Source organism: Glycomyces rhizosphaerae (assembly GCF_042647865.1).
Taxonomy (GTDB): Bacteria; Actinomycetota; Actinomycetes; order Mycobacteriales; family Micromonosporaceae; genus Glycomyces; species Glycomyces rhizosphaerae.
Window position 1 is genome coordinate 452,201 of the sequence record NZ_JBHRWO010000004.1, and the last position, 111,864, is coordinate 564,064.

The 111,864-nt window shown below is 69.1% G+C and carries 106 protein-coding genes, 1 tRNA gene, 1 other RNA gene and 2 pseudogenes (2 of these 110 only partly in view); 76 read left to right on the plus strand and 34 right to left on the minus strand.

The genetic code is table 11. The annotated features are described in order from the left end of the window. Positions 1–382: the 3' portion of a tRNA (adenosine(37)-N6)-dimethylallyltransferase MiaA gene (gene miaA / locus ACFO8M_RS02880; protein WP_387970216.1), read on the plus strand. It extends 590 nt beyond the left edge of the window; only the last 382 of its 972 coding nucleotides appear in the window; its start codon lies beyond the left edge, outside the window; its stop codon occupies positions 380–382. 5 nt (positions 383–387) lie between these two features. Here the strand turns inward: miaA and ACFO8M_RS02885 are convergent, their stop codons facing one another. From ACFO8M_RS02885 to nadA, 5 genes are all read right to left on the minus strand, one after another. Then, entirely contained in the window at positions 388–1,383 is a 996-nt protein-coding gene (locus ACFO8M_RS02885) for an aldo/keto reductase family protein (protein ID WP_387970219.1), read from the minus strand. Positions 1,384–1,454: 71 nt separating this feature from the next. Beyond that, positions 1,455–2,534, minus strand: coding sequence for a WG repeat-containing protein (locus tag ACFO8M_RS02890; RefSeq protein WP_387970222.1), 1,080 nt, complete (start codon positions 2,532–2,534; stop codon positions 1,455–1,457). Between the two features lie 130 nt (positions 2,535–2,664). Then, a complete protein-coding gene (locus ACFO8M_RS02895; RefSeq protein WP_387970225.1) occupies positions 2,665–3,336 on the minus strand; it encodes a DUF3043 domain-containing protein in 672 nt (223 codons plus the stop codon). A gap of 106 nt (positions 3,337–3,442) precedes the next feature. Then, on the minus strand, positions 3,443–4,777 hold the full coding sequence (gene murA, locus ACFO8M_RS02900; protein ID WP_387971174.1) for a UDP-N-acetylglucosamine 1-carboxyvinyltransferase: 1,335 nt from the start codon (positions 4,775–4,777) through the stop codon (positions 3,443–3,445). A gap of 326 nt (positions 4,778–5,103) precedes the next feature. Then, a complete protein-coding gene (gene nadA, locus ACFO8M_RS02905; protein WP_387970228.1) occupies positions 5,104–6,270 on the minus strand; it encodes a quinolinate synthase NadA in 1,167 nt (388 codons plus the stop codon). Between the two features lie 149 nt (positions 6,271–6,419). Here nadA and ACFO8M_RS02910 point away from each other — a divergent pair, with 149 nt between their 5' ends. The 11 genes from ACFO8M_RS02910 to ACFO8M_RS02960 all read left to right on the plus strand — a co-directional run bounded on the left by ACFO8M_RS02910 (position 6,420) and on the right by ACFO8M_RS02960 (position 18,913). Then, positions 6,420–7,523, plus strand: a complete 1,104-nt coding sequence (locus ACFO8M_RS02910) for a glycerate kinase family protein (RefSeq protein ID WP_387970231.1) — start codon at positions 6,420–6,422, stop codon at positions 7,521–7,523. A 148-nt stretch (positions 7,524–7,671) separates the two neighbouring features. Next, the gene (erpA, locus tag ACFO8M_RS02915; protein WP_387970234.1) at positions 7,672–8,043 is read left to right on the plus strand and encodes an iron-sulfur cluster insertion protein ErpA; all 372 of its coding nucleotides are present in this window, start codon (positions 7,672–7,674) and stop codon (positions 8,041–8,043) included. A gap of 200 nt (positions 8,044–8,243) precedes the next feature. Continuing rightward, entirely contained in the window at positions 8,244–8,948 is a 705-nt protein-coding gene (locus ACFO8M_RS02920) for a PfkB family carbohydrate kinase (RefSeq protein WP_387970237.1), read from the plus strand. 212 nt (positions 8,949–9,160) lie between these two features. Then, positions 9,161–10,825 carry a peptide ABC transporter substrate-binding protein gene (locus ACFO8M_RS02925; protein WP_387971176.1) on the plus strand — a complete coding sequence of 555 codons (1,665 nt, stop codon included), beginning with the start codon at positions 9,161–9,163 and terminating at the stop codon, positions 10,823–10,825. A gap of 96 nt (positions 10,826–10,921) precedes the next feature. Beyond that, the gene (locus tag ACFO8M_RS02930; protein WP_387970240.1) at positions 10,922–11,932 is read left to right on the plus strand and encodes an ABC transporter permease; all 1,011 of its coding nucleotides are present in this window, start codon (positions 10,922–10,924) and stop codon (positions 11,930–11,932) included. Continuing rightward, positions 11,925–12,845, plus strand: a complete 921-nt coding sequence (locus ACFO8M_RS02935; protein WP_387970243.1) for an ABC transporter permease — start codon at positions 11,925–11,927, stop codon at positions 12,843–12,845. The genes ACFO8M_RS02930 and ACFO8M_RS02935 overlap by 8 nt, the downstream gene beginning before the upstream one ends. 7 nt (positions 12,846–12,852) lie before the next feature. After that, complete coding sequence (locus tag ACFO8M_RS02940) at positions 12,853–13,890, plus strand: ABC transporter ATP-binding protein (protein WP_387970246.1); 1,038 nt, start codon at positions 12,853–12,855, stop codon at positions 13,888–13,890. Beyond that, the gene (locus tag ACFO8M_RS02945; protein WP_387970248.1) at positions 13,880–14,920 is read left to right on the plus strand and encodes an ABC transporter ATP-binding protein; all 1,041 of its coding nucleotides are present in this window, start codon (positions 13,880–13,882) and stop codon (positions 14,918–14,920) included. The genes ACFO8M_RS02940 and ACFO8M_RS02945 overlap by 11 nt, the downstream gene beginning before the upstream one ends. A 354-nt stretch (positions 14,921–15,274) precedes the next feature. Continuing rightward, complete coding sequence (locus ACFO8M_RS02950; protein ID WP_387970251.1) at positions 15,275–16,927, plus strand: hypothetical protein; 1,653 nt, start codon at positions 15,275–15,277, stop codon at positions 16,925–16,927. A 104-nt stretch (positions 16,928–17,031) separates the two neighbouring features. Further along, a complete protein-coding gene (locus tag ACFO8M_RS02955; RefSeq protein ID WP_387970254.1) occupies positions 17,032–17,808 on the plus strand; it encodes an arginase family protein in 777 nt (258 codons plus the stop codon). An 82-nt stretch (positions 17,809–17,890) separates the two neighbouring features. Beyond that, the gene (locus ACFO8M_RS02960; protein ID WP_387970256.1) at positions 17,891–18,913 is read left to right on the plus strand and encodes a phosphotransferase; all 1,023 of its coding nucleotides are present in this window, start codon (positions 17,891–17,893) and stop codon (positions 18,911–18,913) included. Between the two features lie 48 nt (positions 18,914–18,961). Here the strand turns inward: ACFO8M_RS02960 and ACFO8M_RS02965 are convergent. Together ACFO8M_RS02965 and ACFO8M_RS02970 are read right to left on the minus strand one after the other, a co-directional pair. Further along, positions 18,962–19,183, minus strand: a pseudogene (locus tag ACFO8M_RS02965) (SbtR family transcriptional regulator); the annotation flags it as partial. Positions 19,184–19,242: 59 nt separating this feature from the next. Then, complete coding sequence (locus tag ACFO8M_RS02970; RefSeq protein WP_387970259.1) at positions 19,243–19,665, minus strand: toxin-antitoxin system YwqK family antitoxin; 423 nt, start codon at positions 19,663–19,665, stop codon at positions 19,243–19,245. 188 nt (positions 19,666–19,853) lie between these two features. Between ACFO8M_RS02970 and ACFO8M_RS02975 the strand changes: the two genes are divergently transcribed. Further along, entirely contained in the window at positions 19,854–21,059 is a 1,206-nt protein-coding gene (locus ACFO8M_RS02975; protein WP_387970262.1) for a low temperature requirement protein A, read from the plus strand. Positions 21,060–21,065: 6 nt separating this feature from the next. On the opposite strand, the gene ACFO8M_RS02980 is transcribed toward ACFO8M_RS02975, so the two are convergent. After that, the gene (locus tag ACFO8M_RS02980) at positions 21,066–21,536 is read right to left on the minus strand and encodes a GNAT family N-acetyltransferase (RefSeq protein WP_387970265.1); all 471 of its coding nucleotides are present in this window, start codon (positions 21,534–21,536) and stop codon (positions 21,066–21,068) included. A gap of 48 nt (positions 21,537–21,584) precedes the next feature. Here ACFO8M_RS02980 and ACFO8M_RS02985 point away from each other — a divergent pair, with 48 nt between their 5' ends. Continuing rightward, on the plus strand, positions 21,585–22,205 hold the full coding sequence (locus tag ACFO8M_RS02985) for a TetR/AcrR family transcriptional regulator (protein WP_387970268.1): 621 nt from the start codon (positions 21,585–21,587) through the stop codon (positions 22,203–22,205). 29 nt (positions 22,206–22,234) lie between these two features. Here ACFO8M_RS02985 and ACFO8M_RS02990 read toward each other — a convergent pair whose 3' ends face one another. Then, on the minus strand, positions 22,235–22,837 hold the full coding sequence (locus tag ACFO8M_RS02990) for a superoxide dismutase (protein WP_387970271.1): 603 nt from the start codon (positions 22,835–22,837) through the stop codon (positions 22,235–22,237). Between the two features lie 177 nt (positions 22,838–23,014). Next, the gene (locus ACFO8M_RS02995) at positions 23,015–24,130 is read right to left on the minus strand and encodes a cysteine desulfurase family protein (protein ID WP_387970274.1); all 1,116 of its coding nucleotides are present in this window, start codon (positions 24,128–24,130) and stop codon (positions 23,015–23,017) included. 141 nt (positions 24,131–24,271) lie between these two features. Here ACFO8M_RS02995 and ctaC point away from each other — a divergent pair, with 141 nt between their 5' ends. The 3 genes from ctaC to ACFO8M_RS03010 all read left to right on the plus strand — a co-directional run bounded on the left by ctaC (position 24,272) and on the right by ACFO8M_RS03010 (position 26,310). Next, positions 24,272–25,192, plus strand: a complete 921-nt coding sequence (gene ctaC, locus ACFO8M_RS03000) for an aa3-type cytochrome oxidase subunit II (protein WP_387970277.1) — start codon at positions 24,272–24,274, stop codon at positions 25,190–25,192. 9 nt (positions 25,193–25,201) lie between these two features. Next, on the plus strand, positions 25,202–25,648 hold the full coding sequence (locus tag ACFO8M_RS03005) for a cytochrome c oxidase subunit 4 (RefSeq protein WP_387970280.1): 447 nt from the start codon (positions 25,202–25,204) through the stop codon (positions 25,646–25,648). 152 nt (positions 25,649–25,800) lie between these two features. Further along, a complete protein-coding gene (locus ACFO8M_RS03010; protein ID WP_387971179.1) occupies positions 25,801–26,310 on the plus strand; it encodes an NUDIX hydrolase in 510 nt (169 codons plus the stop codon). Here the strand turns inward: ACFO8M_RS03010 and ACFO8M_RS03015 are convergent. Together ACFO8M_RS03015 and rnpB are read right to left on the minus strand one after the other, a co-directional pair. Next, the gene (locus ACFO8M_RS03015) at positions 26,301–27,083 is read right to left on the minus strand and encodes a protein phosphatase 2C domain-containing protein (RefSeq protein ID WP_387970283.1); all 783 of its coding nucleotides are present in this window, start codon (positions 27,081–27,083) and stop codon (positions 26,301–26,303) included. The two genes, ACFO8M_RS03010 and ACFO8M_RS03015, sit on opposite strands and share 10 nt — an antisense overlap. Before the next feature lie 25 nt (positions 27,084–27,108). Further along, positions 27,109–27,493, minus strand: an RNA gene (gene rnpB, locus ACFO8M_RS03020) — RNase P RNA component class A. 31 nt (positions 27,494–27,524) lie between these two features. On the opposite strand from rnpB, the gene ACFO8M_RS03025 reads away from it, so the two are divergent. The 4 genes from ACFO8M_RS03025 (at position 27,525) to ACFO8M_RS03040 (ending at position 31,844) form a co-directional block, all read left to right on the plus strand. Further along, positions 27,525–28,283: a sulfite exporter TauE/SafE family protein gene (locus tag ACFO8M_RS03025; protein WP_387970287.1), complete on the plus strand. Its 759-nt coding sequence runs from the start codon at positions 27,525–27,527 to the stop codon at positions 28,281–28,283. A 60-nt stretch (positions 28,284–28,343) separates the two neighbouring features. After that, positions 28,344–30,080: an NAD+ synthase gene (locus tag ACFO8M_RS03030; RefSeq protein WP_387970290.1), complete on the plus strand. Its 1,737-nt coding sequence runs from the start codon at positions 28,344–28,346 to the stop codon at positions 30,078–30,080. Positions 30,081–30,225: 145 nt separating this feature from the next. Continuing rightward, positions 30,226–31,095: a 3-methyl-2-oxobutanoate hydroxymethyltransferase gene (panB, locus tag ACFO8M_RS03035; protein ID WP_387970293.1), complete on the plus strand. Its 870-nt coding sequence runs from the start codon at positions 30,226–30,228 to the stop codon at positions 31,093–31,095. A gap of 62 nt (positions 31,096–31,157) precedes the next feature. Next, positions 31,158–31,844: an HAD family hydrolase gene (locus ACFO8M_RS03040; protein ID WP_387970296.1), complete on the plus strand. Its 687-nt coding sequence runs from the start codon at positions 31,158–31,160 to the stop codon at positions 31,842–31,844. A gap of 96 nt (positions 31,845–31,940) precedes the next feature. Here ACFO8M_RS03040 and ACFO8M_RS03045 read toward each other — a convergent pair whose 3' ends face one another. Further along, positions 31,941–32,645 (minus strand): MOSC domain-containing protein, encoded by a 705-nt coding sequence (locus tag ACFO8M_RS03045; RefSeq protein WP_387970299.1) that lies wholly within the window; start codon positions 32,643–32,645, stop codon positions 31,941–31,943. A 107-nt stretch (positions 32,646–32,752) separates the two neighbouring features. Between ACFO8M_RS03045 and glnA the strand changes: the two genes are divergently transcribed. The 5 genes from glnA to ACFO8M_RS03070 all read left to right on the plus strand — a co-directional run bounded on the left by glnA (position 32,753) and on the right by ACFO8M_RS03070 (position 40,441). After that, positions 32,753–34,105, plus strand: a complete 1,353-nt coding sequence (glnA, locus tag ACFO8M_RS03050) for a type I glutamate--ammonia ligase (RefSeq protein WP_387970302.1) — start codon at positions 32,753–32,755, stop codon at positions 34,103–34,105. Positions 34,106–34,122: 17 nt separating this feature from the next. Further along, positions 34,123–34,806: a type 1 glutamine amidotransferase gene (locus ACFO8M_RS03055; RefSeq protein ID WP_387970305.1), complete on the plus strand. Its 684-nt coding sequence runs from the start codon at positions 34,123–34,125 to the stop codon at positions 34,804–34,806. After that, on the plus strand, positions 34,799–37,420 hold the full coding sequence (locus tag ACFO8M_RS03060) for a bifunctional [glutamine synthetase] adenylyltransferase/[glutamine synthetase]-adenylyl-L-tyrosine phosphorylase (protein ID WP_387970308.1): 2,622 nt from the start codon (positions 34,799–34,801) through the stop codon (positions 37,418–37,420). Before ACFO8M_RS03055 ends, ACFO8M_RS03060 begins: the two co-directional genes overlap by 8 nt. Before the next feature lie 301 nt (positions 37,421–37,721). Continuing rightward, entirely contained in the window at positions 37,722–38,687 is a 966-nt protein-coding gene (locus ACFO8M_RS03065; RefSeq protein ID WP_387970311.1) for a CorA family divalent cation transporter, read from the plus strand. Between the two features lie 299 nt (positions 38,688–38,986). Then, the gene (locus tag ACFO8M_RS03070; protein ID WP_387970314.1) at positions 38,987–40,441 is read left to right on the plus strand and encodes a glycosyl hydrolase family 18 protein; all 1,455 of its coding nucleotides are present in this window, start codon (positions 38,987–38,989) and stop codon (positions 40,439–40,441) included. Between the two features lie 84 nt (positions 40,442–40,525). Here ACFO8M_RS03070 and ACFO8M_RS03075 read toward each other — a convergent pair whose 3' ends face one another. Continuing rightward, on the minus strand, positions 40,526–40,960 hold the full coding sequence (locus tag ACFO8M_RS03075; protein ID WP_387970316.1) for a DoxX family protein: 435 nt from the start codon (positions 40,958–40,960) through the stop codon (positions 40,526–40,528). Positions 40,961–40,979: 19 nt separating this feature from the next. On the opposite strand from ACFO8M_RS03075, the gene ACFO8M_RS03080 reads away from it, so the two are divergent. Then, positions 40,980–41,870 carry a LysR family transcriptional regulator gene (locus ACFO8M_RS03080; RefSeq protein ID WP_387970319.1) on the plus strand — a complete coding sequence of 297 codons (891 nt, stop codon included), beginning with the start codon at positions 40,980–40,982 and terminating at the stop codon, positions 41,868–41,870. Between the two features lie 116 nt (positions 41,871–41,986). Here the strand turns inward: ACFO8M_RS03080 and ACFO8M_RS03085 are convergent, their stop codons facing one another. After that, positions 41,987–43,306 carry a DUF418 domain-containing protein gene (locus ACFO8M_RS03085; protein ID WP_387970322.1) on the minus strand — a complete coding sequence of 440 codons (1,320 nt, stop codon included), beginning with the start codon at positions 43,304–43,306 and terminating at the stop codon, positions 41,987–41,989. Positions 43,307–43,510: 204 nt separating this feature from the next. Between ACFO8M_RS03085 and ACFO8M_RS03090 the strand changes: the two genes are divergently transcribed. From ACFO8M_RS03090 to ACFO8M_RS03125, 8 genes are all read left to right on the plus strand, one after another. Further along, positions 43,511–44,155 carry a response regulator gene (locus ACFO8M_RS03090; RefSeq protein ID WP_387970324.1) on the plus strand — a complete coding sequence of 215 codons (645 nt, stop codon included), beginning with the start codon at positions 43,511–43,513 and terminating at the stop codon, positions 44,153–44,155. A 29-nt stretch (positions 44,156–44,184) separates the two neighbouring features. Next, positions 44,185–45,255 (plus strand): sensor histidine kinase, encoded by a 1,071-nt coding sequence (locus ACFO8M_RS03095; RefSeq protein ID WP_387970327.1) that lies wholly within the window; start codon positions 44,185–44,187, stop codon positions 45,253–45,255. Between the two features lie 38 nt (positions 45,256–45,293). Next, on the plus strand, positions 45,294–46,205 hold the full coding sequence (gene ligD / locus ACFO8M_RS03100; RefSeq protein WP_387970330.1) for a non-homologous end-joining DNA ligase: 912 nt from the start codon (positions 45,294–45,296) through the stop codon (positions 46,203–46,205). A gap of 77 nt (positions 46,206–46,282) precedes the next feature. Then, positions 46,283–47,431, plus strand: a complete 1,149-nt coding sequence (locus ACFO8M_RS03105) for an alpha/beta hydrolase family protein (RefSeq protein ID WP_387970332.1) — start codon at positions 46,283–46,285, stop codon at positions 47,429–47,431. A 110-nt stretch (positions 47,432–47,541) separates the two neighbouring features. Next, the gene (locus tag ACFO8M_RS03110; protein ID WP_387970335.1) at positions 47,542–48,072 is read left to right on the plus strand and encodes a phage antirepressor KilAC domain-containing protein; all 531 of its coding nucleotides are present in this window, start codon (positions 47,542–47,544) and stop codon (positions 48,070–48,072) included. Between the two features lie 221 nt (positions 48,073–48,293). Then, entirely contained in the window at positions 48,294–49,100 is an 807-nt protein-coding gene (locus ACFO8M_RS03115) for an HAD-IIB family hydrolase (protein WP_387970338.1), read from the plus strand. Between the two features lie 69 nt (positions 49,101–49,169). Beyond that, positions 49,170–50,717, plus strand: a complete 1,548-nt coding sequence (locus ACFO8M_RS03120) for a hypothetical protein (protein ID WP_387970340.1) — start codon at positions 49,170–49,172, stop codon at positions 50,715–50,717. Positions 50,718–50,997: 280 nt separating this feature from the next. Continuing rightward, positions 50,998–51,201 (plus strand): cold-shock protein, encoded by a 204-nt coding sequence (locus ACFO8M_RS03125; protein ID WP_205324737.1) that lies wholly within the window; start codon positions 50,998–51,000, stop codon positions 51,199–51,201. A gap of 76 nt (positions 51,202–51,277) precedes the next feature. On the opposite strand, the gene ACFO8M_RS03130 is transcribed toward ACFO8M_RS03125, so the two are convergent. Both ACFO8M_RS03130 and ACFO8M_RS03135 read right to left on the minus strand, forming a co-directional pair. After that, on the minus strand, positions 51,278–52,273 hold the full coding sequence (locus ACFO8M_RS03130) for an NAD(P)-dependent alcohol dehydrogenase (protein ID WP_387970342.1): 996 nt from the start codon (positions 52,271–52,273) through the stop codon (positions 51,278–51,280). 102 nt (positions 52,274–52,375) lie between these two features. Then, positions 52,376–53,065, minus strand: coding sequence for a TetR/AcrR family transcriptional regulator C-terminal domain-containing protein (locus ACFO8M_RS03135; RefSeq protein ID WP_387970345.1), 690 nt, complete (start codon positions 53,063–53,065; stop codon positions 52,376–52,378). Positions 53,066–53,266: 201 nt separating this feature from the next. On the opposite strand from ACFO8M_RS03135, the gene ACFO8M_RS03140 reads away from it, so the two are divergent. From ACFO8M_RS03140 to ACFO8M_RS03150, 3 genes are all read left to right on the plus strand, one after another. Beyond that, positions 53,267–53,343: transfer RNA gene (locus ACFO8M_RS03140), tRNA-Pro, on the plus strand. Positions 53,344–53,801: 458 nt separating this feature from the next. Next, positions 53,802–54,155 (plus strand): hypothetical protein, encoded by a 354-nt coding sequence (locus ACFO8M_RS03145; RefSeq protein WP_387970348.1) that lies wholly within the window; start codon positions 53,802–53,804, stop codon positions 54,153–54,155. A 244-nt stretch (positions 54,156–54,399) separates the two neighbouring features. Continuing rightward, positions 54,400–54,963, plus strand: a complete 564-nt coding sequence (locus tag ACFO8M_RS03150; protein WP_387970349.1) for a dihydrofolate reductase family protein — start codon at positions 54,400–54,402, stop codon at positions 54,961–54,963. 88 nt (positions 54,964–55,051) lie between these two features. Here the strand turns inward: ACFO8M_RS03150 and ACFO8M_RS03155 are convergent, their stop codons facing one another. Genes ACFO8M_RS03155 through ACFO8M_RS03165 form a run of 3 tightly spaced genes read right to left on the minus strand, consistent with a single transcriptional unit; the run spans position 55,052 to position 58,166 of the window. Continuing rightward, entirely contained in the window at positions 55,052–56,077 is a 1,026-nt protein-coding gene (locus ACFO8M_RS03155; protein ID WP_387970352.1) for an endo-1,4-beta-xylanase, read from the minus strand. Positions 56,078–56,097: 20 nt separating this feature from the next. Next, positions 56,098–57,048 (minus strand): alpha/beta hydrolase family protein, encoded by a 951-nt coding sequence (locus ACFO8M_RS03160; RefSeq protein ID WP_387970355.1) that lies wholly within the window; start codon positions 57,046–57,048, stop codon positions 56,098–56,100. 11 nt (positions 57,049–57,059) lie between these two features. Continuing rightward, positions 57,060–58,166 carry a non-reducing end alpha-L-arabinofuranosidase family hydrolase gene (locus ACFO8M_RS03165; protein WP_387970357.1) on the minus strand — a complete coding sequence of 369 codons (1,107 nt, stop codon included), beginning with the start codon at positions 58,164–58,166 and terminating at the stop codon, positions 57,060–57,062. A 229-nt stretch (positions 58,167–58,395) separates the two neighbouring features. On the opposite strand from ACFO8M_RS03165, the gene ACFO8M_RS03170 reads away from it, so the two are divergent. Continuing rightward, positions 58,396–59,139, plus strand: coding sequence for an alpha/beta hydrolase family protein (locus tag ACFO8M_RS03170; protein ID WP_387970360.1), 744 nt, complete (start codon positions 58,396–58,398; stop codon positions 59,137–59,139). A gap of 451 nt (positions 59,140–59,590) precedes the next feature. Further along, complete coding sequence (locus ACFO8M_RS03175; protein WP_387970363.1) at positions 59,591–60,073, plus strand: cellulose-binding domain-containing protein; 483 nt, start codon at positions 59,591–59,593, stop codon at positions 60,071–60,073. 40 nt (positions 60,074–60,113) lie between these two features. Here ACFO8M_RS03175 and ACFO8M_RS03180 read toward each other — a convergent pair whose 3' ends face one another. Then, complete coding sequence (locus ACFO8M_RS03180) at positions 60,114–61,118, minus strand: hypothetical protein (protein WP_387970366.1); 1,005 nt, start codon at positions 61,116–61,118, stop codon at positions 60,114–60,116. A gap of 113 nt (positions 61,119–61,231) precedes the next feature. Between ACFO8M_RS03180 and ACFO8M_RS03185 the strand changes: the two genes are divergently transcribed. The 17 genes from ACFO8M_RS03185 (at position 61,232) to ACFO8M_RS03265 (ending at position 81,015) form a co-directional block, all read left to right on the plus strand. Continuing rightward, entirely contained in the window at positions 61,232–62,215 is a 984-nt protein-coding gene (locus ACFO8M_RS03185; RefSeq protein ID WP_387970368.1) for an aldo/keto reductase, read from the plus strand. A 151-nt stretch (positions 62,216–62,366) separates the two neighbouring features. Beyond that, positions 62,367–63,824 (plus strand): family 43 glycosylhydrolase, encoded by a 1,458-nt coding sequence (locus ACFO8M_RS03190; RefSeq protein WP_387970371.1) that lies wholly within the window; start codon positions 62,367–62,369, stop codon positions 63,822–63,824. Between the two features lie 181 nt (positions 63,825–64,005). After that, positions 64,006–67,596, plus strand: coding sequence for a LamG-like jellyroll fold domain-containing protein (locus ACFO8M_RS03195; RefSeq protein WP_387970374.1), 3,591 nt, complete (start codon positions 64,006–64,008; stop codon positions 67,594–67,596). 128 nt (positions 67,597–67,724) lie between these two features. Beyond that, positions 67,725–68,732, plus strand: a complete 1,008-nt coding sequence (locus ACFO8M_RS03200; protein WP_387970377.1) for a LacI family DNA-binding transcriptional regulator — start codon at positions 67,725–67,727, stop codon at positions 68,730–68,732. Between the two features lie 160 nt (positions 68,733–68,892). Continuing rightward, complete coding sequence (locus ACFO8M_RS03205; protein ID WP_387970380.1) at positions 68,893–70,914, plus strand: glycoside hydrolase family 31 protein; 2,022 nt, start codon at positions 68,893–68,895, stop codon at positions 70,912–70,914. A gap of 87 nt (positions 70,915–71,001) precedes the next feature. After that, positions 71,002–72,066: a LacI family DNA-binding transcriptional regulator gene (locus tag ACFO8M_RS03210; RefSeq protein ID WP_387970382.1), complete on the plus strand. Its 1,065-nt coding sequence runs from the start codon at positions 71,002–71,004 to the stop codon at positions 72,064–72,066. 55 nt (positions 72,067–72,121) lie between these two features. Continuing rightward, positions 72,122–73,471: an ABC transporter substrate-binding protein gene (locus tag ACFO8M_RS03215; protein ID WP_387970389.1), complete on the plus strand. Its 1,350-nt coding sequence runs from the start codon at positions 72,122–72,124 to the stop codon at positions 73,469–73,471. Next, a complete protein-coding gene (locus ACFO8M_RS03220) occupies positions 73,468–74,388 on the plus strand; it encodes a carbohydrate ABC transporter permease (RefSeq protein ID WP_387970392.1) in 921 nt (306 codons plus the stop codon). Before ACFO8M_RS03215 ends, ACFO8M_RS03220 begins: the two co-directional genes overlap by 4 nt. Next, on the plus strand, positions 74,385–75,266 hold the full coding sequence (locus ACFO8M_RS03225; protein ID WP_387970395.1) for a carbohydrate ABC transporter permease: 882 nt from the start codon (positions 74,385–74,387) through the stop codon (positions 75,264–75,266). The genes ACFO8M_RS03220 and ACFO8M_RS03225 overlap by 4 nt, the downstream gene beginning before the upstream one ends. Before the next feature lie 375 nt (positions 75,267–75,641). Continuing rightward, positions 75,642–75,965, plus strand: coding sequence for a hypothetical protein (locus ACFO8M_RS03230; RefSeq protein WP_387970398.1), 324 nt, complete (start codon positions 75,642–75,644; stop codon positions 75,963–75,965). 54 nt (positions 75,966–76,019) lie between these two features. Then, on the plus strand, positions 76,020–78,065 hold the full coding sequence (locus tag ACFO8M_RS03235) for a hypothetical protein (protein WP_387970401.1): 2,046 nt from the start codon (positions 76,020–76,022) through the stop codon (positions 78,063–78,065). A gap of 76 nt (positions 78,066–78,141) precedes the next feature. Then, positions 78,142–78,546 carry a hypothetical protein gene (locus tag ACFO8M_RS03240; RefSeq protein WP_387970403.1) on the plus strand — a complete coding sequence of 135 codons (405 nt, stop codon included), beginning with the start codon at positions 78,142–78,144 and terminating at the stop codon, positions 78,544–78,546. Between the two features lie 2 nt (positions 78,547–78,548). Beyond that, positions 78,549–78,875 carry a WXG100 family type VII secretion target gene (locus ACFO8M_RS03245; RefSeq protein WP_387970406.1) on the plus strand — a complete coding sequence of 109 codons (327 nt, stop codon included), beginning with the start codon at positions 78,549–78,551 and terminating at the stop codon, positions 78,873–78,875. A 34-nt stretch (positions 78,876–78,909) separates the two neighbouring features. Then, positions 78,910–79,401 carry a WXG100-like domain-containing protein gene (locus ACFO8M_RS03250; protein WP_387970408.1) on the plus strand — a complete coding sequence of 164 codons (492 nt, stop codon included), beginning with the start codon at positions 78,910–78,912 and terminating at the stop codon, positions 79,399–79,401. Continuing rightward, the gene (locus ACFO8M_RS03255; protein WP_387970410.1) at positions 79,394–80,191 is read left to right on the plus strand and encodes a hypothetical protein; all 798 of its coding nucleotides are present in this window, start codon (positions 79,394–79,396) and stop codon (positions 80,189–80,191) included. The genes ACFO8M_RS03250 and ACFO8M_RS03255 overlap by 8 nt, the downstream gene beginning before the upstream one ends. Continuing rightward, positions 80,178–80,432 carry a hypothetical protein gene (locus ACFO8M_RS03260; RefSeq protein ID WP_387970413.1) on the plus strand — a complete coding sequence of 85 codons (255 nt, stop codon included), beginning with the start codon at positions 80,178–80,180 and terminating at the stop codon, positions 80,430–80,432. Before ACFO8M_RS03255 ends, ACFO8M_RS03260 begins: the two co-directional genes overlap by 14 nt. Further along, the gene (locus ACFO8M_RS03265; protein ID WP_387970416.1) at positions 80,425–81,015 is read left to right on the plus strand and encodes an ADP-ribosyltransferase; all 591 of its coding nucleotides are present in this window, start codon (positions 80,425–80,427) and stop codon (positions 81,013–81,015) included. Before ACFO8M_RS03260 ends, ACFO8M_RS03265 begins: the two co-directional genes overlap by 8 nt. A 21-nt stretch (positions 81,016–81,036) precedes the next feature. On the opposite strand, the gene ACFO8M_RS03270 is transcribed toward ACFO8M_RS03265, so the two are convergent. Next, on the minus strand, positions 81,037–81,741 hold the full coding sequence (locus ACFO8M_RS03270; RefSeq protein ID WP_387971180.1) for an ArsR/SmtB family transcription factor: 705 nt from the start codon (positions 81,739–81,741) through the stop codon (positions 81,037–81,039). A 77-nt stretch (positions 81,742–81,818) separates the two neighbouring features. Between ACFO8M_RS03270 and ACFO8M_RS03275 the strand changes: the two genes are divergently transcribed. Continuing rightward, positions 81,819–82,526, plus strand: a complete 708-nt coding sequence (locus ACFO8M_RS03275; RefSeq protein ID WP_387970419.1) for a hypothetical protein — start codon at positions 81,819–81,821, stop codon at positions 82,524–82,526. Then, entirely contained in the window at positions 82,519–83,301 is a 783-nt protein-coding gene (locus ACFO8M_RS03280; protein WP_387970422.1) for an isocitrate lyase/PEP mutase family protein, read from the plus strand. The genes ACFO8M_RS03275 and ACFO8M_RS03280 overlap by 8 nt, the downstream gene beginning before the upstream one ends. A 1-nt stretch (position 83,302) precedes the next feature. On the opposite strand, the gene ACFO8M_RS03285 is transcribed toward ACFO8M_RS03280, so the two are convergent. Next, positions 83,303–83,875 (minus strand): TetR/AcrR family transcriptional regulator, encoded by a 573-nt coding sequence (locus ACFO8M_RS03285; RefSeq protein ID WP_387970425.1) that lies wholly within the window; start codon positions 83,873–83,875, stop codon positions 83,303–83,305. A gap of 84 nt (positions 83,876–83,959) precedes the next feature. Here ACFO8M_RS03285 and ACFO8M_RS03290 point away from each other — a divergent pair, with 84 nt between their 5' ends. The 3 genes and pseudogenes from ACFO8M_RS03290 to ACFO8M_RS03300 form a co-directional block, all read left to right on the plus strand. Beyond that, positions 83,960–84,544: a dihydrofolate reductase family protein gene (locus ACFO8M_RS03290; RefSeq protein ID WP_387970427.1), complete on the plus strand. Its 585-nt coding sequence runs from the start codon at positions 83,960–83,962 to the stop codon at positions 84,542–84,544. Between the two features lie 5 nt (positions 84,545–84,549). Beyond that, positions 84,550–85,128, plus strand: a complete 579-nt coding sequence (locus ACFO8M_RS03295; protein ID WP_387970430.1) for a dihydrofolate reductase family protein — start codon at positions 84,550–84,552, stop codon at positions 85,126–85,128. Between the two features lie 190 nt (positions 85,129–85,318). Beyond that, positions 85,319–85,528: pseudogene (locus ACFO8M_RS03300) on the plus strand (anthrone oxygenase family protein); the annotation flags it as partial. A 156-nt stretch (positions 85,529–85,684) separates the two neighbouring features. On the opposite strand, the gene ACFO8M_RS03305 reads toward ACFO8M_RS03300, so the two are convergent. After that, positions 85,685–87,766 (minus strand): PhoX family protein, encoded by a 2,082-nt coding sequence (locus tag ACFO8M_RS03305; RefSeq protein WP_387970432.1) that lies wholly within the window; start codon positions 87,764–87,766, stop codon positions 85,685–85,687. 321 nt (positions 87,767–88,087) lie between these two features. Between ACFO8M_RS03305 and ACFO8M_RS03310 the strand changes: the two genes are divergently transcribed. Continuing rightward, positions 88,088–89,989 (plus strand): glycoside hydrolase family 127 protein, encoded by a 1,902-nt coding sequence (locus tag ACFO8M_RS03310; RefSeq protein WP_387970435.1) that lies wholly within the window; start codon positions 88,088–88,090, stop codon positions 89,987–89,989. Between the two features lie 45 nt (positions 89,990–90,034). Next, positions 90,035–90,367: a TfoX/Sxy family protein gene (locus ACFO8M_RS03315; protein ID WP_387970438.1), complete on the plus strand. Its 333-nt coding sequence runs from the start codon at positions 90,035–90,037 to the stop codon at positions 90,365–90,367. Positions 90,368–90,378: 11 nt separating this feature from the next. Here the strand turns inward: ACFO8M_RS03315 and ACFO8M_RS03320 are convergent, their stop codons facing one another. Continuing rightward, positions 90,379–91,074, minus strand: coding sequence for an NUDIX hydrolase (locus ACFO8M_RS03320; protein ID WP_387971183.1), 696 nt, complete (start codon positions 91,072–91,074; stop codon positions 90,379–90,381). Between the two features lie 139 nt (positions 91,075–91,213). Here ACFO8M_RS03320 and ACFO8M_RS03325 point away from each other — a divergent pair, with 139 nt between their 5' ends. From ACFO8M_RS03325 to ACFO8M_RS03335, 3 genes are read left to right on the plus strand one after another with little or no spacing between them, the layout of a single operon-like run. Beyond that, positions 91,214–92,107 (plus strand): 5'-methylthioadenosine/S-adenosylhomocysteine nucleosidase family protein, encoded by an 894-nt coding sequence (locus tag ACFO8M_RS03325; RefSeq protein ID WP_387970441.1) that lies wholly within the window; start codon positions 91,214–91,216, stop codon positions 92,105–92,107. Then, the gene (locus tag ACFO8M_RS03330) at positions 92,104–93,711 is read left to right on the plus strand and encodes a hypothetical protein (protein ID WP_387970443.1); all 1,608 of its coding nucleotides are present in this window, start codon (positions 92,104–92,106) and stop codon (positions 93,709–93,711) included. The genes ACFO8M_RS03325 and ACFO8M_RS03330 overlap by 4 nt, the downstream gene beginning before the upstream one ends. Continuing rightward, positions 93,708–94,124 (plus strand): hypothetical protein, encoded by a 417-nt coding sequence (locus tag ACFO8M_RS03335; RefSeq protein WP_387970446.1) that lies wholly within the window; start codon positions 93,708–93,710, stop codon positions 94,122–94,124. The genes ACFO8M_RS03330 and ACFO8M_RS03335 overlap by 4 nt, the downstream gene beginning before the upstream one ends. On the opposite strand, the gene ACFO8M_RS03340 is transcribed toward ACFO8M_RS03335, so the two are convergent. The 4 genes from ACFO8M_RS03340 to ACFO8M_RS03355 all read right to left on the minus strand — a co-directional run bounded on the left by ACFO8M_RS03340 (position 94,065) and on the right by ACFO8M_RS03355 (position 98,676). Further along, a complete protein-coding gene (locus tag ACFO8M_RS03340) occupies positions 94,065–94,571 on the minus strand; it encodes a DUF2784 domain-containing protein (RefSeq protein WP_387970448.1) in 507 nt (168 codons plus the stop codon). The genes ACFO8M_RS03335 and ACFO8M_RS03340 overlap by 60 nt on opposite strands. Before the next feature lie 137 nt (positions 94,572–94,708). Beyond that, positions 94,709–95,080, minus strand: coding sequence for a hypothetical protein (locus tag ACFO8M_RS03345; protein WP_387970451.1), 372 nt, complete (start codon positions 95,078–95,080; stop codon positions 94,709–94,711). 108 nt (positions 95,081–95,188) lie between these two features. After that, positions 95,189–96,949, minus strand: a complete 1,761-nt coding sequence (locus tag ACFO8M_RS03350) for an ABC transporter ATP-binding protein (protein ID WP_387970453.1) — start codon at positions 96,947–96,949, stop codon at positions 95,189–95,191. After that, positions 96,946–98,676 (minus strand): ABC transporter transmembrane domain-containing protein, encoded by a 1,731-nt coding sequence (locus tag ACFO8M_RS03355; RefSeq protein ID WP_387970456.1) that lies wholly within the window; start codon positions 98,674–98,676, stop codon positions 96,946–96,948. The genes ACFO8M_RS03350 and ACFO8M_RS03355 overlap by 4 nt, the downstream gene beginning before the upstream one ends. Positions 98,677–98,857: 181 nt before the next feature. Between ACFO8M_RS03355 and ACFO8M_RS03360 the strand changes: the two genes are divergently transcribed. The 3 genes from ACFO8M_RS03360 (at position 98,858) to ACFO8M_RS03370 (ending at position 101,056) form a co-directional block, all read left to right on the plus strand. Next, complete coding sequence (locus tag ACFO8M_RS03360) at positions 98,858–99,568, plus strand: class I SAM-dependent methyltransferase (protein WP_387970459.1); 711 nt, start codon at positions 98,858–98,860, stop codon at positions 99,566–99,568. A 66-nt stretch (positions 99,569–99,634) separates the two neighbouring features. After that, a complete protein-coding gene (locus tag ACFO8M_RS03365) occupies positions 99,635–100,309 on the plus strand; it encodes a hypothetical protein (protein ID WP_387970460.1) in 675 nt (224 codons plus the stop codon). Positions 100,310–100,372: 63 nt separating this feature from the next. Further along, positions 100,373–101,056, plus strand: a complete 684-nt coding sequence (locus tag ACFO8M_RS03370; protein ID WP_387970463.1) for a hypothetical protein — start codon at positions 100,373–100,375, stop codon at positions 101,054–101,056. Here the strand turns inward: ACFO8M_RS03370 and ACFO8M_RS03375 are convergent. Together ACFO8M_RS03375 and ACFO8M_RS03380 are read right to left on the minus strand one after the other, a co-directional pair. After that, the gene (locus tag ACFO8M_RS03375; RefSeq protein ID WP_387970466.1) at positions 101,053–101,724 is read right to left on the minus strand and encodes a response regulator; all 672 of its coding nucleotides are present in this window, start codon (positions 101,722–101,724) and stop codon (positions 101,053–101,055) included. The two genes, ACFO8M_RS03370 and ACFO8M_RS03375, sit on opposite strands and share 4 nt — an antisense overlap. Beyond that, positions 101,721–102,830 (minus strand): histidine kinase, encoded by a 1,110-nt coding sequence (locus ACFO8M_RS03380; protein ID WP_387970469.1) that lies wholly within the window; start codon positions 102,828–102,830, stop codon positions 101,721–101,723. The genes ACFO8M_RS03375 and ACFO8M_RS03380 overlap by 4 nt, the downstream gene beginning before the upstream one ends. 178 nt (positions 102,831–103,008) lie before the next feature. Between ACFO8M_RS03380 and ACFO8M_RS03385 the strand changes: the two genes are divergently transcribed. Together ACFO8M_RS03385 and ACFO8M_RS03390 are read left to right on the plus strand one after the other, a co-directional pair. Then, complete coding sequence (locus ACFO8M_RS03385; RefSeq protein ID WP_387970472.1) at positions 103,009–104,007, plus strand: hypothetical protein; 999 nt, start codon at positions 103,009–103,011, stop codon at positions 104,005–104,007. A 41-nt stretch (positions 104,008–104,048) separates the two neighbouring features. After that, on the plus strand, positions 104,049–104,564 hold the full coding sequence (locus ACFO8M_RS03390) for a GNAT family N-acetyltransferase (RefSeq protein WP_387970475.1): 516 nt from the start codon (positions 104,049–104,051) through the stop codon (positions 104,562–104,564). A gap of 1 nt (position 104,565) precedes the next feature. Here ACFO8M_RS03390 and ACFO8M_RS03395 read toward each other — a convergent pair whose 3' ends face one another. Continuing rightward, complete coding sequence (locus tag ACFO8M_RS03395; RefSeq protein ID WP_387970478.1) at positions 104,566–105,969, minus strand: extracellular solute-binding protein; 1,404 nt, start codon at positions 105,967–105,969, stop codon at positions 104,566–104,568. Then, positions 105,962–108,022, minus strand: a complete 2,061-nt coding sequence (locus ACFO8M_RS03400) for a hypothetical protein (RefSeq protein ID WP_387970481.1) — start codon at positions 108,020–108,022, stop codon at positions 105,962–105,964. Before ACFO8M_RS03400 ends, ACFO8M_RS03395 begins: the two co-directional genes overlap by 8 nt. Before the next feature lie 152 nt (positions 108,023–108,174). Between ACFO8M_RS03400 and ACFO8M_RS03405 the strand changes: the two genes are divergently transcribed. From ACFO8M_RS03405 to ACFO8M_RS03420, 4 genes are all read left to right on the plus strand, one after another. Beyond that, positions 108,175–108,699 carry a GNAT family N-acetyltransferase gene (locus ACFO8M_RS03405; protein ID WP_387970484.1) on the plus strand — a complete coding sequence of 175 codons (525 nt, stop codon included), beginning with the start codon at positions 108,175–108,177 and terminating at the stop codon, positions 108,697–108,699. A gap of 2 nt (positions 108,700–108,701) precedes the next feature. After that, a complete protein-coding gene (locus ACFO8M_RS03410) occupies positions 108,702–109,223 on the plus strand; it encodes a DUF1990 family protein (RefSeq protein WP_387970487.1) in 522 nt (173 codons plus the stop codon). 86 nt (positions 109,224–109,309) lie between these two features. Further along, complete coding sequence (gene proC / locus ACFO8M_RS03415; RefSeq protein ID WP_387970490.1) at positions 109,310–110,101, plus strand: pyrroline-5-carboxylate reductase; 792 nt, start codon at positions 109,310–109,312, stop codon at positions 110,099–110,101. Between the two features lie 98 nt (positions 110,102–110,199). Next, the gene (locus tag ACFO8M_RS03420; protein ID WP_387970493.1) at positions 110,200–110,904 is read left to right on the plus strand and encodes a polysaccharide deacetylase family protein; all 705 of its coding nucleotides are present in this window, start codon (positions 110,200–110,202) and stop codon (positions 110,902–110,904) included. On the opposite strand, the gene ACFO8M_RS03425 is transcribed toward ACFO8M_RS03420, so the two are convergent. After that, positions 110,901–111,864: the 3' end of a trypsin-like serine peptidase gene (locus tag ACFO8M_RS03425; protein WP_387970495.1), read on the minus strand. The gene runs 1,208 nt beyond the window's last position; 964 of the gene's 2,172 nt are visible here — the last part of the coding sequence; its start codon lies beyond the right edge, outside the window; the stop codon is at positions 110,901–110,903. The two genes, ACFO8M_RS03420 and ACFO8M_RS03425, sit on opposite strands and share 4 nt — an antisense overlap.

The following is a 111,864-nucleotide window of genomic DNA, read 5'->3' on the forward strand; positions in this document are numbered from 1 at the left end:
GAGCCTGCCCGTGCCGCGAGCACACGTCGAGGCGATCCGCATCGGCGTCGACCTCGACACCGCGATCTTGGACGAACGCATCGAGCGGCGCGTCCGGCACATGTGGGACGCCGGGCTCCTCGACGAGGTCCGCGCCCTCGAGAAGCAGGGCCTCCGCAAGGGCCGCACGGCTTCCCGAGCCCTCGGCTACCAGCAGGTGCTGGCGCATTTCGCGGGGGAGTACGACGAGGCCGAGGCCTTCCGGCTCACCGTTCAGGGCACCCGCCGCTTCGTGCGGCGCCAGCGCTCCTGGTTCAAGAGAGACGGCCGCATCGAGTGGCTCGATGCGGCCGATCCTCAGCTCGTCCCGGCCGCGCTCGCGAGAGCGGCGGCGCGCGCGTAAAGCGATTACGCGCGCGGGTTCGGGGCCGTGGTCTCCTTCGGGTCGGTCACGGAGACCGGCTCGAGGAGCTTGTTGATCTCGTCCATGACCTCGGCGTCGAGCTTGACGCCGACGGCCTTGACGTTCTCGACGACCTGCTCGGGACGGGTCGCGCCGATGATCGCGGCGGACACGTTCGTGTTCTGCAGCACCCACGCCAGGCTCAGCTGGGCGATGGTGAGGTCGAGCTTCTCGGCGATCGGGCCGAGCGCCTGGACGCGCGTGAGCACGTCGTCGTTCATCCATGCCTCGACGAAGCGGCCGAACTTGGGGTCGGCGCCGCGCGAGCCCGCGGGAGCGGACTGGCCCGGCTTGTACTTGCCGGAGAGGATGCCGCCGGCCAGCGGGGACCAGACGATCTGCCCGATGCCGAGCTCCTCGGAGGCCGGGACGACCTCGGCCTCGATGACCCGCCACAGGGCCGAGTACTGGGGCTGGCTGGAGACCAGCTGGATCTTCAGCTCCTTGGCGAGCTCGGCGCCGGCGCGGATCTGCTCGGCGGTCCACTCGGAGACGCCGATGTAGTGGGCCTTGCCGGAGTGGACCACGTCGGCGAACGCCTGCATGGTCTCCTCGAGCGGCGTCTCGACGTCCCAGCGGTGCGCCTGGTACAGCTCGACGCGGTCGGTCTGGAGGCGCGCCAGGGAGTTGTCGATGGACTCCTTGATGTGCTTGGTGGACAGGCCGCGGTCGTTCTTGCCGGGGCCCATCGGCCAGTAGACCTTGGTGAAGATCTCGATACCGTCGCGGCGCTGGTCCTTCAGCGCCCGTCCGAGGACTTCCTCAGCGGCGCCCTGCGCGTAGACGTCGGCGGTGTCGAAGGTGGTGATGCCGGCTTCGAGGGCGGCGTTCACGCACGCGATCGCGGCGTCCTCTTCCACCTGCCCGCCGTGGGTGATCCAGTTGCCGTAGACCAGTTCGGAAATGACGAGGCCTGAGCGGCCGAGATGACGAAACTCCATGCCCAAGAGATTACCTGCCGTGCGGCTAGCGTCAACGACTCCAACGTCACACGCGGGCGAACGGGCAGTGCTCAGAGCGGCCCGTCGTCGATCGATACGGCCGCGTCCAAGGTGCGCAGTGCTTCGGCGCGGTCGACCCGCAGCGGCACGATCTCGTTGCCGTCCAAGCCGAGCACAGCCCACGAGTAGCCGTCGGTGGCGAGGAACCCGGACGGGTGGACTTCGACGCGCTGGTAGCGCGGGGGCACGACGACGCGCCCGGTCTTGTGGATGACGAGCGAGCGGCCGCGCTGGTTGGCGACGGCGACGCCGTTGACGAATCCGGTGACGGTGCGGCCGTCGGCGGTCGGAGTCTCCATGGCGGTGTAGAGCATCGGGACGACGACGGTGCCGGTGCGGTCGATCGCGCCCCAGTCGGCCTGGCACACCGCGGCGACGCCGCCGCGGAAGTCACCCGCCTGGCTGAACGCGGCCTGCACGACAGGCCGCCCGTCCGGTCCCATGTAGCCGAAGCGGCCGGTCTGCGGGTCCTGGAACCGTTCGGGCGCGGGGTGCCCGGCGCGTTCGGGCCAGCCGCGCGGGGAGGGCCCGAACCCGGCTTTGGCGGCGTGCTCTTCGATGAGCGAGAGCGCGGTCTCGACGATCTGCATGACGAACCCGTGCGGGTTCTGCTCGGAGGCGCGCTGCACGTGGATGAGCGATTCGGTGATGCGGCCCTGGGCGATGCACGACAGGCCCGCGTACGCGCGCACCGCGCCCATCAGGGTCCTTGGCAGCTCGCCGGCTTCGGCGAGCGCGAACAGCTGGTCGGCCTCCTCGTAGCGGCCGCGCACGCGCAGCACTTGCGCCAGGCGCGCCCGGGCGGGGGCCAGCAGCAGGTCGGCGCCGACGGCTTCGGCGTACTTCACGGCCGCCGCTGCGTCGACTTCGGCGCCGTCGAAGTCGCCGAGCACGCGAAGGATCACCGCGCGCACGCCGAGGAGCCGGGACTGGTCGGCCTCGGCGGTGTGCCGGGCCAGGCGCAGCGTGGCCTCCTCGCGGATCTGCTGGAGCGCCACGGTGTCGGCGATCGCGTGCCGCATGGTCGCGCGATCGAGCGGGCCGAGGGCGCGGAACAGCCCTGCCCGCAAGTCCACCGCGACATCCACCACGTTGACTACTTTCCGGGGTCAGAGAGGGCTACGACAGTTCGAGGGTAAGCCATGTCAGACCCGGGTACGACAGCAGAACGATCTCGGGCCTGATCGGTGCAAAGCGGGCGGGACGGGCATCCCGCCGCGCTTACTTGACGACCTTGCCGAGGTCGTCTTCTTTCGCCTTGTAGCTCATGCGGGCTCGCGGGTTGCGCATCGAGCGGGGCATGATGCTCCGCTGGATCGCGTACCAGTAGAGGCCGCCCTTGCGCTGCTCGGTCTTGGGGAACCGCTTGAACACGATCCGCTTGACGCGGCGCGTCAGGAACACCGACTCGACCACGATGACGGCCGTCAAGGCGATGAGCGCGATGAACAGGTAGCTCTGGAGCTGCACCGAGCCGGAGGTGGAGAGGATCAGGATGCCGAAGGCGCCGAACATGTAGTACTGGCCGACGGACCAGCGGGAGTCCACGATGTCGCGCACGAGGAGCTTCTCGGCCCCGCGGTCGCGCGGCAGGTGGTACTTGTCGAAGAGCGGGTCGCCCTTCCACTGGCCCTCGGCGATGCGCGCGCGCTCGGCGCGGAGGTCTTCCTTCGCCTGCTTCTTCTGCTCTTTGGTGAGCGGGCCCGACTTCTTCTGGGCTTCCCGCTTCTCCTTCGCCGTCATCGGCGGGTTGACCGGGGGCCGCGCTTTGGACTGGTTGGGCCGCTTGGGCGTGGCCTTCCCCTTCTTGTCCGTCGCGGCGGCGTGCCTCGTCGTCTCTGCGGCGTCAGTGTTCTCAACGGCAGGTGCTGCCTGGGTGGACTTCTTCGCCACGGACGTTCGGCCTTCCTCGACTCGCTGCGGGATGCTGCTCCCCAAGCATACCTACGCCGGTTCGACCCGCTCCGGCTCAGTTACGGGTCGCACCGGTCAGCGGGAATCAGACGCGGCTGGAGGCGCTGGGACGCTCGATCTTCGCGCCCAGTCCGAGGAGTTTCGCCTCGAAGTTCTCGTAGCCGCGCGTGATGTAGCGGTCCACGCCGTAGACGCGCGAGGTGCCCTCGGCGGCCATGGCGGCGATGAGGTGGCTGAACCCGGCGCGCAGGTCGGGGATCTGCAGGTCCGCGGCGTGCAGCTTCGTGGGCCCGGCGATGACGGCCGAGTGCAGGAAGTTGCGGCGGCCCCAGCGGCACGGCGTCCCGCCGAGGCAGTCGGAGTACAGCTCGATGTTCGCGCCCATGCCGCGCAGTTCGCGGGTGTAGCCGAAGCGGTTCTCGTACACGGTCTCGTGCATGATCGACAGGCCGTCGGCCTGGGTGAGCGCCACGACGATCGGCTGCTGCCAGTCGGTCATGAGCCCGGGGTGCACGTCGGTCTCGAGCGCGACCGGCTTGAGCGCGGTGCCCGGGTGCCAGAAGCGGATGCCGCCGTCGACCGGGTGGTCGTTCACCTCGTACGCGCCGCCGATGGAGCGGAACACGTTGAGGAACGTCATCATGTCGGTCTGCTGAGCGCCGCGCACGAACACGCTGCCCTGGGTGGCGAGCGCCGCGGAGGCCCACGAGGCGGCCTCGATGCGGTCGGGCAGGGCCCGGTGCTCGTAGCCCTTGAGCTCGTCCACGCCCACGATCTCGATCACGCGGTTGGTGTGGACCTTGATGATCGCGCCCATCTTCTGCAGGATGCAGATGAGGTCGACGATCTCCGGCTCGATCGCGGCGTTGCGCAGTTCGGTGGTGCCCTTGGCCATCACGGCGGTGAGCAGGACCTGCTCGGTGGCGCCGACCGACGGGTATTCGAGCTCGTAGCGGATGCCGTGGAGTCCGTTGGGGGCCGACAGGTGCGTGCCGTCGGCGTCCTTGTCGACGACCGCTCCGAACTTGCGGAGCGCGTCGAGGTGGAAGTCGATGGGGCGGCCGCCGATGTTGCATCCGCCGAGGTCGGGGATGAAGGCGCGGCCGAGGCGGTGCAGGAGGGGACCGCACAGGAGGATCGGGATGCGGCTGGTCCCGGCGTGGACGTTGATCTCCTCGACGCCGGCGGACTCGACCGAGGTGGGGTCCATGTAGAGCGTGTCGCCGTCGAGGTCGACGTCGACCCCGTGGACGCGGAGCAGTCCGGTGACGACTTCGACGTCGCGGATGGCGGGGACCGAGCGCAGCACCGAGGGGGAGGTGCCCAGGAGGGCGGCGACCATCGCCTTGGAGACGAGGTTCTTCGCACCGCGGACCTGGACCTCGCCTTCGAGGGGGGTGCCGCCGTGGATGATCAGCATGTCTTCGGAAGGCGCAGTTTCGGGGGTGGTGGCGTCGGTGCTGCTCAAGAGGTCTCCTCGGTGGGTGGAGTTCTGGGACTGAGGCCGGGAACCAGGAACGGAACGTTGGGCGTTCGGCTGTCGCGTGTTCGCCCGCAATTCGCTCGGCGGACCAACGATAACGGAATAGCCACAGGGAAAACGCCCAGGTAGCGGCATAACCCACGGTGATCATGCGCACCTGGAAGGCTGCAACGCACGAACCGGGCAAAGCGTGTTGAACGCCCGCGCGGGCCGCCGCGCGCCCCGTTAGGGACACGCGGCGACCCGCATCGGCGTTGCATTGGCTACGGCAGCGCGAGCATCCGGTCGAGCGCCTCGCGCGCGTATTCGGCGGTCGCGGGGTCGACGGTGATCGTGTTGGGCACCCGCCCGGCGACCAGCTCTTCCAAGGCCCACACCAGGTGCGGCAGGTCGATCCGGTTCATCGTCGAGCAGTAGCAGACGGTCTTGTCCAGGAACGAGATGTTCTTGTCCGGGAAGCGGTTCGCCAAGCGCCGCACCAGGTTCAGCTCGGTGCCGATGGCCCAGGACGAGCCGGGCTCGGCCGCGTCGAGCATCTTGATGATGTACTCGGTCGAACCGACGTAGTCCGCGGCCTCGACGACCTCGTGCTTGCACTCGGGGTGCACCAGGATGTTGACCTCGGGGTCGACCCGGCGCATCTCCTCCACGCATTCGAGCGTGAAGCGCCCGTGGACCGAGCAGTGGCCCTTCCACAGGATGATCTTGGCGTTCCGCAGCTCCTCGTCGGTGAGGCCGCCGCCCGGCTTGTGCGGGTTGTAGAGCACGCAGTCTTCGAGCGAGTAGCCCATCTCGCGGACCATCGTGTTGCGGCCCAGGTGCTGGTCGGGCAGGAACAGGACCTTCTCGCCCTGCTCGTAGGCCCACCGCAGCGCCCGCTCGGCGTTCGAGGAGGTGCACACGATGCCGCCTTCGCGGCCCACGAAGCCCTTGATCGCGGCCGTGGAGTTCATGTAGGTCACCGGGACGGTGGTCTCGGCGATGCCGATGCGCTTGAGGTCCTCCCAGCACTGCTCGACCTGCGAGGCCGTGGCCATGTCGGCCATCGAACAGCCCGCGGCGAGGTCGGGCAGGATCACCTGCTGGTGGTCGCCGGTGAGGATGTCGGCGCTCTCGGCCATGAAGTGCACGCCGCAGAAGAGGATGTACTCGGCGTCGGGTCGCGCGGCGGCCTGCTGGGCGAGCTTGAACGAGTCGCCGGTGACGTCGGCGAACTGGATCACCTCGTCGCGCTGGTAGTGGTGGCCCAGGATGAAGACGTTGCCGCCGAGGGCCTCCTTCGCGGCACGGGCGCGCTCGACCAGGTCGGGGTCGGAGGGCGCGGGCAGTTCGCCGGGGCAGTCGACGCCGCGCTCGGAGCCGGCGTCGGTACCGCGCCCGAGAAGCAGGAGCGCGGTCTGAGTGGAACCAGGTTCATTGAAGCCCGTCATGGCGGCAATGTTAGACCTTTGCGAGGACTTCTCGGTCGCCCTGAATCCGGCATGCGGACACCCGGTCCACCAGGTGGACCGGGGCGCCGCAGGCCACCAGGTCGGAAAGCGGTTACACCCAGGTTCCGGCCATCCACTACGCTCTGAGTGTGCGCATCCTCATAGCTCCCGACAAGTTCGCCGGCACCATGAGCGCCGCCGAAGCCGCCGACGCCGTCGCCGCGGGCTGGCTCCGCGCCCGCCCCGGCGACACCGCGGCGACCCTGCCGCTGGCCGACGGCGGCCCCGGCTTCGTGGACGTCCTCGCCCACGCCCTGCCCGGCGCGACCCGCCGCACGGTCGCGACCTGCGATCCCCTCGGCCGCCCCGTCCAAGCCGACTACCTGCGCGACGGCGAGACCGCCTACATCGAGTCCGCCGCCGCGTGCGGCCTCCATCTCCTCGAAGCCGCCGAACGCGATCCCCGCCGCACCACCAGCTACGGCCTCGGCCTCATCGTCTCGGACGCGATCGAGACCGGCGCGCGGCGCATCGTCGTCGGCCTCGGCGGCTCGGCCACCAACGACGCCGGAGCCGGGATGCTCACCGCCCTCGGCCTCACCCTCCTCGACTCGACCGGTGCCGCGCTGCCCTACGGCGGCGGCGTCCTTTCGGCTTGCGCCGCAATCGAAGGCCACGCCCGCACCCGCGGCGTCGAGTTCATCGCCGCCACCGACGTCGACTCCCCGCTGCTCGGCCCGCACGGCGCCACATACATGTTCGGGCCGCAGAAGGGCGCGACCGGCAGCGCCCTGCCGTTCCTGGAGATGTCGCTCTCGTCATTCGCCGAACTGGCCGAACGGCGGCTCGGTCCCGTCGGCGCCTCCGAGCAGCCCGGCGCGGGAGCGGCCGGGGGCCTGGGCTTCGCGTTCTTCCTCCTCGGCGGACACCGCGAGTCCGGTGCCCGCCTCACCTGCGAAGCCGTCGGACTCGACGCCAAGATCGCCGCATCCGACCTGGTCATCACCGGGGAAGGCTCCTTCGACGCCCAGAGCCTCCGCGGCAAGCTCGCCGCGGAGGTCGCCTCGGGCGCCGCCGTCCACGGCAAGCCCTGCCTGGTCCTGGCCGGCCGCTCCGACGTCGACGCCCACCCCGACCTCGCCGGCGTGCACTCGGTCACCGAACTCCTCGGCAGCCCCGAGGCCGCGATGCGCGAACCGGTCGAAGGCCTCACTTCGCTCGCCGAGAAGGTGGCGACGGAGTGGCGCGAATAGGTACGGTCGAGGACTGGTCATCAGAACGCGTCACATCTACGGGTAAGTGACCTCGGGAATAACGACACTTCCCGAGAGGTTGGGTACTGTTGACCTGTCGAAGAGACCCGATCGACTTGGATCTCGCACACACACGAGGGAGTTGCCAGTGAGCGCCACCCAGCAGGCCGAAGAAGTCAAGGACAACGCCACCAAGGTCGGCGTCGTGCTCACGGAAGCGGCTGCCACCAAGGTCAAAGCCCTGATCGAGCAGGAGGGTGAAGAAGGCCTGCGCCTGCGCGTCGAGGTCAGCCCCGGCGGCTGCTCCGGTCTGCGCTACGGCCTGTTCTTCGACACCGACGTGCGCGACGGCGACACCGTCCAGGACTACGAAGGCTTCGGCGTCGTGGTCGACAAGATGAGCATCCCCTACCTCATCGGTGCGAGCATCGACTTCGCCGACCGCATCGACGCCCAGGGCTTCACCATCGACAACCCGAACGCCCAAGGCTCCTGCGCCTGCGGCGACTCGTTCCACTAGCGGGATCGATCCGGATCAGCTGCCGTTAAGAAGGCATCGTCAGCCCGGTCGATCTCCGGATCGGCCGGGCTGAGCCATGCGTTAGGCTGGCCGATCCCACCACGGACCCCATCGTCCGCAATCTTTCATGCGCACGGCCAAAGCGCCGCGCGCGCTTCCATTCGCATCACCGCGTCCCCGACTGAACGAGGACAATCGCTGTGCCACTTGTCGTGCAAGGCATGAAGACCGCCGTCACCGGCACGACCGCGGAAGCGGTCGGCCACGGCATGAGCAGACTCGGCCAGGCGCCGGTCGTGCTCGACGGCGAAGAGCTCGACCTCATCGCGGTCATGGAGCGCGGCGGCTCCCTCGGCATGATCCACATCGGACCTGGCGACGCCAAGGCCATGCACGCCTACGCCGACCAGTGCCGCGATCTCGGCCTCGAGTTCAGCGCCGACCCCGGCGAGCTCGAAGGCGAAGAGGCCGTTGACTTCTTCACCGGCGCCAAGTTCCTCGTCTCCAGTCAGGACCGCTACCAGCTGCTCCAGGCCACCACCGGCTTGAACGACGACGAGATCCTCGAGCGCGTCCGCGTCCGCGTGACCACGCTCGACCAGGACGGCGTCGAGATCGCCGGCCACGACATGGACCGCATCCGCGTGCCGTTCCCCCGTGCGCGCGAGATCATCGACCACGCCGGTGCGGGGGACGCCTTCGCCGCCGGCCTGCTGGCCGGTCTCGGCTGGGGGATGGGTCTGCGCCGGGCCGCCGAAGTCGGCTCGCAGATGACCGCGCTGGCCCTCGAAACCGTTGGGCCGCAAGGCTATGCGGTGAATCCGGTGGAGTTCGTGCACCGGTTGGAGCAGTCGTACGGTCCCGCCGCGGCGGCAGAGGCCTCCGCGTACCTGCTGCCGGAGTGATCCCAAGCGCCTCTTGGGCACTCAGAGGAAACTTGTGTCTCACTAATTGGGATTACACCGGCAATACGGACGAAATGATTGCAGCCCAAGGTCTCTGCTTACCGTCTGCCGGGTAACGATTCCACAACGTACTCTTTCTTTTAGCTGTGTTGTGCGACATGGTGTGAGTTATCCCACGACCCACTCACATCCTGGAGCGACCAGTGCGACGAATGCGAATGACGGTGGCCGCAGTTGCCGCCGCCGGGCTGACGGTGTCCGCCGCGGCCTGTACCGGAGACGAAGGCGATCTCGACGGCGAGGGCGGCGGCAGCGGCGGCACCGTCAACATGCAGATCGGCGAGGTCCGCAGCCTCATCCCCGGCAGCTCCGGCGAGTCCGAGGGCTACCGGATCATGAAGAACGTCTACGACGGCCTGGTCTACTACGACCGCGAGACCGGTGAGCCGAAGAACCTGGTGGCCGAAGAGATCTCCTCCCCCGACAACCAGGTCTGGACCATCAAGATCAAGGACGGGCTGACCTTCCACAACGGCGAGCCGGTGAACGCCGACGCGTTCATCCGCTCCTGGGACCGCACCGCGTACGCGTCCAATTCGCTCCCGCTCAACTACTTCTTCGGCACGTTCGAGGGCTGGGCGGAGATGAACCCCGACCCGCTGCCCGAGGACCAGTGGGCCGACCCCGAGGTACCCGAATGGGCGCCGATCGAGACCACCCACCTCTCGGGCGTGACCGCGGTCGACGACCTCACCATCGAGGTCAAGCTGACCGCGCCGTTCATCGGCTTCCCCACGATGCTCGGCTACGAGGCGTTCTACCCGGCGGCCGAGGAGTGCCTGGCCGACCTCGAAGCCTGCGAGGCCAAGCCGATCGGTAACGGCCCCTTCATGTTCGAAGAGCCGTACGACATCGAGAGCGGCGGCACCGCGGTCCGCTGGGAGGACTACAAGGGTGACATGCCCGCCCAGATCGACGCCGTCAACTGGAAGGTCTACCTCGAAGGCGACGACTGCTGGGCGGACTTCCTGACCGGCGACATCGACGTCTGCCGCCCGACCGCGGCCGACTACGAGAACGCCATGAACGACCCCGACCTCGAGTCGCGCCACATCCAGCAGGACGACCCGAGCATCCTGATGCTCGGATTCCCGCTCTACGACGCGAAGTTCCAGGACCTCAACCTGCGCCGCGCCATCTCCATGGCGATCGACCGCGAAGGCGTCGCGAACGTGGTCGGCCCCGAGCGCTTCTACCCGCTCGACCAGTGGGTCCCCGAGTCCATCCTCGGCGGCGGCACCCACTCCTGCGGCGAGTACTGCACCTACGACCCGGCGGCCGCGGCGGACCTCCTCGCGCAGGCCGGCGGTTGGCCCGCAGGCGAGAAGATGAAGATCTGGGTCAACGACGCGAACGACAACGTCGACATCTTCCGCGCCATCGGCGACTCCATCAAGGACAGCCTGGGCATCGAATACGAGCTCGTCACGATGGACTTCCCCGAGTTCCTCGCCACCCGCGAGGAGCACAACCTCGACGGTCCGTTCCGCTCCGGCTGGGGCCCGGACTACAACCTGAACGAGAACTACCTGGAGCCGATCTACGGCGGCGGCGCCTCGGTCAACGACCAGGGCTATGAGAACGCCGACTACGACGCCAAGATCGCCGAAGCGGGTTCCGCTGCGACCCTTGACGAAGCCGTGGCCCTCTACGCCGAGGCCGAGGCCATCCTCGCCGCGGACATGCCGAGCGTCCCGGTCTTCGGCGAGCGCTTCAACTACTTCTACACCGAACGCCTCGAGAACGTGTACGTCCACCCGATCTACAGCGGACCGGGCGGCGACTGCGAACTCCGAGAAGTCACCGTCGTCGAGTAGCGCCTACAACTGAAGACCACCCGGGCGGACACCCGCCGCGGCTGCGCGAGCAGACCGCGGCGGGGCCGCCCGGGGGCTCTGGATTTGGAAAGAACCATGGGACGCTACATCATCCGACGCCTCCTCCAATCCCTCCTCACCCTCGGCATCGTGCTCTTCCTGCTCCACTACCTGACCGCCCTGTCCGTCCAGATCAGGGGCAACCCCGCCCTGCTGTTCTTCGGCGGGGACCGGACGCCGGACCCCGGGATGCTCGCCCAGGTCGAACGCCTCTACGGGCTCGACAACAAGTGCTACGAGCGCGTGGGCGACCCGTGCCTGACGCCGTTCGTCGACCGCCTCCAGAACTACGTCCAGGGCGACCTGGGCACCACCCTCAACGGCAACCGCGACATCGGGCAGCTCCTCGCGATCTACATCCCGAACACCCTGCGGCTGTTCATCTTCGCGACGATCACTCTCGTCGCCGTCTCGATGGTGCTCGGCACCTGGGCCGCCAGGCACCGCGGCAAGTTCATCGACCACACCGTGCGCGGCACCACGATCCTCGCCGACTCGGTCCCCGTGTTCCTCATCCTCTTGTCCTACGTGTACATCGTGGCGGTCCCGCTCACCCGCTGGGCCAGGGGCATCTGGGGCACCGAATCGTTCATGGGACAGGTGTTCAGACCCAACTACAACCCCGACTACCCGTGGACGACGATCATCATCCCGGGCATCATCGTCGGCACCGTCGGCCTCGCCACCATGACCCGCCTCATCCGCGCCTCGCAACTGGAGAACCTCGGGTCCGACTTCGTGCGCACCGCGAAGGCCAAGGGCCTCAAGCCCTTGCGCATCACGATCGTGCACGTCATCCGCAACTCGATGATCCCCATCGTCACCGGCATCGGCTTCCTGTTCGCGTTCATGCTCTCCGGGGCCGTGCTGACCGAGGGCGTCATGGGCATCCCGGGCATGGGCCGCATGATCTTCCAGGCGGTGCAGCGCCAAGAAGGCAACCTCGTCATCGTCGGGCTCACCGTCTCGGCCTTCGTCGTGGTCTTCGTGAGCCTCATCGTCGACCTCCTCTACGCCGTACTCGACCCGAGGATTCGCTATGAGTGAGCTGACCGCGCCCATCGTCGCAGAGGAACGCCAGGCCTCCCTGTGGTCGGACGCCTTCCGCACCATGCGCAAACGCCCCGACGTCATCATCGCCACCGCGGTGCTCCTGTTCGTGTTCGCCATGGCGGCGTTCCCGGGCCTGTTCACCGACAAGGACCCCACCGTGTGCCTGGGCCGCGAGGCGAAACTGCGGCCCGACACCTGGTTCACCGGCGAACACCCGATGGGGACCGACGCGTTCGGCTGCGACTTCGCCTCCACGCTCGTCCACGGCACCAGGCCCACGATCGCGCTGGCACTCAGCGTCATCGTCGTCTCGGTCCTGGTCGGACTGGTCCTCGGCATCCTCGCGGGCTACTACGGCGGCTGGATCGACGGCCTCATCTCGCGGTCCCTCGACGTGTTCATCGTCATCCCGATGCTCATGGGCGCCATCCTGATCCTGAGCCTGTTCCGCGGGCGCGTCTCGGCCGACACCCTGCTCGGGACGATCGCCGCGCCGGCGATCGCGCTCGCGCTGTTCGGGTGGATGGAGTTCTGCCGGTACACCCGCGCGGCCACGCTGGAGACGAAGAACCTCGACTACGTGGTGGCCGCCAAGTGCCTCGGCGCGAACGACCGCCGCATCATGTTCCGGCACATCCTGCCGAACGCGATCGTCCCGGTCACGGCCGTCGTGCCCACGACCATCGGCGGCATCATCGTCACCGAAGCCGCCCTCGCCGTCCTCGGCATCGGCGTCCAGCCCCCGGCCACCAGCTGGGGCGTGCTGCTCTCCAAGGGCACCGAATGGGCCGGCGGCGGCTACGTCTACCTGTTCGCCTGGCCCCTGTGCATGCTCATCCTGACCGTGTTCGCGTTCGCGACCTTCGGGGACGCGCTGCGCGACGCCCTCGACCCGAAACTGAGGTGAGAGAGCGATGGTCACCCAAGTACGCGTCATAGGCGACACCCTCCCCGGCGTCGACCTGAACACCCCACTGCTCGAAGTGGACTCGCTCCGCGTCGAATTCAAGGTGCGCGGCAAGCGGATCCCCGCCGTGCGCGGCGCGAGCTTCACCCTCGAGCAGGGCCGCACCCTCGCCGTCGTCGGCGAATCCGGCTCCGGCAAGTCCGTGACCTCCCAGGCGATCATGGGCATCCTCGACACCCCGCCCGCCCACGTCACCGGCGGCCGCGTCCTGCTCCACGGCGTCGACCTCCTCGCGCAGAACGAGGAGACCCGCAGGACCATCCGCGGCAACCACATCGCCATCGTCTTCCAGGACGCCCTGTCGGCCCTCAACCCGCTGTGGTCCGTGGGCTTCCAGATCGGCGAACTCTTCCGCGTCCACCGGGGCACCAGCCGCAAAGACGCCAAGGTCAAGGCGATCGAACTGCTCGACCTCGTCGGCATCCCCGACGCGAAGAACCGCGTCGGCCACTACCCGCACCAGTTCTCCGGCGGCATGCGCCAGCGCGTCATGATCGCCATGGCGCTGGCGCTCGACCCCGAAGTCCTGATCGCCGACGAACCCACGACGGCCCTGGACGTGACCGTGCAGGCCCAGATCATGCGGCTGCTCAAGCGCATCCAGGCCGAGCGGAACATGGGTCTGATCCTCATCACCCACGACCTCGGGGTGGTCGCCGACGTCGCCGACGACGTGGCGGTCATGTACGCGGGGGAGGTGGTCGAGCGCGCGGGCATCCGCGACACGTTCAAGCGCCCGGCCCACCCTTATACGAAGGCGCTGCTGCGCGCGATCCCGCGCGTCGACACCGTCGGTCGGGAACTCGAGGTGATCCGCGGCCTGCCGCCGAACCCGGCTGCGCTGCCGGGCGGCTGCCCGTTCCACCCGCGCTGCTTCGCGGCGGAGGACAAGTGCGCCGAGGAGGTCCCGCCGTGGATCGAACCCGCCGAGAACCACGGCAGCCGCTGCCACTTCGCCGAGGAGGTCTACGTCGATGAACGCTGAACTGGGCCAGGGGAACGCGGCCGCCGAGCCGGCCCTGGAAGCGAAGGATCTGGTGAAGCACTTCCCGATCCAGCGCGGCGTCGTCGTCAAGCGCACGGTGGGGCACGTGCAGGCGGTCGACGGCGTGGACCTGAAGCTCTACCCGGGGAAGACCCTGGGAGTCGTGGGCGAATCGGGCTGCGGCAAGTCCACGCTCGCGAAACTCCTGGTCGGCCTGGAATCGCCGACGTCGGGTTCGATCAAGATCCAGGGCAAGGAGATCGGGGGGCTCTCCGCCCGGCGGATCCGCCCGTTCAGGCGTGACATCCAGCTGGTCTTCCAGGACCCGTACACCTCGCTCAACCCGCGCCTCACGGTAGGCGACATCGTGGGGGAGGCCTTCGAGATCCACCAGAACGTCGTCCCCAAAGCCAAGCGGGCCAACGAAGTGAAGACGCTTCTCGACATGGTCGGTTTGAGCCCCGACCACATCAACCGCTACCCGCACCAGTTCTCCGGCGGCCAGCGCCAGCGCATCGGCATCGCCCGCGCCCTGGCGCTGCGTCCGAAGGTCCTCGTCTGCGACGAGCCGGTGAGCGCCCTGGATGTGTCGATCCAAGGCCAGGTGATCAATCTCCTTGAGCGCCTTCAGGACGAGCTGGGCTTGGCGTACGTGTTCATCGCGCACGACCTCTCGGTGGTGCGCCACATCGCCGACGAGGTCGCGGTGATGTACCTCGGCAAAGTGGTCGAGCGCGGCACGGGCCGGGAGATCTACGACCATCCGCGGCATCCGTATACGCAGGCGCTGCTCTCGGCCGTGCCGGTGCCGGATCCGGACCTGCGGGGGCACCGCGAGGAGATCATCCTGCAGGGTGACGTGCCGTCGCCGATCAACCCGCCCTCGGGCTGCCGTTTCCGCACCCGCTGCTGGAAGGCGACCGACCACTGCGCGGAGGAGGTCCCGACGCTCGACGTGGGGGACAAGGGAACCCATCCGACGGCTTGCTTCTACGCGGAGGAGCGGGACGTCACGCACGCGGTCAAGTAGCTGCCTCCCGAAGGCAAGGGCGTCCTCTGCTGCCCAAAGAGGACGCCCTCTTCGCTGCTGTGCGCGTTTCCCCCACCGGCCACGCGACTTGACTGCTCCTCACGATAGACTGAGCTGGTAACAATCTTGTATGAGTGACAATAAACTGGTCAGTAACATTCTATCGGCTACGGACGGTATTGCCGCTGATCGAACAGTTGTGCACTTTCTTCATCAGGTTCCGATTAAGGGAGTTGATTTATGACTACAAGCGACTTTGCGTCAGAGGATCGCCGACGCGACCCGTCCACACGCACCCTGCCCGAGATTCACCCGGCAACCGGATCGCGAGGCCGGTGACCGGACGCCGTCACGATGGGCGACAACACCTCCAGCCAAACCCTCGGACCCGGCGGGCCCGAGTCGGATCGCGGCAGCGATGCCACCACCAACCTCTCCGTGGCCGCGTACACGGACCCCGTATTCCGGGACAAGCTCCTCAACGACATCTGCTCCCGCCGCGACCGCGCGCTCGCCCCGAGCCCCGGTGTCGACATCTCCCTGATCGCCAGGCACGCGCGCCGGGCCCGGTCCATCGACGGCGTCACCATGGTGCTCGTGGTGTCCTACGTCGTGTGGCGCGTCATCGGCGCGACCGATCAGGAATGGGTGAACCTCCTTCTCACCCTTGGCTTCTGGCTGATCGCGGCCTGGATGATCCAGCGGGTCTCGGCCCGGTTGAACTCGCCGGTGCAGTACGAGGTGGGCCGGACGCTCAACGGCAAGGACATGGTGCTCCTGGGTCTCCTGCTCCTGCTCATCTGGAGCCTGCTGCGGATCTGGCGGCGCTATTTCGGTCTGCATTGGACTTACGAGTTCCCGGTGTTCGACGTCCTGGTACTGGGCGGGATCGTTGCGGCTCTGGCGCTCTACCGCGCGATCCGGGTCCTCCGGATCCAGACGAAGCGCCGGCCGTGGACGCTCTGGTCCCCGCGGGCCGACGACCTCGACCGCATCCAGCGCTCGGAGATCGTGATCCACCGCGACAACGCCGAGAACCGCTTCACCGGGTTCGGCAAGGAGGAGGATTTCGGCCGCGAGATTCATGTGCCGCTGGTCGACACCGAAGGACGGCCGCAGCCGGCCCCCGACATCGAAGGGCTCTTCAGGGCCGTCAAGGCCCGGTTCGCGTCGCTCATCGACGCGGACGCGGGCCCCGGGGCCACGACCTGCCTGGAGGTGATCGAGCAGGTCCATGTGCCGGACCGCCTGGTCACCAAGCCGGTGTACTGGCTCAAACGCTGGAAGGTCGGCGGCCGCGTGTTCAAGGACTTCGCCGAGGTGCGCGCCGACCCGGACTGGGGGCAGTGGGCGTACCTGCGGCTCCAGATGACCGACGAGCGCGGCGAGCTGGTGACCAACGTGCTCTGCCGGTTCCTGGTGAGCGCCGACTCGCTGTACCTCGAATTCCGGCCGCATTCCCTGTTCCGCACCGATCGCCGCCACGACCTGTTCAGGGGCGGCACGGGCAAACGGGTGGGGCTCGTGGCCTCGTCGGTGATCCTCGGCTTCCTCGCCGCGCCGCTGCTGATCCCTCAGACGCCGGTCAGTCTCCGCCGGACGGTGTGGAACGGCCTGAAGCGGATCGGCAGGTGGGCCGGGCGGAACCTCAAGATCGGATACGAGGACTGCGGGTCCCCGGACGGCCTGCGCGGCTTCGGGTCTGACCCGGTGCCGTCGATGAACCAGCAGTTCAAGACGGAGCGCAACGCGCTGAGCATGATCGAGCACTGCCTTGAGGCCGTGAAGGAGTACTGCGGGACCACGATCGACCCCACGGATCTCGAGCAGCACATCGGCAAGGTCGCGGGGGAGATCAACGTGGTCAATTCGTACACGGTCACCAGCGAAGCCGGGGGAACGATCAACGTGGCCGCCTTGGGAACCGGCGCCCGCGGCAACGTCGGGGCGATGGGCGAGGAGAGCCGCGGAACGATCCAGGGGGCGCCTGAAGCAGGGCGAGCCTAAGCGTCCGCACCAGCAAGCGGCCCCGCCTACGCGGGGCCGCTTGCTCGTCTTCGGCGGGAGCGCCGGGTCCCCTCCCGCGTTCCGTCGAGCGCTACCGTCGTCGAATGGCCTTCTTCCATGCGCCCTACCATCTCGACGAACGCCTACCCGACCTCGACTTCCCTATCCCGGACGGCACCGAGGCCACCGACATCCACGTGGAACTGCCCGGCGCCGACGTGTGGTCGCGGCTCGTGGCGCTGTACGAGGAGGTCGCGCAGGCCATCGCTGCGGCGAGCCGGGCCGGATCGACTCCCACCGTGATCTCCGGCGACTGCACGGTCTCCATCGGCATGGCCGCGGGCCTGCAACGCGCCGGGCTCGATCCCGCGATCGTGTGGGTCGACGCGCACGGGGACCTCCAGACCCTGGAGACCACTCCGTCCGGATACCTCGGCGGCATGGCGCTCCGCTTCCTCCTCGGCTACCGATCCGACGCCATCGCCGAGCCCCTGGGCCTCCGCCCGCCGGCCGAGGACCGCGTGCTGCTGGTCGACGCCCGCGACCTCGATCCGGCCGAAAAGGGCTACCTCGACTCGACACCGTTGCGGCGGAAGGCTATGGAAGATTTGACCGCCGACGACCTGCCCTCCGGTCTGATCCTGATCAACCTCGACCTCGACACCCTCAACCCGGCCGAACGCCTCAACGCGCGATACCGAGCCGAGGGCGGCCCCGACCTCACCGCGATGCTGCGCGCCGTCCGGACCATGATGGGCACCGGAAACGTCGCGGCCCTGAACATCGCCTGCACTTGGGACCCGGGCAATCCCGCCGATGAAGCGGTCCGCCGACGCACCCTCGCCGCGATCCTCGAAGCTACCGCGACGCCGACACCGTGAGAGGCCGCAGCGCGAAGGCATCGCCACCGCCCTCGACACCAAACAGCTTGCGCAGCCCGGCCTCCCCCGTTAGCTTCCCTTGGTGATCCCTGAATCGGAGCAGCCGAGCCCCGCCGCTCCGGCCGACCTCTTGGCCGCCGTGTACGAACTCGGCGCCGTCCACGAGGTCCGCTTCCTCCCCGACGGCCGGATGAACCGGAACTGGCGCCTCGACTGCGACCGCGGCAGCTTCGCGCTCAAGCACCTCACCGACCGCGACCCGGCCGTGGCCCGCCGCAACCTCGGCCTCCTCGATCGGCTTGCCGCCGCAGGCATCCCGGTCGCCGCACCCGTGGCCACGACCACCGGCGAACTCGTCTGCGAGATCGAGGGCAACGCCTACTACCTGTGCGAGTGGGTCGAAGGCGGCCACTTCGGTGCCGAGATGACCCTCGGGCAAGCCGAGCACATGGGCGTCATGATCGGCCGCATCCATGAGGTCCTCGCCGACCCGGGCTTCGGACTCCCCGCACCCCAACCGGTTCACGCCACGGTCAACGATCCCGAAGCCGCGCTGGCCGAGTCTGAGCGATTCCTCAAGCTGGCCACCCAGAACGCGCCCCAAGACCCGTTCGACCGCGCCGCCGTCCCGGTCCTGCACCGCCGCCTCGATCTCATTGCCGCCCATGCCCACCTCCGGCCGGAACCGACCACCGCCACCGGTCCCTTCGGCTGGACCCACGGCGACTGCCAGAATTTCAATCTCATCTGGTCCGGCGACCGCATCAAAGCCGTGATCGACTGGGACCGCATCCGCGTCGGCCCGTATGCCGACGAACTGGTGCGGGCCGCGACCTGGCAGTTCTGCGAGCCGAACGGCCACATCGATCTTCCGAAGGTTGCCGCCTTCCTGGCCGGGTACCGCTCGGTACGCCCGATCGACCGCGCCGTCCTCGCCGCTGCCGCGCGCCGCCGCTGGTGGAAGATGCTGTCGCATCCCTGGACCCTGGTCTTCCATTACGACCGCAAGGACAACTCCTGCGACGACCTCTTCTTCAACGACGACCGCCTGATGACCTGGTGGTCGACGAACCTGGCAGCCGTCGAAGCCACCTTCGGGGCCTGAGGCCGGCAAGTCCCTGCATGACCGGGGCCTTCACGGTCCGACGCGGGCTCAGTCTGCTTGTGCGCGTAGGCCGTCCATGAGGACCTCGATGCAGCGCGCCGTCGCCTTGCGGTTCATCTCGGCCGGGAGTTCGGGCATGCGGCAGGTGACGTGATGAACCGCAGCAAGGTCGGCGCCGCCGATGTCGCGGGGCATCGCGCCCTCGGCCTGGGCGCGGTGGACGGCCAGTTCGAACCGTTCGAGCCAGGAGGCGGTGAGCGCCCGCAGCTCGTCGTCCCGGACGCGTTCCCCGCCGGACCGCTCGGCCCCTGAACCGCGTCCGGCCGCTGCTACTTGCGGGGCTTGTGGTTCGTGGTCTTCTTGATCGTGCCGTCAGGGTTGTAGTAGTGCCACTCGCCGACCTTCTTGTCCTGCTCGTAGCGGCCGCTGTCGATGAGGGCGCCCTCGGCGGTCCAACGCTCCCAGAGACCCTGGCGCTTCTCGTGGTCGAAGTCGCCGCGTTGGAGCACCTGCTTGTTAGCGCGCCACCAGGTCCACCGGCCGTGGACGAGTCCGTCCGCGAATCCGCCCTCGGAACGCAGACGCCCGTCGTCGGCGTAGTGCCGCCAGATGCCCTCGCGCTGGCCCGCGACGTAGTCGCCGACCATGAAGCCGCCGTGCGCGTCCTCCTCGGCCCAGAGGCCGGTCTTGCGGCCCTCGTCGTCCAGGCGGTTCGGTGCGTCCTCAGGTCGCGGTCGGTCCTGCTCACTCATGTTCGGCCTCCCGTCGGCTCGACTGGCCGCGCTGATCGTACGGCCCTCCGCTGAGCCTAGGCGTGACGCGGGCACGGCGCGGCCCGTTCGACTTCGAAGCGGGCTCCACTCGCGCTGCGGGAGCCACTGGGAGAATCCTGATCATGACGACAGCGGCGCATGGCCCCAGAGACCACCGATTTCGCCCCATGACGGGGCGTGATCCGGAGGAGTCGCACCGTGCGGCGACTCCGCTCGAACTGCTCTTCGACCTCGCCCTGGTCGTCGCGTTTAGCCAGGCGGGCACGCAGATGGCACACCTGCTCGAGATCGGACACTGGGCGGCCGCGATCGGCTCGTTCTCGTTCGCGGTGTTCGCCATCTGCTGGGCGTGGATCAACTACTCGTGGCTGGCATCGGCGTATAACAACGACGACGTGTTCTTCCGGATCGCGACGATGGTGCAGATGATGGGCGTGCTCGTCCTCGCGCTCGGGCTGCCCCAGATGTTCCACTCCGTCGACGAAGGCCTTCACGTCGACAACAGCGTGGTCGTCGCCGGATACGTGGTCATGAGGGTCTCGACGATCGCGCTGTGGCTTCGCGTGGCCCGTCACGACCGGCAGCGGCGCCGGAGCGCGATGACCTACGCCGGCCTCACGGCGATCGCGCAGATCGCCTGGATCATCCAGATCTTCACCTACCCGTCGCTGGCCGTGTCCTCCGGCGTCTTCATAACGCTCGCGATCTTCGAGATGCTGATCCCGATGCTCGCCGAGCGCCGCGAGGGCGGCACCCCTTGGCACGCGTTCCACATCGCCGAGCGCTACGGCCTGCTGGTCATCATCACGCTCGGAGAAGTCGTGCTCGGCACGATCATCGCCGTCTCGGCGGTCGTCGAGGCGCAGGGCTGGTCGGTCGAAGCCGTCCTCGTCGCCTTCGGCGGCACCTCGCTCGTCTTCGGATTGTGGTGGGTGTACTTCATGATGCCCTCCGGTGAAGTGCTGGCCCGCCACCGCGACCGCGCATTCACCTGGGGCTATGGGCACCTGGTCATCTTCGGCTCGATCGCGGCGACCGGCGCGGGCCTGCATGTGGCCGCGATGGTCATCGAGCATGTCGCCCACATCGATTCGACGGCGGCGATCCTCACGGTCGTCATACCCGTCGCAGTATTCACCACCGCACTGTTCACGTCTTATTCGCTGCTGCTGCGGCAGTTCGATCCGTTCCATCTGCTGTTGTACGTCGGCGCGATGCTGGCGCTGGCCGCCTCGGCGATCGCCGTAGCGGCCGGCGCGACTGTCGGCGTCGGCATCGCGATCGCCGCGTGCGCGCCACTGGTGGTGATCGTCGGCTACGAGACCGTGGGTCACCGCCATCAGTCGGCCGCACTCGAGCGAGCGCTCGAATGACCGAAGTCAGGCCAGGGGCTTCGCGAAGCAGAGCGAGATCTCGGAGTCGGCGTAGTGGCCGAAGCGGGGGATCCGGTGGTAGCCCTCGCGCTCGTAGAAGCGGATCGCGTCGGGCTGGGCTTCGCCGGTCTCGAGCTTCACCGTGGTCCAGCCGCCTTCGCGGGCGGCTTTCTCCAGGGACGCGAGGAGCGCCGCGGCCACGCCGGAGCCGCGCGACCCGGGGTCCACGTACATGCGCTTGACCTCGACCGATGCGGCGTCGAGTTCGCGGAACGCGCCGCACGCGATCGCGGTGCCGTCGGGGTCGAAGGCCATGAGGAAGACCGTGATGTCCTCGGCGGACGGCACCGGGCCCGGCTCGTGGTCGTCGCAGCCGTACCGCTCGTCGAGTTCGGCGCGCTGGCGCGTGCGCAGTGCGATCCCCTGCGGGTCTTCCCAATGCCGGGGTTCGATGGTCCAGCTGGCGGTGGTCTGCATGGCGGGTCCTCGGGGTCGAAGTCTTTGTAACAGATGTTACGGTAACACTTGTTACGGAAACTTGGGAAGAGGGAGCGGACCATCGCACGCAGGGCGGATCACGAGGCGCAGCAGGAACGGATCTCGAAAGCGGTCTGGAGCATCCTCGCGGGCAAGGGGATCGAGCACCTGACGATCCGCGCCGTCGCGGCCGAGGCGGGCTGCACCACCGGCCTGGTGATGCACCGCTTCCCGGGCCGCAGCGCGCTGCTCGCACACGCCCGGGACCTCCTGCATGCCCGGACCCGCGAGCGCGTCGAACGCCTCGAAGCCGAAGCCGAGACCCCGAAGGCCGCGCTGCGCGCCATCCTGGCGCAGGGCATGGCGCTCACCGAGGACTCGACGCAAGAGGCACTGGTGTGGATGGGCTTCCTGGCGGCCTCAGTGGGGGACGAGGACCTGATCGAACTGCACCGCAAGAACAACCGTGCCTGGCGCGAGCGCGTGGCCCGGCTCGTGGCGGCCTCCGCCCCGGGCTGGGACGAGCCGCGCGTGACGACCGCGGTCTTCACCCTCGTGGGCGCCACCGAAGGCGCGGCCCAACTCGCCAGCTTCGACCCGCAGGCCTACGGCGCCGAGGCCCAGGAAGCCATGCTCGACAGCCTCCTCGAAGCGCTCGGGCTGGCCTGACCCCGGTCGGGCCGGCCCGAGCGACCGGTTCAGGCGGCCGTGGCCGCGGCGTAGCGCGCCGCGACGTCCTGCCAGTTCACGACCTCCCACATCGCCTTCACGAAGTCGGGGCGGACGTTCTTGTACTGCAGGTAGTATGCGTGCTCCCACGCGTCGAAGGCCAGCAGCGGGACCGAGGTCTGCGCGACGTTCCCGTGGTGGTCGTAGACCTGCTCCACGATGAGCCGCTTCGAGGTCGGCTCGAACGACAGCACACCCCAGCCGGAGCCCTGCACCAGCGTGGTCGCCGCCGAGAGCTGCCCGTGGAAGCCCTCGAAGGAGCCGAAGTACTCGTTGATCGCGTCCGCGAGCTCGCCCTCGGGACGGCCGCCGCCGTCGGGGCTCATGTTCTCCCAGTAGAGGGAATGCAGCACGTGACCGGACACGTTGAACGCGAGGGTCTTCTCCAGGCCGACGATCCCGCTGAAGTCGCCCTTGTCGCGCGCCTCGTCGATGCGCTCGATCATGTCGTTGGCGCCCTTGACGTATGCGGCGTGGTGCTTGTCGTGGTGCAGCTCGAGGATGTGCCCGTTGATGTGCGGCTCCAGCGAGCCGTAGTCATAGGGCAGGTCGGGCAGTGTGTAGACGGTCATCGTCGCCTCTCTCGCTCTCGGCAGTACGAACGTTGTCGCCACACTTTCACAACTGCAAGTTAGTGGCAATAGAACGCGGCACGGGTCGCCCGGTGATCCCGATCGTCTTAGGACCATCGTCTGAGAACTGCTCGAATGCGAAGGCGCGCAAGCCTTACCGCGCCGTACTCCCGGTCGCTACCGCGACAGCCGCCGGATGCCCTCCACGATGCCCGGCAGCACCTCCAGGAACCGGTCCACCTCGTCCTCGGTGGTCTCCCGGTGCAGCGACACCCGCACGTTCCCGTGGCTGAGCACGCCCATCGCCTGCAGCACATGCGAAGGCCGCAACCGCGTCGAAGCGCACGCCGAACCCGACGACACCGCGAACCCGGCCTTGTTGAGCTCGGTCAGCAGCACCTCGCCGTCCACACCGAGGCAAGAGAACGTGACGATGTTCGGCAGCCGGTCCACCGGATCACCCGGCAGCTCCACCTCTGGAATCGTCTCCTCGATGTGCTCCCTGATCCGCTCGGTCATCGCCCGCACCCGCTTCGACAACGCGTCGCGCTCAGCCGTCACCGCACGCAACGACGCCGCCGCGGCCACCGCCGCCGGTACGTCGACCTCGCCGATCGCCTCCCGGATCGAGGAGTCCTCCCCGGGAAACGGATTGCGCCAGCGCGTCCCCTTGCGCACCACCAGGATCCCGGCCCCCGCCAGGCCGCCCCACTTCCGGGCGCTGGCGGCGAGCACCGACCAGCCCGCGGGCACGGGCTCCCAAGGCAGGCTCGCGGCCGCGTCGCACACGAGCGGCACGCCGCCGGCGTTCGCCGCGATGTCCGCGATGGGCTGCCGGGTCCCGACCTCGTGGTTCGCGCTCTGCACGACCAGCACCGAGGCGTCGTCGATCCCCGCCAGAGGATCGGCGTCGATCCGGCCGAGCCGGTCCACCCCGACCGCCACAGCGGTCCCGCCCGTACGTTCGTGCCACTCGGCCGCGTGCAGCACCGAGGAGTGCTCCACGGCGCTGTAGACCAGCGGGCCCGGCTCGCTCCGCGCGGCGATGACGCCGAGTACGCCCGCGTGCACGGCCTGTGTCCCGCTCGATGTGAAAGTGACCTCATCAGGACTCACGCCCAGGGAGGCGGCCGCGGACTGCCGGGCGGCCTCCAGGAGCATCCGGGACCTCCGGCCCAATGTGTACAGTCGCCCGGGTCCCGCCCACCCCTCCGACAAAGCCGCAGCATAGGCGTCGCGGGCCGCCGGATGGGGCGGCTGCGCGGTCGCACCGTCGAAGTAGGTATCGGTCACTACTCAAATGTAGAAGACATTGCCTCGCGAACCCAACCCCTTGCACTCACGGGTGCGGGCCAAGCAGTAGGCTCTTGCCGTCAAGATCTGCGCCTTGCCGCCCGCCCGGCGGCGGACGCGGAGCCGAGCGCTGAGAAAGGCATGAGACAGGTGGTCGGAAAACCGTCCCGAGAACGTCGCGGCCGAGCCCGCCGCGCGATAGGTCTCACCGGGATCGCCGCGTTGCTCCCGATTGTGCTCGCGGGGTGCAGCCTTGACGACGCCTTCTACCTGGGCTGGCCGCGTACGCGCCCCACGACCCAGTCCGAGCAGATGTTCGATCTGTGGATCGGCTCGACCGTCGCCGCGCTCGCGGTCGGCCTCATCGTCTGGGGTCTGGTCTTCTGGTGCGTCGCGATGTACAAGAAGAAGGACAGCGACACCGAGCTGCCCCGCCAGACCAAGTACAACCTGCCCGCGGAGCTCACGTTCACGGCGCTGCCGTTCGTGCTCATCGGCATCTTGTTCTACTACACGGTCATCGTGCAGGACAACGTCACCGAGATGAGTGACGACCCGAAGGCCTGCACCGAGATCACCGCGTTCAAGTGGAACTGGCAGTTCACGTACACGGACGCCGAGTGCGAACCGCTGACCGGCGCCGACGGCCAGCCCGTCACCGAGGTCGGCAGTTCGGACTACATCCCGATCATCGTGGTCCCCAATGAGGAGGACGTGCGCTTCGAGGCTCACGCCGAGGACGTCATCCACTCCTTCTGGGTCCCCGACCTGCTCTTCAAGCGCGACGTGCTCCCCGGCAGCGAGGCGCAGACCACCCGCTGGGAGGTCGACTTCAACTCGGAGGGCACCTTCGTGGGCCGCTGCGCCGAGCTCTGCGGCGCCTACCACGCCTTCATGAACTTCGAGATGCGCGTGGTCTCGCCGGAGGACTACGAGACGTTCGTGAACGCCCGCGTCGAGGGCGCCTCGACACCGGAGGCGTTGGAGCTGATCGGCCAGGAGCCGTACGCGACGACGACCCATCCGTTCGACACCGACCAGGCCACTGGCGAAGCGAGCTAGGGGAGCGCCATGAAGACCGAGAACCGCCTCTTTTTCATCGTGATGATCTCGATGTTCATCTTCGCGGCCATCTACGGGTGGGTCACCTACATCAACGAGAACCCCGCCTACGGCGTGCCGAACCACGTCGAGTGGGTCGGGACGGTCGCCTTGATCTTCTCGGGCCTGCTGACCGGCATGGTCTGGCTGGTGTTCTGGGTGATCTCGCGCCGCATCGACCCGCGCCCGGAGGACCGCGCCGACGGCGAGATCTCCGACGTCTCGGGTGAGGTCGGCTTCTTCAGCCCCGGCTCCTACTGGCCGCTGGGCCTGGCGTTGACCGCCGTGCTCTCCGGTGTGGGCGTCGTGTTCTGGCTCCCGTGGCTCATGGCCGCGGGCGTCGTGGCGGTCCTGTTCGCCGTGGGCGGCCTGGTCTTCGAGTACTACACGGGCACGCGCAAGCTCGGCCCGCAGTAGCGATGGCGATTTAAGGGCCCGGAGCGTCGAGCTCCGGGCCTTTCGCATTGCCCCGGTACAACGTTGGGCATCGACTTCTCCTGCACGACAGGGGGACGCCGAGGTGCGGCACCTTTCCGCCGGATGGGTAGGGTGTGGCGGTGACTCCCTCTGTGCAGCGCCGGAAGGCGCCGCTGCTGCGGCGCCTGGCCGGAGTGGTGTTCTACAACCTGCCGCACCCGATGCGGCGGCGGATCGTCCGGATCGCCACGCCCACCTACACGCTCGGCTCGGTCGTCCTCGTCATGGACGCGGAACGCGAACGCCTGCTCATGCTGCGCCAGCCCCCGGGGAAGCGCTGGTCGCTCCCGGCCGGACTCCTGAACCGCCGCGAGCAGCCCATCGAAGGCGCCCGTCGCGAACTCAACGAGGAGACCGGCATCGAGGCCGACCTCGAAGAGCTGATCCCCGCCAGCCCGTGCGCGGTCGTCCACACCTCCGGCCGCTGGGTCGACAACGTCTTCCATCTGGAGCGCGATCCCGAGACCACGCAGGTCATCGTGGACGGCCACGAGGTCTGGGACGCCGGCTGGCACCCGGTCGACGACCTCCCGGAGATGACCCGCGCGACCGCGAAGCTCCTGGCCCACTACGGTCTCGGCCCGCTGGCCGATCAGGGCTGATCCCAGCGCAGCAGCACCCCGGTCGCGTCGTCGTGGCGCTTCGCCTCAGGGTGGAACCGCGTGTCGCGCTCGCCGTGATCCCGGACGAGATCGATCAGCCCCGCGACGCCGACCTCCGAGACCCGCTCGAACAACTCGGGCCACGTGTACCCGTACCGGTCCACGAGCCGGGTCAGTCCATCGCTGCAGACCATCAGATCACTGAGCCCGTCCAGCTCGATCGAACCGGTGAGCGCCTGCGCGGCGGCCCGGCTGTCGGCGTCGGCGACCCAGTACCCGCCCTCCCGATTCCTCACCGTGGCGACATAGCTGACCGGCCATCGCCGGACACCGCCGACCGATTCGACAGGGGGAGTACCGGAGAGATTCGCCAGCCGATCATCCGATCGAAATTCGACTCGGCCATCGCGGTACCGCCAGGCCACGGTGCAATCCCCCAGAAGCAGCCAGGCGATCCGATCGCGTTCGCGCCGCACCAAGCCCACGGTCGCCCCCGGCGTCACGGGATTGCTGAGGTCGCAGGTCGACTGGTGCGCCCCGCTGACTCCCCTGACGGCCTCATCGAGGATCGCCCGCAGGTCGACCTCCGCGGACCCGATGCGCTGCTTGATCTCGCGCCCGAGGTGCGCCACGTACCAGGGAACATCGTGGACGCACCCGTCGTCCGGATACCGGGTGATCCCGTCGAGGACCAGCGCCCACCGGTCCGAGACCAGGTAGAGGTCCTCATTCGGCGCACTGCCGCCGGGAGTGGAAGCCGCGGAGGTCTGCATCCGGCCATCATGCCGTGCACTGGCGGGAACGAGATGGCCGATACGCCGGGTTCTGTCGTTGAGCGGCCATCCATCTAGGCGCGCCGTTGCCGGCGTGCTCGAGCGGTCTACCCGCGAAGGCGCCCTTGCGGACTCGGGCGGGCAGCCCTCGGACCTTCGCGCAGAGCCTCGCGGCTCCTCTTGACCTTGCTCCGGGTGGGGTTTACCTAGCCGCTGCCGTCACCGGCGGCGCTGGTGGTCTCTTACACCACCGTTTCACCCTTACCGGCCGAAGCCGGCGGTCTGTTCTCTGTGGCACTGTCCCGCGGGTCGCCCCGGGTTGCCGTTAGCAACCACCCTGCCCTGTGGAGCCCGGACGTTCCTCGCCAGTGATGGTCTCCCGTCACTGCCGCGACCGCCTGGCCATCTCGTCCCAGCGCTCAAGCGTACGCTGCCTGAGCAATGAATCTGCTCCAGGTCTCCGCTCTGCTGCTCGCCGGCCTCGTCGGCGGCGGTCTCAATGCCGTGGCCGGAGGCGGCTCGCTCATCACGTACCCGACCCTGATGGCGGTCGGGGTTCCCCCGCTGCAGGCGAACGCCACCAACGGCATCGCCGTCGCGCCCGCCTACGCCGCCGCCGCGATCGGCTCCCGCGAGAACCTTCGCGGCCAGAAGCGCCGCGCGCTCTGGCTCATCCCCACGGCCCTGGTCGCCTCGGTCTGCGGCGCGCTCCTGCTGCTGAACACGCCGCACTCGGTGTTCGAGGCGATCGTGCCGTTCCTCGTACTGGCCGCCACCGTGCTCATGGCCGTGGGCCCCTGGATCAATCGGAAGGTCACGGCCCTCAACGGCGGCCGCGACCTGCATCCGGTCGCACTGCACGTCGGCGTCTTCGCCGGCTGCCTGTACGGCTCCTACTTCAACGCCGCCCTCGGCCTCATCCTCATCGCCGTGATCGCCATGAGCCTCTCGGAGAAGCTGGTCCGCGTCGGGGCGCTCAAGAACTTCTGCACGATGCTCGTCGGCATCGTCACGAGTGTCATGTACGGCATCTGGGCCGACGTCGCCTGGTGGGCGATCGGGGTGCTCGTGCCCGCGACCTTCATCGGCGGCTACCTCGGTGCGCGGGTGTTCCAGCGGATCCCCGAACGGCCGCTGCGCATGGCGATCGTGGTCTACGGGCTCGTCCTCTCGGCGATCCTGCTCGTCCGCTCACTCTGATCCAGACCACTTCGCGGAACTCCGGTGACGGAGGGCGTGCGAGCACGGAAGAATAGGCGTATGCCGACGCTCCGTATCGCACTCGCCCAGGACAACCCCATCGTGGGCGACCTCGACCACAACGCCGACCTCATCCGCCGGGCCGCCTCCGCTGCCACGGCCGCCGGGGCGCACCTGCTCGCGACCGGCGAGCAGTCCCTCACCGGCTATCCGGTCGAGGACCTCGCGCTGCGGCACTCCTTCGTGGAGGCCAGCCGCGAGCGCCTCGTCCGGCTCGCGGAGGAACTCGCCGCGGACGGGAACGGATCGCTGCCGGTCGCCGTCGGATATCTGGACGCCGACGGTCCCATCGGCTCGACCAGCGGACACGGTATTCGCAATGCCTTGGCGCTGATTCAGGACGGCAAGGTCCTGTTCCGCTACTACAAGCACCATCTTCCGAACTATGGAGTCTTCGATGAGGACCGTTGGTTCGTCGCGGGCCACGAACTGCATCTCGCGCGCATCGGCGGGGTGGATGTGGCCTTCACGGTCTGCGAGGACGTGTGGGGCGGCGTGCCGTTCACCGTCGCCGAGGAGGCCGGCGCCGGACTCGTGATCAATATCAATGCCTCCCCGTACGAGCAGGGCAAGCACGAGCGGCGCCTCGAGGTGGTCAAGGAGCGGGCCGCCGCCCTCGGTGCCCCGATCGCGTATCTGAACACCGTCGGCGGCCAGGACGACCTGGTCTTCGACGGCGGTACGACGATCATCGCCGCCGACGGCGCGATCCTCGCCAGCGCCCGCCGCTTCGGCTCGGAGCTGCTCGTCACCGATGTCGAGTGCCCCGCTTCGGGGGGCCGCGACATCGCGAACCACTCCTCGTCGCTGATGAGCGTCTCGCTGCATGTCCTCTCCGCGGAACCCGCGGCGATCGAGACGCGCATCGAGCCGTCGTTCGCACCCGACCTCGCTCGCCTGGAGGAGATCTGGGAGGCCCTGCGCCTGGGCCTGGGCGACTATGTGCGCAAGAACGGCTTCAAGACGGTGCTCATGGGCCTTTCCGGCGGCATCGACTCGGCGGTGACCGCCGTCCTCGCGCGCGACGCGGTCGGCGGCGACAAGGTCCACACCGTGGCCAACCCGAGCGAGTTCTCCTCGCAGCACTCGGTGGACGACGCCGCCGACCTCGCGGCACGCTGCGGGCTCACCCACATCGTCGAGCCGATCCAGCCGATCGTGGACGCGTACCTGTCCCAGATCTCGCTCTCGGGCCTGGCCCTGGAGAACCTCCAGGCGCGCGTGCGCGGGGTCATCTGGATGGCCCTGTCGAACCAGCACGGGCACCTGGTGCTCGCGGCGGGCAACAAGAGCGAGTACGCCGTGGGCTATACGACCCTGTACGGCGACTCCTGCGGTGGTTTCGCGCCCATCAAGGACGTGCCGAAGACGCTCGTCTACGAGCTCGCGACCTGGCGCAACGAGCACGCCAAGCGCTTGGGCGAGGTCGAGCCGATCCCCGAGAACATCATCCTGAAGCCGCCGAGCGCCGAGCTGCGCCCGGACCAGAAGGACTCCGACTCGCTGCCCGAGTACGAGCTGCTCGACCCGATGCTGCTCGCCTACGTCGACGGGGACGCCGGACGCGAGGAGCTCATCGCCCGCGGCTACGAGGTCGACCTGGTGAACCGGATCGCGAACCTGGTCGACGGCGCCGAGTACAAGCGCCGCCAGTCGGCGCCCGGCACGAAGATCTCGTCCAAGTCGTTCGGACGGGACCGGCGCCTGCCGATCACCAACCGCTTCCGCGAGAAGTAGGCGCGTCCCCCGCGGATTCCCCCGGGGGAAATTTGTCACATAGGTGTCGCGGAACCGTGACATATATATCGATGGGCGTTAGTTTGGTTCGGTAATGCCCGGGGACCGGCGAGGCCGGCCACGAGGAGATTCAGGAGTACCGACGATGACGTCTTCATCGAATTCGCCCCAAGCGCATGGCGCCGACGAGATCCCGAGCCTGTACGGGCCGGGCAAGAACGTCAAGCGCGTCCGCACCCGCCACCTCATCGAAGCCAAAGAGCGCGGTGAGAAGTGGGCGATGCTCACTTCCTACGACATGTACACGGCCGCCCTCTTCGACGAGGCCGGCATCCCTGCGCTGCTCGTCGGCGACTCGGCGGCGAACAACGTCTACGGCTACGAGACGACCCTCCAGGTCTCGGTCGACGAGCTGGTGCCGCTCGTCGCGGCCGTGGCCCGCTCGACCGAGCGGACGCTCGTGATCGCGGACATGCCCTTCGGCTCCTATGAGTCCGGTCCGGTCCAGGCCCTCGAGACCGCCGTGCGGTTCATGAAGGCCGGGGCCCACGCGGTCAAGCTCGAAGGCGGGCGCCGCATGGCCGAGCAGATCCGGGCCCTCACCAACGCGGGCATCCCCGTCATGGGCCACATCGGGTTCACCCCGCAGAGCGAGCACGCGGTCGGCGGCTACCGGGTGCAGGGCCGCGACGCCCAGGCCGCCGAGGTCGAGGCCGACGCGCACGCCGTCGCCGAGGCCGGGGCGTTCGCCGTGGTCCTGGAGATGGTCACCGCTTCGGTTGCGGCCGAGATCACCAAGCAGCTGCCGATTCCGACCGTGGGGATCGGCGCCGGACCCGACACGGACGCGCAAGTGCTGGTCTGGCAGGACATGGCCGGCCTGCGCCGCGGCCGCCCGCAGCGGTTCGTCAAGCGCTACGCCGAGGTCGCCGACGTCCTCCAGGACGCCGCGAAGGCCTTCGCCGACGAGGTCCGCGCGGGGGAGTTCCCCACGAAGGCGCACTCTTTCGAATAAACCCGGTGAGTCTGGTCGCCTCCCCTTCTGGGGGAGGCGGCTTTTCGCGTAGCGTTTCCGTAGTGAACGACGCCATCCTGCTGTTCGACTACGACGGCACCGTGCGGCTCGGCTCCGAGCACGCCACCCATTACGCGCGCTCCGTCGCCGCGACTCTCACCCCCGAGGACGAGCGGGCCTTCCTGTCCGCGCACGCCGCGTTCGTCGCCGGCAAGCCCACGACCGCCTCCACGTTCGACGCCTACGACGCCGACAACGCGGTGCGCCGCCTCGCGGGCGAGTTCGGCGTCGACGAGACGATCCGCCACGACGCGTACGTCGAGACGCGCAAGCGCATGGCCGCGGGCGAGTTCAAGATCTGGGCGCCGAAGGGCTTCCAGGAGTTCATCTGGAGCCTGCCGCGCAACATCGAGGTGGCGCTGGTGACGAACGCGCCGACCGCGGGCCTGGAGCCGACGCTCGAACTCCTGGGACTCGACGGCCTGTTCGACCACGTGATCGGCGACGCGGGCAAGCCCGAGGGCCTGGACGCGATCATCGACGAGCTGCTGGAGGAGCGGCCCGCCGAGGCGCTGCTGAGCATCGGCGACATCCCCCGCAACGACCTGGCCCCCGCCGCCGACCGCGGCTGCGCGACCGCGTACATCGACCACTACGGGCGGCCGTGGCCGCGCGCGACCGTTTCGGCCGCGTCCCTTGAGGAGCTGTACCCCTTCATTCACCGCTGGGTCACGGAACGATCGGCGTGAACCCAGCTTGTCGCACCCACGCTTTATGCTGGGAACGCGCCCTGAGCCGACCGATCCCCGGCTCAGGGCGCCCTATCGTCGAGTGGTGACTGTTCGTCAAGCGGCGACTGCGTCGCCGACCTTGATCGTCACCGGGTCGTTGATCCGCAGGTACAGCCCGAAGTGGTTGTCGAGCTCCTTGATGATGTGCTTGTGCAGCTCCATGTCGCGCTCGTTGGACCCGTTCGGGTCCCAGCTCGGGAGCACGCACCGCTCACAGGGCTTCTGCAGGGTGAATTCGTTGTCGCCCAAGCGGATCGCCGTCCCGGGTTCGATCCCGTACTCAGCGAACGGCTCCAGGTCGGTGTCAACGATCACGTTCGGTCGGAACCGCGACGCCTCGATCTCGCGGCCCAGCTGCTCGCTCAGACGGCGCACGCTGGCCTCGAAGACCACCAGGATCCGGCCGTAATCGCGTTTGACCTTCCGCAGCTCCACGCCGTTCTTGGCGTCGATCGTCTCGGCCAGCCGGTCCGCGAGCCCCGGTTCGCCGGCCGCCCACGCGGCCCCGCCCGGCTCGTACAGCACCGGCTCGCCCGCCACCGCGTCAGCGCAGCCGCACTGCGCGGGCCAGGCCGCCTCCCAGCCCATCAGCTTCGGGTGGCTGCCGCCCCACACCGACTTGTCGCCGCCGGGCTCGTTCAGCCCGAACAGCCGGTCCCCGGCCAGGCCGTCGAAATCGACCACCGCGGAACGCAGCGACTCGCCCCGGAGGCCTTTGACCGGGTATCGCCACAACTCTTTCACTACGCCTGCGAACATGCTCACCAATGTACCCAGCTCACGTTTGACAGCCCATCTGCCTGGGTTAACGTCAGTGACATAAACAGGTGAGACAATTGCGGCCCCAGGACCTAGGAGGACACACCATGGAACGGCAGAAGGAGTTCGTGCTTCGCACGCTCGAAGAACGCGACATCCGGTTCGTCCGGTTGTGGTTCACGGACGTCCTCGGCACGCTGAAGTCCGTGAGCGTCGCCCCCGCCGAGCTCGAATCGGCGTTCGACGAGGGCATCGGCTTCGACGGCTCCGCCATCGAGGGCTTCGCCCGCGTCTACGAGTCGGACATGGTCGCCATGCCCGACCCGACCACGTTCCAGGTCTTCCCGTTCGAGGGCCGCGGCATCGGCGAATCCGCCCGCATGTTCTGCGACATCCTCACCCCCGAAGGCGCACCGTCCTGGGCCGACCCGCGCCACGTGCTGCGCCGCGCGCTCTCCAAGGCCGCCGATCGCGGATTCACGTTCTACGTGCACCCCGAGATCGAGTTCTTCCTGTTCAAGGACATCTTCCCGGAGACCGGCGACAAGCCCGAGCCCGTGGACGACGGCGGCTACTTCGACCACACCACGCACTCCGTGGCCCGCGACTTCCGCCGCCAGGCGATCCTCGCCCTCGAGCGCATCGGCATCTCCGTCGAGTTCTCCCACCACGAGGTCGCCCCCGGCCAGCAGGAGATCGACCTCCGCTACGCCGACGCGCTCACCACCGCCGACAACATCATGACGTTCCGGCACACCATAAAGGAGGTCGCGCTGACCTCCGGCGTCACCGCCTCCTTCATGCCCAAGCCGTACAACACCCAGCCCGGCTCCGGCATGCACTCGCACCTCTCGCTCTTCGAAGGCGAGGACAACGCCTTCCACGACCCGGGCGACGAGCAGCGGCTCTCCAAGACCGCCAAGGCCTTCATCGCCGGACTCCTGCGCCACGCGCCCGAGTTCACCGCGATCACCAACCAGTGGGTCAACTCCTACAAGCGGCTCTTCACCAGCCCGCAGCCCGGCCAGATCTCCGAGGCGCCCTCGTACGTCTCCTGGGGCAAGGCCAACCGCTCCGCGCTCGTGCGCGTCCCGGCCTACGGCAAGCCGAACTCGGCCCGCGTCGAGATCCGCTCGCTCGACTCCGCGACCAACCCGTACCTCGCCTACGCCGTGCTCCTCGGCGCCGGCCTCAAGGGCATCGAAGAGGGCTACGAGCTGCCCCCGGGCACCGAGGACGACGTCTCGGCGCTCACCAACAAGGAGCGGGTCGCCGCCGGCTACCAGCCGCTCCCGGGGAACCTCTCCGAGGCGCTCGACGTCATGGAGTCCTCGACCCTCGTTCCCGAGGTCCTGGGCGAGCACGTGTTCGACTACTTCCTGAAGAACAAGCGCCAGGAGTGGGAGGACTACCGCACCCAGGTGACGGCGTTCGAACGCAAGCGGTACATCAACCTCTGACCGATTAGCATGGGGGAGTGAGCACCGCACTCGTCATCGAGAACGACCCCGCGCAAGGCCTCGGACGCGCCGCCGCATGGCTCGTCGAAGCCGGACTGGACCTCGACACGGTACGGCCCCACCTCGGTGAGGCCGTACCGAACTCCGCCGGAGGGCACGACGCCCTCATCGCGCTCGGAGGCGGGCGCGGCAAGGACTGGAGCGACGACCTCACCGGCCTCATGGAGACCGCCGTCGCCGACACCACCCCCGTGTTCGCGATCTGCTCCTCCGCCCGGATGCTCGCCGTCGCCTTCGGCGGGAGAGTCGAGGACCGCGAGGAGCGCTCCGGGCCCCGGATGCTCGCCAAACGCGACGCCGCCGGACGCGACCTGATCTTCGGGCCCTGCCCGATGACCCTCGACGTGATCCGCTGGCGACGCCAGGAACTCGTCGAACTCCCCGAAGACGCGACCCTCCTCGCCGCCTCCCCGCAAGGCGCCCTCGAGGTCTTCCGCATCCGCGACACCGCGTGGGGCGTCCAGTCCCACTTCGAGTTCACCCCCGAGCAGCTCACGGGCTTCGGCGCCTTCGACGAGGCCGCGCTCGCCCGCGCCGCCGACGTCGACGAGCACATCGTCGCCACCTGGAAGCCGATCCTGCAGCGGTTCGCACGAGTCGCCACGGGCGGGCGGAAGGCGTTGCCGGTACTCGATGCCTGAGAGCGAATCCGAGAAGAGCGCCGGAGCCGACGCGGCCCGCCTCGCCGTGGTCGAGGCCAGCAACGCGCTGGCCGATTTCATGCGCGCCCACCCTGAGACCGAGGCCGCGCTCACCGAGGACGAGGACGCCGGCCTCGGCCGCATCCGGGACGCGCGACCGTTCGAGCTGAACGCCGCGTGGAAGGCGAACCTGCTGCGGATCGCCGCCCGCGACCTCACCGGCCGGATGGACCTGCGGGCCACCTCGGCCGCCTTGTCCCGCTTGGCGGACGCCGTGCTCGCCCGCGGCCTCGAACTCGCGCGGGAGGAAATCCCCGGCGAGACCCGCCTCGCCGTGGTCGCCATGGGCAAGACCGGTGCCGAAGAGCTCAACTACGTCTCCGACGTGGACGTCGTCTTCGTCGCCGAAGGCAACCTGGACCTCGCCACCCGCCAGGCCGCCCGGATGATCCAGATCGTCGGGCCCGCGACGTGGCCCGTCGACGCCGGGCTGCGACCCGAGGGCCGCCACGGCGCGCTCGTGCGCTCGGTCGACTCGTACCTCGCCTACCTCAAGGACTGGGCTCGCACGTGGGAGTTCCAGGCGCTGTTGAAGGCCCGGCCCGCCGCGGGGGACCTGCAGCTCGGCCTCGACTGGCTCGCGGCCGTGCAGCCGTTCATCTGGGGCGCGGCCGACCGGCCCGGCGTCGTCGCCGACATCCGCGACATGCGCCGCAAGGTCGCCGACTCGGTGCCGCGCGCCGAACGCCGCTTCGAGATCAAACTCGGCCCGGGGGGCCTGCGCGACATCGAGTTCGCGGTGCAGCTGCTGCAGCTCGTGCACGGCCGCGGCGACGCCTCCCTGCGGGTGCGTTCCACACTGGAGGCCCTCGAAGTCCTTGTGGCGGCTGGATTCCTGTCGCGGCGCGACGGCGAGGAGCTCGCCGACACGTACGTCTTCCTGCGCACCGTCGAGCACCGGCTGCAGCTCCAGCGGCTGCTGCGCACCCACCGCGTGCCCGACGGCGGCGAGCCGCTCCACCATCTCGCCCGGACCCTCGGATACCAGACCGACGAGGCGTTCCTCGCCGCTTGGCGCGCCCACGCGACCACCGCGCGGCGCCTGCACGAGAAGCTGCTCTACAAGCCGCTGCTCGACGCCGTCACGCGCGTGCCCACGCACGAGCTGCGCATGACCGAGTCCGAGGCCGCCTCGCGCCTTGCCGTGCTCGGCTTCGCCGACCCCGCGAGCGCCCTGACGCACATCAAGAATCTCACTGCGGGCGTCTCCCGCACGGCCACCGTGCAGAAGGCCCTGCTGCCGGTCGTCCTCCACGAGCTCGCCGACTCGCCCGAACCCGACCGCGGGCTCCTCGCCTACCGGCAGGTCTCCGACAAGCTCGGCTCGACCCCCTGGTACCTGCGGCTCCTGCGCGACGGCGGGCCCGCGGCGATGCGTCTCGCCCGCCTGCTCGGCACTTCGCGGTACTTCACGGGTCTGCTGCTCCACGTGCCGCAGTCGCTGCGGTACCTCTCGGACAACGCCGACCTCACGCCGCGCTCGCGCGCCGAACTCGCGATGGGCATGAGCCAGGTCGTCGCGCGGCACGCCGAGCCCGCCGCCGCGATCGGCGCGGTGCGAGCCATCCGCCGCCGCGAACTCATCCGCGTCGCCGCCGCCGACCTCCTCGGACTCCTCGACGACCAGGCCGTGGGCCTGGCCCTTTCAGACCTCACCGACGCCGTGCTCGACGCGGCCCTGCACATCGCGGCCCGCGACGTGCCCGATGCCCCGCCGATCGCCGTGATCGCCATGGGCCGCTTGGGCGGTCGCGAGATGGGCTTCGGCTCCGACGCCGACGTCGTGTTCGTCCACACCGGTGAGGGCGACGCCGGGCGCAAGGCCGCCACGAAGATCGTCGAATCCGTGCGCAGCCTGCTCGCGGCCCCGACCGCCGACCCTCCACTCCAGATCGACCTCGATCTGCGCCCCGAAGGCAAGGGCGGCGCGATCGCCCCGAGCTTCGCCGCCTACCGGCGCTACTACGCCGACCGGGCGCGGCTGTGGGAGCGCCAGGCGCTGCTGCGCGCCCGGCCGACGGCCGGCGACCCGGAGCTGTGCGAGGCCTGGACCGCGTTCGCCGACGGCTTGCGCTACCGCGCCGGCGGGCTCACCGAGGCCGAGCGGATCGAGTTCCGCCGGGTGAAGGCCCGCGTTGATTCCGAGCGGCTCCCGCGCGGCGCGGATCCCAACGGCCACACCAAACTCGGGCGCGGCGGCCTGGTCGACATCGAGTGGACCGCGCAGCTGCTGCAACTCGAGCACGGCGAGGACGTCACGCTGCACACGACGCGGACGGTGCCCGCGCTCGAGGCCGCCGCGGCGGCCGGGTACCTGAGCGGCGATGATCTCAAGGCGCTGCGTGAGGCCTGGGAGTTCGTGTCGCGGGTGCGCAACGACATGACGCTCGCGAGGGGCGTCCCGCGCGACGACCTGCCGCGCTCGGGCGCGGAACTCGCGGGGCTGGCGCAGACCCTCGGCTTCGGCGAGGACACCGAGCGGTTCCTCAACCACTACCGCAAGCTCACCCGCCGCGCCCACGACGCGGCGCAGCGGATCGTCTACGAGGCCTGACGGCACGGCGATCCGCCGCCGCAGGCTGCCGGCGGCACCGGTCCCGACCGGCGACCTCCGACCGCACCGATCCTGACCGGCGACCCTCGGCCGCACCGATCCTGACCGTTGATCGCACTGATCCCGACCGTTCACTCGATGCGGTGAACTTCGGCCGCTAGGGTTCGTTCGGCGGCGAATTTTGTCGGCCGGGCGCGACATGATCGCGGCAGACTTCTTTCCCCTCGAGTGGTGGGTGGGGGTTTGTGGACGGCCATCGCCGTTGGCCGAAATCGCGGATGCGGCTGCATCGGAGGTGCGGATGATCGACTACACCGTGATCGGTTCCGACGGGGCCGAGGACAAGCGCGGCGACGCGGCCCAGCTCCGCGCGGCCGCCGAATCCGAATCCACCTTCGTCTGGGTCGAGCTCGACGTCCCCGTGCCCGAACTCCTCACGACGGTCCTGGAAGCCCTGGGCCTCGACCGCTTCAGCAGCGACCCGGCGCACACCGTGCACCGACGCCCCAAAGTGGAGACCGTCGAGGGCGCGGTCATGGTCCTGGTCAAGACCGTCTGGTACATCGAGGCGACCCAGCAGGTCGAGACCGGCGACCTCACCTTCTACACCGACGGCCGCTCGCTGGTGACCGTGCGCCGCGGCGTCGTCGATCCCGTTCCCGCCGTTCGCCGCCGGCTCACAGCCGATGCCGACTTCCGCGCCGAGGGTCTGCCCGGCGTCGTCCACGCCCTGTTCGACGCGATCGTCGAGCAGTACGACGGCGCGGTCGAGGACCTCGCCGACGACGTGAGCGATCTCGAGAGCGCGATCTTCTCCGGCGAGCGCGTCGACCGCAACCAGGAGATCTACTTCCTCATCCGCGAGACCCTCGAGTTCCAGAACGCGGTGCAGCCACTCGTGCCCTTCGCCCACTCGCTCAAAGAGCGCCAAGAGGGCACGGAGGTGCTGCGGCACGAGGGCTTCGGCGCGGTCGCCGGGCATCTCATCCGCGTCGACGCGGCGATCGAGACGTGTATGAGCCTCTTGACGACCGTGCTCACCGCCCACCAGGGCCAGATCGGGACCTGGCAGAACGAGGACACGAAGAAGATCTCGGCGTGGGCGGCGATCGCCATCGCGCCCACCATCATCGCGGGGATCTACGGCATGAACTTCGACCGGATGCCGGAGCTGCACTGGGCGGTCGGCTATCCGCTCTCGCTGGTCCTGATGGTCCTCGTCTGCGTGCTGCTCTACCGCGGCTTCCGCCGCAACGGCTGGCTGTAGGCCGGGCCCTCTCCAGAGGAGACGGGTGAGGGGCGGTGCCACCGCGTCGACGCCCGACTCGCGAGTGTCGCCGCGAAGGTGCCGCCCCTCTGGCCCTGCCTGCCTTCGAAGACCACTGTAGCGGTGCCCCGCAATGCGAAAGTGTCGAGGCAGTCGTCGCGCTCCGTGGTAAACGAGCGTTCCCATTTCCGACTTTCCCGACCATTGAATTTTTTCGATACGAATGCTTGACTTCACCCGGCGTTCCCGTAAAGATAAAGATACCTATCAGTTAAGTCTCTTTACTTTTGGGAGGAACATTGAGACAGCTGAAAACCAGACGGCTGATCGCCATCATCACCGCGGCCCTGGCCGTGTTGACCACCGGCGTGATCTACACCGTCGCCAACCCCTTCAGCGCTTCAGCCCAAACCGTCTGCTCCAAGGCCTGGAACGCCGCCACGGTCTACGTCGGCGGCGACACCGCCAGCCACGACGGCGTGGAGTACCGCGCCAAGTGGTGGACTCAAGGCGAGAAACCCGGCACCACCGGCGAGTGGGGCGTCTGGGAGTCCAAGGGCCGCTGCGGTGGCGACACCGACCCGACCAGCGAACCGCCGACCGAAGAGCCCACTGAGGACCCGACCGGCGACCCCGGCCAGTCCGGCGCGATCAACGCCGCCTACTTCACCGAGTGGGGGGTGTACGGACGCAACTACCACGTCAAGAACATCGTCTCCTCCGGCTCCGCCGAGGACCTCACCCACATCAACTACGCGTTCGGCAACGTCAAGAACGGCCAGTGCACGATGGACGACTCTTACGCCGCCATCGACAAGGCCTACACCGCCGACCAATCGGTCGACGGCGTCGCCGACACCTGGGACCAGCCCCTCCGCGGCAACTTCAACCAGCTGATCAAGCTCAAGGAGATGCACCCGGACCTCAAGATCGTCTGGTCCTTCGGCGGCTGGACCTACTCCGGCGGCTTCGGCCAGGCCGCGCAGAACCCGGCGGCCTTCGCCGAGTCCTGCTACAACCTGCTGCACGACCCCCGCTGGGACGGCCTGTTCGACGGGATCGACATCGACTGGGAGTACCCGAACGCCTGCGGCCTGACCTGCGACACCAGCGGCACCAACGCCTTCCCGAACCTCATGAGCGCCCTGCGCACCAAGTTCGGGGACGAACTGGTCACCGCCGCGATCACCGCCGACGGCACCTCCGGCGGCAAGATCGACCTCGGCGGCTACGGCGCCGCCGCCCGGTACGTCGACTACTACCAGGTCATGACCTACGACTACTTCGGCGCCTGGGACGCCGACGGACCGACCGCCCCGCACTCGGCGCTGAACGGCTTCACCGGCCAGCCCATCGCCGGCTTCGACAGCGCCACCGCCATCGCGAAGCTCAAGTCGCTCGGCGTTCCATCGGAGAAACTCCTGCTCGGCTTCGGCTACTACGGCAGAGGCTGGACCGGCGTCACGCAATCGGCACCGGGAGGCTCGGCGACCGGCGCGGCACCGGGCACCTACGAAGCCGGGATCGAGGACTACAAGGTCCTCGTGAACGAATGCCCCGCAACGGGAACCGTCGGAGGCACCGCTTACGCCTACTGCAACGGCGAATGGTGGAGCTACGACACCCCGGCCACGATCGCGACCAAGACGGCCTGGGCGAACAGCCAGGACCTCGGCGGCGCGTTCGCCTGGGAGCTCTCGGGCGACACCAGCGACGGCGACCTCGTCAGCGCCATCGCCTCAGGGCTCGACTAGCCCCGACCGCTCCTATTAGAACAAGCTGACCCGTCAGGTCGGCGGGACTCGACGCTGCCGAGTCCCGCCGACCGTTTTCACGGTTCAGGCGGCGATCATCAGCCACAGCACGGCGATGCTGAGGCCGAGGAACACCAGCGGCCCGTAGAAATTGTGGAAGACCCGGTTGCGGATGTGCAGGGCCGTCGCCAGGACGAAGAACACCACGAGCCCGACGCCGGCGGCGATTCCCAAAGGCCGCCAGAACAACCCGACCACGAGGCCGACAGCGGCGGCGCCCTTGACGAAGCCGAGGAACGGCAGCTGCGAGTCGGGCACGCCGACGGCGTGGGAGTTGCGCTTGACCCACTCGGCCTTCATGAAGTTCGCGACGGACTCGATCGCATTGAACAGGACGTTGACGAGCGTGACGGTGACGAGCGCGATGACCATGGTGCGCGGCTTTCCAGTGAGCGCCCGGCGGCCGTTCCACCGGATCGGCTCCAGTCTCGGCCGTCCCGGGAACGGCGTCCAATACATGCATCGATAACCTCCGGTTATGGACGTGGACACCAGGCTCCTGCGCTGTTTCCAAGCCGTGGCCGAGGAAGGCAACCTCACGAAGGCGGCGGCGCGGCTCTACCTCTCGCAGCCCGCGCTGACCAAGCAGATCCGCCGACTCGAGGACCAGCTCGGCGCGACCCTCTTCACACGCTCCAGATCCGGCATGGCCCTCACCGGACCCGGTGCGGCGCTGGCCGAATCGATGGAAGCCGTCCTCAATGCCTGGGACAGGGCCGAACGCGCGGTGCGCACCGCCGAGGCCGAAGCGTCCAAAGTGCTCAGAATCGGCTTCCTCGCCAGCGCCGCCAACGAGAAGACCCAGGAGATCATCGGCGCCTTCCGCGAACGCAGGCTCGCCTGGCGGGTGGAGCTGCGCCAGGCGAGCTGGGGCGATCCGATCGCGGGTCTCGTGTCAGGCGAGGTCGAGGCCTCTTTCATGCGGCTGCCGTTCCCGAACCAGGAGGATTACCGCCTGCTGGAGCTGCTGACCGAGCCCCGCTGCGTGGCGATGGCGGCGAACCATCCACTGGCGCAACGCGAAACGCTGGACTTCGCGGATCTCCTCGACGAACCGTTCATCGCGGCCCCGGCGGCGACCGGCGACTTCCGGGAGCACTGGATCGGCGGCGAGGCCCGAGGCGGCCATCCGGTGAAGGTCGGCGCGGTCACCGAGCACCCGGACGATTGGCTGACCGCGATAGCGAACGGCGACGGCATCGCCCTGGCCCCCGAAAGCGCGTCCCGCTACTACGCCCGACCCGACATCGCCTACCGAGAAGTCGAAGGCATCACCCCGAGCACCGTGGCCCTGGCCTGGTCGAAGAAGACGAAGCCGAGCCCCGCCTTGGCTGACTTCATCGCTGGTGCAAGGGAACTCGCCGACTGAGTTTCGATCCGCGGACGGGTCCTGATCGGGCTGCGGTTGGTCGGAGGAGGGAACCGCGGACCGGCCTTGGCCCCCCAGGTCGGGCCGGTCCGCGGTTCCCGGTCGGGAGTGAAGCGTTATTTGACGAGCTTCGCGGGCAGGGTCGACCAGTGCATGAGGTATTCGAGCGGGCCGCGCTTCAGGAATCGCTTCCAGAGGAGCGCGAAGGCCAGCATGACCACGACGAAGACCGCCCACATGCGCCAGCCGGTCGTGTATCCGACCTCGTTGACCGGGTGGTCGATCAGGTACCAGACGGCCGCGATGTGCGCGACGTACGCCGTCAGCGACATCGAGCCGACCGCGATCAGCGGTGCGAGCCAGAAGCGGAGCTTCGCGAAGCGGCCCAAGAGGAACACGAGTCCGGCGATGATCGTGAAGGCGACGCCGATGTTCCCGGCCATTTCGAACGTCGTGTTCGAGTGCGGGCTCGCGGCGGTCAGGCCGGTCCAGTCGAAGTCGCTGGTGCCCATGGAATTGTCGCCGGGCATCAGGTCGTAGAGAGAGGCGTGTTCGGCGTCGAAGGCCTTCCACTGCTCCTCGGTCCAGTTCTCCGAGTCCTTGCCCTCCAGGGCTTTCGACCAGGCCTGGTCGAAAGCCTTCCATTCGGCGTCGGACGCCGAGGTGTCCGCTGCGGGCTGGGCCTTCCCGATCAGCCACGCGCCGCCGTAGCCGATCAGGGCCAGTGCCGGACCGATGATCAAGAGCCGCACCTGGATCGCGAGCTTCGTGAGGTCGAGTCTGCCGATCGCCATGCCCGCGAACATGTACGCCATCCAGGCCAGGCCCGGGTACGTGCCGTCGAAGAGCAGCGAGACGAGTCCTTCGCCGCTCCACATCGCGAGCGGGTCCTTCTCGGAGAACGCGGTCATCCAACCGGTGTTCACCGTCCACAGCCACTGGATGAGCAGCGGCCCGCCGATGCCGACGACGACGGCGAGGATCGCCAGCGTCCGCGCCCGCAGTTTGATGAACGGGAGCGCGAGCAGGAAGAACAGGCCGTAGTACGCCAGGATCACCACGATCGAGGTGCCCATGGCGACCAGCCACGAGCCGAGGGCCAGCAGCAGGACCGAGCGGATCGCGATCCGCACGACCGCCTGGCGCATCGGCCGGCCGGTCTTCGGGCGGCTGCCGCCCGCGATGAGGACGAGCGAGAGCCCGGCGAGGGTCGCGAACAGCGCCGAGGAGCGCCCGTGGGGGATCTCCATGAGGAAGCTCTTCCATGTGCCCGTCTCGTCGGCCCACGGCCCGACGTGCGAGTAGTACATGCCGAACACGGCCAGGGCGCGCGCGGCGTCGAGGCCGACGATCCGGCCGAGCGACGCGTCCCGGGCGGGCGGGTCCTCCATTGCGGCCGCGGTCGGGCGCGGCTTGAAGTCGATGACGTTGGACATGAAGCCAGCGTGCGGCGGTCTGCGGCCCGTTCCCATCCGGCGATGCGCGGTACTCGGCCCGCTGCCGGGGAGCAACCGACCCGCCGTCCGGCCGGAACGCACCCGCCGATCGGCGGGTCTTGCCCACACCTTCCGCTTCGGAGGGGGCGGGGAGTGGCGTGAACGTGCTACCAATCGTCACAGCACCGAACAAGAGGAGGCCGCATGATCCGGGTACTGGTCGTCGACGACGAGGCCCTCATCCGCACCGGCTTCCAGCACATCCTCAACGCCGCCGGCGACATCGAAGTGGTCGCCGCCGTCTCGGGCCGCCAGGCCCTCGCCGAGGTCGGCCGCCTCCACCCCGACATCGTGCTGCTCGACATCCGCATGCCCGACGTCGACGGCCTCACCGTGCTCGAACGCCTCCGCGCCCTCCCCAGTCCGCCCGTCGTCGCGATGCTCACCACCTTCGACACGGACGAGTACGTGGCCGCCGCACTGCGCATGGGCGCGGCCGGGTTCCTCCTGAAGGACACCGACCCCGAGCACCTCGCCCTCCAGGTGCGCACGCTCGCGGCAGACGGGGTGGTCCTCTCCCCGAAGGTCACGTCCACCGTGGTCGACGGCTACCTCGCCGGGCGCACGCCCTCCGGCGGCCTCGTCGAGCGCCTCAGCGCCCGCGAGCGCGAGATCCTCGTGCTCCTCGCGGACGGCCTCTCGAACGGTGAGATCGCGTCCCGGCTCTACCTCGGGGTGGGCACCGTGAAGGACCACGTGAGCGCGATCCTCACCAAGCTCGAGGTCTCCGGGCGCGTGCAGGCGGCGCTCGCCGCCGAGCGCGCCGGGCTCCTGCGGGACCGCCGGTGAACCGGCTGCGCCGCTGGTGGCGCCCGTGGATGACCGATGTGGTGCTCGTCGTGGTGAGCGCCCTCGACGTCTGGTTCGTCTTCTGGTGGGGCGAGGCGACCTGGGACATGTGGCTCATCGGCGCCGGCGTCCTCGCGCTCCTGCTGCGCCGCCGCTGGCCCATGGCGGTGTTCCTCGTGACGCTGCCGACCGCGCTGTTCATGGGGCAGGCCGCGGCCCCGCTCATCGCCCTGTTCACGCTCGCGACCCGCACCCACCGCCGCTGGCTGCTCGCCGTCGCCGCCGCGGTGCTGGCGACCTGCATGATCTGGCCGATCGGGGTGCAGCTCTCCGAATACCCGCTCGACTCGTGGGTCCTCGCAGACGCGGCGTACGCGCTGGCCCCGGCCGCGGCGGCGGCGTTCCTCGGGCAGCTCGTGCAGTTGCGCCGCGAGCTCTCGGCGCGGCTGGTCGAGATCACCGAGGCGCGCGAGCACGAGCAGCTGATGGCGACGCAGAAGGTGCTCTCGGAGGAGCGCGCGCAGCTCGCCCGCGAGATGCACGACGTCGTGTCGCACCAGGTCAGCCTGATCGCGGTGCGCGCCGGGGCGCTGCAGGTGAGCACCGGCGACGCCGAGGCGAAGGAGGCTGCCGGGACGATCCGCACGTTGAGCGTGCGGACCCTCGACGAGTTGCGCCACATGGTGAACGTGCTGCGCGCCGGCGGCTCCGGCCCGACCGAGCTCGCCCCGCAGCCGACGCTCGCGCAGCTCGCGGACCTGGTGGCGGGCAGTGGCATCGAGGCGACCTTGCGCATCGGTCCGCACCCGGAGCTCGGCCGGCCCGCCGAGCGGGCGATCTATCGCACGGTGCAGGAGTCGCTGACGAACGTCCGCAAGCACGCCCCGGGCGCGAGCGCCGAGGTCGCGCTGGCCCACGGGAGCGGCGGCGTCACGGTCACGATCACCAGCACCGCGCCGACCCGCCCCACGGTTCCGTTGCCGAGCTCCCGGCACGGGCTCCTGGGCCTCCACCAGCGCGCCGCCCTCCTCGGCGGCACGCTGAGCTGCGGCGCGACGCCTGACGGGGGCTGGCGGAGCACGCTCACCCTTCCCGCCTGACCGGTTTCCGCTCAGCGCGGCCCGGGTACCTTCCGCCCATGTCGACACGGACCATGCACATCAACGGGCACGATTTCGCAGTGTCGAAGGCCGAGAAGGAGCTGTTCCCGGGCGATCACGTGAGCAAGGGCGACATGCTCGACCACTACCGGGCCGTGGCCGACGCGATGATCCCGCACCTGGCCGAGCGGCCGCTGACGCTGCGGCGCTTCCCAGACGGCATCGGCGAAGACGGGTTCTTCCAGAAGCACGCCTCCGACTATTTCCCCGACTGGATCCGCTCGGTCGAGATGCCGCAGGCGGGCGACGGCACGGTGAACTACGTGGTGTGCGAGGACGAGGCGACGTTGGTGTACTTGGCGAACCAGGCCACCGTCGAGTTCCACATCTGGCTCTCCACCTTGGATAAACCGGATCACCCCGACCGGCTCGTGATCGACATCGATCCGCCCGACGGCACCGAGGTGGCGACCCTCCGGGATGTCGCACGCCGGATCCGCGACCGCTACACCGCACTCGGCCTGACCCCGTTCGTGCAGGCCACGGGCGGGCGCGGCTTCCATGTGGTCGCGCCGCTGGACCGATCGGCCGACTTCGACTTCGTGCGCGGCTTCGCCACCGACCTCGCCGACGGCCTCGTCGCCGACGACCCCGACCTTCTGACCACCGCGCAGCGCAAGCAGCGGCGCGGCGACCGGATCTTCTTGGACTGCAACCGGAACGGCTACGGCCAGACGTTCATCGCCCCGTATTCGCTGCGCGCCCGGCCCGGCGCGCCGGTCGCCACGCCACTCGACTGGGACGAACTCGGCCGTGCCACCCCGGGCGGCCGCGACACCGCATCGATCAGCAGGCGCCTCGCCCGCAAACGCGACCCGTGGGCGGACATCGACGACCACGCCGCGTCGGCGACCGCCGCCCGCGAGCGCCTCCTCGCCCTGGGGGACTAGCACCTGAGCCCGAGGCCGCACGGGACACCGCCGACTAGGATCGAGTGGAACACCCCTTTGACCTCCGAGGACGCCACGTGAAGACAACCCTGGAAACCGACGCTCCGGCCCGCAGGCGCCGCTGGCTGCGCCCGCTCGTCATCACCCTCAGCGTGCTCCTCGTGCTCGCCCTCGGCGGGCTCGGCGCGGCCGGCTGGTACTTCTCCGGCGAGGTCCTCAACGTCACCCACGAAGAGGACCCGTACGAGCTCACCGTCGAGGCCGTCGACGACACCACTGTCACGCTCCCGCTGAGCGAGGCCACCGAGCAGCCCGGCACCTGGGGCCTCCAATGGGACGGCGGCCAGGCCGTGCTCGGCGAGGTCGTCGCCGGCGACGACGCCACGGTCACCCGCACGCTCGACGCGATCCTCTTCGGCGACCTCACCGAAGGCACCAAGGCCCGCATCGACAAGTGGACCTTCCGCGACGACCCGAAGACCGGCCTCGGCCTCGACTTCGAGGACGTCGCAGTCCCGACCGACCTGGGCGACATGCCCGCCTGGTACCTGCCGAACGACTCCGGCACCTGGGTCATCACCGTCCACGGCCGCAACGCCTCTCCTGCCGAGACCCTCCGCGGCGTCGGCGTCTACGCCGATCTCGGCTACCCCGTCCTCGCCGTCACCTACCGCAACGACGAAGGCGCCCCCAAGGCCCCCAACGGATTGCACAGCCTCGGCGAGTACGAGAGCGACGACGTGGCGGCCGCCGTCGACTACGCCCTCGCCAACGGCGCGCAGGACGTCATCCTGCACGGCTGGTCCATGGGCGGCGCGACGATCGCCAGCGCCTACCGCGAACTCGACGACACCGCCCCGGTCAAGGGCCTCGTCTTCGACTCGCCCGTCATGGACTGGAACTCCACCCTCGACATGCAGGCCGCCGACCGGGACGTCATCCCCCCGATCACCTGGGCCGCCAAGCGCATCGTCGAATTCCGCGCCGACATCGACCTCGACGAACTCGACCAGCGGAACTTCGCCGACGACTTCGGCCTCCCGATCCTCCTCTACGTCGACACCGCAGACGAGACCGTGGACCACACCGCCACCCTCGACTTCGCCGACATGCTCGACCCAGCGCAGACCACCGTCATGGAGACCGCCTCCGGCCACACCGCGTCCTGGAACGAGGACCCGGCCGCCTACACCGCGACACTGGAGTCCTATCTGGCCTCGCTCTGACCGAGCCGAGATTTCGACGTTGACCTGTGGGTTCGCGGGTTCGCAGCGGGCTGGAATGTCGTACCCCCCGAATAGAATCGGGGGTAGAACACGACGAACGGAGTAGATGCATGACCATCACCCCGAACCCGCACACCGACCTTCGCCGACCGCGAGGGCTCACCAACCGCGACCTCGCCCTCATGGTGCTGGAGGAGGCCGATCGCGCCGACACCGCCGAATCGCACCTCGAGGCGCTCGCGCCCGCCGCCGAGTCCTGGCACCGCCTCGCCTCTGCGCGCGGCACGTTCTCAGCCGCCGACGCCGCGAAGATCCTCTCTAGAGACCCAGCGATCGCCCTCGGCCAGAACCGTCTGTTCAGGGCGCTCGAGGACCTCCACTGGGCGTACCGCCAACGGCGCGACCGGGCTTGGCGGGCCCGCCAGTCCGCGGTCGACAGCGGCTGGCTCACCGAGATCCCGCAGTCCCACCACCACCCGAGGACCGGCGAGCTCCTGCTGGACGCACCGCAGCTGCGCATCACCTTGAAGGGCCTGTCCGAGTTGCGCCAGCGCCTCGGCACCTCGGACCCGTTGCCGCTCAAGGAGGCCCGCGACTCGGGCCGGGCCGTCCCGACCCGTCCCGAGGACAACCGGCCTTAGGGCCGGGCGGTCGCTATCCGGCCCGTTCGCCCGCTCGCTGCGTTGTCGGGCCACTGAATACAACACCGGTATTCAGAGGCCCTTCCGCCTTGCGAGCGAACAAATGGACTCGGATACCGCCTCACCGGGGATTCCCCAAGGGGCCCTGACAACGAGTGGGCCCGATCGCCTCCCGAGACGATCGGGCCCCGCCGTTTCGCGCGCACTGCGACACTGTGGCGGTGAACCGACCCCGCGTGATCGCAACGGATCTGGACGGCACCCTCCTCGCCCCCGGCGGCGTCCTCACCGAACGCTCCCGCATTGCGCTGCAAACGGCTCGCGGCCAAGGCATCGCCGTCCTCGCGGTGACGGCCCGCCCGCCCCGGGTCTTCGACGAATGGCCCGCGCTGGCCGCCTCGGTCGACGCCGCGATCTGCGCGAACGGCGCCGTCGTCTACTCGCCAGAGCGACGCGAGTTCGAAGCGTCTCGCACCCTCGACGCCGAGACCGCTGCAGCCGTGGCGAAGACGCTCCGGGCGGCGCTGCCGAGCGTGAAAGTCGCGGTCGAGACCGGCTTCGAAGTCGTCGCCGAGCCCGGCTATAGCAAAGTGGACAGTGTCGGCGACAAGCGCGTGTTCGTCGAGACCGCCGACGAGATCTTCACTGCCGCGACCCAGATCGTCAAACTCCTCGTGCACGACGCCGACGGCGGAGCCGACGCGATGCTCGCCGCCGCCCGCGCAGTGGCACTGCCCGGCGTGCACCTCTCCCATTCGGGCGGGGCGGGACTGCTGGAGATCACCGCCGCCGACGTCTCCAAAGCCGCCGCACTCGCCGCCTGGTGCGCAGCGCGCGGTGTGGACGCCGCCGACGTGATCGCTTTCGGGGACATGCCGAACGACGTGCCGATGCTCCAGTGGGCGGGCCGCTCGTACGCCGTCGCCGGCGCCCATCCCGAAGCGGCCGAGGCCGCCACGGACCGCTGCGGATCGAACGCCGACGACGGCGTCGCCCACGTCATCGAGCAACTGCTCGCCCTCCACTAGGGCTTTTGTCGGGACCGGTCCCGCCTCCGCCGTGGTCCCATCGGGGAACCGCCGGACCGAGGAGTTCCCGTGTACCCCGACATGTCGCCCCCGCCCCCACCGCCCGAGACGAAGCCGCTCACGCCGCGCAAGCCCGTCACGCGCCCGGTCGACCAGCTCGCCGCCGTCGCCGGGAACGCCACCGCGTTCGGCCTCGGCTACATGCTCCTGAATCGGCCGCGGCTCGCCGCGATCGCGCTCATCGGGACCGCCTTCCTCCTCTACGCGCTCGCCCTCGACCCCGAGAACCTGCCATGGCGGATCCTGTTCGGCCTGTGGTGGATCGCGATGACCCTCCACGCCTGGCACCTCACCCGCGGCACCGATGCGGCACTGCTCGACCCCGACGGACCCGGCCGCGTCCCGCGGGTGCGGCTCCTCGCCCTCGGCGCCGCCGCCATCGCCCTGCTCATGGTCGCCGGCCTGCGCCTCGACGCGTGGCTCACCGTCCGCGGCGCGGCGGCGGCCCAGACCGAAGGCGACTGCGCCGCCGCAGCGCAGTCCCTGGAGTCCCTGGAGGCCGCGCACCGGATCACCTCGGGCGCGGTCACCGCCGACGGCGAGGAGCAGCTTGAGGCCTGCCGCATCCTGCTCCAGGCGCTCAGCGAGGAGCCCCAGGTCGGCGCGAACACGATGGTCGACTACATGGACCACCCCGGTGCGCTCTGGGAAGGCGCCGGCCCCGAACGCGCCGACCTCCTCCTCGCCACGGCCCGAAGCGGCGAATCCGACATCGAATCCGCGCTCGAAGCCGCCTTCGCCCAGCTCGCGACCACCCTCGAAACGACACCGGGCCAATCAGACCGCGTCCGCGAAGTCGTCGAAGACCTCTTGACCGATCTCGCCGCAGACCGCCTCGCCTGCAAGGTCATGCAGATCAACACCTGGATCTACGCCCAGCAGTGGGACGCTCCCGAACTGGCCGAACCGATCGCGGACGCCGCCGGACAGGTACCGGTCAGGATGGTCGACTGCGCCCGCCTGCGCTCCGAGGCCGCCGAACTCGAGGACGCCCGCGACGCCTACACCGCGTTCCTCGCCGCCTACCCCGACCACGACCTGGCCGCCGCCGCCACCGATGAGCTGTACGCGGTCGAGACCGCGATCGAATACGACAACGTCGACGGCCTCCTCAGCGGCGGCGAATACTGCGACAACCCGGCCCCCTACCGGGCCGCCCCCGCCTACGAAGGCGAAGGCCCCCATGCGATGTGGACCTTCGGCCTCGACCCGTCCGAGTACGGCTTCCCCGGCTCCTGGCAGGCCGGCAGCGTGAACGAGACCGTCCTGGTGACCTGCGTCGAAGGCCCCGAGCAGGGGAAGCACCTGGAGACCTGCAGGTACGCCTGGGAGGACCCCTCGCCGATCCCGTACAGCTCGGTTTCCTTCCACGCCAGCCGATTCGAGATCAAGGTCTACGAGCTGCGGACCGGCGCGGAGGTCGCGTCCTACACCGAGGAGATCGGCTCCCCCTGTCCGAACGAGATGACGTACTACGGCGCCTTCCCGCCGAACGAGGCGCTGGCCGATTTCAGCGACAAGGAGGTCCGCGAGATGTTCTATCGGCTCATGGATTGAGCATGAACTGCATGACCTTGGGCACCCAAACCGACAAAATTCATGGACATACTCGGACAAATGGTCAAATGCGAGAATAATTTCCGCGCGGGCCGAGCGCATCGTGACGGGAGTGATGTAAGGTCCAATGGCCACCTCGGTTCGGACTCGTTCGATTCGAAGTGGTGAAGCGCCAGCAATGGCGGCAATATCAGACCGCACGGCGGCAAGAGTGCGACCAGGGATTCGTCCCGGGGAACACAGCCGCTGGTCTGAGCATCAACACCAAGGATATGTAGTAATGGCGCAAGGCACCGTTAAGTGGTTCAACTCGGAGAAGGGCTTCGGCTTCATCGCTCCGGAGGGCGACGGCCCCGACATCTTCGTTCACTTCTCCGCGATCACCGGCAACGGCTACAAGTCGCTCGAGGAGAACCAGCGGGTTGAGTTCGACATCGAGCAGGGCAACAAGGGTCCGCAGGCCGCTAACCTGCGCGCGCTCTAGCCTCCACAGCTCTTAAACACGAAGCCGCTGCCCTTCATGCGAAGGACAGCGGCTTTCATGGTGTCCGGGGCCGGTTTCAGTCCGGCACGATGATGACGATATTGCCGCGCGCGTGGTGTCCGAGCATGTGCGCGATGGCCTTCGGGGTCTCCTCGAGGGTGTAGGACCGGTCGATGACCGCCGTGATCGCGCCCGAGGCGAGCAGCCCGCCGATCGCGTTCAGATTCTCGCGTGTGGCCTCCGAGGGGGAGAACCGCACGTCCGCGCGGTGCGTCAACCCCAGCAGCTTGGCGCGCGCCATGCGCCCCAGTCCCGCGAACATCCCGCCGGAGTTCCCGACGCTGTTGGGGATGAGCACCCCGCCGGGCGCCAGCGCGCGAGCGGTCCGGCTCGGCGGATGGTTCAAGACGTTGTCGAGGATGACGTCGTAGCGTTCGCTCTCCCGGGTGAAATCGACTCGGCTGTAGTCGATCACATGGTGAGCGCCGAGGTCGCGGACCATCGCCACGTTCGACGGGCCGCAGACACCGGTGACCTCGGCGCCGAAATGCGCGGCGAACTGGACGGCGAAGGTGCCCACGCCGCCGGAGGCGCCGTTGACGAGCACCCGCATGCCCTCGCCGACCTTGACGGTGTCGCGCATGGCGCACAAGGCGGTCACGCCCGACATGACCGATGCGGCCGCCTCCTCGAAGCTCACCTCGGCCGGTTTCGGTGCGAGCTGATCGGCCGGCACGAGTGCGTACTCCGCGAAGGCGCCTGCGGTCGTGAGCTCGCTCGTCCACAACGACCCGAACACCTCGTCGCCGGGCTTGAGATCCGTTACGGCCGTTCCCGTCTGCTCGACGATCCCGGCGACATCGCTGCCGCGCACCGTGTCCTCCCGCCGCCGCGTGCCGCCGACTCGCAGCAGGTACGGGACGCCGGTGACGCCGATCCAGTCGGGGGTGTTGACGCTGCTGGCCCGCATGCGGACGAGCACCTGGTCCGGCCCGGGTACCGGCCGGTCGATCTCTTTGAGCTTGAGCACCGCTTCGGGTGCACCGTAGCGCTCCTGGACGATGGCTTTCACGGCCCCGCCTCCTCATCCTTACGTTGTAAGCCAGCCTAGACTTACGGCGTAAGACTGTCAAGCGGCAGCACGAACCACCAGCACGAACAGCGAGGACGAAGCTCAGGAACCGGCGCGCAACCGCTCCAGGCCGTCCAGGATCAGATCCAGCCCGAACTCGAACTCGGCCTGGTAGTCGCACCATCCGAGCAGTGCGCCGTCGTGCGAGGCGTCCGCGATCATCGCGACCAGATGCGGCACGTGCTCGGCCATGGCCGCCACCGCCTCCTCCGAGGCCTCGACGGCGTCGGGCTCGAACAACTCCTGCGAGAAGCCCAGCGCGCGGCTCCCCAGGGCGTGCAGCGCCCGGTGCCCCAGCTCGTAACTGAACCCGCCGCGGCGCATCAACCCGAGTACCCCGTCGAAGTACCGCGCCACCGCCAGGCTCGTGCCCGTCCGCGTCTCGAACACGCTTGGCGCCCAAGGGTGACGCACCAGCACCTCGCGTGCGGCGAGTACGCGCATGCGCATCGCCGTCTTCCAGTCGTCCTCGGGTTCGGGGGCATCCAGGCCGGCCACGGCCTGCTCGATCTCGGCCATGACGATTTCGACCAGCCCGTCGAGCACCGCCTCCTTGTTGGCCACATGGTGGTACAGCGACATCGCCTCGACGCCGAGCGACTCCGCCAGGCTCCGCATCGTCAGCGCCGCCAGCCCGCGTTCATCGGCGATCGCGACCGCGCCGCGCAGCACCCGCTCCCGGCTCAACCCGACCTGCGACCCGGCCCCCGAACCCGCACGCGTTCCCGCCATCGCCACCCCTCCCCGGCGTACCGTACAACGTAAGCCGCCCCGCCGACCACGCCCGCCGGTCATCCACCCCACGACCCCGCCGTTCACGCAGGTCAAACCGCGATCCCCACCAATGTGTCCCAACGCGTCGCACGAATACCTGAGAGCGCTCGAGCGCGGCTGTGCTGTACCCTGGCTACGGCCGCTCGACGGCGGCCGAATCGGGACGTGGCGCAGCTTGGTAGCGCACTCGCTTTGGGAGCGAGGGGTCGCAGGTTCAAATCCTGTCGTCCCGACCATGTAAGTAAATATGTGAATATATCTCAGTTCTGGCCAGTCGATGCATCGACTGGCCAGAACTGTCTCCGCGGAGGCGGCCTCGGTGCTTCCACGCCTCGCTGCGGGTGGGGCGCCGGCTGAGCCGTCTCCGTAGGCCGCTCAATCGGGCTCGCCGCTGCGGCCGTTTGATCAGGCTGACGGCATCTGCCTGCGCGCACAGATTTCGGGTCGGCCACTGGAAGGCTGGTCATCACGTCTTGCGCGACCAGCGCGGCCGGAGCCTAGCCAAAGGGACGACCACGGCGAGGGCGCCGACCTCGGCGGATTCGCTGAGCCCGGACCATGCGCCGACACCGGTTCGGATGGCACGCGCGGGCTTGCGCAGGATGTCCAGGGATGCCACCAGGCGTCGTCGACAAAGCGCGAGTGAGGACGCCGGTCGGCTGCGGAACGCAGGCCAGGTGGTCATGCTAGGGATATGAGTGAGCGGAGACGGATCGGCCGGCGCGCCAAGGCGCTGCGGGGGCTTCACATCGCGATCGCGGGGGTCGAACTCGGTAGCCTGGCGCATGTGTGGGTCTGCGCGTTGAGCGGGCGCCGTGACCGAATGCTCCCCTTCTCGATCGCGGCCCTCTCCCTGGAAGGAGTAGGCCTGTTGATCGGTCGGGGCGACTGCCCGCTTACACCGCTGCAACGACGAGTAGCAGATCCGGTTCCGCTGTTCGAGCTGGTGCTGCCGCCGCGCGCTGCGAAAGCAGCCGTGCCGGTGCTCGCTGCGGTCTCCGTCGGCGGCATCGTCACGGTCGCGCTGCGGTCTCGACCGCGACGCTGAGATCCCCTGAATCGAGCAGTCCTGGGCGCTGCGGCGGCTGCTTTGCGCGGAACTCGCGCACCTGCCGGACCTGTTGGAGATCGTGCAGGTTTGCGCCTCCGCGCGCGTCCATGGGGCCCGCGCCGAATGGGGCATGCGGCGCGTGTCGGCCGCCGAGATGCGGCAGGTCGAACATGTCGGTTTTGGCGCAGGAAGTGTCGGTCGGCGGTCGTATGGTCGAAGCCGATACTGAGGAGGGGTTTTCGTGCGCAGCGTGACCTATTCGATGAGCGCGTCAGTGGACGGCTACATCGTCGGGCCTGATGGCAGGTTCGACTGGACGGCTCCTGATCCGGACGTGTTCCGGTTCTGGATCGACGAGATCCGCGGGGTCGGCGTCCATCTGCTGGGGCGGAAGCTGTACGAGACGATGCTGTATTGGGAGACCGCCGATCAGGATCCCTCGCTCGGTGAGGCGGAGCTGGAGTGGATCAGGTTGTGGAATCCGCTGCCGAAGGTGGTGTTCTCCAGGACGCTGTCGAGTGTGGAGGGCCATGCCCGGCTGGCCTCCGGCAGTGTGGGGGAGGAGATCCAGCGGTTGCGGGCCGAGCCGGGGGAGGGCGAGATCGCGATCGGCGGGGCGACGCTCGCCGCCGAGGCGGCCGAGCTGGGGTTGATCGACGAGTACCGGGTCATCGTCCATCCGGTGCTGGTCGGCGGCGGCATTCCGTACTTCCCCCGGCAGGAGCGGCGGGAGGATCTCGAACTGGTCGAGACGCGCACCTTCAACTCGAAGTTCGTCTATCTGCACTACCGTGTGACGCGGTAGGCCACCCCGCAGCGCACTCTGCGAGGTGGCCGCTCCGATTCGGAGCGGCGGACGCGGGCTGGGGCCCGCGTCCGCCCCGGGGTGACGGTCAAGCGGCGTTCAGCGCGTCGAGGACGGCCTCGTACGCCTCTTTCTTCTGGTAGTTCCCGTCGAAGAGCAGCGGCGTCTCCTCACCGCGCCACGAGTACTTGTCGGTGATGCCCCAGACGGTGATGCCGGTGCAGCGGTCGACGTTCAAACACGCCTCGGTGACGGTGCGGTACACGTCGGCCTGGGCCGAGCCCGAGCCGCCGACGTCGAGTTCGGTGATCTCCACGTCCACGCCGAGGTCCCCGAAGCGCTGCAGGTTCTCCTGGTAGGAGCTGAGATCCGAGTCGGAGCTCAGGTGGGTCTGGAACCCGACGCAGTCGATCGGCACGCCGCGGGCCTGGAAGTCGACCACCATGTCGTAGATCGCGTCGCTCTTGGCGTTGACACCGTCGGTGCCGTAGTCGTTGTAGCAGAGCTTCGCGTCGGGGTCGGCCGCGTCGGCGGCGCGGAACGCGTCCTCGATCCAGCCGTCGCCCAACTGGGTCTGCAGGTTCGACTGGCGGCGTGAACCGTCCCATTCGAAGGCCTCGTTGACCACGTCCCAGGAGGTGATCTCCCCCTGGTAGTGCCCCGCGACGCCCGCGATGTGTTCGGTCATCGCGTCGTGCAGCGCCTGCCCGGTGAGGCCCTGCACCCATGCGGGCTGCTGCGCGTGCCAGACGAGCGTGTGGCCGCGCACCTCCATGTTCTGCTCCTGCGCGAGGGCGACGAGCTGGTCGCCCCCGGTGAAGGTGAACTGGCCGGGGCTGGGCTCGGTGGCGTCCCACTTCATGGCGTTCTCGGCCACGATGCTGTTGAACTCGGCGTTCAACGTGGAGGAGTAGCCCTCCTCGCCGAGGAAGTTCGGCGCGATGGCGGCACCGAAGTACCGGCCGTTCTCGGCTGCCGAAGCGCCGAGGGTCTCCGCTGCGGAGGCGCTGCCGGCGAACATCATCGCCCCGGCCGCGGCCAGGCTCGCGGCGGCCGTCGCGGCCGCTGCCGCGGTGATGCGGCGACGAATGCGCCGTGCTGACTTGTCGGTCATGGCTTTTCCTTCTCCGTGATTCAGGAGCTGTGGGCGAGGTCGGCGTCCCAGACGAGTCCCGGGGCGGCGGCGTCCTGCGCGAGTCGGTCGCGGGCGGCGGTGTCGCCGTAGAGGCTCCAGCGCATCCAGTCCACATAGGTGGCTACGGTCGCATCGTGGTTGGCATCGCCCCAGATGTACTCGTCGTGGCCGATGCCGAGGTGCGTCAGGAACGCCTTCGGCGCCGGCAGTTCGTCGTACGCCTGGCGTGCCAGGTCGTACCGGCAGATCCCGTCCTGGTCGCCGTGGACGAACAGGACGTCGGCCGCCACGGCGGCGGCCGGGTCGCCCATGTCCACGCACGCGAACGGGACCGCGGCGGTGATCCGGTCGTCCGGCCACGCGGTCAGCAGCCCGTGGGTCGTCATGCCGCCCAGGGAATGACCGGCCACGCCGACGCCCGCGTCGACGTTCAGGCGCCCGGCGAACGGGTCGCCCGCGGCGTCGTTCAGCGCGAGCGTCTGGGTGATGACCTCGGAGACGTCCATCGACTGGTTGCCGTTGTAGACGTCGCCGACGTTGCCTTCGGTACCGCTCGAGATGGTGGGGAAGACCGGCGCGGGGACGATGAAGCCCGCCGCGGCCAGCGGTCGCACCAGCGGCCCGTAGCTCTCGGGGTTGCCGCCGAGGCCGTGGCTGAACTCGCAGACCGGGAAGACCCCGTCGGCGATCGGTGCGTCCCGCACCGGCTCGCCGCCCGGGTTCCCCGTGGCGGGGTAGAAGATGCGGGTGGTGAGGCGGCGGTCCCCGCGGCTCCAGGCGAACTCGCGCACGCCGATCGCGAACGGGTCGGTCGGCGCGGCCTGGGAAGGAGCTAGGTCCATTCCGGACTGTGGATCGGCCAGGGCGTGGTTGGCGCCGAGCGCGAACGCGCCCGCGCTCGCGGCTCCGGCGAGACCGAGGCCCAGGACTTTCCGTCGTTGCATTGGCATGGCTTGGCTCCTTAACAGCTGGGGTTGCTCTGGGTCGCGAGGCCGAGCCGGTACGGCAGCTGCGAGTAGTCGCCGCCGGAGTTCGGATCGCGGCCCTGGTAGAGCAGCTGGAGGTTGCACGGGTCGATGGTCATCGTCTGGTCGTTCCCGGACCGGAGGAGTTCGCCGTGGCTGATGTCGCGGGTCCATGCGCCGTCGGGGAAGTCCACGTTGGCCGGTCCGGCGAACGGATCGTCCTGTGTGTCCGCGAGTGGCTGCCATTCGCCGGTGAGGCCCTGCGAGGTGAACGAGCGGTAGTACCGGCTGCCGTCGGAGGCGATGGCCTCCATGAGGAGCAGATAGGTGTCGGTGTCGCCGACCCGGTAGACCGCTTCGCCCTCGAACAGGTCGAACTTGTCGTCCTGCAGGACGATCTGCGTGTTGTCGAACCCGTTCGGGAACTCCCCGATCGTGGTCTCGGCCCGGTACAGGTGGCCGTTGTCGTCCGAGGAGAACAGGTAGCACATGGCGTCGTCGCAGATGACCCAGTAGTCGAGCCAGTTGCCGTCGCCCATGTTCTCCTGGACGATGTCGGGAACGCTGTCCTGGAAGTTCTTCGGCGCCGACCAGCTCTGCGGGTCGGTCGGGTCGTCGCTGGTGGAGTAGGACGGCAGGCCGGTCTGGTAGACGAGGTACCACTCGTCGCCCGGCTCGAAGTAGAACACGTGCGGAGCAGCGGCGTACCGGGTGCCGATGTTCGGGTTGGTGTCCAGGAAGGACTGCGGTGCGGCGGAGGCCTGGCCCCAGTCGGTGAAGCCGGTGTAGCCCAGGCTCCAGTTCCCGGCGGTGTTGGCGGTGGTCATGTAGACCAGCCATTCGTCGTCGTGCTGCACCACGGTCGGGTCCTTGACGGAGACGATCTGGTGCGAGGCATCGGGTTTGGGCTCGATGAGCGCGCCGGTGGAGGTCCACTGGTAGCTCTCGGGCAGTTGCTGGGCGGTGGGCGGGTCCTCGTCCGTGGCGGCCTCGGCCTGGAACGGCCGGGCGTGGACGGAGGTCACCCCGACCACCAAGGCCCCCACGGCGACCGAGGCCGCGAGCGCGACCCTGGTGCGGCGGCGGACTGGCATGCGGAGCATCGTGAGGCTCTCTCCTTCGTTTGAAACTTTCGGAATCTTCTCCGAAACTTACGGTTCCAAACTATAGATAGCGCTCGATATTGCGTCAAGACGTACGGGGCGAAAAACGCAAATCCAATCAAAACGAACGGAGCGTAGTCGACTGATCGGACTTTATGGGGCCGTTTAAGTTGCGCCCAGGACCGATACGCGTCAAGCCGTTCCGGACTGCCGTGTTAACTTTCGCTCCATGGAATCCCTTGACGTTCAGCACAAGGGCCGCACCCTCCGCGGCGCCCTGCACCTCCCGCAGTCGACCCCGGCCCCGGCGATCGTGCTCTGCCACGGGTTCAGCGGCACCCGCAGCGAGTTCGGCTACACCTTCGTCCGGCTCGCCAATCGCCTTGCGGCACAAGGTGTGGCGGTCTACCGGTTCGACTTCGCCGGAGGCGGCGAGTCCGACGGCGACTTCGCCGATCTCACCGTCTCCGACCAGGTCTCCCAGACCCTGGCCGTGCTCGAGGCGGTCGGGCGCCACCCGGGCGTCGACCCGGACCGGCTCTCACTGCTGGGCATGAGCATGGGCGGCCTGACCGCGTCGCTCGCCGCCGCGCAGCGCCCGGTCCGCTCCCTCACCTTGTGGGCCCCGGCCGCCATGGCGGTGGACGCCGGGGTCACCGAGCGGCGCCGGGCCGCGGTCGCCGAGCACGGCTACGACGAGTTCGGCGGCATGCCGATCTACGGGGCCTTCGCCGACGACGCCGACACCATCGATGCGTTCGCGGACGCGAAGGGGCACACCGGCCCGGTCCGCCTGGTCTACGGAACCGATGACGCCCTCGTGTCCCCCGAGGTCCTCGACGGCTACCGGCGCACCTACGGCGACCGGCTCGACGTCCAGATCATCGAAGGCGTCGGCCACGGCTTCGAGACCGTCCCGGCCCGCGAGCACCTGCTCGAACTGACCGAGGCATTCGTCCTGAGCCACGCCTGAGGACGGCGCATCGAGAAGTCGCGTCGGTGCCGCCGAGAGGTCGGTCAGCCTGAGGCGATGGCGTGGTTCGCGGTGCCGATGCCGGCGCGGATGTCAGGAATGCGAGCCGGAGGCGATCGAGAAGCGGCGGACGATGGGAAGCCAACGCCGATAGATGCCGATGTCCGACGGCGCCGCATTCGAGCCGGGATCGGCCTCTGCCTCGGGCGGGACCCGCTCCGGCCGTCGGGCTTCGGCAGGAGGTTCGTCGGCCGCGACGCGTTCAGTGCGTGCGCGGCCGGTTCGGCCGATCTGGTTCCCAAGTGGAGTCTCATACGAGAGTGTAGATCGATCTATTGACAAGGTTGGATGTTCAAACCTAGTCTGATTGCGCGGTGCGATGACAGCGATCTCCGCCGGTCGTCGGGCTGTTCCCTCCACTCGATCGCACACTTCCGGCAAGGAGACTCGCATGAGTCATACCACTGTGCACAGACCCCGATGGCGCCTCGGCGCGATCGTGCTCGCCGCCATCACCGCGCTCACCGCAGGATTCATTGGGGCGGTGAGTGCCCAAGCGGCCCAAGGCTGCCAGGTCGACTACGAGGTCACCGGCCAGTGGCCCGAAGGCTTCACCGCCGACGTCACGGTCACCAACCTCGGCGACCCCATCGACGGGTGGGACCTCGAATGGGTCTGGCTCGAAGGCCAGCACGTGACGCAGGCGTGGAACGCGACGTTCGCGACCACGGCCGAGCAGGTCAACTTCGCGAACCTGGGCTACAACGCCGAGATCGCCAGCGGTTCGTCGGTCTCCTTCGGGTTCAACGGCTACTGGGCGGGCGTCAACACCAACCCGACCGAGTTCCGCCTCAACGGCCGGGTCTGCGACGGCTCCGTCGGCGAACCGACCACACCGCCCACGAGCCCGCCGCCGACCGGCTCGGCCGCATAGCGGATCGGCGTTCATGAAGGCGGCGTGGGGACTTCGGTCCTTACGCCGCCTCGCGGCCGCCGACGAACACGGTCGCCGGGTGCCCGTTGACGAGCACCTCATGGGTCGAACCGATCTTGAGGTCGCCGCCCGTCAACGCCTTCTCGGCCTCCTCGGCGGCCTTCCTGGCGATGAGGATCACGAACCTCCCGGCCCGGGGCTCGAGGACCCGGTCGAAGGACCGTGCCATCGCGCCGAGGAATTCGGGCAGCGCCAGCGGCAGTGCCTCGTACTCGCCCCAGGGCGGATCGGTGACGATGACGTCCACTTCGTGGTCCTTGAACGAAGGCAGCGCCAGCGCGTCATCGGAAAGGAATTCGACGGCGCGGCTATCGCGCACCGCCGGAGGGAAATCCGCCTGCAGCCGTTCGAGCTCGGAGTCGGAGTAGACGATGCGCTTCGCCGGGAACGACATCCGGGCATTGGTGAAGGAACCCGAACCGGCGAACGGATCGAGGAACACGTCACCGGGTCGCGGCTTGGACGCCGCGACGAGCAGTGACGACATCTCATGTGAGATCGCGCCCGCGGCCTTGGCCGCGCGCTTGGGCCTGATGTGGCGGCGGCAGAGCATGAGGTAGTCGAAGTCGGTCCTTCCGACCACCCAGTACTCCTCGCCGGTGCCGCGACCGACCATGCGCTGCCCGGAGGCGTATCCGATTTCCGATTCGAGCGCGCGCTTCGCCCGGGGGCTCACGGGAATCAGCTCGCCGTCGACATGGAACATCACGCGAAACGTGTCGGCGTGACTGTCGAGTTCGTCGTATCGGAGGCAGTCCGCGAGATCGAGAACGCCTTCGTTCACATCGCCTCGGAGGACATGGGCGATGACGGTGAACGAGTTCTTCACGAAGGGCATCTGCACCACTTGCGCGTACGGGGTGTCCGACTCGAAGATCAGCGAACTGTCGTCGGCGTAGACGATCTCCGGCCGGTCGACGTACGAACCGATCGACTCGGCGACCAATTCGCCGGTTCCGGCAGGAAACTGAACATAGTAGCGCACGAAGCGCACTATACCGGCCGCCGCAGCACCGAACTGCGTGCTCGATACCGCCGGGCCCAGGCGACTCCATAGACTGGGCCCGCGAGATACACGTCGATGAATTGGGGGAACCGATGGAGCAGCGCGCATTCGGCAGGAGCGGCCAGCGGGTGTCGGTGGTCGGGCTCGGCACCTGGCAACTGGGGGCGGACTGGGGCGAGGTGCGGGAAGAGGACGCGCTCGCCGTGCTCGACGCCGCCGTCGAGGCCGGCGTGACGTTCTTCGACACGGCCGACGTCTACGGCGACGGGCGCTCGGAGCAGCTGATCGGGCGCTTCCTGAAGGAGCGCCCGGACGCCGGAGTCATGGTGGCCACCAAGATGGGCCGCCGCGTCGAACTCGACCCGGACCTGTACACGCTCGAGAACTTCCGGGCCTGGACCGACCGCTCCCGCGCCAACCTCGGTGTCGACCGCCTCGACCTGGTGCAGCTCCACTGCCCGCCGACGCCCGTGTACTCCTCGGACGCGGTCTTCGACGCGCTCGACGCCCTGGTCGAGGAGCAGCGGATCGCCGCCTACGGGGTGAGCGTCGAGACCTGCGCCGAGGCCCTCACCGCGATAGCGCGGCCCGGCACGGCCAGCGTGCAGATCATCCTCAACCCGTTCCGGCTCAAGCCGATCGAGCACGTCCTGCCCGCGGCCGAGAAGGCCGGAGTCGGCATCATCGCGCGCGTCCCGCTCGCCTCGGGCCTGCTCTCGGGCAAGTACACGAAGCACACCGTGTTCGCCGCGAACGACCACCGCACCTACAACCGCCACGGTGAGGCCTTCGACCAAGGCGAGACCTTCTCCGGCGTCGACTTCGCGACGGGCGTCGAGGCGGCCGTCGCGTTCGCCGCTCTCGCTCCCGAGGGCGCGACGCCCGCGCAGACGGCCCTGCGCTGGCTCATCCAGCAGCCCGGTGTCTCCACGGTGATCCCCGGGGCGCGCAATCCCGAACAGGCGCAAGCGAACGCGGCGGCCGCCGACCTCGCGCCGCTGCCGGAGTCGACCCTCGCCGCGGTGCGGGACCTCTACGACGCGAAGATCCGCGAGCAGGTCCACCACCGCTGGTAGCCGAATCCGGTGCCTCTCCGGAGGCACCGGATATTCGCGATCGTTGATATTGGCGGATCGATATCGTTGACTTTCGTTGGGTCTCTGCCTACTCTGTCAAAAGATTGTTAACGGTCACAAGTCGTGGTCGTCCGCTCATCGAGGAGTCCGCATGCAGTTCCCGCCGATCAGCCGCCGCCGGCTCTTCCAGGCCGCCGGAGTCGCCGCCGCGTCCACCGCCGGGGTCGGCTTCGCCGCCGGCGCCGCGCAGGCCGCCGACACCCCCGGCGTCCGGTACGTCAACCCGCTGATCCAGCAGCGCGCCGACCCGCACATCTGGCGGCACACCGACGGGTACTACTACTTCACCGCCAGCGTCCCGGCCTACGACCGCATCGTCATGCGCCGCGCGACCACGCTGCAGGGCCTCGCGACCGCGTCCGAGGCCACCATCTGGACCAAGCACGCCAGCGGCGAGATGGGCGCGCACATCTGGGCGCCGGAGATCCACCACGTGAACGGCAAGTGGTACATCTACTTCGCCGCCGGGCGCACCGATGACATCTGGGCGATCCGCATGTACGTGCTGGAGAACGCCAGCGCGAACCCCATGAGCGGCACCTGGACCGAGAAGGGCCGCATCGTGACGCCGCGGGATTCGTTCTCGCTGGACGCGACCACCTTCACCCAGGGCTCCACCCGCTACCTCTGCTGGGCCCAGAGCGACCCCGAACTCGGCTCGGGCACCAGCCTGTACCTGGCGGCGATGACGAACCCGTGGACCATCACCGGCACGCCCGTGCGCATCAGCAAGCCGACGCTCGCGTGGGAGACCATCGGGCACAAGGTGAACGAGGGCCCGGCGGTCATCAGCCGCAACGGCAGGATCTTCATGACCTTCTCGGCCAGCGCCACTGACGCGAACTACGCGGTCGGGCTGCTCACGGCCTCCTCGGGTGCGAACCTGCTCAACGCCTCCTCGTGGACGAAGAGCGCGCAGCCGGTGCTGCGCAGCAACGACGCGACGAGCCAGTACGGGCCCGGCCACAACTCGTTCACGACTTCGGAGGACGGGCAGAGCGACATCCTCGTCTACCACGCCCGGCCCTACAAGGCCATCAGCGGCGATCCCCTTTACGATCCCAACCGGCACACCAGGATCCAGAAGGTCTACTGGCGGGCGGACGGCACGCCGGACTTCGGCATCCCGGTCGCGGCCGGCGCGACCCCGTACCGGTTGGCCCTGTACGGCCAGGCCGACGCCTACCTGAACCACTACGACTTCCGGCTGCGGGCGGGGACCTCGGTGGCGATGCTGGCGGACTCGCAGTTCCGGATCGTGCCGGGCCTGGCCGGTTCGGGGACGGTCTCGCTGGAGTCGGCGAACTACCCGGGCCGGTATCTGCGGCACAAGAACTACGAGCTGTGGGTGGAGGCCGACGCCGGGACCGCGCTGTTCCGCGGCGACGCGAGCTTCTTCCAGCGCGACGGCCTGGCGGACGCCGCCGCGGAGTCCTTCGAGTCGTACAACGTTCCGGGCCGGTACATCCGCGCCGTCGGCGGTCTGGCCAATGTCCAGACGATCGCGACCGCGCAGGACCGCACCGACGCCACGTTCCGCCTGACCTAGCGAATTCGCAGGCGTCAATACGATCGCCCGGGGGCAGCCGCCCCCGGGCGGTCGTCGCTATTCCGCGAACCGGTTCTTCTGACTCTTGCCAAAGGCCCTTCAATCTCGGTACGGTGTACGGCGAACCGGTTCGCTGGGAGCGTCCTCCGAGCGGACTTCTCAATGACGAGAGGGAGTCGACATGAAGTCCCGAGCACCCGTGCGGGCGGCGAGCGTCCTCGCCGCGTTCGCGATAGTGCCGCTGGCGGCGGTGCCCGCCACGGCGCAGACCCTCGATGAGCACCTGGTCCTCTCCTATTCGTTCGAGGAGGGGCAGGTCGCCGACGGCACCGTGGACGACCTCTCGCCCTCGGGCCTCGACGGCACCGTGGTCAACTCCGGGCAGGCCCCCTTGGCGCCCGGCCGCGCCGACGGCTCTTCCGCGCTCGACCTCACCGGCGGCGCCTCGAACTCCACCACCGCGCCCTATGTGGAGGTCCCGCACGGACTCTTCCAGGGCCGCAACGAGATGACCATCGCGACCTGGCTCCGCTGGGACGGCGGCGCGGACTTCCAGTGGGCCTACAACCTCGGCCGCGACAACGCCAGCGCGACGTTCCTGACCCCCTCATACCAGGGTCCCGGCACGAACCGCTCCTCGATCAAGCCCGTGAACGGCGGCTCCGAGGTCGGCGTGGACGGCACCGGCAAGCTCCCGGCGGGGCAGTGGGTCCAGGCCGTCACCGCCATCGACGGCGAGGAGATCGTCTACTACCTCAACGGTGTCGAGGTCGGCCGCACGACGGCGCAGCTCGACCTCGATGCGGTCATGCACGACCCGAACGGCACGACCTCCGGATTCCTCGGCAAGGCGTTCTGGTCCGGGCATCCGTTCTTCGATGGCGCGATCGACGAGTTCCAGGTCTACGACCTCGCCCTCGACGGCGCGCAGGTCGCCGAACTCTACGGCGGTGAGCTGCCCGTCCTCGAAGGCCTGCAGCAGGACTCGTTCGAGGCGCGGACGATCGCGGGCGAGGCGCCCGAGCTGCCAGCGACCGCCCCGGCCGCCTTCTCCGACGGCATCGGCCGCACCGTGCGCATCGACTGGGACGACATCCCCGCCGAGCAGTACGCCCGGCCAGGCTCGTTCACCGTGTCCGGCAAGGTCGTCGGCCACGATCTCGCCGTGACGGCCACAGTGGAGGTCGTCGAGAACGCCCTCAACGTGGACCTCGGCAGTCCCACGGGCGACTTCCTCGGCGGCGCCTCCGGCACCCTGTACGGCCTCTACGACGAGGGCCTGCCGTCCGAGAACCTCATCGACGGCATCGATCTGACGACGGTGGCGACCAAGGCCCAGGACGGCCCGCAGCACCCCGGCGCCGACGCGCTCGAAGTGCTCGGCCCGCTCGTGGAGGGCTCCAACGGCGACGTCTACATCTACATGACCGACATCCACCGCGGCTTCCCGTACCAGTGGCCCGGCGACACCCCGGAGGAGAAGCTCGACACCTACATGGAGAAGCTGCGGGCGCAGGCCGAGCAGGTCGCGACCCTGCCCGCCGAGCAGCAGTCCAATGTGGTGTTCATGCCGTACAACGAGCCCGAGGGCAACATGTTCGGCACCGGCGAGTGGAGTTACAACGGCGTCAGCTGGCTCAGCGACCCCGGCGACTTCTTCGCGGCCTGGGACCGCGCCTACGCGGTGATCCACGACGTGCTGCCGGACGCCCGCATCGGCGGCCCGAACACCAGCGTCCTGTACAACCAGGTCAAGGGCTTCATGGAGCACGCCGTCGAGGCGGGCACCGTGCCCGACACCGTGGTGTGGCACGAGCTCTCCGACCCCGCCAACATCCGGGCCAATGTGGACCGGTATCGCGGCTGGGAGGCCGAGATCTTCGCCGGCACCGCACGCGAAGGCACCGAGCTGCCGATCAACATCACCGAGTACGCCTTCAACTACCACACTTCGGTTCCGGGCCAGATGATCCAGTGGATCTCCGCGCTGGAGGACAAGAAGGTCTACGGCGACATCGCGTACTGGAACATCGACGGCAACCTCTCCGACTCCGCCGTGCAGGCCAACCGCGCCAACGGCCAGTGGTGGCTCCTCAACGCCTACAGCCAGATGAGCGGCCAGACCGTCGAAGTCACACCGCCCCATCCCGGCGAGAGCTACACGCTCCAAGGCGTCGCCACCCTTGATGAGGATCTGCGGCAGAGCCGCGTGCTCCTCGGCGGCGCGAGCGGGAACTACACGCTGCGGCTCGGCAACGTGCCGACCGACGTGTTCGGCGAGACCGTGCACCTCACCGTGCGCGAGATCGGCTGGAGCGGCCAGATCGGCGACAGCGCCCAACCGGACGTGATCGCCGAGCTCGACGTGCCCGCCGCCGACGCTGACGCGGCCGTGCACTTCGGCACCGGCGACCTGCCGCCGCTCGACGCCGAATCCTCCTACGAGGTCATCGTGACCCCGGGCGCCGACACCGGCGCGAGCGCCGAGCCGCGCGCCGCCTGGGAAGCGACCTATGAGGCCGAGGACGCCGCGTTCCAGGGCTCCGGCCTGAACGTCAACGGCCCCGAGGGCTCGCCCTCGAACGTCTCGAAGTTCTACACCTCCGGCGGCTACAACGTCGGCGGCATCCGCACCGGCACCGACAACGGGCTCCGGTTCACCGTCGACGTGCCCGAGGACGGCGAGTACGACCTCAGCGTCTTCGCCGGATCGCTCAACACCGATGCCGAAGTGCAGGCCCAGGGTCCGACCAACATGTTCCTCAGCGTCGACGGCGCGGCGGAGCAGGAGGTCTTCCTTCCCTTGGGCTACAAGTGGACCGTGTGGGACCACACCGACACCACCGTGGAACTCACCGCCGGGGAGCACGTGATCACCCTGGCGTCCAAGAGCCTCAGCGGCGACGGCGCGATCACCGGCGACGTGCTCATCGACAAGATCGACCTGTCCCTGCCCAACGCGGCGCACGAATACGACGTGTACGAGGCCGAATACGCCGAACTCGACGGCGCGACCCCGGTCTACGGCGACACCAGCGGCGCTTCGATCCCCAAGGGCGCCAACGCGACCTTCTGGGTCTACTCGCCCGCCGATGCGGGTGCGCTCCTCGACCTCGGGGACGGCAAGGTGCAGCTGGAGGTCAACGGCGAGAGCGTGACCACCGCGAAGAACGGCACTGTCGACGCCTTCCTCCTGGGCGGCGTCAACAAGGTCGTCGTCAAGGGCGCCAAGGGCCTCCAGGTCGACCGGCTCACCGTGGCCCCGTCCGAAGCGCTCGACGCCCAGGCCTATGAGGCCGAGGACGGCACGCTCGCCGGGACCGCCACCGCCCAGGACCTCTCCCTCGCCTCAGGCGGCCAGGCCGTCACCGGCATCGGCGGCGAACCGGGCAACGGCAACACGCTCACCTTCGACGCCGTCGAAGTCCCCGAGGCCGGGAAGTACGCGCTGACCTTCCGCTACTCCAACGAGGAGCAGTCGCCGGCGACGCACTACAACCCCGACCCCGTGGCCCGCTACGCGCTCGTCTCCGTCAACGGCGCCGACCCGATCCGCGTGATCTTCCCGCATTCGTTCCACGAGAACAACTTCTGGGAGCTCACCGTAGTCGTCGACCTCGAGGAGGGGGTGAACGAGATCGACGTGAACGGCGAGGAGAAACCGCAGTTCGACGGAACCAGCTACAGCTCCGACACCTGGCCCGACGTCCTGCTGCGCTCGCAGTACGCGCCGAACCTCGACCGGATCACCCTCACCCCGCTGTTCGACTGAATGATCGGAGGCGGCCGGTCCTCCTCGGCCGCCTCCGACACCACCGCCCCGACCGGGCGAACCGATACACTCGCCGAGACATTGACCATGAAAGACAGCGAATGACCGTGAGGACGGGAGGAGGCGGCGTGGCGACGATCGGCGACGTCGCGCGCGAGGCCGGAGTCTCGCGCAGCACCGTCTCATCCGTCCTGACCGGGCGCAAGTTCGTGACGCCCGAGACGCGCGCCCGCATCGAGGCGGCCATCGCCAAACTCGAGTACTCCGTCAACACCGGCGCCCGCGCGCTCGCGACCTCCCGGACCATGACCTTCGGCGTCGTCGTCCGCTTCCACGAGGCCGAGTTCAGCCCCGCGCTGGCGACCTACCTCGTGGCCTTCTCCGACGCCGCGCGCGAACGCGGCTACTCCGTCATGCTGCTCACCGAACCCGACGGCACCGCCGCGGTGAGCCGCGCGATCGCGGGCCGCCTCGTGGACGGCCTCATCCTCCTCAACGTGCTCGACGGCGACCCGCGCCTGGAGCCGATCAGCCGCTCCGGGTTCCCCGCCGTGCTCGTGGGCATGCCGGGGGACACCCGCGGCATCGACGCCGTCGACCTCGACTTCGCTTCCGCCGCAATCATGCTCGTCGACCATCTGGCCGACGCCGGCCACCGCGAGGCGATGTTCGTGCGCTGGCCCGAGGAGCTGTACGAGAACGGCTCCACCTATGCGACCCGCTTCGAGCGGGCGGCGCTGCGGCGCGCGGCGGACCGGGGCCTGCGGCTCGTGCCCGTCCCGGTGCCGGTGGGCCCCGAGGAGGTGCGCGAGACCCTCCGGGCCGCGCTCCAGGACCCGGCGAACCCGAAGACGCTGCTCATACACAACGACGCCGCCGTCGCGATGCTGCCGTTCGTGCTGGGCGACCTCGGCCTGAAAGTGCCCGCCGACCGCAGCGTGGTCTCGCTGCATTCGGCCGAACTCGCGCGCCTGTACGTGCTGACGTTCACGGCGGTCGAATCCGAGCCGACGGCCGTCGCCGAGGCCGCGGTCGACGTGCTCTGCAAGCGGGTCGACGCGCCGCAGTCCCCGGCGCAGAAGCGGCTCATCGCGCCCCATCTCGAACGGAAGTCGAGCGTCACGTCCCTCGCCTAGCGCGGCGTCCGGGTGGTCTTCAGCGGGCAGTGCTCCTTGACGATCGCCCCAACTCTTGGCATGATCATCAGCGAACCGGTTCGCTGACCAGGGCCTCCCTCAGGTCGGCGGACCGTCAGTACTGTCTTGCGAAGCCTGCCGAGGGAAAGAGTGGACCGCGATGAACACGTTCGAGACGGCGAAGGACGCCATCACCTGGCGCGGCGACGGTGAGACCCTCGTCGTCCAAGCCTGGGGCCGCGACTCGCTGCGGGTGCGGAGCACCCGCGCGGGGGAGGTGCTCGACACCGACTTCGCGCTCCTCGAACCCGAGCCCGTCGAAGTGGCGATCGAGGTCGACGGCGACACCGCGACGCTCACGAACGGCGCGATCAGCGTCGTCCTCCGCGCCTCGGGCGGTCTCGACTGGCAGACCGGCTACGACCGCTTCTACTGCTCGCTCGAGTTCCGGGACGCCACCGGCAGGACGCTCTTGAAAGAGCTCGGCGGCGGCGGCGCGCTCAAGCGCACCGCCCGCGAGTTCCGGCCGCTGCCCGGCGGCGCGCACCGCCTCCGGGCCGCGTTCGAGCCGGTCGAGGGCGAGAAGCTGTACGGCATGGGCCAGTACCAGCAGGCGATCCTGGACGTGAAGGGCTCCACCTTCGAACTGGCGCACCGCAACTCGCAGGCCAGCGTCCCCTTCGTGCTCTCGAGCGCCGGGTACGGGTTCTTCTGGCACAACCCCGCGATCGGCTCGGCCACCTTCGCCGCCAACCGCACCGAGTGGATCGCCGAGTCGACCGAGCAGCTCGACTACTGGATCACCGCCGCGCCGACCCCGGCCGGGATCACCGCCGCGTACGCCGCCGCGACCGGCCACGCCCCGAAGATGCCGGAATACGGCCTCGGGTACTGGCAGTGCAAGCTGCGGTACTGGAACCAGGAGCAACTGCTCGAGGTCGCCCGCGAGCACAAGCGACGCGGCCTGCCGCTGGACGTGATCGTGGCGGACTTCTTCCACTGGCCCAAGATGGGCGACTTCCGCTTCGAGGACGAGTTCTGGCCGGACCCGGCCGCGATGGTGGCCGAGCTCAAGGAGATGGGCGTCGAGCTCATGGTCTCGGTCTGGCCGCAGGTCTCGCTGGAGTCGGAGAACTTCGCGGCGCTCAAGAAGGACAACCTGCTCGTGCGCACCGAGCGCGGCCTGGACGTGCAGATGAGCTTCCTGGGCCCCAGCATGTTCCTCGACCCCACCAACCCGCGCGCCCGCGAGAAGGCCTGGGAGATCTTCAAGCGCAACTACCACGACCTTGGCATCAATGTGTTCTGGCTCGACGAGGCCGAACCCGAGTACGGCGTCTACGACTTCGACAACTACCGCTACCACGCCGGCCCGAACGTGCAGGTGGGCAACATCTACCCGCAGGCGTTCTCGCGCCTGTTCTACGAGGGCCAAAGGGCCGCAGGGCAAGAGGAGATCGTGAACCTCGTGCGCTGCGCGTGGGCCGGCAGCCAGCGCTACGGCGCGCTCGTGTGGTCGGGCGACATCCACTCCTCCTATGAGGACTTCCGCAGGCAGATCACGGCGGGGCTGCACATGGGCGTGGCCGGGATCCCGTGGTTCACCACCGACATCGGCGGTTTCGGCGGCGGGAACATCGAGGACCCGGACTTCCGCGACCTCCTCGTGCGCTGGTTCCAGTTCGGTGCGTTCTGCCCGGTGATGCGGATGCACGGCGACCGGCAGCCGAGCGAGCGGGTGACCGCCGCCGACGGCTCCGGGCGCTGCAATTCGGGCGCCCCCAACGAGTTGTGGAGCTTCGGCGAGGACGTCTACGAGATCCTCGTGCGCTACGTCAAGCTGCGCGAGGCGATGCGCCCGTACACGCGCCGGCTCATGGAGGAGGCGCACACCGACGGCCAGCCGGTCATGCGCGGCATGTTCCATGAGTTCCCCGCGGACGCGGTCTGCTGGGATCTGGCCGACCAGTACATGTTCGGCCCCGATGTCCTTGTGGCCCCGGTGGTCCAGCCGCACGCGACCTCCCGCCGCGTCTACCTTCCGGAGGGCGCGTCGTGGACCGACCTCCACTCTGGAGCGGTGCACGAGGGCGGGCAGTGGATCGACGCAGCGGCGCCGATCGAGGTCATCCCCGTTTTCGCGCGCGACGGGGCATTGGCGGAACTGGTCGGTACCATCTGACCGACTCGACGGGTCTCCCTTGACAGGGCTCCAGAACGTGGCGTAGGTTACGCCTGACAACGTAGTCAGAAACGATGCTGGAGCCCTATGACCTCCCCGACCACGCCCGACAGTGCTTCGAACGGCGATGCATTGAGCGGCGATGCCCGGCGGCGACCGCCCGGCATGACCGACGTCGCGCGACTGGCCGGGGTCTCGCAGAAGACCGTCTCCCGCGTCGTCAACAACGAACGCTATGTGAGCGAAGCGGTCCGCGAGAAGGTCCTGCACGCCGCCGCCGAACTCGGCTTCCGCCCCAACACCGCCGCCCGGGCCCTCATCACCGGCCGCTTCAAGCGCGTCGGCGTCGTCTCCCTCGGCTCGGCCCTGTTCGGCCCGGCCTCCATGCTCGTGGCCCTCGAACGCGCCACCCGCGCCGCCGGGCTCTCCTTCATGGTCGCCAACACCATTGAGGGCCAACCGGACGCGATCCAGGACTCGGTCGACTGGCTGCTCGCCCAAGGGGTCGACGGCATCATCCTCTCCGAACCCATCGACGAGGGCCAGCGCCTGCGCCCGGACTCCGGCGTGCCGATCGTGAGCCTCGGCCAGGCCCCGGGCCTGCCCGACGAGCACGTCGCCCTCGGCCGCGGACGGACCGCCGCCGCCTGCCGTGAGGCCGTCGAGCACCTGCTCGACCTCGGCCACCGGCGGGTCTGGCACGTCGCCGGGCCCCAGGACTGGTGGGAGGGCCGTGAACGCCGCGAAGGCTGGGCCGCCGCCCACCGCGAGCGCGGCATCGAACCGCCCCCGCCGCTCGAAGGCGACTGGACCCCCGCCGGCGGTTACGCGGCCGGTCTCGTCCTGCCCCCTGAAGCCACGGCCGTGTTCTGCGCCAACGACGACACCGCGATCGGGCTCGCCCGGGCGCTCCACGAGGCCGGGCGCCGCGTCCCCGAGGACGTCTCGCTCGTCGGCTTCGACGACATCCCCGCCGCCGCCTATCTCTCTCCGCCGCTGACCACCGTCCAGCAGGACTTCGAAGGCGATGCGACCCACGCCCTCGACGTCCTCCTGCGGCTCCTGCCCGGGGCCGCACTGCAGGAGGCGAACGCGGCGGCACCGCGCCGACGTCTCGTCATCCGTGCCTCGACCGCTCCGCCCCATCAGTAGTGCCAGAGGACATCTCCTGATTCGCACTGGCGCGCAACAGGAAGGACCGACTCGGATGAATCCCCGTTTCAGCCGCAGGACCGGCCTCACGGCCGCTCTGGCGGGCCCGCTGGCGCTCGCGGCCTGCGGCAGACACACTGTGGACCCGCCCAAGAACGTCACGCAGGCCGAGATCGACGAGGCGATGCGGACGCCGACCGAACTGAACTTCTGGACCTGGGTGCCGGGCATCGAGAAGGAGGTGGCGCTCTTCCAGAAGGCCTATCCGCAGATCACTGTGGACATCGTGAACGCCGGCCAGGGCAACCCGCACTACGCGAAGCTGCGCACCGCGCTGCGCGCCGGCAACGGCGCTCCCGATGTGGCCCAGCTCGAATTCCAGATGATCCCGTCCTTCGTCATCACCGAAGACCTCCTCGACCTGGGGCCCTATGGAGCCGCTGAACTCGGCGACCAGTTCGTCGAGTTCGCATGGTCGCAGGTGACCGGCGCCGACGGCCAGGTCTGGGCGATCCCGCAGGACACCGGCCCCATGGGGATGCTCTACCGCGAGGACATCTTCCAGGCCCACGGCATCGAGGTCCCGGCGACCTGGGACGACTTCGCCGTGGCCGCACGGCGACTGCACGAGGCCGACCCCGAGGTCTACCTGACGAACTTCGCCCCCTCGCAAGGCGCGTTCTTCGCCGCGATGCTCTGGCAGGCCGGCGCGAACCCGTTCGGCGGCTCCGACGGCGCCGATCTCAACCTCGACCTCTCCTCGCCCGAGGCCGAGAAGGTGGCCCGCTACTGGGGCGATCTGTCCGAACAGGACCTCGTCTCGGTCGACGCCGACTTTACCGATCCGTGGTACCAGGCGCTCAACAGCGGCAAATACGCCACGTGGATCGCCCCCGCCTGGGCCCCGACGTTCCTCTCCTCGGCCGCGGCCTCCACCTCCGGCCTGTGGCGCGTAGCGCCGCTCCCGCAATGGGAAGCGGGCCAAGCGGTCTCCTCCAACTGGGGCGGCTCGACCTCCGCGGTCATGGCCACCACCCGCAACCCGATCGCCGCCGCGGTCTTCGCCCAGTTCATCAACACCGACCCGGAGTCGACCGACACCATGGCGAACGAGCAGTTCCTGTACCCGCCGACCAAAGCGCTGCTGGAGGACCCGGCCTTCACCGGCCAGAAACTCGAATTCTACGGCGGCCAAGAGGTCAACGGCCTCTTCGCCGAGATCGGCACCACCGTCGGCGAGGACTTCCAGTGGGCGCCGTTCCAGGACAAGGTCTACGCCGACTTCACCGCCACCGTGGGCACCGCCGTCGTCGACAAGACCGACGCCGTCGCCGCCATGGAGGACTGGCAGGCCCGCATCAAGGAATACGCCGAATACCAGGGATTCACGGTGAGGCAGTCATGACAGCGGCAACCGAGACCCCGATCCGCCGACCCGAAACCAAGCGCCGCCGCGACCGGCGCTCCCTCGCCGGGTACATGTTCGTGGCCCCGTTCATGATCGTGTTCGTCGCGATGTTCGCGGTGCCGCTCGCCTACGCCGCCTACTTCAGCCTCTTCCGCGAGCAGCTCGTGGGCGGCAACGTCTTCGTCGGCTTCGAGAACTACAGCCGCGCCTTCGGCGACGAGCTGCTGTGGACCGGCATCGGCCGCGTCGGCCTGTTCTTCCTCATCCAAGTGCCGATCATGCTCGTCTTCGCGCTCGCCTTCGCGCTCGCGCTCGACACCGGACTCGCCCGTCTCAAGAGGACCACCCGGCTCGGCATCTTCGTCCCCTACGCCGTGCCCGGCGTCATCGCGACCATGATGTGGGGCTTCCTCTACGGACCCGACTTCGGACCCTTCGCGCAGCTCGCCGAGAAGATCGGCACGGCCGCATCCGACTTCCTCGGGCCGAACCTCATGCTCGGCTCCCTCGCCAACATCGTGTTCTGGGAGTTCACCGGCTACAACATGGTGATCCTCTTCGCCGCACTGCGATCGGTGCCCACCGAGATCTACGAGGCCGCCGCCGTCGACGGCGCCGGCCAGTGGCGCATCGCCTGGAACATCAAGATCCCGGCGCTCAAATCCGCGCTCGTGGTCTGCATGGTCTTCTCCATCATCGGCGCCTTCCAGCTGTTCAACGAACCGCAGCTCATGCAGTCCTTGGCGCCCACCGTCATCGACGCCGCGTACACCCCCAACCTCTACGCGTACAACCTCGCGTTCGTGGGCCAGGAGTACAACTACGCCGCGGCCGTCTCGTTCGTGCTCGGCATGGTGATCCTGGTCGGCTCGTACGCGTTCATGTTCGCCGCCAACCGCAGGAGCCGACGATGACCGAAGCCGCAATCAAGCCGCGCCGCCGCAGGTCGGGGCGCAGCAACATCCTCACCATCGGGATGATCGCCGCCGCGGCCTACTTCCTGCTGCCGCTGTTCTGGCTCCTCGTCGCCTCCAGCAAGACCAGCGAGGACCTGTTCTCCACCTTCGGGCTCTGGTTCTCCGGCGACTTCCACCTCTTCGAGAACATCGAACTCACGCTCACCCAGGACGACGGCGTCTTCCTGAAGTGGCTGTGGAACACGCTGCTGTACGCGGTCACCGCGGCCGGCGGCGGTGCGTTCCTGGCCGCGCTCGCCGGATACGGCTTCTCCAAGTACCGCTTCAAAGGCAACGGCACGATGTTCATGATCGTGCTCGGCGCGGTCATGGTCCCGACCACCGCGCTCGCGATCCCGACCTACCTGGTGTTCAGCGAGATCGGCCTCGCCGACACCCCGTGGGCGATCATCCTGCCGTCCCTGGTGAACCCGTTCGGGCTCCTGCTCATGCGCGTCTACGTCGAAGCGGCGGTGCCCGACAGCCTCTTGGAGGCCGCCCGCATCGACGGCGCCAGTGAACTCAGGATCTTCTTCCAAGTGGTGCTGCGGCTCCTCGCGCCCGGCTTCGCCACGGTCCTGCTGTTCGCCTTGGTGCACACCTGGAACAACTACTTCCTGCCGCTGATCATGCTCAACGACCCTGAGCTGTACCCGATCACGGTGGGCCTGGCGCGCTGGCAGGGCCAGGCCGCGGCGGCGGGCGGCGCGAGCGGGGACCTGATCCCGCTGGTGATCACCGGTTCGCTGCTGTCGATCATCCCGCTGGTCATCGCGTTCCTGTTCCTCCAGCGGTACTGGCAGTCCGGTCTGGTCGCGGGCGCGGTCAAGCAGTGACATTGCGCCACAGAGGGGTCTGTTGGAACTTGTTCAAAGGTGAAGTTCTCATAACGAATCCGTAAGCACTCCTTCGTGTCACGGCACCGCCGTCCGTCTCCGGGCGGGCGGCGGTTTCGCGTCCTACCTGTTCAGCCTGGCCGGAGGCATCGAAATCCGTTGGTATCCATCTGATTACGTACATTCGGTGCGCCCGGTGCCGAACACCTGGATTCGGAAAGGTGTGCTTATTATTGGCGCCATCTCCGCTCCTAGTGCGCGCCAGCAGAGTCGAACCCTCGGCTGGCGTGCTCCCCAGAGAGCGCTCACCGACCCGCGACCGCGACCGCGCCGGCGGGGGAGGCGAGCGCCGCTCCCCAACGGATAGGCGACCCCATGGCTGAACGAGTAATCGACACCGAAGCGCTCGAGGAGTACCGCACCGTCGTGCGCGAGCAGCTGGACCACCTCGAATCCCTCATCCCCAGGCTCGAGAGCGGCCAGCGCCTCGGCCTCCTGCCCGCGTTCGGGCAGCTCGACGCGTCGGCGACCGCGCGCACCAACTACGAGACGTTCCATCAGACCACTTGGGACAATCTGCAGGACCTCCGCGAAGCCCTGCACGGGATGATCAAGACCCTCAACGACTCCGCCGACCTCGCCGAGGAGTCGGACCAGGCCGCCGAGGACGAGATGGACGGCTATGCCTCGCTCCTCTGATCTGCCGCACCCCCAGTCCGCCGCCAACCCTGAGGCCGAGAGCGAGTAGCAGCGATGTCCGAAGAGGAAGAGTTCGAGCGCACCGAGTACGGGAAGCTGTCCGAGGGCCAGAGCGGCGCGGACTACACGACGGCGCAGAACACCCTGCGCGTCAGCCCCCAGTGCAGCCATGACGAGTGCACCAACGCGACCGAGGACCCGGCCGAGCCGGCCTGGGTGAAGCTCATGTCGGCCGTCCCGACGGCCACCCAGATCGACGGCCTCAAGGCCGCGCGCGAGGGCACGATGATGCTCCCGCCGGGCCAGACCATCAAGAGCATGGTCGCCTCGATCCGGCCGCAGCCCGAGGCGGACTACGCGCTCGACACGATCCGGGACGAGTGGATCGAGTTCCAGGAGCAGTTCGCCTCCATCGCCCCCAAGCTGAAAGAGGGCCTGGCGACGCTCTCGGGCTTCTGGAAGGGCGACGACTTCGACGGCTTCGAGGAGCAGACCGAGACCGTCCTGAAGAACTGCAAGACCGTCAGCGGCGACATCGCGGGCGAGGACGGCAAGGGCGGCGTGGTGAAGCTCTTGGACGACAAGCAGGTCGAGATCTACGACCAGCAGGGCGGCACTTCGTGCGTCTACCCGGCGCCGAAGTTCTACATGCAGGGCACCAGCTGCGGCTCGCATCAGATCCACATTCGACCGCCGTTCTTCAAGAACTGCGAGATCCACAAGAACGACGAGATCGCCAAGGCCGTCGAGCTCGCCGGGTTCGACCCCACGGTGATCGACGAGGTCCAGGAGGGCCGCGAGACCACGTACAACCGGTGGCTCGAGTACGTGAACGCCAACCCCGAGTACGAAGTGGACGGGGTCAAGGGCGAGGAGCTGGCGCGCAAGAAGGCCGACGAGTACGCCGACGAGCGCCTGGTCTCCTTGGGGGCCGAGGGTTCCGAGCAGCTCGAGGAGGAGTCCGCGCGGGTCAACGAAGAGGTGACCGAGCGGCACGCGAACGTCGAGTCCCACGTCCAGGAGATCGCGCCCGACGTGCGCAAGGGCGAGGCGACCACGTTCAACGACGGCGAGACCGACAAGTTCGACCCGCCGGAGCTGGACGCGGGCGACGGGGGCGGCATGCCCGACCTCGACGGTGCGGGCATCGACGACCAGGTGCCTCCGGGGGACCTCAACTCCCTCGGCGGCAACGGCCTCAACGGCGGCTCCGACACGAGCGGTCTCAACAGCGCCGGTCTGAACGGCGGCAACACCCCCGGCGGCATCGGCGGCAGCACCGACCTCAATGGATTGAACGACGAGAACCCGTTCGACTCGGGAACCGACCCTGACGACCTGGCCCGCAACGGCGGCAACCTTCCCGGCGCCTACACCGGCGGCAACGGCCTCGGCCCGAACGGTGAGGGCCTGGGCCCCAACGGCGGCGGCCTCGGCCCGAACGCGGGCGGCCTCCCGCCGACCGACTACCAGGGCGGCGGCGGGCTCGACGGCCTCGACGACGACCCGTGGAACTCGACCCCCGACCCCGACGACGTCTCCGGCGGTCTCGCCAGCGGCGGTCCGACCACCTTGCCTCCCAGCAGCATCGGCGGCACCGGCCTCGGGCCCGGCAGCAGCCACCTGCCGCCGTCGATGATCGGCGGCACCCAGCCCACCGCGCCGCGCGGCATCACCCCGCCGCGGTCCTCCGGTCCGCGCAAACTCGATTCGGGCCGTAGCACGGGCATTCCGGGTTCGAGCGGCACCGGTCCCCGCAAGCTCGACTCGGGCCGCAGCTCCGGCCTCACGGGCAAGGGCCTTGGCGGCAGTGCACCGTCCGGATCCACCCCCCGCGGTGGCGGTGTGGGCTCGGGCCTCGGCGGCTCGTCCGGCGGGCGCGGCCTCGGCGGCGGCGTGGGCGGCGCCGCGGGCGGTGCCGGTGCAGCGGGCGGCCGCGGCGCGGGCGCTGGTGCGGCCGGCGGCATGATGGCCCCCGGCGCCGGCGCGCCTCGCGGCAACAACGACGACAAAGAGTCCGAGCGCCAGTTCTGGATCGCCGAGGACGAGGACGTCTGGGGCGGCGGGCCCGAAGACGAGGAAGCGGACCCGTACGCGTGAACCCCGAGGGCCGGCCCGTCGCGGGCCGGCCCCGACCACTGACCTTCATTCCATCGCAAGAGAGACCGGAGACCGCATGTTCGGTGAGGACAAGATCGCAGAGCAGCTGGCGGCGGCTCGTGCCGAGTTGAGCGCCGCCGCCCAGGCGCAGGCGGTCGCACCGCCCGAGCCGGTGACCGTCGAGAACGAGAAGGGCCGCATCCGCATCACCGTAGGCACGGACGGCCGCCTCCAGGAGCTCATGGTGAGCGCCAGGGCGATCCGCGACGGCTCGGACGACCTCGGCCCTGAGCTGATGCGGCTCGTCAACGAGGCGCTCGACAAGCACCGCGAGCACACCGTCACCGATGAGCCGGTGCCCGACCTGGGTGCCATCAACGAGAAGTTCGCCGAGATGCAGGACCGCTCGCTGCGCAACTTCGCGGCCATGAGCCAGCAGATCTCCGAGACCATGGCCAAGCTCCAGAACCGGGCCGGATAGCCATGGCCGGAGTGGACGTCAGCCACGAGGCGATGCACAAGTCCGCGGGGGACATGGACGCGGTCAAGGACCAGATCCAGGCGCTCATCGACAAGTTCAACGGGAAGGTCGCCGAGTACGCGGACGCGTTCGGCGGCGACGAGATCGGCTCGCTGCTGGGCATCGCGCACGAGGCCTGCACCGGAGCCCTGAACGACTGCTTCGCCAGCAACATCGAAGAGCTCACCCAGTTCGGCCAGAACATCCGGGAGATGGCCGACGACCACCAGGCCGCCGACGACGAGATCGCCAAGGGCTTCGAACAGCTCCTCGGCGAACTCAACCGCTGAATCCCTTGCAGAGGAAGGCGTTACGCATATGGGCATGGATCTACCCCCTGAAGTCGCGGGCCTGCTGAGCGCGATCACCGGCTCCACCTGGCCCGAATCCGACGAGGAGTCGATGTTCCGGTTGGCGGGGGAGTGGACGGCGATGGCCGACGAGCTCGCGCCGCTCATCGAACAGCTCCAGCAGGCGGCGGGCACGGTTCCGGCGAACAACGCGGGCGCGGACGTCGATGCGTTCCAGTCCCGTTGGGACGGCGAGGAGTCGGCCGCGCGCAACCTCGCCGACGCCGGCGACCCGTCCAATGTGATCAACATCGGCCTCACGGTCGGCGCCGGCCTGGTGCTCGCCCTCAAGATCCAGATCATCATCCAGCTCGTGATCCTGGCGATCCAGATCGCGCAGGCCATCGCGTTCGCCGCCGTGACCTTCGGGGCCTCGCTGGCGCAGATCCCGATCTTCAAGAAGATCGTGGGCACCATCATCGACCAGTTGATGGAGATGGCCACCAACCGGATCCTGAATGGCTAAGCGGAAACGCTCCGATTCTGACGGCGACGCCCCGGGCGGGCAGATCGTCTCCGGCGTGCTCCGCAGCGGCAGGACCTTCCGGCAGACCGACGGCCTCAGGGGCGCGGACCGCACCCCCGACCACACCCCGGACGGCACCCCGGGCGACTCGGGTTGGAAGCACCCGGACAACCCGGACATAGCGCTGTCCCGCGAGGACAACGCCGCCGTGGACAAGTTCCTCGACGACGCCCGGGACGCAGAGAAGCGCACCACCCCCTCGATCACGAACGCCATCGACGAGAACGGCGGCAAGCCGCTCGGCCTCGAATACCGTTTGAAGACCGACGACTCGACCAAACTCAAAGTCGCCAACATGCTCGACGAGAACCCCAACCTCGGTGTAGACGGCGCTTTGAAGAAGGTCAACGACTCGGTGCGGTACACCGCCGAATTCGACGAGAAGCGGTACACCGACGGCGTCAAGAACGTGCACGAGTCGCTGAAGAACGACGGCTTCGTACCGGACGGCGAGCGCGGCCGGTTCAACTGGGACAAAGGCCCTGGATACAAGGGCATCAACAGCACTTGGACCGATCCGAAAACCGGGACCCAGTTCGAAGTCCAGTACCATACGCCGGGCAGTTTCGCGGCGAAGCAGGAAACCCACGACCTGTACGACAACATGAAGCTGGTCGAGTACGAGGGTCCCGAGTGGCAGCGGTTGGCCGCCAAGCAGGGCGAGACGTTCGGCGCGGTGAAACTGCCCGACGGCGTCGAGAGTCTGAGGTGGATGGATGGAAAACGTTAAGTACTTCTTCAAGACCGACGCCGAATGGCCCAGGGAGAACCCCGCGGGGATCCTGCGACGCCACAGCGCCGGCGACGAGGTCTACAACTTCCGGCTGCGCCGCTGGACCGCGACCGACTTCTTCGAGAAGCACCGGCTGGGCCACCAGGATTTCGACTTTGTGGAAGTCCCCGAGGAAGAAGCAGAGCAGATGCTTGCGGTGAAACAGCGCGCCCAGGCAGAGCGGGAGCGCAATGGGTAAGAAGAAGAGCAAGGGCTCCAAACTCCTCTCCGGGGTCCTCGACGACGACAAGACCCTCCGGGAGGGCGGCGGCCTCTCCGGCAAGGCGAAGACCCGGCCCGACGGGGGCAGCTCGGAGTTCACGGACAAGGACCGCGAGGCCATCGCGTTCTACTCCGGCCCCGGGTTCCGGCCGCTGAACAAGTACCTGCTGGATCCGGACTCGGTCAAGAACCAGCGGGAGCGGGACAAGTTCGACGCCCAGGCCGCGAAGATCTCCAACGCGCTCGACAAGCTGCCGCCCGACCCCGGGACCACCTACAGGGGCACGAAGAACAAGCCCTTCCTCGACAGGTACCAGCCCGGCGACGTGGTCGACGAGAAGGCGTTCATCAGCAGCTCGAAGGACCGGGCGGAGGCGGAGAAGTTCGCCAGCTGGGACGGCGCCCTCATGGAGATCAAGGGCAAGAACGGGAAGTCCATCGAGGCGGACACCAAGTTCCAGGGCCAGGACGAGGTCGTCTTCGACCGGAACTCCAAGTTCAAGGTGACCGGCCGGGACGATTCGGACGACCTGAAGAAGATCTTCCTGGAAGAGGTCTGACGGGGCCGACCCGACCGCGGCTCAGACCAGGCCCTGCTCGGCGGCGTCGATCCCCAGGAGCGCTTGCAGCGCATCGCAGCCGCTCTCGGTGAGGCGCACGGCCCGGCCCGAGCCGACGCCGCGGGTCCAGCCCCGGTCGAACAGGGCCCGGCACAGGCTCTCGCCGGCCTGGCCGGCGAGATGGGTGCGGCGCTCGGTCCAGTCGAGGCAGGCCCGCGCCACCGGGCGGCGTCGGCCCCAGGCCGTCGTATCGACGCCGAGCGACGCCTCCATCCATCGGCGGCCCTTGTCGCTCAAGGCGAACCCGCTGTCGGTCTCCAGGTGCCCGTGCGCCGCCATGGCGTCGGCGAGCGCGACGCCGAGGCGACCGGCGAGGTGGTCGTAGCAGGTGCGGCCCCTGGCGAGCGCGTTCGAGGCCGCGGCGGACTTCAGGCCCGTGACCGGGGCGGGCACCGGCTGCAGGAGCGCGGCCATGTCCTCGATGAACGCGGCCACGCGCGCATCGGCCAACTCGACGTACCGGTGGCGGCCCTGCCGCCGTTCGGTGAGGACGCCGACCGCGGTCAACCGGTGCAGATGCTCGGTCGCCGTCGAAGCCGCGACTCCCGCGTGCCGCGCCAGTTCCCCTGCGGTCCAGGCCCGCCCGTCGAGCAGCGCCAGGCAGAAGGCCGCCCGCGTCGGATCCCCGAGGGCCCGCGCGAGCTCGGCCAGCCGATCCGCGCCCATTTCGTTCGCCACCCGCACATTGTGCGCCCTCGCCGTTTCGGCGCCCACCGAACCGTTCCGGACCTAGGGTTGCGCTCGTGACAGCGATCAAGCACGAAGCCGTCCAAGTGCTCACCGACCCGGCTTTCATTCCCCCTCCGGCTCAAGACGGCCCTCCCGGCGGCATCCGCTGGCTGCGTGCCCATGTCGCCCGGTTCTCCAGCGGTGCAACGCATCTGCGCAGGCGCCGATTCGCCACCGGATTCCTCGACGACGTCGATCCCGCGCTGCTCAGGAAGCGGGCACGCGACCGCACCGCGGCGCTGCTCGCCGAAGGCGCATCAGACCTCGCCGGGCACGTGCCGGTCGCCGTGCTGGGGGAGGCCCTCGGACTCGCCGACACCGACACGGCCGCCGTACGCCGGATCGCCGCCCACTACAAGCTCGACACCGACGACGCGGATGCCGATGCGGCCGTGGCGATCCTGGTCAAGGCGTTCGGGGGAGCGGCCGACGAACGGACCGCCGCCAGAATCGGGCTGCTCGTCCAGGCCTGCGACGCCACCGCCGGCCTGATCCGCAACGCCACGCTCCGGCACGCGGACACTCCCGAACTGCAGGTCGCGGAGACGCTGCTCGCCGATCCTCCAGTGCGATCGACCGTGCGCGCCTCGATCGCATCCGGGGCCCTCGTTCAGGTCGACCTCACCGCGCTGCCCTTCGGCGCTGGAGTGCATCACTGCCCCGGGATCGACCATGCGCTGGCGATCGCCATCGGCGTCTGCGAGGTGCTGCGCGATGAGTGACTTCCGCGCCGCGCACTACGGCGAGGAGCCGCTGCTGCTGCCGAACGCCTGGGACTTCGCTTCAGCGGCGGCCTTGGCCGCCATGGGGTTCGGATGCGTCGGCACCACGAGCCTCGGCGTGGCCGCCGCGGCCGGATTGCCCGACGCCACCGGGCTCGCCCGCGATGCGACCCTCGCCCTCGCGCGGGTGCTCGCGGTGCTGCCCGTCCAACTCTCGGTCGACATCGAGAGCGGCTTCAGCGAAGCGCCGGAGGAGGTCGCCGAGTTCACCGCGCAGCTCGTCGAACTCGGCATCACCGGGGTCAACATCGAGGACGGCCGGGCCGACGGCGCCCTTGCCGATCCCGGGCACCTGGCCGAGGTGATCGCGGCCGTGAAGGGGCGCTGCCCGGACCTGTTCCTGAACGCCCGCACCGACCCGTACTGGCTCGGACTCGACCGGCCGCTCGAACGCTCGCTGGAGCGCGCCCGGCGGTACCGCGAGGCCGGTGCCGACGGTGTCTTCGTCCCCGGGGCGGTCACCGCCGCCGACATATCGGCTCTTGTGGACGGCATCGACGGTCCGCTCAACATCCTCTTCTCGCCCGCCCACCTGCGTCTCGCGGACCTCGCCGAACTCGGTGTCGCGCGGGTCAGCACCGGATCGCTCCTCTTCCGCGCTTCCCTCGGCGCCGTGACCCGCACGGCCGCGGCGGTGCGCGACGGCGCCCCGGTCCCCGCCGACCTGCCGGCCTACGGCGAGGCCCGGGACCTCATCGAGCGGTACCGCGCGTGAGTCATTCGGGCACGATCTGCGCGACCGCGGCCGTGATGAGCTCCTTCGTGCGCTCGTCGCCGAAGACCTCCGGGAGCGTCAGCCGCTCCACGATGAGCCAGCTCAACGCCAGGTACAGCAGCACCACGGTGTCCGCGTCGCCGGGCATGCCCGCGTCCAGGTGGAAGCGGACGTTCTGCTCGACGTTCTCGCGGATCTGCTCGGTGAGCAGCTTGCTCAGCTCGGGGCGGCGCGTGGCCTCGAGCCGCAGCTCCAGCATCGCCAGGTAGCCCGAGCGGAAAGCGGTGATGCGCTCGAACATCTCGTGCATGAGTTTGTCCACAGAGGCTCGGGTGCGCGGCAGCGCGAGGGCCTCGCCCACCACGTCCGCGCCCGGGTCGAGCCGTTGGAAGACCCGCTGACCCGCTTGCGTCAGTAGGGCATCGCGGCCCGGGAAGTAGTTCGACGCTGTGCCGATCGGCACACCCGCCCGGGTGTCGACGGCGCGGAACGTGAGTCCGCGGGCCCCTTGATCTGCGAGTACTTCGATCGCGGCGTCGATCAGGGCTGTCCGGCGTTCGGGGTTCTGGCGCATTTCCACACTCCTCCGGTTGACACCACTTCATGTGTAGTGGTAAGTTCAAACCACTTCAATCATAGTACTTCAAACGGAGTGAACATGCGCGAACAGCACCGCAATCTCACCTACTACATCGGCGCTTCCATCGACGGCTTCATCGCCGGCCCTGAGGGCGAACTCGACGGCATCCCCGTCGAACCCGAGCTCATCGAGTTCATCAAGACCGAGCTGCCCGAGACGATCCCGAGCCACCTTCGCGAGCCGCTCGGCCTGGGCGACGCACCGAACCAACGCTGGGACACCCTCGTGATGGGCCGGGGCACCTATGAACCGGGCCAGGCAATGGGCATAACGAGCCCTTACGCCCACATGGAGCAGTACGTCTTCACCAGCACGCTCCCGGAGGACACCGACGAGGCGGTGCACTTCGTCAAGGACGACCCCGCCGCCTTCGTGCGGGACCTCAAAGCGCGCGAGGGCCGGGACATCTGGCTCTGCGGCGGCGGCAAGCTCGCCGCCGCGCTGATCGACGAGATCGACACGATGATCATCAAGCGCTACCCCGTCGTCCTCGGCAGCGGCACCCCGCTGTTCGACGGCCCCTACCGGCCGGCCCGCTTCACACTCACCGAGAACCGCACCCTCGGCTCCGGCGACGCGATCCAGTTCTACCGAAAGGCCTAGCCACCTTGCCGAACCGCACCTTGACCTACTACATCGGCACCTCGCTCGACGGTTTCATCGCCGGACCCGGCGGGGAGTTCGACGCCCTCCCGATCCAGCCCGACGTCACGGCGGCGATGAACGAGCTGCATCCCGAGACCGTCCCGACCGCCTACCGCGGCATGGTCGGCCTCGAGGATGCCCCGAACAAGCGCTACGACACCGTGCTCATGGGCAAGGGCACCTACCTGCCGGGGCTCAACGAGGGCAACCCGAGTCCCTACAGCCACCTGAAGCAGTACGTCTTCTCCAGCACTCTGGACCCGGCCCTCGCCGAGGACGTCGACTTCGTGACCGCCGACCCGCTCGAGACCGTGCGGGACCTCAAAGAGCAAGAAGGTCAAGGGATCTGGCTGTGTGGAGGCGGCCTGCTCGCCGGCGCGCTCGTCAGCGAGATAGACGAGATCATCGTCAAGCGCTACACCGTCCTCTTCGGCACCGGCATCCCCATGTTCGCCGGTGCCTACGAACCGGTGCCGTTTACGCTCACGGAGACCCGCACCTTCGACTCGGGAGCGGCGATTCAGACCTACCGGAAGGCATGACCCCATGCGACTCCTCCAACTCCTCGCCCTCCTCGCGTCAGTGCTCAGCGTCGGCCTCATGGCCGGGCTCTTCACCGGGTTCTCCTACGCGGTGATGCCCGGCCTCAAGATCCTCGACGACCGCGCCTGGATCGCGGGGATGCAGCACATCAACAAGGTGATCCTCAACGGCTGGTTCATGACCGCGTTCATGGGCGCGGTGCTCTTCACGGGCGCCGCGCTCGTCCTGAACTGGTTCTCGGGCGACCGCTCGGCGTCCCCGTGGATCGCGCTCGCCTTGATACTGGCCCTGGTCATGTTCATCGGGACGATCGCGGTGAACGTGCCGATGAACGACCGCCTCGAAGCCGCGGGCGACCCGGCCGCCATCAGTGACCCGGCCGCGCTCCGCGCGAGCATCGAGGCCCGCTGGACCGCCTGGAACACGGTCCGCGGCGTGGCCGCGCTGTTCTCGCTCCTCGCACTCGCCTGGGCCCTCGTGGTACACGGCCGCAACTCCTTACCGGCAGAAAAACGGGGCGACCAGCGATGGTCGCCCCGTTTTCGCTTGCGCCGCTTAGCAGCCGATGGTGCCGAAGCCGTCCTTCACCACGTTGACCACGGACGGGCGGGGGAGGGTCCCGTTCGGGCCGTCGGGCCACTGCGAGGCGGGGGTCTCGGCGCTGGCGCCGTCGATCTCGCCCGGGTGCTGCACGGCGACCAGGACGTGGCGGTCCTGGACGACCGGGCCGCAGGTCTCCGCGCCGATCGGCACCGTGAGGAACTGCTTGGTCAGGCCGCGGGTCGAGCCGGTGAGCGAGACGCCGAACAGGCCGTCGTTGTTGCCCAGGGCGTTGCCGTCGGTGGAGATCCACAGGTTGCCCTGCGGGTCGAAGGCCACGTTGTCGGGGCACGAGATCGGGCTGACCTGGTCCTTCGGGTAACCCGAGAAGTACGTGCCCGGGTCCTCGGGGTCGCCGCAGACGAGCAGCAGGATCCAGCCGAAGGTCGTGGCGGTGACGTCGCCGTTCTTCTCCGCGAGCTCGAGGACGTGCCCGTGCTTGTTGGCGCTGCGCGGGTTCGCCTCGTCGGCGGCGGCCTTGCCGGTGGCACCGCGCTGGGAGTTGTTGGTGAGCGCCGCGTAGACCTTGCCGGACTTCGGGTTCACCTCGACGTCCTCGGGTCGGTCCATCTTGGTCGCGCCGACCTTGTCGCCCGCGAGACGCGTGAAGACGTACACCTCTTCGGCGGTCATGCCGTCCACGAAGGACTCGTCACCGCTGGCGAGCTTGATCCACTCGCCGCCGCCGTCGAACGCGCCGTCGGCCGGGAGCGCGCCGGTGCCGTCGATCTCGGCGGCCGGGCTGTCGCCGGTGAACTTCGCGACGTAGAGCGTGCCCTCGTCGAGGAGCGTCCGGTTGTGCTCGCGGACGCTGCGGCTCGTGCCGGTCTTCATCTTGTTCTTGGAGACGAACTTGTACATGTAGTCGAAGCGCTCGTCGTCGCCCATGTACACGACCACGCGGCCGTAGCGGTCCACGCGCGGCCCGGCGCCCTCGTGCTTGAAGCGGCCCAGCGCGGTGCGCTTGCGCGGCGTCCAGTCGGGGTCGTACGGGTCGAGCTCGACGATCCAGCCGAAGCGGTTGGGCTCGTTGGGCTCCTGCAGCACGTCGAAGCGCGGGTCGTACTGCTCCCACTTGCGCTCGCTGGCTTCCCCGGTGAGGCCGTAGCGGGCGAGGCGGGCCTTCGCGGTCGCGTCGGTGACCAGCCCGGCGTTGGCGAAGTACTGGTTGAAGTTCTCCTCGCCGGAGAGGATGGTGCCCCACGGGGTGACGCCGCCGGCGCAGTTGTTCAGCGTGCCGAGCGCAAGGGCGCCTTCGGCATCGGCCGTCGTCTTGAGCAGGTCGCTCCCGGCGGCCGGTCCTGAGAGGACGAACTCGGAGGTGGCGGTGATGCGGCGGTTGAGGTCGTGGCCCACGACCGGGGTGAGGTCGCCGGAGTTACCGTCCTCCTTGAGGACCACGACCGACAGGCCGTGCGAGGCCCAGCCGATCTCGACCTGGTCCCGCGTGGGGGCCGCGGAGTCGTAGCCGTAGTGCATCATCTCTTCGCTGGTGTACTCGTGGTTCGCCACGAGCACCTTGTGGCGGCGCTGGCCGGGCAGGTCGAGCAGGGCCAGGAAGTCGCAGTTGTAGCCGAACTGGCCGACCGCGTCCTCGGGGGTCTGGGCCGTGGGGTCGAATTCGTTCACGCCGTCGAGGATCGGGTCGCCCCAGCGGATCACGACCTGCTGCTCGTAGCCGTCGGGGATGGTGACCGCGTCTTCCTTGTTGGGCTCTACGGCGTCGAACCGGAGGCCCCGGGGGGTCGAGCCCCAGAACGCCGAGGCCTGCGCCTGGTCCTCGGAGGCGTAAGCGGCGCCGCCGAGCGCCCCCGCGGCGCCGGCGCCGGCCGTCGCCACCACGCCGGCCTTGAACAGGGAGCGCCGGGAGACGGCGGAGGCGATGAGGTCGCCCATGTACGGGTTGTCCGAGGTGTTGGGCACCGGGTGGCTGCAGGCGTCGCCGCAGCGGTAGAGGCAGGTGAGCTGCGAGCGGCCTCCGATGTGGTCGGAAAGGAGCGGCAGCTTGCGCTGCTTTGCGGCGTCACGACGATTCATTTGGGACTCCTATGGCAGTACGTCCGGAACCAGGATCGCCGATGCGCGGCTCGGGGTGGCGGATCGGCGCGTTCCGATTCCGGAGGCTATTCGGTACGGGTACCCCGTTCACCAACCATAAGTGAACAAAAGGTGAAGGGCCGCTCTCGGATTGCGCAGCGCCCCGCGTTCGCACGGGCGTTTCGGCAACGGTTTCGGAGCCGGTCCATCAGCGTTCGCGTTTCGCAGCATGGGAACCGTGTACCGGTAAATCGGCGGCGCGGGTAACCTGGCCGAAAACCTTTTCCGTACCGTCCTCTCCGTCACGCCGAAGGAACCGACATGCCCGCTCCGCACCGGACCTCCCTCCCCATCGCCGACGTACAGATCGCGGACGAGTTCTGGTCCCCGCGCCGCGAGACCGTGCGCGCCAGGACCATCCCGCACCAGGAGCGGCGCCTCCGCGAAGGCGGCCAGTTCGACGCGCTGCTCCTCAAGCCCCGCAGCCACGACGACGACGACCGCGAGCGCTTCCCGATCTTCTGGGAATCCGACGTCGCCAAGTGGATCGAGGCCGCCAGCTACGTGCTCGCGAGCGAAGAGGACCCCGCACTCGATGCGGCCGTTGACGAAGCGATCGCCCTGCTCGCCGGAGCGCAGCAGCCGGACGGCTACCTCAACAACTACTTCACCGCCGTCAAACCCGGGAAGCGCTTCACCGACCTGCGCGACGCCCACGAGCTCTACTGCGCCGGCCACCTCATCGAAGCCGGCGTCGCCCACTACGAGGCCACCGGCAAGACCAGCCTGCTCGACATCGTGCGCCGCTACGTCGACCTCATCTGGCTCGAGTTCAGCCCCGGCGGCCCGTGCGAAGGCGGCTACGACGGCCACCAGGAGATCGAGCTCGCCCTCGTGAAGGCCTACCGCGCCACCAGGGAACGCCGCTACCTCGAACTCGCCTTGCTGCTCACCGAGAACCGCGGCAAGGCCCCGTTCTACTTCGACGCCGAGGCCGAACGCCGCGGCGACCCCGGCTACTTCGGCGGCAAGGGCGCGATCGTCCGCAGCAGCCAACGCGACCGCGAATACAACCAGTCCCACGCGCCCGTGCGCGAGCAGACCGCCGCCGTCGGCCACTCCGTGCGCGCCATGTACCAGTACAGCGCGATGGCCGACCTCGCCCTCGAACTCGACGACGCGGGCCTGCGCGAAGCCTGCGAACGGCTCTGGGACGACCTCGTCACCACCAAGCTCTACATCACCGGCGGCATCGGCTCCGATCCCTCGATCGAGGGCTTCGGCAAGCCCTTCGACCTGCCCGACCACACCGGCTACGCCGAGACCTGCGCCGCGATCGGCCTCATGTTCTGGGCCCACCGCATGATGATCCTGACCGGCGAGGCCAAGTACGTCGACGTCCTCGAACGCGCCCTCTACAACGGCGTGCTCTCCGGCGCCTCGGCCGACGGCACCAAATACTTCTACGGCAACCCGCTCGCCAGCGACGGCACCGTCGAACGCAGCGACTGGTTCGACTGCGCCTGCTGCCCGCCCAACCTCGCCCGCCTCCTCGCCTCCCTCGAGCACTACGTCTACGTCGCGGACACCGAAGGCCTCTGGGTCAACCTCTACGTCGCCGGCTCCGCCCGCTTCGCCCACGGCGGCCAGCGCGTCACCGTCACACAGGAGAGCGGCTACCCGTGGGACGGCACGATCGCCTTCACGATCACCGAAGCCCAAGCGCCCCTTGCCATGACGCTCCGCCTGCGCCTGCCCGAATGGGCCACCGGCGCACCGGTGATCAGTGTCGACGGCACCGTCCTCCCCTACACGACCGACAGCGGCTACGCGATCCTCGACCGCACCTGGGCCCTGGGCGACCGCGTGGAACTCACCCTCCCCATGGCCCCGACCCTGGTCCGCGCCGACGCCCGCGTCACCTCCGCCGCCGGCAAGGTCGCGATCCAGCGCGGCCCGATCGTCCACTGCGTCGAAGAGGTCGACAACGCGGCCCCGGTGCCGCACCTGGTGATCGCCCGCAACGGCGACCTGCGCACCGAGCACGCCGACGGACAGGACTCGATCGTCGCCGAAGGCCTGGTTGACAGGCCCGCCGAGGGCGGCCTCTACCGCTCCCTGTCCCCGACCGCCGAGCCGACCGCGATCCGCACGGTCCCGTATTACGCGTGGGCCAACCGCGGCAAGGGCACCATGGCCGTCTGGGTCCGCGAGGCTCCGTGACACGTTCGGCCGCGCCTTGTCGGTGCCCTGTGGCAACCTGGCCGCATGGGATACGACGAGGCGCTGGCCGACCGAGTGCGCGAGATCATGGACAACCGGCCGTACGTGTTCGAGAAGAAGATGTTCGGCGGCCTCTGCTGGCTCGCGCACGGCAACATGGCCTGCGCCGCTTTGGGCGGTGGCAGCATGATGGTGCGCGTCGGCCATGACGACTTCGCCGAGCGGGTCTTGGAACCGGGCGCGGAGCCGATGGTCATGGGCGGGCGCGACTCCAAGTCCTGGATCCGCGTCGACGAGGAGATCTGCGGCTCCGACGAACGCCTCCGCGAGTGGGTCGAACGAGGCCTGGCCTTCGCGGAATCGCTGCCACGCAAGTGAACTGAGGCCCGTTACTTCCCTGGGGAGAGCGGCAGCGGCAGCCGCTTGAGGGTGCCCGCGGTGTAGAGCGCCGCGGGGCGGCCGCCGTCGCGGGTGGTGGTGTCCCCGGTCGGCTGCAGGAAGTCGTCGATGCGGGTGACCTTGCGGTGGAAGTTGCCGGGGTCGAGTTTGGTCTCCCAGACGATCTCGTAGACGCGCCGCAGTTCGGCGACGGTGAACTCGTCGGGGCAGAAGGCGGTCGCGTCGGTCGTGTACTCGAGTTGCCGCTTGGCGTGGGCGATGGCGCGTTCGAGGATCTTGATGTGGTCGAAGGCCAAGGGCTCCTTGAGGGCCCGGTCGGCCGGCATCCACTGTGTCGAGGCGGCGTCGCCGCCCGCCCGCGACTCGCCCGGGTTGGGCACGAGCGCAGCGAAGGCGATGCTGATGACCCGCCGCCGCGGGTCCCGTTCGGGGTCGGAGTAGACGCCGATGCTCTCGAGTCGCGACGCGGACTTCGGGACCCCGGTCTCCTCGAACAGCTCCCGCGCGGCCGCCCGCTCCACGGTCTCGTCGGGCTCGACGAACCCTCCGGGCAGCGCGAGCATGCCCTTGAACGGCGGGTTGGCCCGCCTGATGAGCAGGACCGAGAGCGCGCCGTCCCGGATCGTCAGGATCGCCACGTCGGCCGCCACGAAGCTGTGCGGATTCGTGATGTCGCTCAAGGTAATCCCCTTATTGCCGTCTTGACAATTACTGACGACGCGATATACGCTCGTTCTTGTTGTTCCATGAACAATAACTGATCCGAGCGAGGCTGCCAACGTCGATCCGGCGATACGCAGCCCACGTCACCACCTTGGAGGCGCCATGACCGACCTGCCGACCGCCGTCCTCTGCACGCCGATCGACCTCGAACGACGCGCGGTGCTCGACCTGCTGGCCGGACACGAGTACACCGACCACGAGCTCGACGGCACCCAGTACCGCGAGACCGAGTACGAAGGCCCCAAAGGCGTCTGGAAGCTCGTCCTCGCCATGACCGGCCGCGGCAACGAGCGCGCCGCCGCCTCCGTCGAGCACGCGCTCGCGACCTGGCGCCCGCAGATCCTCATCCTCTGCGGCATCGCCGGCGGCCGCCGCGACGCCCGCGTCGGCGACATCGTGGTCGCCACCAAGGTCTACGGCTACGAGTCCGGCCAGGACACCGACACCGGCCTCCTGCAACGCCCGGAGTCCCTCCCCGCTTCCTATCCGCTGCTGCAACGCGCGCAACTGGTCTCCGAGAACCAGGACTGGGCCGCGAAGCTCGACGGGCCTCTGCCCCGGATCTTCCAGCGCCCCATCGCCTCCGGGGCCAAGGTGATCACCGGCAACCACTCGGCCACCGCCGAACTCCTCGAACAGTCCAGCGGCGACGCCCAAGCCGTCGACACCGAGAGCTTCGGCTTCCTGGCCGCGGCCAACCGCCGCACCGCCGTCGAAGCCACGGTCGTCCGCGGCATCTCCGACCTCATGGGCGACAAGACCAAAGAAGCCGACAAGCTCCGCCAACCCCTGGCCGCCCGCAACGCCGCGGCATTCGCCCTCGCCCTCATCGGCCGCTCCAAGCCCAAACAGGCCGAAATCCGCCGCCTCGCCGGAGGCACGAGCAACACCTACATAGGAGCAATAGGAGAGGGAGCCACCGCCAACATCGGCGCCATGGGAGACCACGCCCGAGTCCGCATGGTCTTCCCCGGCAATCGAAAGGACCTGCGATGACCGACCGGACCAGCGTCGGCGCGCACCGACACAGCCTCGCCACCAAGCACCTGTGCGCCGCCGCCTACCTCGACCGCGGCTTCCGCGACCGAGTCCTCGACGAGGTCTACCACCACCCCGAGCTCGCCGTCGCCCCGAACCCCGGAGCCGACGCCGAACCGGTCCTAGGACACATGCTCCACGCCCGACAGCTCGACGTCATGCAGCAGAGCCTCCTTGCCGCCCTGCTCCTGCTCGCTCTCATAATCCCTGAGATCGACAAGCGCGTCTTCATCATCGGCCTCGTCGTCTGGCTGGGTCTCGGCCTCGTCCTGGTCGCGCTCGAGACGACGCTGAACGCCACCCCGGCGCAGCGCCGCAACCGCGTGGCATCACTGCTCACCGGCCGCAACGCCTTGACCCTCATCATTTTCGGCGTCGCAGTCACCGCCGCGATCGCCTACGTTTCCAGCCTTTCGAACTACGACTGGCTGCAATCGGAAGACGGGACGATATTCGCGGTCTTCTGGCTGCTCTTGCTGAGCGGCTGCGCGATCGGATTCGGCGCCGCGCGTGCTCGCAGGCTCGCGGTGATCGCAGCGGGAACCGAACCGGACTCGACCGGAAGGGTGAAATCGATCGGAAGCGCGCAGCGGTCGACGGTCGTGACCTATGCCGCGAGCCGCCTCCCGTTCGTCGGCTCGGGCCAGAACATCACGACCTGGCAGTTCGCGCTGGTCGTGCGGTCGCGCGAGGAGGGCGGTCCGGATCCGGAGATCGACCCGGTCGACTTGAACCGCCACATCAAGGACCGGGTCGCGACGCTCGGCGAGGCGTCGAAGGGAAGCGAGCGACTGCCGGGCCTCGATCTCTCCGATCGGGTCTACGTATCGGGCCGAGACGTCGACGCGCCGGTACTGAGGCCTTCGCAGCTGCGGGATTCGGGATACGCCTTCAACGACATCGCAGGCGTACAGCGCGACCCGACCACGCCGGTACGGCACTACCTGCGCTGCGAACTGGTCTCCTGGGACGGCGAGCTGGTGACCACCATCTATTGCCACTTCGCGCTGCAAGGCGAGTGCCTGTATGTGGAGTTCTCCAGTTACCTGCTGCCGCCGACTCCCGACCGGTACCACGTCTTCAAGCGCGACGGCGGGCTTCGCGACCACGCACTGTTCTGGGAGGGAGCGCGCTCGAGCGCGATGATGCCCGTCGACTTGGTGCGCAGTCCGTTCGACACGATTGCCAGCGCCTTGCGGGGGATCCGGAACTCGATCCGCAACGGCTTTGGGGGCGATCAGTCGGAGCTTGAGGACTGCGGCGCCCTCGTCGGCGTCCGTGAACTCGGCATCGGGAGCGACCGCCAGAACTACTTCCAGTCCCGCGACTCGGTCAAGTACACCGGGATCTTGGAGCGTCAAATCCTGGCCGGGCTCACCGAATACTTGCGGGAGCACGGCGTAGACACCGCAGAACTGGAGGAGCGGGTCATGGCGATCGTGAACCACGGCGTCATCAACTACGGCGACATGGCCGCCGGTGCAGTCGGCCAGGGCGCGAACGTGACCGCCGGCTCGATCGGCGGCGGAAGCCAGGGCACCGTCAAAGGAGGAAGGCGATGAGCGACAGGATGAGCGACCAGAAGGACGGCTCGGGCGGGTACGTCTTCCGCGGGAATGTCCATACCGGCGCGATCGGGACCGGGGCTTCCGCGACCATCGGGGCCATCGGGGACGGCGCTCGCGGGACCGTCTTCGTCAATCGCCGCCATGCCGAGGAGCGGTTGATGGAGGAGATGCTCGAACTCGTCGTCCAGCTGCGCGAACGACTCGACGAGCACCGCGCGATCGTCGGCGACCGCTACCCCGTCATCAAGGACAACCTCGACGACCTCGAAGAGTCCCTTGAGGAGATGAAGCCGCCCGGGCGCATCCGCAGCAAGCTCAAGGCGATCGAGCAACTGGTGAACCCGTTCTCAATGCTGGTGGATCTCGTAGCCAAACTCCTCGAACTCGCCGACCACCACCAGGGTTGACGGGTTCGACCGGAGGCCGGGGCGCAATCGCCGCCCCGGCCTCCGGCTTTCTGCACGTAAGCGGCCCGACTCTCGAACGACCGCCCTCTCGCGGCGTCGACGCAGTTTGACAGCCAGGCCGGCCCACGAGACGACGATGACGGCGAAGGCGAGCCAGCGGGCCAGGATGGTCTGGTCGGCCGGATAGATGAGGCCCTCGATGTAGGTGTCGATGAACCCGGTCGGCTCCAGCCCTTCTTGGCCCGCGCGCCGGCGCAGATCGTGCTCTATGGGCGTGAGCGGACAGATGAGCCCGAACGTGACGGTCGTGAGCCCGTACAGGGCGAGCGGGGCATGGACGAACCAGACCTTAGGCCACCGCCACGTCAGGAATCCGCCGAACACGACGAACGCCAGGAACAGCAGGTGGAAGGTCATCACGACATCGGCAAGAACTCGGTACGACATGATGCGGCCCGCCTACGGGACGCCTCAATTATCCCTCGCCGGTGCGACCGCCGAGCCGATGCGCGATGCCCGGAAGCGCACGCGGACGGCCCGGGGCGCCTGCCCCGGGCCGTCCTTCGCAGAAGCGGCTTCGAGCCTCAGATGTTCGCCCAGGTGCTGATGTTCCCGGGTCCGTTCCACCACAGTCGCATTTGGTCGCCGGGTACCCGGAAGACCATGGTGTTGCAGCCGCGATCGCTGCCGTCGCTGGTGTCGCCGAGCGGGATGTGGCCGTTGCTCGTCTGTGTCAATACCTGTCCGGTGACCGAGTACCCGTCTCGCTGCGTGTCGCAGACTTTGAACTTGTCGGGCTCGACGTCATAGAAGACCATGTAGCCGAGCTGGCGCCCGTCGATGTCGCTCAGGATGATGGTCTTGTTCGCGGCCTGGGCCGGCACCGCGATGCCGACGACGATCGACGCCATCAGGACGCACACGATCATCGCGCGCTTCATGAGCTTTGTGAGCACTTATGGTCTCCAACTCTGTAGTTGCGACCGTTCTGGGAGCTCATATGGCCCATCGCAAGGCGGAACACCGGCGGGAAAGCGGCGGGGGTCCGGGCTCAGGCGCGCCGTTCAGCCGTGCCAGCGCTGCCACAGGGCCGCGTACGCGCCGCCTTTCGCGATCAATTCGTCATGGGAGCCGAGTTCGGTGATGCGGCCGTGTTCGACGACGGCGACGCGATCGGCGTCGTGGGCGGTGTTGAGGCGGTGCGCGATGCTCACGACGGTGCGGCCGGCGAGGATCCGGTTGAGTCCTTGCTCGATGTCGCTGGCGGCGTTGGGGCTCAGCATCGAGGTGGCTTCGTCGAGGACGATCACCTCGGGCGCGGCCAGGATGACGCGGGCGAGCGCGACCTGCTGGACCTCGGCCGGGGTCAGGGCGTGGTCGCGGCCGCCGACCTTCGTGTCGAGGCCCTCCTCAAGGCGCTCAGGGAGATCGCCCGCGCCGACGACGTCGAGCGCTTCGCGCAGCTGCTCGTCGCTCGCCCCGGGCGCGCCGAGGCGCAGGTTCGAGCGGAGGGTGTCGTTGAAGAGATGGTACTCCTGGGTCGCGAGGATCACGAAGCGCCGCAGCATGGTCTCGTCGATCTCGGCGGTCGGTTCGCCGCCGACGCGGACCGTGCCCTCGTCGGGTTGGTGGATGCCCGCCATGAGCCGCGCCAATGTGGACTTTCCGGCGCCCGTGGGTCCCACGAGGGCTAGGCGCTCACCGCGCCGCAGGGCCAGATCGACGCCTTTGAGCACCGGCTTCTCAGGGCTGTAACCGAAGTGGACGCCCTTGAGTTCGATGATCTCGTCCTCTTCGCGGTCCGGCTTCGCGTCCCCGGCGGCGATCGCCTCGCCGCGCACGCCGATGAGCCGCGCCAGCGAGACCGTGCCGTTCTGCACCCATTCGAGCGACAGGATCATCTCGATCGCCGGGGCCACCGCGAGCTGCATGATGAGCACGACCGTGGTCGTCTGCGCGATCGTCAGGTACCCGGTCGCGGTGAGGACGCCGCCGAGGAGCAGGGCGGTGAAGCAGGGCAGGAACGCCGAGAAGTCGAGCACCGGGAACAGCGTGCCGCGCAGGCGCATCGAACGCATCTGCGCGCCGAGGAGCCGGTCGACGGCGCGGTCGGTGTGGGCGACGCGGCGGGACTGCCAGCCCAGGGCTTCGACGGTCTTGACGCCGTCGATGGTCTCGGCCACCGCCGAGGTCAGGTCGGCCTTGGCCGCTTGCACGTCGTGGAAGACGTTGAACGCCCGCTTGAAGTACCAGCGCAGCACCAGCACCATCGGCGGCACCGCGACCAGGATCGCCGCGCCGAGCACCGGCGAGACGATGAACGCGCCCGCGACGTACACGAGCACCGTGACCAGCCCGGTGAAGAACTGCGGCGCGGCCTGCACCAGCGAGTGCTGCACCTGGTTCACGTCGAGGCTGGTGCGCGACAACAGTTCTCCGGTGCCGGCGGCTTCGACCTGACCGGGCGGGAGCGCGAGGGTGCGCTCCATGAACTCTTCCCGCACGTCGGCCACGATCTGCTCCGACAGGACCGCGAGGTTCCGGTACGAGGCCCAGGTCAGCCCCGCCTGCGCGAGCACGGCCGCGAGGATCAGCGGGAGCTGCCACCGCAGGTCCGAACCCGGGTCGGAGCCGTCGCCGCGGGCCCAGGAGGCGAACGCGTCCGTCATGAGCCCCACGATGTACGGCGTCGACATGCCCGCGAGCGCCGCGCCGATCGTCAGGGCCACGACGAGACTGAAGCGCACGCGGTGGCGGCCGACGAGCTCGCGCAGGTATCTGCGGGTCTCGGCCGCGGTGGCGATGGGGAGCGTCGCGCGGCTCATCGGCTGACCGCCTCTCGGTACTCGGCCTGCTGCAGGAGCTGGGCATGCGTGCCCGAGGTGACCTCTGCCGACAAGAACTGGACGCGGTCGCAGACCGCCAGGAGCTGCGGGGAGTTCGTCAGGATCGCCGTGGTCCTGCCGCGGCGTTGCCGGGCGAGGCGTTCGGCGATGCGGGCCTCGGTCTGGGCGTCGCACGCACTCGCCGGGTCGTCGAGGACCAGGATCTCGGGGTCGACGAGCAGCGCGCGGGCGAGGATGAGGCGCTGGCGTTCGCCGCCGGAGAAGTTCCGGCCCCGTTCGCCCGCAACGATGTCGAGGTCGTACCCGGTGGTCGGCACTTCGTCGCTCTCGATGAGCGAGGGGTCGACGCCGACGATGTCGACCGCGGAGGCGGTGTGCAGGGCCCGCATGAGGTCGGCGTCGCTGCGCCGCCCGTCCACGTCGAGCTGGTCGCGGAGCCGCCCGCTGAACAGCTGCGCGCGGGCCTCGAGCAGGTGCACGTGTCGCCGGACCGTGGCGGTGTTGAAGGCGTCCACCGGGGTCGAGCCGATCCGGGCGGGCTCGCCGGTCTCGGTGTAGCCGGTGAGCCGGTCGAGCAGTTCGGTGGCGCCCAGGCCGCTGCCTGTGGCGATCCCGGTGATGAGGCCCGGTTCGATCCGGACGCCGCTGGCCGGGTCGTGCAGCGTCTCGCCTGCGGGCCAGGGAATCTTGTCGGCCGTCTCGGGTTCGGGGTGCTCGTCCTGGAGTTTCTGGAAGCGCCAGGAGGCCACGATGGCCCGGGTCAAGGCGTCGACGCCTTGGATGGTGTAGCCGAGCGGCCGGGTGAGTGCGACGAGGTAGCCGAAGAGGGCCACGAATTCGCCTGCGGTGATGGTCCCGTTGAGGGCCATCTCGGCGCCCATCCACAGCACGAGCACGAGCAGCGTCCCCGGCAGTGCGAGGCGGGCGAATTCGAGCCCGGCCGCGGTGCGGCGCACCCGGATTCCGGCGTCGCGGGACGCCTGGGAGGCCGCCTTGTAGCGGGCGGTGAAGTGCGCTTCGCCGCCGATGCCGCGCAGGACGCGGAGACCCGCGACGGCGTCCGTGCCGATGCCGGTCTGCTCGCCGATGCGGGTGCGGAACTCGCGGCCGCGCGTCTCGAGGCGCAGGAACAGGGGCCGCAGGAGCATGAACATCGCCGGGACGCCGACGCCCGCGGCGAGCACGAACCACCACGAGAGTGTGGCGAGGATCGACAGGGCGAGGATGAACGCGAACTGTGCGGACACCAAGCGGCCGAACATCATCGAGACCGAGCTGAGGGCGTGCGCGTCGGCCGCCGAGATCGCCACGAGCTCGCCCGCGTCCGCCCGGGACTTGATCCGCGAACCGACCGCGACGACCGTGTCCACCAGGCGCCGTTGGACTCTGAAGTCGGAGTCCATGCCCGAGTACATCATGTAGTAGAAGCTCGCCACGCCCGTGATCGTCGCGATCCCGATGCAGACCATGAGGCCCGCCGACCACCAGTAGAGCGCGGCCCGGTCGCCCGCGACGAGTCCTTCGTCGACCGCTCGTCCAACCACATAGGGCACGAACTGCTGGCAGCCGAGGAACGCGAACGAGACGAGCGTGCTCGTCAGCAGCATCCGCCACTGGGACCGGAACAGCCACCCGAGGACGGCGACGGCCGGTCTCGGGTGGGCGAGGGGCCCGCCGGGGTCGCGCGGGGGAGTGAAGCGTGCCATCTGGGTGTTCTTTCGCTCTGGGGGATGCGCGAGTGAACGCTACCGGCCGCCGGTCAAGTCCCGATACTCTTTTTTCAACCATTGGACGATCCGTCGGTCACGTTTCTGTGGCATCAAGGCCCGCTTCGGCCGGGCGCCAAAGGAGTGGCGGTGCGACTCCTGATCCGGCGATACTGTCGTGATGCCTCGAGAGACCGCTTACCACGGCGCGCTCGGCGACGCCTTCGCCGCCCACTCCGCCCACGGCGCGTACAACGCCTACGTCGACCGGCCCGCGATGCTCGGCCTCGCCGGAGACGTCCACGGGCAGCGGGTCCTCGACGTGGGTTGCGGCGCAGGCCATTACGCGGCCGCGCTCCTCGAACGCGGCGCCGATGTCGTCGGCATCGACGGCAGCGCCGAACTCATCGCCCACGCGAAGGAACGGGTCGGCGACCGGGCCGAACTGCGGCTGCACGACCTCGAATCGCCGCTCGACTTCGCAGAGGACGCCGCATTCGACACGGTCCTCTGCGCCCTCGTCATCCACCACATCCGCGAGCGCGCCGCGCTGCTCGCCGAGATCTTCCGCGTCCTCGAGCCCGGCGGGCGGTTCCTGATCTCGACCACCCATCCGGCGGCGGACTGGCAGCACTTCGGCGACTCGTACTTCTCGAACGAATGGGTCGACCTGCACGTCGGCGAGGATCTGCCGCCCATCCACTTCCAGCGCAGCACGATCGAGGCGTTCATCGGCGAGCTGCTCGACGCGGGGTTCGCCATCGAGCGGCTCGTCGAGCCCCGCCCGGTCCCCGAACTGGAGGCCCTCGACCCGCAGACCTTCGCGAAGCTGAACGCGCGGCCGTCGTTCCTCGCGGCGCGGCTGCGACGACCTCGCGGCCGACTCGACTGAAACCGAGGCGCCGGTGAGTTCGCAGTAGAGTGGGGCCGCCCGATCCCGACCGAAGGCGCCCCGCTCATGCCCGCCTCCACGACCCGGCTCCGCGACCGCTGGAACTGGCGCGACACGCTGCTCGCGTCGGGCGGCGGCCTGTTCACCGCGGGCTTCGTCCTGACCCTCGCGACCGAACCGAGCGCCAAGACCGCGCTCGCCGCCGTCTTCGGGCTCGCGCTGTTCGCAAGCCTGCCGATCGCCCGCAGCGTCTTCCTCGCCCGCGGCGCGGTCGTGGCCGAGCTCGACCGCGACGGCATCCGCCTGTACGACGACACGCCGAACGTGGCCATGCACAAGCGCAACCGCACGCCGCTGGCCGAAGTCCGCTGGGCCGACGCGCGCCGGATCGTGCTCTGGCGCCGCGCCCATACGGCCCGCGGTCTGACCTACCGCGTCACCAGGCTCGGCATCGAAACGAACACGGATCCCGAACTGCACGGGGCCGATCTGGACGCCCTGCTCCTCGAACCCGGGTTCGGCGCGATCCTCAGCAAGGCCTTCGACAACGATCCGCGCGACGGCGTCCCCGCCCACGTCTCCGAGGCCCTGGCCCGCCGCAGCGTCGTCTTCGGCGCGAGCGGCCGCCGCGCCCTCGCGGCGGCGGTGTCGCAGTACGCGCCCGACGTCCCCGTGATCGACGCCCGCAAGGCGGGAGGCGAGCAGCCGATCGAGCCCGCGAAGCGCCTGCGAACCTACTGATTCGCAGGCCCGGAGTACCGTGGTCGCTCCCCTCGGCAATGCCCGAACGCGATCGGAATCCGCATGGCAGACACCCAGAACGCGCGGTCGGTCCGGCTGCGCGACCGCCCCCACTGGCGCGACGCGATCACCGCGCTCCCGGCAGCGGCCGTCATCGTCGTGACCCTCGCGGCCTCCCTCCAAGGCGCAGCGGTCGAGGAGCCCGAAATGGTGCTGCTCGTGATCCTGGTGCTCGGGGCCTTGCCACTTGTCAACGGCTACTTCCTGCTCCGCGGCACGATCGTCGCCGAACTCGACCCCCGCGGCGTCCGGCTGTACCGGCCCGCCACCCGATTCCTGCACCGCCGCCGCGAGACCCCCGAATTCGACCTGCCTTGGGCAGAAGTCGAGCGCTTCGTGCTGTGGCACCGGACCACGGCCCGGCGCGACTTCTCTTACAGCGTCACCATGCTCGGCGTCGAATCGCGGACCCCGCTGGACGAGCGGGGCAAGGCGACGGTCGAGAGCCTGCTCATCGAGCCGGACCCCACGCTGCTCGGGGCCCTCGGCGGCGGGAACCCGCGGGAAGGCCTCCCTGCGCACGTCCCCGATGCGACCATCGGCCGCTCGGTCGTGTTCAACGCGAGCGGCGCCCGAGCGCTGGCCGCCGCCGTCGCGCGGTTCGCGCCGAAAGTGTCGGTGATCGATGCCCGCAACGCGGGGCGCCCTCGCCGGGTCGAAGCGGTCGACAAGGGACCGAAGCGCTAAAGGTCCGCCAGACCCGCGTCGTGCACGAGCAGCGCGAGCTGCACGCGGTTGTTCAGGCCGAGTTTGCTCAGGGCCGCCGACACGTGCGTCTTCACCGTGGGGACGCTCAGATGCAGGGCCGCGGCGATCTCGGCGTTCGAACTGCCCCTGCCGACCTCGACCGCGACCTCGGTCTCGCGGTTGTTCAACGCGCCCAATCGCTCCCGGGCCTCGCCGCGACGGTCCGCGGGCGCGCCGCCCGCGACGATCCCGATGAGCCGTCGCGTCACCTCGGGCGACAGGACCGGCTCGCCGGCCGCGACCCGCCGCACCGCCGCCACGATCCCGACCGGCGGTGTGTCCTTGAGGAGGAACCCGCCCGCTCCGGCGCGCAGCGCGCGCCGTACGTGGCCGTCGGCCTCGAACGCGGTGAGCACCAAGACCTCCGGCGCTCCGGGGATCGCGCGAAGCCGCTCGGTCGCGGTCAGTCCGTCGACGCCGGGCATGTGCAGGTCCATGAGCACCACGTCCGGACGCAGCCGCGCCACCAGGTCCGGCACGTCGGTGCCGCTGCCGGCCTCGCCGACCACCTCGAGGTCCCCGGCCCCGCCGAGGATCATCCGAAGACCGGCGCGCACCAACGGATCGTCGTCGACGACCAGGACTCTCACGGAAGGCTCCTCGCTCATGCGGTCCAGGGTAGCCACGCGTGCACCCGCCATCCGCCATCGGAGGCCGGCCCGTATTCGAGCCGCCCGCCCGCGAGCGCCGCCCGCTCTTCGAGGCCGATGAGCCCGTGGCCCGAGCCTGGTCCGGTGTCGTTGCCCGGTCCGTTCACCACCGTGACGGTGAGTCCTTCGTCGGGTCTGCCGTCCACAGTGATCTGTACGGGAGCATTCTCCGCATGCTTGCGGGCGTTGGTCAACGCCTCCTGCACGATCCGGTAGGCGGTGCGCCCCGACCGCTCGGGCACGTCGCCCTCGACCTGCCCGGCCAGCTCGATCCGCATCCCGGGCCGCGCCTCCTCGACGAGCGCCCGGAGGTCGGCCATCGTGGGCTGCGGCAGTTCGCCGATCGGCGCGCGCAGGATCGCGATGATCTCGCGCAGGTCGCGCATCGCGAGCTGCGACTGCTCGCGCACCACGCCCGCCGCGCGGGTCAGCTCCGCGGCCGGGGCGTCGGGGCGGTACTCCATCCCGCCCGCGTGCAGGCTCAGCAGCGAGAGCCGGTGGCCGAGCATGTCGTGCAGCTCGCGGGCGAGCTCGTCGCGCGCCCGCTGGCGGGCCCGCTCGCGCTCGTCCTGCTCCGCTTGGGCCGCACGGGCTTCCAGCTGCCGCCGGTACCGCACGAACAGGCCCCAGCCGGCGACCGCCGCGTGCAGCGAGAGCGCGAAGCCGATCCCGCCCGCGACGCCCAACTCGTCGGGCCGGACCACCAGGTACACGCCCGCCGCGGCCAGCGACCCCGCGTACACCCACACCGCGGTGCGCAGCGGCCGCCGCACGACCACCGAGAAGAGCATGACGAGCAGCGGGAACGCGACGGTCTCGGCGTACGTCGAGACGACGACGAGCGCCACGGCGGTCTGCGTCGGCCAGCGCCGCCGGAACCACAGCAGCGGCAGCGCCAGCAGCCCGGTGATCATGTCGAGGTCGAACAACCAAGGGGGCGAAGGCATCTGGGCGTTCAGGCGCTCCCCGGCGATGAACAGCCAGGAGAACACCCCGACCGCGAGCACGCCCAAGTCCACCGCCAGGCCGCGCGCCCCGCGCCGTCCCGTCCCTTCGTCGCTCATGCGCCCGAACCTATCCGCCTCAGGCCCGTGAATCGACCTTCCGCGCCCGATCCGGTACTTTCGTCAGCCCGGACGGTCCCTTGGTCGCGCCGCACGCCGCGGAATCCATGCCTTGGACGGGCCGATCGCGACCGAGAGCCGATGCGCCGGGCAGGTACGGGCCCATAGCGTCGAAACCATGCAAACCACCACCTCCCTCGATGTGCCGCAACGGGTCGGCCCGGTCCGGCTGCTCCTCGTGCTCGCCCTCGCCGTGTGCTCACCGATCGCGGCCGAGAGCCTCGTCGGCTACGACGACACCACCGGGAACGCGCTCGTGCTTCTCTCCGGACTGATCATCTTCATCCCGCTGTACGGGGCCGCCGCGGTCCTCATCCGCGAGGCCGCCCGCCGCTTCGGGATCGGCTGGGGCGGCGTGCTCGCCCTCGCCGCCGCGTTCGGCGTCGTGCAGGCCGGGATCATCGACCAGTCGATGTTCTCCGAGGGCTACCGCGACATCGACTACTGGCAGGACATGGTCGGGCCGACCTGGATCGACCCGCTCGGCCTGTCCGCCTCGTCGGCGCTGACGTTCGTCCTCGGGCACATGATCATGAGCTTCGCCGCGCCGATCGCGCTCGTCGAGGGCTTCGGCCCGCGCTCGGCCGACCGGCCTTGGCTGCGCCCGTTCGGCCTGGTCGTGACGACGCTGCTGTACCTGGCCGGGGCGTGGCTCGTCCTCGACTGGCATTACCAGACCGAGTCCGACCACGCCTCGGCCGGCCAGCTGGCGGGCGCGGGGGCGGTGGCGCTCGCCTTGGCGGCGCTCGCGTTCACGTTCGGCCGCAGCAAGGCCGAACGCGTCGAACGCCGCATCCCTCCACTGTGGGTTCTCGTCGTAGCCGCGGCGGTCGGGGTGTTCTCGATCGGCTTCTACGAGACCTGGGCCGGGGTCGCCCTCACTGCGGGCGTCCTGGGTGCGTTGGGTTTCGGCGCCGCCTACTTCGCCCGCTCGGCCTCCTGGGGCGGACGCCAGGTGACCGCGCTCGCGGTCGGCGCGCTCCTCTCGCAGGCGCTCACCGGGTTCCTGGTGACCCCGATCGGCGACGTCGACCTCGTCGCCAAATACGCGCACAACACGGTCGCGACGCTCCTCGTCGCGGCCCTCGGCTGGTGGGCGCTGCGCCGTACCCGGTGATTCCGTTGCGCGGGAGGGGCCGACTGCGCGAGGCTGGAGGCATGCACGAGGCGCTCACCGACGGTACGGTCACGCTCCTCCCTCTCGGGCCCGCCGATTTCGCGGCCCATTACGCGGGGGAGGACGAGGAACTGGTGCGCTGGCTCAGCGGCGACCCCGCCAGTCCCGAGGGTCTGCGCGACTACCTCGACTGCTGCGCCCGCTGGTGGCGGGACGGCGGTCCCTTCCACAACTTCGGCATCCGCGTCGGCGAGGCGCTCCAGCTCGCGGGGACCGTGGACGTCCAGACCGGCCAGTACTACCTCAAGCCGGGACAGGCGAACCTCGCGTACGGCCTCTATCCACAGTGGCGCGGCAAGGGGTTCGCGACCCGCGCGGTCCGCCTCGCCTGCACGTACGCCGGGACCATCGGCTGCACCGAGGCGGTCATCCGCTGCGAACCCGAGAACACCCGCTCCGCTGCCGTAGCCGCCCGCACGGGGTTCGCGTTCCTCCAGCGCCGCAGCGAACCTGACGGCCGCGTCCTGGACTGGTACACCCTCGACGTGCGGACGTGAGTCACTTGCCTTCGATGGCCTGTTCGAGCCGCGATTCGAGCCGGCTGAAATCGGGGGCGGCGTCCTTGCCCAGGCTGGGGTGCAGTTCATCCTGGAACGCGCGGCTGAACTGGGTGTAGCGCTGCACTTCGGGCCGCTGCCCCGGGCCCTCGCCCGTCAGCGCCTCGTACATCGCCTCGGCCTCGCTCCTCGGGCCGCCTATCGACTCGCAATCGCTGCCCGAGGCCGGAATCCCATTGGCGATCTGCGCTATCGCGTCGAAGTACGGTTCCGGCCGGGTGGCCGCGAAGCCGCCGCGCTCGAACAGGAGCTGCTGGCTCGTCGGGCCCGCCAGGAACTCGATCAAGGCCCGGGAGACGTTCTTGCGCTTCGAATACGCGCTCACCGCCAGGCTCCCGCCGCCGAGCACGCCGCCCGGCATCGGCACCACGCCGACCTCGAACGCGGCCGCCGAGTCCGCGGTCGCGAACGCCCCGCACTGCTCCAGGGTCCGGACCGCCTGCGGCCAGTGCCGCAGGAACGGCGTCTTCCAGGCCTGGAACGCGGCCAGCGACTCGTCTTCGTTGTGCTGCAGCGCCCCCGGCAGGATCACGGACTTGCCCGGTTTGACCTCCTCGTGCAGGTCCCCGGCGAGGTCCTGGAGCAGACCGTGCGCGTCCCGCCCGCCGAAGTCGATCATGCCGTTGTCGCCGTCGACGTCGATGCCGTTGGCCAGCAGGTACTCCCAGACGTTGACCGTGAATCCCTCATAACTGGCCAGCTGCATCGCGATGCCGCCGCCGAAATCGTTGTCCTCCTTCAGGATCCACCTGATGGTCTCCCGCAGGTCGCTCCAGCTCGCGATCGACGAGGCCTCCTTCTCGCTCAGGACGCCCTGCCCGTAGTCGGACTCGGCGCCTCGGCGGTAGTAGAGCATGCCCACGTTCGTGTGGAACGGCAGCGCGAAGAGCTCGCCGTCGAAGCGTCCGGCCTCCAAGGGCCGCTTCAGGAATCCGTCGGTGTCGGGATCCTCGAACGGATGCAGCCGGCCCGCGGCGGCGAACTCGGCGATCCAGGGCACGTCGATCTCCACCACGTCGACGTCCGGATCCTCGGCCTGGAGCACGGCATGGATGGTGCTGTACTGCAGGTCGACGATGGGCGGGAGTTCCACCATCTCGACCTGGTGGTGCTCGTGCCACTCGTTCCACTGGTCGACCAGCAGCCTCCGCTGGCCGTTGGCGGTGTCGTCGCGGGAGCAGAGCAGCTGCAGCGGCCGGTCGCCGACGTCCTCCCATTCCCTTGTGGTCTCGCGCGCCCCGAGCAGGTAGGCGCCGCCGATCGCGCCCGCGGCGACGAACCCGCCGATCGCCTCGAGCACGGTCCGGCGGGCCAACGGCAGGTTCAGCGGCTTCTTCTCAGGCATTGCCGCTCCACAACTGGTTGAACAGGCTGTCGAAGGTCACCGTGATCCGCTCCTCCTCGGCTTCAAGGCAGGTGACGCGCGAGTCCGCGGTGAGGGCGGTGAAGGTCGCCGACCGGCAGGAGGCCTCGCCCACCGCGATCAGGTACAGGCTCGCCCGGGACTCGGCGAGCGCCGCCCGCACGCTCTCCACTGTGGTGTCCGAGGTGTCGGGGTCGTCCCCGTCGGTGAGCACCACCATCGCGCTGGCCCCTTCGGCGTCGCCGGCCGATTCGAGTGCGGCGATGCCGTCGACCACGGTCTGGTGCATGTCGACGCCTTCGCTCGTCTCCGTGGCGGCGAGCAGCTCGGCCACGTCGTCGCCGGGGTCCGAGGTCATGCCGAACACCTCGTCGTGCGATCCGGAGCCCGGCACCGGAAACGTCCACAGTGCGGCCTGGTCGTCCGCGTTGGCGCCCAGGTACTGCAGGGCGGTCGCCACGCCGTCCGTCGCGAGCTCGAAGCGGGTCCGGCCGCCCGCCACCGGCTCGTCCATCGTCACCGAGTGGTCGATGGCGAGCAGCACGGTCGTGGGCAGGCGGTTCTGGCCGTAGACGCCCTGCAGTGCGGCGAGCTCGCCGGCGCTGATCGGATCGGCCTCGACGTCGAACTCCTTGTCGAAGAAGTTGTCCCCGTAGAGCTCGCCGCCGTCGTAGTGCTCATCCCGCAGGCCCATCTGCATGGGCTTCCAGTCGTCCTCGCCCGCGAGCCAGGCCCGCAGGTCCTCGGCCACCGCCGCGCGCTCCTCGGCGAGGGGGTCGCCGCTCCAGTCGAGATGCACCCCTTGGTAGTCGAGCGCGCCGAAGTGGCCGCCATAGATCGGCACGAGACCTGAGCGCCCGTTCTCGGTGAGCGCGCAGTCGTCGCCGAGCGAGGCGCCCGAGTTGTAGCGGGCCAGCGCCGCCTCGGTCGTGAGCACTGCCGCACTCGGATTCACGCCCTGGGTCCGAGTGAGGTCGCAAAGGAGGTCGGTATCACTGGGGGACAAGGCGATGCCGATCGCGGAGGCCGCGTCGGCGAGCACGTTCTCCATGCGGGCGCCGACGCCGCCGGGCTCGGCGTCCGGGCCGTAGAGCGCGCGGAGGAACAGCAGGCCCGCGGTGGCCACGGTCGGGTCTGACCTGAGCACCTGGGTGCCGTGGGCTTCGCCGAGCTCGGCGATCAGCTCGGGGAGCGCCCGGTCCGTGGTCTGGGCGCCGCTGTTGAAACCCGCTTCGAGCAGCGCGTCCGGCACGGCCAGGACCAGCGGGGTGCGGCCGATCGGTTCGGCGTCGTCGGTTCGGAAGACCTCGTAGTTGAGCTCTGAATCGTCCAACCGCTGGTACGCCAGGTCGACCTGGGTCTGCGATTCGGCGATCCAGAAGTGGGGGCGGGGCCCGACGTCGCGCAGCGACTCGAACGGCCCGGTCGCCTCGCCGTCCTCCCCGAGCGACTCCCAGCCCGCGGCCATCGCCTGCTCGACCTGCGGCCAGGGTGCGCTGTAGGCGGTCACGTTCGCCTTGCGGCACCGGTTCTCGTCGATGTTCTCGCCGTTGAACGCGTTGATCGCCTCCTGGAATCCGGCGGCGCCGTCCACCGGCACCAGGACCGTGAGCTCCACCGGGTCGCCGCAGTCGACGAACCACTCCTGGTGGATCCGGTGCACCACCGGGCGCAGGACGTAGCCGAGGACGAGGAAGAACACGCTGACGCCGACGATGACGGCGATCATCGACCGGCGCTTGCCGCTGCTCGGGTAGAGCAGGTCCCACAGCCAGGAACCGGCCGCGAGGGCGATGCCCGCGATGATGAGCGCGGTCCGCCACGGCGGCGGCACCGCTCCGATGAGCAGTTCGAGGCACAAGAGCAGCACGCCGATGCCGGTGATCGCGGGCGCGGCCCGCCGCAGCGCGTCGGCCACCGCGCGGGCGATGGCGCTCTCGTCGGGTTCGGCCTTGTGCTTCGGGGCGGTCGAGTCGGTCCCTGGCGTTTCGGGAGCGTCGTCCGGTTCTGTCCGGCCGGGTTCGTCTGCGGGCACTGGCGGCTCCGTTGCCGTGTCGCTGTGGAGTGTCGTCCGAGAATGGTTCCGGGAAGGTTGCTGATCAGTATGCCGCAACCACGCTCCCATCGGGGGCTGTCGATATCCGCACCCGTGTCTCCGGCGCGTTCGCGACCCGTCAGAATCAGGGCATGATCACCATTCGAACCGTCGAACTCGACGACGCTGAGGCGATCGCGGCGCATCGCCGGGACGGCCGCGAGTACCTCGCCCCCTGGGAGCCGGCCAAAGACGAGGCCTCGTACTCCGTCGCGGGCGTGCGCGAGGCGATCGAGGCCGCGCTCGGGCGCGTGGAATCGGGCACCGCGCTCGCCTACGTGATCGAGCTCGACGGCGACGTCGTCGGCCAGATCTTCCTCAACTCGATCGTGCGCGGCCCCTACTTCCGCTCGTGCAGCGTCGGGTACTGGATCGCGCAGGCCGCGGCCGGACGCGGGATCGCGACCGAGGCCGTGCGGCTCGGCAAGCAGGTCGCCTTCGAGGAACTGGGGCTCTTCCGCGTCCAGGCCGAAACCCTCCTCGACAACCACGCCTCGCAGAAAGTCCTGCAGCGCAACGGCTTCGAACCGATCGGCATGGCCCCCGCCTACCTGAAGATCGCCGGAAAATGGCAGGACCACCTGCTCTTCCAGGTCCTCAACCCCGAAATGGACTGACCGTGGAGTTCAAGGTCAACTACCCCGAGGTCGGCGCGACCCGCACCGGCCCGCTCCCGGACGGCTACCGCCACCTCGTGCGCACCATAGAACTCGACGCACCGCTCCAAGAAGCGGCCGAACTGGTCATGACGTGGGGCCTCCAGGAACGATGCGGCCTCCACCCGAAATCCGCAGCCGAACGCGCCGCGCCCGGCGTCGAGTTCACCCTCCACTACCTCGGGATGCGCCTGCCTCCTTGGCGACGCATGCTAGCCATAGAGTTGCCTTGCCAGGTCGTCTGGGCCGAGGAGACCCCCGAGCGCGTCGGCTTCGGCTACGGCACGATGCCCGGCCATCAGGAACGCGGCGAGGCCGCGTTCCTCCTCGAAGCCGCCGACGGACGAACCCGCTTCACCGTGCGTTCCTTCTCGGTTCCCGGCACACTCCTCAGCAATCTCGGCAAGCCCGTCGTCCGGTGGCTTCAGGCCCGCGCCACCGACCGGTACGCCGCGGTCATGCGTGATATCTGCGGCCGATCGTGAGGCCTGCTTTTCTCTCCGATTCCCGGTAGCCTTTCGGCTCGGCCCGTAGATTTCGGGAAACAGCGCACTGAGTTGGAGGTGAGGTCATGGACATCGCGCTGCTGGGCGTCGGCCATCTGGGCGAGGCCGTCCTCGCGGGGCTCATCGACTCCGGCCTGCCGCCCGCGCAGATCTGGGCCACCGCCCTGCCCGCCGAACGCGCCGCCGAACTCGCCGACACCTACGGCATCGAGGTCGGCACCGACAACCCGAGCGCGGTCGCCGAGGCCGACATCGTGCTCGTCGCCGTCCCGCCCGTCGCCGTGGGGCCGCTGCTGTCCGCCATCGGGCCCTCCCTCGAACCGGACGCGATCGTCGTCTCCCTCGCCGCCGGCGTCCCGCTCGCGAAGCTCACCGACCGCCTGCCCAAGGGCATCACGGCCGTCCGCGCCATGACCAACATCGCCGCCCGCGCCCGCCAGGCCGCCACAGCGCTGGCCGCGCCCGAGGGCACCGACCTCACCGAGGTCGAGGACCTGTTCGACCGCATCGGCGTCACCGTCATCGCCGAGGAATCCATGATGGACCTCATCACCGCGGTCGGCGGATCGGGCCCCGCGTTCCTCTACTACCTGGCCGACGCGATGACGAACGCCGCCGTCGACGGCGGCATGGAGCCGGTGGCCGCCCGCGTCCTGGTCGACCAGATGCTCGTCGGCGCGTGCCTGCACCTCCAGGACTCCGACGCCGGACCCTCGGCGCTCCTGGAGCAGATCGCCACGCCCGGCGGCACCACCGAGGCCGCTCTCGCCTCGCTCGACGCATCGAATGTGGACGATGCGATCAGAGCCGCCGTCGCCGCCGCGACCGGACGCGGCGGCGAACTGCACGAGAGCTGATACGCTCCGGCACCGCCGCTTGGTTGCTCGGGCGCCGCTAGGACTTCCGTGAGAACTCCCTCATTGCGCCACAAAGGAACTCACGCCACTATTTCCAAATGAAACATCTTCGTCTCATGGTGGCCGCCGCAGCTGCGACGGTCATCGGCTCCCTCTTCCTCGCCGTTCCGGCGAACGCACAGGACGTCGCTCCGGTGAGCGCCCAGGAGCTCGCTCCGGCCGCCGAGGACCCGTGGAACGGCCAAATCTTCCTGACCTTCGACGACGGACCTGGAGGGTCCTACACCGACGAGATCCTCGCCGTCCTCGAGGAGAACGACGCCAAGGCGACGTTCTTCCAACTCGGAGTGAACGCCAATCGCGACCCCGCGGGGTCCCGGGCGGTCCTGGCGGCCGGCCACGCGCTCGGCAACCACACGTGGAACCACCCCGACTTGACCACCCTGACCCGCGCGCGGATCGACTCGCAGATCAACAAGACCCAGAACCTGCTGGAAAGCTACGGCGCCGAAGTGAACTGCTTCCGCCCGCCTTACGGGGCCACCAACACCAAGGTCAACAACAGGATCGCTGCCGCCGGCCTCCAGCGGCAGATGTGGAACGTGGACACCAAGGACTGGACCCGGCCGGGCGTGGACGCGATCGTCGACGTCCTGCTCGGGGCCACCCCCGGCGACGTGGTGCTCATGCACGACGGCGGCGGCGACCGCTCGCAGACCGTGGAGGCGCTGGAGATCGCGCTGCCGCAGCTGGCCGCGAAGGGCTACAAGTTCGGCATCAGCCCGAAGTGCAGCCCCGCTTAGGAAGCCTGCCTCGTTCGGCGCATGAACAGGATCGCCGCCGCCGCCGCCACCGCGAGGGCGGCGGCGATCACCAGCATCCAAATGTAGGTCGCCCGCAGGCTCTCCGTGAACGCGTCGTACGTCAAGGGCGCGAACGCCGCGTCGCGGGCCCGGCCCACGAACACCGTGCGGCCCTCGGCCAGCGCCCAGAGCGCACCGGCCGCCAAGACCGCACCGAGCAACCCGACCACCAGCGCCGCCACCCACCGGCGCGGCGCGAGCACGAACGCGATCACCAGCAGCGCCAAAGCGATCCAAGGCAGCCGGTCCGCAGCCCACTCCAACCGGTCGGTGTCGCGCTGCAGCTCGGGCACCTGCTCGGAATCGACCAGCACGTACTCGGCCTCGACCGCCGGGACGTCGGCGGCGAGCGCGAAATCGGCCTCGACCAGCCGCTCCTTCACGAGCTCGACCACCTGTCCCAGATCGAGCGTGAGCGTGTTCCCGTCCGCCGTCAGCGCACCCGCGTTCTCGCCCTTGAGCGCCGAGACGAGCGAAGCGTGCGCCTCGCTGACCGCCGTATCCCACACCTCGACGAACGCCGGGCTCGCCACGAACGCGTCCACTTCGCTCTCGATGTAGCCCTTCATGCTCTCAGCCGCCGAGGCCACGAGATCCTGGACGGCCTGCGGCGGGTCCTCGACGCCGACCCACCCGCTCGCCTCCTGCGTGATCCGGTCGACGTCGATCGCATCGATGATCTTGGCTGACACGAGCTTCGAGACGCTCGCCCGGACCTCCTCGTCCTCGGCGATCACCACCGTCCGGTCCGTGAACTGCCGGGTGTCGAGCAGTTCGAGCCGCGCGTAATACGCGGCCACCGCCCCGGTCACGGCCACGACCGCGAGCACGCACGCGAGCATCGCCACCACCCAGCGGACCGCGTGCCGCACGCCGTGGCGCTGCTTCTCGGGCACGGGC

What these genes read in the sequence shown, in the direction of transcription:
- ACFO8M_RS03330 (WP_387970443.1), top strand. Translation starts at nt 92,104, where the DNA reads ATGACCGACCGGACCAGCGTCGGCGCGCACCGACACAGCCTCGCCACC.
- proC (WP_387970490.1), top strand. Translation starts at nt 109,310, where the DNA reads ATGGACATCGCGCTGCTGGGCGTCGGCCATCTGGGCGAGGCCGTCCTC.
- ACFO8M_RS02990 (WP_387970271.1), bottom strand. Translation starts at nt 22,837, where the DNA reads ATGACCGTCTACACACTGCCCGACCTGCCCTATGACTACGGCTCGCTG.
- ACFO8M_RS02980 (WP_387970265.1), bottom strand. Translation starts at nt 21,536, where the DNA reads ATGCAGACCACCGCCAGCTGGACCATCGAACCCCGGCATTGGGAAGAC.
- ACFO8M_RS03265 (WP_387970416.1), top strand. Translation starts at nt 80,425, where the DNA reads ATGGGTAAGAAGAAGAGCAAGGGCTCCAAACTCCTCTCCGGGGTCCTC.
- ACFO8M_RS03110 (WP_387970335.1), top strand. Translation starts at nt 47,542, where the DNA reads ATGACCATCACCCCGAACCCGCACACCGACCTTCGCCGACCGCGAGGG.
- ACFO8M_RS03095 (WP_387970327.1), top strand. Translation starts at nt 44,185, where the DNA reads ATGACCGATGTGGTGCTCGTCGTGGTGAGCGCCCTCGACGTCTGGTTC.
- ACFO8M_RS03235 (WP_387970401.1), top strand. Translation starts at nt 76,020, where the DNA reads ATGTCCGAAGAGGAAGAGTTCGAGCGCACCGAGTACGGGAAGCTGTCC.
- ACFO8M_RS03365 (WP_387970460.1), top strand. Translation starts at nt 99,635, where the DNA reads ATGCCCGCCTCCACGACCCGGCTCCGCGACCGCTGGAACTGGCGCGAC.
- ACFO8M_RS03325 (WP_387970441.1), top strand. Translation starts at nt 91,214, where the DNA reads ATGACCGACCTGCCGACCGCCGTCCTCTGCACGCCGATCGACCTCGAA.
- ACFO8M_RS03155 (WP_387970352.1), bottom strand. Translation starts at nt 56,077, where the DNA reads ATGACCGACAAGTCAGCACGGCGCATTCGTCGCCGCATCACCGCGGCA.
- ACFO8M_RS03145 (WP_387970348.1), top strand. Translation starts at nt 53,802, where the DNA reads ATGAGTGAGCGGAGACGGATCGGCCGGCGCGCCAAGGCGCTGCGGGGG.
- ACFO8M_RS03360 (WP_387970459.1), top strand. Translation starts at nt 98,858, where the DNA reads ATGCCTCGAGAGACCGCTTACCACGGCGCGCTCGGCGACGCCTTCGCC.
- ACFO8M_RS03225 (WP_387970395.1), top strand. Translation starts at nt 74,385, where the DNA reads ATGACCGAAGCCGCAATCAAGCCGCGCCGCCGCAGGTCGGGGCGCAGC.
- ACFO8M_RS03420 (WP_387970493.1), top strand. Translation starts at nt 110,200, where the DNA reads ATGAAACATCTTCGTCTCATGGTGGCCGCCGCAGCTGCGACGGTCATC.
- ligD (WP_387970330.1), top strand. Translation starts at nt 45,294, where the DNA reads ATGTCGACACGGACCATGCACATCAACGGGCACGATTTCGCAGTGTCG.
- ACFO8M_RS03315 (WP_387970438.1), top strand. Translation starts at nt 90,035, where the DNA reads ATGGGATACGACGAGGCGCTGGCCGACCGAGTGCGCGAGATCATGGAC.
- ACFO8M_RS03170 (WP_387970360.1), top strand. Translation starts at nt 58,396, where the DNA reads ATGGAATCCCTTGACGTTCAGCACAAGGGCCGCACCCTCCGCGGCGCC.
- ACFO8M_RS02885 (WP_387970219.1), bottom strand. Translation starts at nt 1,383, where the DNA reads ATGGAGTTTCGTCATCTCGGCCGCTCAGGCCTCGTCATTTCCGAACTG.
- ACFO8M_RS03220 (WP_387970392.1), top strand. Translation starts at nt 73,468, where the DNA reads ATGACAGCGGCAACCGAGACCCCGATCCGCCGACCCGAAACCAAGCGC.
- ACFO8M_RS02940 (WP_387970246.1), top strand. Translation starts at nt 12,853, where the DNA reads ATGGTCACCCAAGTACGCGTCATAGGCGACACCCTCCCCGGCGTCGAC.
- ACFO8M_RS03015 (WP_387970283.1), bottom strand. Translation starts at nt 27,083, where the DNA reads ATGCAGACCTCCGCGGCTTCCACTCCCGGCGGCAGTGCGCCGAATGAG.
- ACFO8M_RS03385 (WP_387970472.1), top strand. Translation starts at nt 103,009, where the DNA reads ATGCAAACCACCACCTCCCTCGATGTGCCGCAACGGGTCGGCCCGGTC.
- ACFO8M_RS03335 (WP_387970446.1), top strand. Translation starts at nt 93,708, where the DNA reads ATGAGCGACAGGATGAGCGACCAGAAGGACGGCTCGGGCGGGTACGTC.
- ACFO8M_RS03370 (WP_387970463.1), top strand. Translation starts at nt 100,373, where the DNA reads ATGGCAGACACCCAGAACGCGCGGTCGGTCCGGCTGCGCGACCGCCCC.
- murA (WP_387971174.1), bottom strand. Translation starts at nt 4,777, where the DNA reads ATGCTGATCATCCACGGCGGCACCCCCCTCGAAGGCGAGGTCCAGGTC.
- ACFO8M_RS03030 (WP_387970290.1), top strand. Translation starts at nt 28,344, where the DNA reads ATGCCGACGCTCCGTATCGCACTCGCCCAGGACAACCCCATCGTGGGC.
- ACFO8M_RS03185 (WP_387970368.1), top strand. Translation starts at nt 61,232, where the DNA reads ATGGAGCAGCGCGCATTCGGCAGGAGCGGCCAGCGGGTGTCGGTGGTC.
- ACFO8M_RS03005 (WP_387970280.1), top strand. Translation starts at nt 25,202, where the DNA reads ATGAAGACCGAGAACCGCCTCTTTTTCATCGTGATGATCTCGATGTTC.
- ACFO8M_RS03045 (WP_387970299.1), bottom strand. Translation starts at nt 32,645, where the DNA reads ATGTTCGCAGGCGTAGTGAAAGAGTTGTGGCGATACCCGGTCAAAGGC.
- ACFO8M_RS02925 (WP_387971176.1), top strand. Translation starts at nt 9,161, where the DNA reads ATGCGAATGACGGTGGCCGCAGTTGCCGCCGCCGGGCTGACGGTGTCC.
- ACFO8M_RS03215 (WP_387970389.1), top strand. Translation starts at nt 72,122, where the DNA reads ATGAATCCCCGTTTCAGCCGCAGGACCGGCCTCACGGCCGCTCTGGCG.
- ACFO8M_RS03355 (WP_387970456.1), bottom strand. Translation starts at nt 98,676, where the DNA reads ATGGCACGCTTCACTCCCCCGCGCGACCCCGGCGGGCCCCTCGCCCAC.
- ACFO8M_RS03250 (WP_387970408.1), top strand. Translation starts at nt 78,910, where the DNA reads ATGGATCTACCCCCTGAAGTCGCGGGCCTGCTGAGCGCGATCACCGGC.
- ACFO8M_RS03310 (WP_387970435.1), top strand. Translation starts at nt 88,088, where the DNA reads ATGCCCGCTCCGCACCGGACCTCCCTCCCCATCGCCGACGTACAGATC.
- ACFO8M_RS02930 (WP_387970240.1), top strand. Translation starts at nt 10,922, where the DNA reads ATGGGACGCTACATCATCCGACGCCTCCTCCAATCCCTCCTCACCCTC.
- ACFO8M_RS03260 (WP_387970413.1), top strand. Translation starts at nt 80,178, where the DNA reads ATGGAAAACGTTAAGTACTTCTTCAAGACCGACGCCGAATGGCCCAGG.
- ACFO8M_RS03405 (WP_387970484.1), top strand. Translation starts at nt 108,175, where the DNA reads ATGATCACCATTCGAACCGTCGAACTCGACGACGCTGAGGCGATCGCG.
- ACFO8M_RS03210 (WP_387970382.1), top strand. Translation starts at nt 71,002, where the DNA reads ATGACCTCCCCGACCACGCCCGACAGTGCTTCGAACGGCGATGCATTG.
- ACFO8M_RS03195 (WP_387970374.1), top strand. Translation starts at nt 64,006, where the DNA reads ATGAAGTCCCGAGCACCCGTGCGGGCGGCGAGCGTCCTCGCCGCGTTC.
- ACFO8M_RS03165 (WP_387970357.1), bottom strand. Translation starts at nt 58,166, where the DNA reads ATGCTCCGCATGCCAGTCCGCCGCCGCACCAGGGTCGCGCTCGCGGCC.
- ACFO8M_RS03125 (WP_205324737.1), top strand. Translation starts at nt 50,998, where the DNA reads ATGGCGCAAGGCACCGTTAAGTGGTTCAACTCGGAGAAGGGCTTCGGC.
- ACFO8M_RS02955 (WP_387970254.1), top strand. Translation starts at nt 17,032, where the DNA reads ATGGCCTTCTTCCATGCGCCCTACCATCTCGACGAACGCCTACCCGAC.
- ACFO8M_RS03060 (WP_387970308.1), top strand. Translation starts at nt 34,799, where the DNA reads ATGCCTGAGAGCGAATCCGAGAAGAGCGCCGGAGCCGACGCGGCCCGC.
- ACFO8M_RS03175 (WP_387970363.1), top strand. Translation starts at nt 59,591, where the DNA reads ATGAGTCATACCACTGTGCACAGACCCCGATGGCGCCTCGGCGCGATC.
- glnA (WP_387970302.1), top strand. Translation starts at nt 32,753, where the DNA reads ATGGAACGGCAGAAGGAGTTCGTGCTTCGCACGCTCGAAGAACGCGAC.
- ACFO8M_RS03075 (WP_387970316.1), bottom strand. Translation starts at nt 40,960, where the DNA reads ATGTATTGGACGCCGTTCCCGGGACGGCCGAGACTGGAGCCGATCCGG.
- ACFO8M_RS03270 (WP_387971180.1), bottom strand. Translation starts at nt 81,741, where the DNA reads ATGGGCGCGGATCGGCTGGCCGAGCTCGCGCGGGCCCTCGGGGATCCG.
- ACFO8M_RS03080 (WP_387970319.1), top strand. Translation starts at nt 40,980, where the DNA reads ATGGACGTGGACACCAGGCTCCTGCGCTGTTTCCAAGCCGTGGCCGAG.
- ACFO8M_RS02945 (WP_387970248.1), top strand. Translation starts at nt 13,880, where the DNA reads ATGAACGCTGAACTGGGCCAGGGGAACGCGGCCGCCGAGCCGGCCCTG.
- panB (WP_387970293.1), top strand. Translation starts at nt 30,226, where the DNA reads ATGACGTCTTCATCGAATTCGCCCCAAGCGCATGGCGCCGACGAGATC.
- ACFO8M_RS03230 (WP_387970398.1), top strand. Translation starts at nt 75,642, where the DNA reads ATGGCTGAACGAGTAATCGACACCGAAGCGCTCGAGGAGTACCGCACC.
- ACFO8M_RS03255 (WP_387970410.1), top strand. Translation starts at nt 79,394, where the DNA reads ATGGCTAAGCGGAAACGCTCCGATTCTGACGGCGACGCCCCGGGCGGG.
- ACFO8M_RS03290 (WP_387970427.1), top strand. Translation starts at nt 83,960, where the DNA reads ATGCGCGAACAGCACCGCAATCTCACCTACTACATCGGCGCTTCCATC.
- ACFO8M_RS03285 (WP_387970425.1), bottom strand. Translation starts at nt 83,875, where the DNA reads ATGCGCCAGAACCCCGAACGCCGGACAGCCCTGATCGACGCCGCGATC.
- ACFO8M_RS03085 (WP_387970322.1), bottom strand. Translation starts at nt 43,306, where the DNA reads ATGTCCAACGTCATCGACTTCAAGCCGCGCCCGACCGCGGCCGCAATG.
- ACFO8M_RS02970 (WP_387970259.1), bottom strand. Translation starts at nt 19,665, where the DNA reads ATGAGTGAGCAGGACCGACCGCGACCTGAGGACGCACCGAACCGCCTG.
- ACFO8M_RS03350 (WP_387970453.1), bottom strand. Translation starts at nt 96,949, where the DNA reads ATGAGCCGCGCGACGCTCCCCATCGCCACCGCGGCCGAGACCCGCAGA.
- ACFO8M_RS03395 (WP_387970478.1), bottom strand. Translation starts at nt 105,969, where the DNA reads ATGCCTGAGAAGAAGCCGCTGAACCTGCCGTTGGCCCGCCGGACCGTG.
- ACFO8M_RS03245 (WP_387970406.1), top strand. Translation starts at nt 78,549, where the DNA reads ATGGCCGGAGTGGACGTCAGCCACGAGGCGATGCACAAGTCCGCGGGG.
- ACFO8M_RS03340 (WP_387970448.1), bottom strand. Translation starts at nt 94,571, where the DNA reads ATGTCGTACCGAGTTCTTGCCGATGTCGTGATGACCTTCCACCTGCTG.
- ACFO8M_RS03090 (WP_387970324.1), top strand. Translation starts at nt 43,511, where the DNA reads ATGATCCGGGTACTGGTCGTCGACGACGAGGCCCTCATCCGCACCGGC.
- ACFO8M_RS03160 (WP_387970355.1), bottom strand. Translation starts at nt 57,048, where the DNA reads ATGCCAATGCAACGACGGAAAGTCCTGGGCCTCGGTCTCGCCGGAGCC.
- ACFO8M_RS03135 (WP_387970345.1), bottom strand. Translation starts at nt 53,065, where the DNA reads ATGGCGGGAACGCGTGCGGGTTCGGGGGCCGGGTCGCAGGTCGGGTTG.
- ACFO8M_RS02935 (WP_387970243.1), top strand. Translation starts at nt 11,925, where the DNA reads ATGAGTGAGCTGACCGCGCCCATCGTCGCAGAGGAACGCCAGGCCTCC.
- ACFO8M_RS02975 (WP_387970262.1), top strand. Translation starts at nt 19,854, where the DNA reads ATGACGGGGCGTGATCCGGAGGAGTCGCACCGTGCGGCGACTCCGCTC.
- ACFO8M_RS03190 (WP_387970371.1), top strand. Translation starts at nt 62,367, where the DNA reads ATGCAGTTCCCGCCGATCAGCCGCCGCCGGCTCTTCCAGGCCGCCGGA.
- ACFO8M_RS03240 (WP_387970403.1), top strand. Translation starts at nt 78,142, where the DNA reads ATGTTCGGTGAGGACAAGATCGCAGAGCAGCTGGCGGCGGCTCGTGCC.
- ACFO8M_RS03065 (WP_387970311.1), top strand. Translation starts at nt 37,722, where the DNA reads ATGATCGACTACACCGTGATCGGTTCCGACGGGGCCGAGGACAAGCGC.
- ACFO8M_RS03025 (WP_387970287.1), top strand. Translation starts at nt 27,525, where the DNA reads ATGAATCTGCTCCAGGTCTCCGCTCTGCTGCTCGCCGGCCTCGTCGGC.
- ACFO8M_RS03280 (WP_387970422.1), top strand. Translation starts at nt 82,519, where the DNA reads ATGAGTGACTTCCGCGCCGCGCACTACGGCGAGGAGCCGCTGCTGCTG.
- ACFO8M_RS03390 (WP_387970475.1), top strand. Translation starts at nt 104,049, where the DNA reads ATGCACGAGGCGCTCACCGACGGTACGGTCACGCTCCTCCCTCTCGGG.
- ACFO8M_RS03375 (WP_387970466.1), bottom strand. Translation starts at nt 101,724, where the DNA reads ATGAGCGAGGAGCCTTCCGTGAGAGTCCTGGTCGTCGACGACGATCCG.
- ACFO8M_RS03380 (WP_387970469.1), bottom strand. Translation starts at nt 102,830, where the DNA reads ATGAGCGACGAAGGGACGGGACGGCGCGGGGCGCGCGGCCTGGCGGTG.
- ACFO8M_RS03205 (WP_387970380.1), top strand. Translation starts at nt 68,893, where the DNA reads ATGAACACGTTCGAGACGGCGAAGGACGCCATCACCTGGCGCGGCGAC.
- ACFO8M_RS03305 (WP_387970432.1), bottom strand. Translation starts at nt 87,766, where the DNA reads ATGAATCGTCGTGACGCCGCAAAGCAGCGCAAGCTGCCGCTCCTTTCC.
- ACFO8M_RS02950 (WP_387970251.1), top strand. Translation starts at nt 15,275, where the DNA reads ATGGGCGACAACACCTCCAGCCAAACCCTCGGACCCGGCGGGCCCGAG.
- ctaC (WP_387970277.1), top strand. Translation starts at nt 24,272, where the DNA reads ATGAGACAGGTGGTCGGAAAACCGTCCCGAGAACGTCGCGGCCGAGCC.
- nadA (WP_387970228.1), bottom strand. Translation starts at nt 6,270, where the DNA reads ATGACGGGCTTCAATGAACCTGGTTCCACTCAGACCGCGCTCCTGCTT.